The following is an 84574-nucleotide window of genomic DNA, read 5'->3' on the forward strand; positions in this document are numbered from 1 at the left end:
AACGACCAGAAATCTACCGTAGCTAAGAAAGGAAAAAGCCCCGCTTTTCAGCGAGGCTTTATGAATAGTGGTGCCCGGACTCGGAATCGCACCAAGGACACGGGGATTTTCAATCCCCTGCTCTACCGACTGAGCTATCCGGGCAACGGGGCGCATTAAACCGTAAAGGCGCCTGGTCGTCAAATGCTTTTCATCAAAAAATCTCTGTTTGCGCTCTTTTGCAGCAATCGCTAAAAAGCTGCCGCAAAGCGCATTGCCTGTTGCCAATGCCGTTTAACTTTTAAGCATCGGGGCCGATAACCACTGGTGAAACCCATAACACAATAAAGGTTCACCATGTTTCGTTCTATTACATCAGGAATTGCTTCACGTCTCGCTTCACAGCAGAGCGCCTATCCCTCCGCAACGCTGGCCGCGCTTGACGGCGCCATCGCCACCATCGCTTTTATGCCGGACGGCACGATTTTAAACGCCAACGAGCTGTTTCTGCAGCGTATGGGCTATCAACTGGAGGAAATTCAGGGAAAACACCACCGCATTTTCTGCACCGAGGAGCTGGCCGCCTCGCCGCAGTATCAGGCTTTCTGGCAACGGCTTCAGCGCGGCGAAAGCTTCAGCAATAAATTTCTGCGACTGGATAAACAGGGTCATCCGGTCTGGCTGGAGGCGAACTATGTGCCGGTACGCGATCGCTTTGGCAAAGTGATAAAAATTGTCAAGCTGGCGTCGGATATCACCGCGCACGTGCTGGATGCACAAGAACAGCGCGCCATGACCACCGCTATCGATCGCTCAATGGCGGTGATCGCCTTTAATCTTCAGGGCAAGGTACTGAAAGCAAACGCCAATTTTCTCAAGACGACCGGCTATCGCGAACAGGAAATTATCGGGCAGCACCATAGCATGTTTTGTACCCCGGCGCTGCGCGCCAGCGAGGAGTATCGAACCTTCTGGCGAAAACTGAATCACGGCGATTTTATCGCCGGTCAGTTTCAGCGGGTGGATAAGCAGGGCCGCACGCTGTGGCTGCGCGCTACCTATAACCCAGTGTTCGATGAAAGCGGCGAGCTGTATAAAATCGTCAAGTTCGCCTCTAACGTTACCGCCCAGGTGGAGAAAAATCAGCTGGAGCGCGAAGCGGCGCAGCAGGCCTATGAAACCGCGCTGCGCACCAATGAAAGTACGCGCCTCGGCGCGGACGTGGTGGAAAACAGCGTACAAAATATTAACGCGCTGGCGGGCGAACTGCATGATATCTCCGGCGATATTTCCAGCCTCAGCGCCCAATCCGACCGTATTGGCCAGATTGTCGATACCATTCGCAGCATCGCCAGCCAGACCAACCTGCTGGCGCTGAACGCCGCGATCGAATCCGCACGGGCTGGCGCGCACGGGCGCACCTTTTCCGTAGTGGCAAACGAGGTACGCTCGCTGGCGGCCAGCATTAATCAGGCCACCAGCGAGATCGAAAGAATGGTCAGGGACAACCACCAGCTGGCGGGTAAGGCGCTAACCAGTATTGAATCTAATCTACAGCGCGCCGATCGCGGCGTCGCCCTCGCTCAGGAAGCGGGAGACGTCATTGCCGAAATTCGCGGCAGCGCCGCTGAGGTCGTCAGCGCCATCAGCAACGTCACCGAAGCGTTGAAAGAGGAGTAAGCATACGGGGCGGCGCCAACCCGCCGCCTCTTTTTTCCGCCGTTCAGCTGGCGGAAAAAGTTAACCAGCGCTGCTGTCCCCGGTCGGCACGGGCGGCGGAGCGCGTTTTAATACCAAAGGTTCCTCCTGCAGCGCTATATCATCACCGTTAAGGGAATAAACAACTATTTTACGCCTTTTCATCTGGCCGTCGGGCAGTACGGTTCTCTCTTCAGGCTGGCGGAAAATTACCTGCCGGGCGTAAAAAGCGTGTTATTTAGCGAAAATAAAACCAATAACCTACTGAAACCTCTATAGTTATGCTTTTAGCGTGCTAATACGGGTGAAAATGCGAGTTAGTCGCATTCAGATATCGAATTAATTATCTTTAAAATCAAAAGATTAAAAGCGAAAATCGGGTAAAAAAAGCATTTTACCCGCCGCGCGTTTGCTGCATAATTCGCCAGACAAATTTTGCCTGCCACGAATAAGGAAATGCTATGCTGACAAATGAGATGATCACCCGCTTAAACGACCAGCTGAACCTGGAGTTCTATTCCGCTAACCTCTATCTGCAAATGAGCGCCTGGTGCAGCGATCAAGGTTTTGAAGGCGCCGCCGCGTTTTTGAAATCCCACTCGCGCGAAGAGATGGAACATATGCAGCGCCTGTTTGATTACCTCAGCGATACCGGCGCGCTGCCGGTGCTGGGCACTATCCCCGCGCCGCCGGTTTCCTTCGATTCCCTGACGGATCTGTTCCAGCAGACCTACAAACATGAGCAGCTGATCACGCTTAAAATCAATGAGCTGGCGCATGCGGCAATGACCGGCCAGGATTACTCCACCTTCCAGTTCCTGCAATGGTACGTAGCCGAGCAGCATGAAGAAGAGAAGCTGTTTAAATCAGTGCTTGATAAGCTGGCGCTGGTGGGCGACAGCGGCAAGAGCCTGTTCTTTGTCGATAAAGATCTGGCGGCGATGGACAGCGCCAGCCACGGCCCGGCAGCCTGATATTGCTCCCCGGCCCCGGCGCAGCATGCTGCCGGGGTCAGGTTTACAGCATGGTCAACCGCAGCTCAGAAGGCTGCGGACGTCCGAAGAAATAGCCCTGGAACAGCGTACATCCCTCCTCCTTAAGCTTATCGAACTGCTCACGGTTTTCGACGCCCTCGGCGGTAATCTGAATATCCAGACTGCGACTCATGCCGGTAATCGCGCGGATAATCGCCAGCGCCTCCCGGCTGTCGCTCATATCGCTGATAAAGGACTTATCGATTTTGATCTTATCAAAGGGGAAAGATCGCAAATAGCTGAGTGATGAATAGCCGGTGCCGAAATCATCCAGCGCAATCAGCACGCCCAGCGCCTTCAGGTTTTGCAACGTGTGAATATTGCCGAGCGAATCATCCAGCAGCACTGACTCGGTAATTTCCACCTCCAGCCGCCACGGCTCCAGGCCGGAAGCTTTTAGCGCCCCCTCTACCGTCGCGATCAGCGTGCTGTTTTTAAACTGTACCGGCGACAGATTCACCGACACCGTCTGTCCGCCCGGCCAGTTCTTCGCCTCACGACACGCCTCATACAATGCCCAGGCGCCCAGGCTATGGATTAGCCCGGTTTCTTCGGCGATGGCGATAAACTCGCCCGGCATAATCAACCCCTTCTGCGGATGGTGCCAGCGCATCAGCGCCTCATAGCCGATTATCGCCTTCTGCTCGCTGTTGGTAATTGGCTGATAGTAGAGCCGCAGCTGGTTTTCGGTAATTGCCTCGCGCAGATCGTTTTCCATACAGCGGCGGGTGCGCGCCTGGGCATCCATCTCCAGCGTGAAGTGTTCATAGCGGTTGCGTCCGTTACGCTTGGCCTCATACAGCGCCATATCAGCGCAGCGCAGCAGCTGCTCCGGCGTCGAGAGTTCAGCGTCAGCAAAGGCGATGCCGATACTCAGCCCCACCGACAGATTATGCCCCTCCACGTTAATCGGCGGCTGTACGATATCGATCAGCCGCTGCGCCACCGCGCTCGCTTCCTGCTGGCGTCCAAGGCCGGGCAGCACGATAGCGAATTCATCGCCGCCGATGCGCGCCAGCGTATCCTGCTCGCGCAGTATGGCGCGCAGGCGTCTGGCGATAACGCGCAGCAGCTCATCGCCCATTTGATGACCTAGCGCATCGTTAACGTTTTTAAAGTTGTCCAGATCGAGACAGAGCGCCGCCGTCTGCCGCTCGTGCAGGCCATCCTGGCGCAGCGCATCGCTCAACCGCTGGCGAAACAGAATCCGGTTCGGCAGGCTGGTAAGGTAATCATGATGAGCCATATGGTGGATGCGGGCGTCGGCGGCACGCTGATCGGTGACGTCATCCACAATCAGCATCACATAGTGAGTGCGCGCATCGCCGCCGCGCACCGTGGCGGCGCGGGTATGCAGAATGCGATCGCCGCTGGCGGTCATCAGCTGCTGCTCGTTCTGGTGAATGCCCTCGCTGCGTAGCGCCGCATCCGCCAGCGCGTTGAAATAGTCGCTCAGCTCCGGCGGCAGACACTCGTGCGGCTTCTTGCCGTGCATGCTGTTTTTTTCCACGCCGAACAGCTGTTCCGCCTTGCGATTTACCAGCAAAATTTCCCGCGACACCGCATCCTCCACCAGCACGCAGGAGGGAATACTGGTGATAATGGTGTCAAGAAAGCGCGACATAGAGGTCATGCGCTCGCTTTGCGCCTCCGCCAAATCCTTAGCGCGCAGGATCTGCTGTTCATACTCGCGCCGCTCGGTAACGTCGCGGGTAATTTTTGCGAAGCCGACCAGCTTGCCGCTGTCGTCATGAATGGCGTCAATCACTACGTGCGCCCAGAAGGCGCTGCCGTCTTTACGGTAGCGCCAGCCCTGATCCTCAAAGCGTCCGGTTTTACGCGCGATATTCAGGTTGGAATCAGGAATTTTATTCTGACGATCCTGCGCGCTGTAAAACAGCGAAAAGTGCTGGCCGATAATCTCCTGGGTGCTGTAGCCTTTGGCGCGCTGCGCGCCGGCGTTCCAGTTCACCACGTGGCCGCCGGGATCGAGCATATAGATGGCGTAATCGGTAACGCTCTCCACCAGCAGACGAAACTTCTCTTCCTGGGTACGCCGCTCCTGCTGTAGCCTGCGCTGTTCGGTACAGTCGCGGGTAATTTTCGCATAGCCGAGCAGCTTGCCGTTATCATCGTGAATCGCCTCGATAATCACGTGCGCCCAGAAGGCGCTGCCATCCTTGCGGTAGCGCCAGCCTTCATCCTCAAAACGTCCGGTACGAAAAGCGATTTGCAGATTTTTTTCCGCAATATAGGCCATGCGCTCCGGCAGGCTATAAAAGATGGAAAAATGTTTGCCGACGATCTCCTCCGTCGTATAGCCTTTGGCGCGCTGCGCGCCGCTGTTCCAGTTCACCACCAGGCCTTCGGCATCCAGCATGTAGATAGCGTAATCGGTAACGCCGTCCACCAGCAGCCGAAACTTCTCCTCCTGTTCATGCTTCTGCCGCAGCAGCGCCTGCTGTTCGGTGCAGTCGCGGGTGATAACCGCAAAGCCCAGCATGGCGCCGCTTTCATCATAAATCGCATCGATCACCACGTGCGCCCAGAAGGCGCTGCCATCTTTGCGATAGCGCCAGCCTTCCGTTTCAAAGCGTCCGCAGCGGGTGGCTACGGCAAGGTTGTTCGCCGCCTGGCCTTTCTTCTGCTCGCCGGCGCTGTAAAAAACAGCGATGTTTTTGCCGACGATCTCTTCCGCCAGGTACCCCTTGGCCTGCCGGGCGCCCGCATTCCAGTTAGCGATAGTGCCGTCAGGATGGATCATATAAATGGCGTAATCGACCACGCTTTGCACCAACAGTCGATAAAGTGTGTCTGGATTCTTGTTCATTATGTTGCCCGATAGCGGCCCAGACGGCTGTCTGGGTGAGTTGGACATGGCAACGTAGTGCGTCTGGCTGTTCAGCGCTACGCTAAAGAGAAGCTTGCCGGTGCGCCCACATCACTACTGTCGACGGCACCTTTCCATTTCATGCATATCGGCAAAGGCAGCGTTTTTTTCAGCAAATGACGGGTGAAATGATCTTAACTAAACAACTTAAGCCAGATTGGCGGCAAGGCGCGGCAAGGAGGATTGCGGCACGACGCACAAACTTTTCTGTTACCGCCGCCGGAGGGGAAAAGAGGAAATCAAAAACGCGCTGCCATAAACAGGTTATGCTGTCTTTGTTTTCACTGAATATTTAACTAAACAGGGCGCTGCATGAAAATTGATGCGGATATCAGCTTTCGCAAACTGGAAATCTTTATTGCCTTTATGGCCAGCGGCAATATCGCTCGCGCCGCTGAGCAGCTCAATCTGAGCAACGTCAGCGTACATCGCGCGCTGCATACGCTGGAAGAAAATGTGCGCTGCCCGCTGTTTATTCATCAGGGACGCAGCCTGAAGCCGCTGCCCGCCGCGCGCACGCTGCTGGAGTATGCGCTGGACGCGGTAGATGTGATGGTGAAAGGCATCGATGAGGCGCGCAATAAGGCGGGGCTGGGGCAGAAACATATGCGCATCGGCACGCTCTATTCGCTGACGCTGGAAACTGTGCCGCGCCTGATTATGGGCATGAAGCTGCGCCGTCCCGATCTGGAGCTTGATTTAACTATGGGCTCCAATCAGCTGCTGCTGGAGAAACTGCAGCAGGGAGAGCTGGATGCGATTCTGCTCTCGATTACCGACAGCCAGATCGACCGACGCCGTCATGAGGTGCTGCCGCTGTTTGAGGATCATATTTTTCTCGCCGCGCCGGCGGATGCGCAGCTTGGCACGCGAACATCCGTCGATCTGCGCGACTATCGCCAGCAAAAATTCGTTTCGCTGGCGGAAGGCTTCGCCACCTTTCACGGTTTTCAGGAAGCCTTCAGCGTGGCGGGATTCGATGCCAATATCGTGATGCGCGTTAATGACATCTTCTCGATGCTCAGCCTGGTGCAGGCTGGCGTCGGTTTCGCGCTGGTGCCGGGGCGGATGCGGCGCATCTATGAAAACAGTTTGCAGCTGCTGCCGCTTTCAGAGCCTTATCAGATGCGCCAGACCATTGCTATCGTCTTCGATCGCAATCGCGAGCACGATCCCAACCTGCTGGCGCTGGTAGCGGAAGGCCGCATGTATGCGCGGGAGATATCGCCTGGCGTTGGCGGCGCGCCTGCTGAACCAGCTTAAGCGCAATCGCGAACACGGTCTCAGCCTGCTGGCGTTGGCGGCGAAAGGCCGCATATATGCGCGGGAGATATCGCCTGGCGTTGGCGGCGCGCCTGCTGAACCAGCTTAAGCGCGATCGCGAACACAATCCCAACCTGCTAGCGCTGGCAGCGCGCCTGCTGAGCCAGCTTAAGCGCCAGCGCTANGATCGCGAACACAATCCCAACCTGCTAGCGCTGGCAGCGCGCCTGCTGAGCCAGCTTAAGCGCCAGCGCTACGCCGCCCTGCTCCAGCGACAGCGCATCGCCGCGCGACAGCGGCGCGCGGGCCAGCCCGGTCAGCACCGCGCCGGGCGGCATCTCCAGCGCCAGACCGATATCGCGCTCGTTGGCGGCCTCCATCGCCTCATGCCAGCGTACGGTGCGCGCCATATTCATCGCCAGATCGTCGGCGATTTGCTGCGGCTGCCACAGCAGACGCGCGCTGCTGCCGCTGAGATAGGCACAGCGCGGGCGCGTCAGGGTCACGCCTTCAAACGCCTGCGCCAGCTTTTGCGCCGGGGCGTCCAGCAATGCGCAGTGCGAAGGCACGCTGACCGCCAGCCGGTGAACTTTCTGGGCGCCGTGGGCTATCGCCCGTTCGCCGGTCTGACGCATTGCCTCTTCGCTGCCGGCAATCACCATCTGCTGCGCGGCGTTAATATTCGCCAGGTAGCAATCGCCCAGCAGCGGTTCAATTTCACTCTGGCGCAGGCCGGTAATCGCCGTCAGCCCGTAGCCTGTCGGCCAGGCCTGCTCCATTAATTCCCCGCGCAGCGCCACCAGCCGCACCGCATCGTCAAACGCCAGCGCGCCGGCCACCACCGCCGCGGGAAACGCGCCGATAGAGAGGCCGCTGACCATTTCCGGCTCCAGCCCCTGTCGCGCCAGTTCGCGCGCCCAGCCGACGCCGGCAATCAGCAGGCAGAGCTGCACCGCACGGGTATGACGCAGCGCTTCGGCGCTGTCCAGCAGCGCGGCATTTTCGCCTAACGCTGCGCTCGCTTCACGCAGCAGGCTGTCACCGTCCGGCAGCCCCTGCAACATCCCGACGCGCTGCGGCCCCTGTCCGGGAAACATAAACAGCACTTTCATTAACTTATACCTCCGTTTCTGCCTGCCAGGGATCCTTAACCAGACGCGGCCCCCGGTTGGTTTTCAGCAGCGCCCGCCCATCACGCAGCCACTCATTAAGCGCGAAGGCGCCGCAGGGCGTTTCTACCTGGGTATCCGCCCGGCACGGCAGGCGCAGCAGCTGTTGCCGCCAGGCCTGAAATTTTTCCGGCGCCAGCGGCTGCGGCGCGCGAATTAAAAGATCGAGATCGCTGCCGCTATGCAGCACCGGCACTTCAGTTGCCAGCGCGTAGCCGCAGCTGCCGGTAATGCCCCACTGCCAGGGCCAGGCGCGCTGCGCCAGCAGAATCGCCCCCTGTACCGGCGGCTGGGAAACAAACACCGAACGCAGCAGCGACGCAACGTTTGCCAGCGACTCTGGCGTAACGCGCCGCGCCACCGCCGTAGCCGGCAGCCAGGCGGCGGCGCGGCGTTCACGCCCGATACCGCGGATCCCCACGGCGATCAGCCCCGCCGGATGGCTATCCCGGCGCACCACCAGCGGCAGCGTGGGCTGCCACTGCTGCGCTACCCAGTCGGGCAGTTCGCCCTGTAGCGCCTGCGGATCGCTAAGCCAAATCAAATCGTGGGGGCGCGGCAGCATCGGTTACATTCCTGCGGTTAAAGAGATAAACAGCGGCAGTGTAACAATACAGAGCACGGAGCTGATCAGCAGAGTCGCTTCCGCATCAGGCGACTGCACGCCAAAGCGGTTGCCGAACACCACGCCGAAGAAGCCGGCGGACAGCGCTACCATCAGAATAGCGGTAATCGCCAGCGTGCCGTGCAGACCCATTACCAGTACCAGACCCCAGGCGATTGCCGGCTGAATCAGCAGCTTGGTTACGCTGGAGAGCGCTACCGCGCCGTTCAGCTTCAGCTGACGCGCAGAGAGGATCAAACCGGTCAGGAACAGCGCCGTTGCGGTGGCGGAAAGGCCCAGCGGTTTAATCGCGGTCAGCACCAGATCCGGCATATGGATGCCCAGCGCGGAGAGCACTACCCCCAGCAGCGGCCCCCAGACGATCGGTTTTTTCACCGAGCGCCACATCAGCACCGGCAGCATCGCCAGCGATGAGCCCTGAGTCGTACCGGCGGCGCGCGCTTTTTCACGTTCCAGAATCAACAGACAGAACGGCGTCATTAACACCGAACCACAGGCGATAGAGACGGCGACCGACAGCGAGGTATTGCCGCTTTCCCCCAGCACGCTGCCGAGGATCGGCAGGCCCAGCGCGGCATAGTTCGGCAGCGCCACCGTCAGCGTCAGCACCGCGGCATCCTGCGGCGACTTATGGAACACCTTGATGCAAAGAAAATAGATAACGGCGTAGGTGATCCACATCGCCAGCGTCAGCACCACCACCAGCGGCATCTGCTCAACGATGCCGCTCCAGGGCGTTTGTACCGTAGCGCTAAATAACGCCGCCGGCAGTGCAAAATCCATTACAAAGATATTCAGTAAAGCGACGTTCTTGTTATCCACCATTTTTGCCTTACCGGCTAAGAAGCCCAAAAGCATGATGACAAAAATAGGAGCAAGAGCATGAAGAATGATATATGTCATATTTCACCTGTATAACAATGAGTTGAAAGTTGGCACAGGTGCGATGGTTTATTTTTATTTACAGGCTGTTTTTATCGATGGGCAACGCGTGCCCATCACTATCCACCTGGCAGGTTTGTCCCGGCGTGAATGATAATTACCAGGCCGCGCGCATACGTTCACGTACTAACGCGGAGCTGCGGCGATTTTCACCACGCAGCCGGTGTTGCAGACTGTTATCGCCATCGCGGGCGTCTTTGATCTGACGAATTAATGACTCAACGACCTGCTGCTTTTCCGCTTCGCCCGGTTCATCCGGCTTAGCGATATTCAGCAGTTCATCAAGCAGGCCCAGGGTTTGGTAGTTCTTCACGTCGTAGGCCATCGGCGGCACCGTTGACGCCAGCTCAATCAGCGCTTCCACGCTGCGCAGGGTGATGCGCGCCGCAGAGGCCTGGCCCATGGCGTGAACCATAACGCCGGGATCGTTAAAGGCGATCAGTCGGTTAGACTGGTAGCCGTGCGCCAGGAAAGCGCCGGACATCGCTTTACCAACGATCAGACCAATTACCGGATGACCGGCCAGGCGGGCTTCAGCCCAGGCGGCGGCGGAAGCGGCCAGCGCCTGATGGATGCCGAACGCCTCTTCACGACGCCCATAAGCCTGGCTGGGAACGTCAATCACCGCGATAATCGGGCGTTTACGTTCGGCGCCGGCATCGGCGGCTACGGTTTCTTTCACCACTTTCGCCAGCGTCCAGCCTTCCATCAGGCCGACTTCGCCGCCGGCCGCGCGCGGGAAGTGATTATTTTCATCGGGCACCACGGCGATATAACGCACGCTTTCCCCATCCAGATCGGCATCCGCCACCTGTACCGACGGACATAAACCACCTAAGCGAGGCGCATCCTGGCTAAGCAGCGCCAGCCAGCGCTCGCCGCGACTGATTGTTTTCATAGCGCGTCTCCCGCAAAAAATTGTTTAATCTGTTCGCTCTCTACCTGTTTGCTGGTGTCTGTCGCTTTCAGACGCGCCAGCATCGGCTCGTAGTTATCGGTGCGATGACGGGCCGGTACGCCGCGCGCCAGCGCATCGCTGACCGCCTGCTTAACCGCATGTACGCCGTCGTTAACCAGCACATCGGCCAGGCCGCTGCGATAGCGCACTTCGCCGCCGGTGATGCTCCAGATAAACGGACGATCGCGTGAGTCATACTCTTCGATCCCCGCTTCCTGTTCGATCACCTGCGGGCCGTTCAGACCGAGGCGCGCCTCACGCGTGACGATCAGCGAGCTGCACAGGCCAGCGGCGATAGACATGCCGCCGAAGCAGCCGACGGTACCGGTAATTACGCCGATCACCGGGGTGTAGCGCCGCAGATCGACAATCGCAGCGTGGATGTCGGCAATCGCCGCCAGGCCGAGGTTCGCCTCCTGCAGGCGCACGCCGCCGGTTTCAAGGCAGAGCACCGCCTGAGTCGGTACGCCGCGGCGATGATCTTCCGCCGCCAGCTCCAGCGCCGCCGCCATTTTCGCGCCGGAGACTTCGCCCATGCTGCCGCCCTGGAAGGTTCCTTCGATAGCGATCACCACCGTCGGCTTGCCGTTCAGCGTGCCTTTCGCTACCACCATGCCGTCATCGGCCTGCGGCACGATGCCCTGCATCGGCAGCCAGGGAGACATAATGCCGTCAAAAGGATCGAGCAGTTCGCGATATGAACCTTCATCCAGCAGCAGGTGCGCGCGTTCACGCGCCCGCAGTTCAATAAAACTGCTGTCGTTACGCATGGGCCGCCTCCTCAAAAACCTGTTCGATTCGGATGCGCGCGACGCCAGGGGTGGCGCCGAAGTCGTGGATGGTAAGCTGGCCGGCAGGCAGTTCAGTTAAGGTGCTCAGTCGGTCAAACAGCGCACGCCAGCGCGCTTCAAAGTTAACGATCGAAGTGGTGATGCTGACTTCAAGTTTTTCGCCCGCGTCAGGGACGAACAGGGCTTCCATATCACCGGAGCCCACTACTCCAACCAGTGCACGCCCTTGCAGGGTGCGGGTGGCAGGATAAGAAAGTGTGATTTGTTCCATAACATCCTCAATGTGTGAGTAGACAGATACCATCGAGAAACAGCGTGGCCGCCAGCAGATCCGCCGCGCCGCCTGGAGAAGCGTTCATGCTGAGCATCTCCGCGTCGAGCCGGGCCAGCGCCTGACGCCCCGGCAAGGTGCCGCAGCCGCCGTGGTCCAGCACCCGCTGCGCGCCCTGCTGCATCGCCTGCAGGCCGGTCAGGCCGGAACGCGACAGTACGCAGGTATCGCTGAGCGAGGTCATGATCGCCATCAGCGCGTCAAGCCTGGCCTGCTCTTCCGTCGCGCCCGCTGCGCGGCTGCGCCGTAGCTGCGGCAGCGCCAGCTGGCGAATATGCGGAAACGCCTGCTGCGCCTCTTCGCGCGCGCCGGGCACCCGGTAACGCTGCGTGGCCCGCAACCCTTTGCTGAAACTGCGCGGCGCGCGATCGTCCGGCAGGCTCGCCAGCGCGGCGGCGGTGCGGCAAACGGCTTCCGCCGTCGCCTCGCCGTCCAGCATGGCGACGGCGCTGACCAGCAGCCCCAGCGCCCAGATGGCGCCGCGATGGGTGTTGACGCCGTTAGTAGCCGCCATCATCTGCGCTTCGCCTGCGCGCCCCAGCTGACCAACGCGCTGGCGCAGCGCGATATCTGCCGGACGCTGCCAGCTGTGCAGCGCCAGGGCGTGGAACGTCGGCTGCAGGCTGCGAGCGGAAAGCTCCATCAGCGCCAGCGTCAGATCCTGATGCGCCCCGCTGCCGCGACCGTCTACCAGCCCCGGTTTGGGCGTCAGGCGCGCTTCATCGATCAGCGCCATGCTCGCCCGCTCCGCCAGCTGTACAGCCAGCCGTTCAGCGCGCTGTTCAGAGAGTTGCGGTTGCATCGTCATTACCAGCTCCGGAATTTAGCCGGTGGGTTGTAAAGGCCGCCGGACCATTCCACCAGGTCGGCAACGCTGCCCGCCGCCAGCAGCGAACGGGTGGCTTCGCTACGGCGAATATCCAGATCTTCCGGCCAGGCGATTTTGCCTTCACGGCGCAGCTGCGCGACGCGTTTGGCATCCACGCCCAGACCGATATCGGTGATACCGGCTACCGCCGCGACCATCGCCCGGCGCTCTTCCATCGACTCTGCGCGATAGAGATAGGCGATACCTTCTTCGGTCAGAACGTGAGTTACGTCTTCGCCGTAGATCATCACCGGCGCCAGCGGCATATTGGAGGCTTTCGCCACGTCAACGGCATCCAGTTTTTCCACGAAGGTCGGTTTACCGCCCGCCTGGAAGGTTTCCACCATCTGCACCACCAGCTTGCGCCCGCGCACCATCGGATCGGGCTTGTCGATCATCGCCAGCCATGCCGGCGTGGCGTGACGACGCCCGTGCGGATCGTGCCCCATATTCGGCGCGCCGCCGAAGCCGGAGAGACGCCCGCGGGTAACGGTGGAGGAGTTGGCGTAGCCGTCAACCTGCAGCGTTGAACCGATAAACATATCCACCGCATACTGACCAGCCAGCTGGCACAGGGCGCGGTTTGAACGCATCGAACCGTCGGAGCCGGTAAAGAAGATGTCAGGGCGCGCGGCGATGTAGTTTTCCATCCCCAGTTCGCTACCGAAGCTGTGAATCGTTTCCACCCAGCCGCTTTCAATGGCGGGAATCAACGTCGGATGCGGGTTCAGCGTCCAGTGTTTACAGATTTTGCCTTTCAGCCCCAGCTTTTCACCGTAGGTAGGCAGCAGCAGCTCAATCGCGGCGGTGTTAAAACCGATGCCGTGGTTCAGCGACTGCACCTGGTGCTCAGCGTAAATCCCCTTGATCGCCATCATCGCCATCAGGACATGTTCCTGTTTGATCAGGCGCGGATCGCGGGTGAATAGAGGTTCAATAAAGAAAGGCTTGTCGGCGACCACCACGTAGTCAATCCAGGAACCGGGGATATCAACGCGCGGCAGATCGGAGGCGTCATCCACCAGTTCGTTAACCTGAGCGATAACGATGCCGTTGCGGAAGGCGGCGGCTTCAATCAGCGCCGGGGTATCTTCGGTGCTGGGGCCGGTATAGAGGTTGCCCTGACGGTCGGCCTTAAAGCCGGCGACCAGCGCGACGTTCGGCACCAGATCCACATACAGGCGCGCATAAAGCTCGATGTAGGTGTGGATCGCGCCGATTTCCAGCTGTCCATCTTCCAGCAGCTGCGAAATACGCAGGCTCTGCGTACCGGAGAAAGAGAAGTCCAGCTTGCGGGCGATGCCCTTTTCGAAGATATCCAGATGTTCGCTGCGGCTGACGCTCGGCATAATCATATGCAGATCGTGCACCTTCTGCGGGTTGACCTCCGCCAGCATACGCGACAGAAAATCGGCCTGTTTCTGGTTATTCCCCTCCAGCACCACGCGGTCGCCCGGCGCGATCAGTTTTTCCAGTACGGCGGGTAAATCGTGAGTGGGCAGAACTTTGCCTGGAATAGCGAGTGATGCAATGCGTCGCTGTTTCTCGGTGCGACGCGTATCCCAGACGCGGCCTGACGACGTTTCAGGCAACATAGCTAACCTCCTGGCTCATTTATGATTTATCTGAAATCGATGACCAAAGTGTCTGCCTGTTAGCCCGGCGCATCAATTAAGCAGGAAGTTTGATTATTAGCCTGAGAGTAATGGAATTTATCTGAGTAGAGACTAGCGTTAGTAACGAGCAGCGCTCAGATTTATTTCAGTATCAGAAAAAGGGCGTTTAGCCTGCTGATAAACAGGACTTTAACTGAAAAAAAATAACCCCGCGCTATTTTATGTAATCCTGTTTCGTCAGGTTTGCGCCGCACGCGCGCGGCGTTAAAATGGGCCTGGCGCGCAAAAAACGCCGCCTGAACGCATTGCAGAGCATTTATTTTCTTGTCTTAACTGGCTTTTTTTCTCTTTTTACCGTTACGGATGAGATACTACTTGCCATAGTAAAGGAGCCATTGCCTGAATCGTCGTAGCCAAAAAGCTTTGTCACGGCTGGTAAGTTTTTTATTTATTATTTTCTGTAATAACTTTTTTTGAAAAAGTTTTGTTCCTTTTAGTTAACTAACTACCTTTTCAGGCCCCCACGGAAAGCAGGTTAAAAACATTTATTTGCTTTAAGATTTTATCGTCATTTTAAATTCCGGCGACACAGAAGTGAAGCGGAATAAGACGCCATCAGCCAGCAACCCATTGAAATCTCATCTTATTTATTCGCAACAAAAAATAACTGCGGCGGGCCAGCTGGCTAAAGTTTGAATTAGAGACAATTCTCACATTGATGATTTATCGGGAGCGGTATAATCCGCCACACCATATAAGAACAAACTAATAAAACCTATTCCTTTGAATTTTTATAATATCGCACAGGACTGCTTATGATTAATAGCGTATTTATTGTCGACGACCACCCGTTTATCTGTTCAGGCATCAAGGCCTATTTACGCGCTAATGGCTATGTGATTGCGGGCGTAGCGGAAGATGGCACTTCCGTTATCGCGGACGTTGGCCTGCATCGCCCCGATCTGGTGATTATGGATCTCAATATACCGGGACGGGACGGTATGCAGGTCATTGAAAGCCTGAAACGCATCAACGATCAACAGAAAATCATTGTGTTAACCGCCTCGGAAAGCGAGTTCCATATGCAGCGCTGCCTGATGCTTGGCGTGGATGGCTATCTTTATAAGAGTCACGACACCGCCCAGCTGCTGCAGGCCATTCGCACTATAGATAAAGGGGTGAAATTCTATCCCAACTCTTCCAGCGTGGAAGCTAAAAATCTGCATCCGGAAAGTGAAAAACTTATGTCGCTTTCTCGCCGCGAGCTGATGGTGCTCAGAAAGCTGGCCGCTGGTTATTCGAATAAAGAGATCGCCTTACAGCTTTCGCTTAGTAATAAAACTATCAGCACCTATAAAATAAAAATATTGCGTAAGCTCGGCATTAAAAGCGTGGTTGATATTAATGAGGTCGCGAAAAGAAATTACCTGGTTTAAATTACTAAATAACCTGCGCTATATTAAATCAGTCCACAGCAGGTAGTTTACCCAGGGTTAACAGGGCGGCCGGTTACCCCGCCCCGCCGATGGTTAATGAGAATGGGATATCTGCTGTGCTACAGGATGCCAGAAATCCGTTACCGCCCCTTCGCCGCCCGTTAACGGATCGAACGGCGGTAACGGCACCTGTTTAATCGTAGCCAGCGCTTTTTCCATCTGGCTTTTTTCATCGCGCAGCGTGTCCGGCTCCATGCCCGCCGGATAAGCGCCCACGGTAAAGAAATCTTCGCTGGCCGCAATTTGTCGATGGCCCACGCCCGCGGGAATTAGTACCGCATCACCGGCACGCAGCGTCACCATCCGTCCGCTTTCGCCGCCAAACAGCACCTCCGCCCAGCCCGCCGCAACGCCCAGCAGTTCATGACAGTTAGAATGGTAGTGCGTATAGGGAAAAATCGCCGCGCGCCAGCGTGCCGGCCAGTGATTTTCCGAAAAGCGCTGTTCAAACCAGGCCGCGATATCCTCTACCTCGCCCGGCGCCACCCGCGGATAGATAATCAGCGGCAGCGGATTATTAGGCACGCCATTAGAGGGCTGAGACAGCATCAGGTGCTGCGGATTATTAGACATGCCCGCAAATAGCGTACCGGCGGCAAATGACATCATGGCCATCAGGCTGCCCGATAAAGGAATCATAGCGCCTCTCCTGTTAAACGCGACGTTAAGTAATTGTGGCAAAAGTAAATAACTTTGCAACCGAAAGCCTGTTGCCTGCTTCACATAACTTGCTAATTTATAAGACTTAAGCCAAATTTTTGTTATCACTGTTATAGTTTTTTTATCAGAATCTGTTTCTGTTGTTTCTTGCCATACTCATGGTTTAATTATTTTATCGTTGGCTTCAATGAACGAGGTAAAACAATGGACGCCATCAAACAGATTATGCTGCGTGAAATCGACACGCTGAACCGCGAAGAGCTGCGCGATAACAAGCCGCGTTTCAGCTTTAACTTTCTCAAGACGCACCCCGGACTGTGGCTGACGATGTATATCTGTTACGGTCTCTGTGCGGCGCTGATCTTTACCACCGATTATCTCGGCTGGCCCGCCTTCTGGGGCGCCACCGCGTTTGTGCTGCTGATGAGCTTTCTGATGTTGCTGGATATCAATCCCAAATACCGCTTTGAGGATATTGATACGCTGGATCTACGCGTTTGCTATAACGGCGAGTGGTATTACGTGCGCACGCTGTCAGAAGAGGCGGTAAACGATATCCTTAACCACCCTTCCACTCCGGATCACGTCAGAGAAGGTATAGGTAAGCTGCTGTCGCTGAAAGGCGAAGTGGATTTTTACGATCTTTATCATCTTACCTGGGGCAACAAGCCCGCCGCCGCCGTCTGAGCGGCCAGCGGCAGACGTACCGGCTTACGGGCGTTCGCCGCTTCACATCATTTCCGCAATCAGCCCGCCCAGCCTGGCCGCCGCCGCCTCCATCGCATCATCCCACGCCCAGGCGGTATTAAAGCGAAAGTAGTTGGCATACTGCTGTCCCGACGAGAACATGCTGCCCGGCGCAATACTGATGTTATGCGCCAGCGCGCGGTAATAGAGCTGAGTGGCGTTAACCTGGCGCGGCAGCTCAATCCACAGAAAATAGCCGCCGCGCGAGTCGTTGATTTTGGCGCCATGGGGCAGATGCCGCTTCAGCGCCTGACGCGCCAGGTTTTTACGCTGCTCCAGCACCTGGCGCAGCCGGCGCAGGTGGCTGTCATAGCTGCGCGTGCCGAGGTAGTTCGCCAGCGCCAGCTGCATCGGCGCGCTGGTAGCCAGCGTGCTCATCAACTGTAGCCGCTGAATGCGCTGCGCCTGCCTGCCCGCCGCCACCCAGCCCACCCGAAATCCCGCTACCAGGTTCTTTGAGAAAGAGGAACAGTGCAGCACGCTGCCCTGCCGATCGAACGCCTTCGCCGGCAGCGGCTTGTCGGCGCCGAAATAGATCTCGCTGTAGACGTCATCTTCGATCAGCGCCACCTGATGCTCCGCCAGCAGCTCGACCAGCGCCTTTTTCTTCTCGCGGCTCAGGGTAAATCCCACCGGGTTTTGCTGGTTGGTCATCAGCCAGCAGGCTTTTACCGGCCAGCGCTGTAGCGCCTGTTCCAGTTCGTTGAGATCCATACCATGCTGCGGATCGGTGGCAATCGCCACCGCCTTCAGCTTCAGCCGCTCAATCGCCTGCAGCGCGCCGTAGAACGTCGGGTTCTCAACAATAACCCAGTCGCCCGGCTCGGTTACCGCCTGCAAACTCAGGCTGAGCGCCTCCATCGCGCCGTTGGTAATAACAATCTCATCCGGCGCTACGGTAATGCCCTGTTGGGCATAGCGGCGCGCCAGCGTTTTACGCAGCGCCTCGTTGCCCGGCGGCAGATTATTGATCGCATCGCCCGGCGTCAGGCTGTGGGAAACTTGATTCAGGGCGCGCATTAGCTGCCGCTGCGGAAACAGTTCCGGATCGGGAAAAGCGGAGCCAAAAGGGATCATCAGCGGATCGCGGCAGGCCTGTAATACATCGAAGATAAAGGCGTTGATATCCACGCTTTCCGCCAGCTGCACCTTCTGGTGCGTTACCGGCTGGCTGAGGTATTCGGCGCGAGGCGCCACATAATAGCCCGACTGTGGGCGCGAGACGATAATCCCCTGACTTTCCAGCACCTGATAGGCGTGCATCACGGTCATCAGGCTCATGCCGCTCAGGCTAACCTGATCGCGCAGCGAGGGCAGCTTTTCGCCCGGCTGCCAGACTTCGGCATCAATTTGCGCCTGAATTCGCTCCACCAGCTGGAGATATTTCGCCATAGACGGTTACCGGCCCCTGAAAAAATGGTGACGGCCATTATAGTTGGTCTGCCGGGCAAGGGATATGGCCCGGCCAGAGTCCGCATAGCGGGTAAAAAGGCCCGTCTCGCCGGCCTTTGCCGGGCGGACGACAGGCATAGCGCCATCAGCGTTTGCCGGGTGGGCGATAAGCATAGCGCCGTCAGCGTTTGCCGGGCGGCTGGGCGTCAGCTCAGGCAACCGTCTGGCGCGCGTCGGTCGAAATAAACTCCTGCAGCTCATCAATACGCTCCGGCGGAATCGGCTTGCCCAGCAGGTAGCCCTGCAGGCTGTTACAGCCAAGGCTGGTAAGAAAGTTCTGCTGCTGCGGCGTCTCCACCCCTTCCGCCACCACCTTCAGATTGAGCGACTTCGCCAGCGCCACAATCGCCGAAACAATAGTGGCGTCGCCGCTGTTTTCGCTCAGCTCGTTAACAAAAGCGCGATCGATTTTCAGCTCGCTGGCGGGCAGGCGCTTCAGATAAAGCAGGCTGGAGTAGCCGGTGCCGAAATCATCGATGGAGGCGCGCACGCCAAGGGCGGTTAACGCCGTCAGGATGCGTACGCTCTCATCGGGATTGCGCATCGCCGTGGTTTCCGTGACTTCCAGCGTCAGCAGGCGCGGCGGTATCTGATGCTTCTCCAGCGCGGTTACCACCGTATCCACCAGGCTGCTCTGCTCAAACTGCAGCGCCGACAGGTTAACCGCCACCGACCAGTTTTCATGGCCCTGCTGATGCCAGCAGCGTAGCTGACGACACGCCTCATTAATCACCCAGTTGCCGACGTGAATAATCAGCCCGCTTTTTTCCGCCAGCGGCAGGAAAATGTCGGGCGGCAGCAAACCGCGCTGGGGATGCTGCCAGCGCAGCAGCGCCTCCAGACCGACGATTGGACCGCTCGGCGCGGTATACTTCGGCTGGTAAAACAGCCGTAGCTCAGCGCGCTCCAGCGCCAGCCAGAGATCGTTCACCAGCTGCAGCTGGCTCTGCGCGATGGTATTCATCGAGCGCTGGAAAAAGTTATAGCCGTTACGCCCGTTGTTTTTGGTGTGATACATCGCCGCATCGGCATTAAACATCAGTTCGCGCTCGTCGGCGCCGTCGCCGGGATAGACCGCAATGCCAATGCTGAGCGAAACCATTAGCTCATAACGTGAAATGGTGAAGGGTTGTTCAATCAGCCTGACCAGCGCATCGGCAATAGTGGCCGCGTCGTTGGGATCGTCAATCTCGGTAAGCAGCACAAATTCGTCGCCGCCCAGCCGCGCCAGCGTGTAGTGCCCGGTCATATTAGCGGTCATTCGCTCGGTCACCGCCACCAGCAGGCTATCGCCAATATGGTGGCCGAAAGCGTCATTAACCGCCTTAAAGCCGTCCAGATCCATAAACATCAACGCAAAACGCGAGTTTTCCCGCGTGGCTTTGCTGATCGCCTGATCGAGGCGATCCTCCAGCAGGATGCGGTTCGGCAGGCGCGTCAGATTATCATGCAGAGCCAGCTGCGCCAGTTCGCGGTTGGCCTCCGCCAGCGACGAGGCCAGCATGGAAGTACGCGCCTGTAAACGCGCGTCGAGCATTGATACCAGCAGAGTAATGCCGAGAATAGAGAGCGTGACCACCGCCACCAGAATCGCCAGCCAGTTGCTGTCCACGCCGTGCGCCATCGCATGGCCGGCAGCCGGAAAGCTGGCGGCGGCCATGCCGGTATAGTGCATACCGGCTATGGCGAAACCCATCACCACCGCCGCGCCCGCACGCAGCAGCGTCAATCTCCCTGGCCCCTGACGCAGCTGAAAAGCCAGCCACAGCGCGGTGCCCGACGCCAGCAGCGCGATCACGATCGACAGCGCGATCCAGCGCCAGTCCCAGACGATGCCCGGACTAAACATCAGCGCCGCCATGCCGGTGTAGTGCATCGCCACTACCCCGCTGCCCAGCACCAGCGCGCCGTAGCTCAGCCGCCGCCAGCGCAGCTCGTCAAAGCAGACGATCCAGAGCGCGAATATCGAGGCCGCGATAGCGATCAGCATCGACAGCAGCGTAAGCGTGCCGCTGTAGCTCATCATCATCGGCATATTCATGGCGAGCATGCCGATAAAATGCATCGCCCAGATGCCGATCCCCATCGCAAAGCCGCCGCCGCCCAGCCAGACAAGCGCGGCGTTTCCGGTGCTGGTAACGACGCGTCCGGCCATATCTAATGCGGTATAGGAGGCCAAAAAAGCCACGATAATGGATACAATCACCATAATCGTATCGTAGGAAGTTGCCAGCATAGAGATTCCTGCCAATAGGCGTCTGCATCAACGCGCTGAAATTAAAAGAATAAAAGTGCAAGGACGCGATGGCCTTTAACGGCTAAATTATCGGCAAGCCGGCGTCAATGCTTATCGCCGCCTTGATGAATAAAAACGATTAACGCGAGAAGAAAAATTGCTCGCTATAGCCGTTTTCCTCAGTAAGTCAGCACCGCACCGCCGGTAAAACATAAATTTTATTTTTACGTATCTGCCGTACTCTCCCGGCCGGCCTCCGCCCTCTGATGCTGAAAGATTTAAAAATTTATCTGCCCGCCACGCTCATTTCCCCCGGCAACAGTGCCAGCATAAACTACATGAACGCTGCTTTTTCGCCGTATGGGAAAGCGCCCGACATTGTCACCGATCTCAGCGGGTTGTTACAACTCCGATCGCTGTCGTTTATTCGCGCCTGGCTGAGATCAGCGTGACGCCTGGAACTGGCGATACAGACTAAAACTGCAGATAAATTTTTAACTTTGTATTTACCGCTTTGCTAACCGCTGTTATATAGTAAGAGAAGTTAATATAAATGTACTAAAACCAAATCTGCGCAGGCTGTGGATGCGCCTTTTTTTTACTTTTAGCTGTGCCTTTTTATTACTGCTTTTGAGTATTGCTCTTTACTGAACACCAGGTGATAACGCTTATACGCCATCGCTATCAGTAAGAAATATTTATGAAAACAAGGTCTTTGTTGGTTGCTGCCGGCTGCTTGCTTCCGCTGCTTGCCGCGCCCTCTTTCGCCGCCACCACCACCGGCACCATTAACGCCACCCTGACGTTAACTACCGGCTGTCTGGTTAACGGCCAGCCCGGCACTACGGGCGTTAACTTCGGTACGTTGAACTTCGGCAGCAGCGCCGCTACCTTCGATACCCTGAACGCCACGCTGGTAGGGGCGGCGGGCACCGGCATCTACGTACGCTGCACTACCGGTCAAACCTATAACGTTCAGGTCACCAGCAGTAACGCTGCGCCGGCCACCGTCTATGGCGAGGTGACCGGCCAGCCGCGCTATCTGCTGCTCGGCGCCGACAATACCCGCGGCATCGCCTACACCCTCTACAGCGATGCCGGCTTTACCAACGCCATCGCCAACAATACCAACCTGCCCGCGACCGGCACCGCCAACCCCACGCTGGGCGACAACTACCAGATTTTCGGGCGCATTACCGGCGGCGGTTTTAACGCCGCCATTCCTGCCGGCACCTATACCGACACTATTAGCGTTGCGGTGAACTACTAACGTCGCGCGCAGGGAAAGCCAGGTGCCGGAACAAAGGTTGCGCACGCTGGGGCGTTACGTCCCGCTGCTGCTGTTGATCGCTCACAACGCGCTGGCGCTGCCGACGCAAACCTTTCAGGTCAGCGCTGCGGTGGTGGCAGGCTGCGTGATCTCCGGCAGCAATACCGGCGTGTTCGGCTCGCTTAATTTCGGCACCCGCTCCGGCGTGGAAACGGCCAGCGTCGGGGCCAGCTTTGTGCAGAACAGCGCTATCACTATCGCCTGTACGCCAGGCACCACGCTGAACATGAGCATTAACGGCGGCAGCAACTACACCACCACGCGCAATCTGAAGCTGGCGAGCGGAAGCAACACGGTAGCCTACCGGCTGTTTACCAACGCCAGCTACAGCGCCGCCAGCGAAATTCCGGTCAGCCAGAACGTAGCGCTGAGTTACGGCAACGCCAATAACATTATTTTGCCGATTTACGGCCTTTTACAGCTCAGCGGCGCCCAGCGCGCCGGCGTCTATAACGATACGTTGACGGTGACGCTGGGCTGGTAATAGATAATAAGGACATCGGGTATGACTCGCCTTAGCACGCTTATTCTGGCGCTCTTCACGGCATTAACCTTCGCTGCTCATGCCGCCAACTCGGTAATGATCTGGCCCATCGATCCCAAAATCATCAGCGAGGATAAAGCCAGCGAGCTGTGGCTGGAGAATCGCGGCGGCGGCACCACGCTGATGCAGGTGCGCATTTTCGCCTGGCAGCAAATAGCGGGACGCGAACAGTATCAGACGCAGCAACAGGTGGTCGCCAGCCCGCCAGTGGTGCGCATTGAGCCTGGCCAGAAACAGCTGGTGCGGCTGATCAAGCAAAGCGCGCCCGCCGCCGGCCAGGAGGCCGCCTATCGCGTGGTGCTGGATGAGATCCCGACGCCGCAGCAGCCAGGCGAGAACCAGGCGGGGCTGCGTTTTCAGATGCGCTACTCGGTGCCGCTGTTTGTGTACGGCAGCGGGCTGACGGCGGATGTTCAGCCGCAGCTCAGCTGGCGCGCGGTCAGCGAAGGCGGTCAGCGCTGGCTGGAGATCGTCAACCACGGCGCGGTTCATGCGCGCCTCAGCAAGGCCACGCTGAACGGGCGCGAACTGAGCAGCGGACTGTTTGGCTACGTGCTGGCTAACAGCAGCCACCGCTGGCCGCTTAACGCCGCCGTCGCTTCCGGCGCGGTACTGGCGGCGGAGGTCAATGACCGCCCCTGGCGCAGCGCCAGCAGCGCGCGTTAAGCTATGCGCCCGCTTCCCAGCCCTGTGCTGCGCCGCTGCTCGCTGGCTGTTGTCGGACTGTGCGGCGGCCTGACGGTGCCGTTCAGCGCTGCCGAAACCTTCTCTTCACTGCCGCCGCCGCCCACGCTGACGGCGACGCAGGGCGAAAGCCAGCAGTATATGCTGGGGCTGACGGTTAACCAGCGTGAGAGCCAGCAGATTGTGCCGGTAACCTTGCGACACGGCCACTACTGGCTACACGCCGCCGATCTACAGCAGGCGGGGATTCCGGCGGATAAGCTCAGCGGCCCGGAGGTGGATGTTTCCGCCATGCCGCAGGTTGACGTACGCTATGACAGCCAGCGCCAGCGCATCATGCTGACCGTTCCCGGCGCCTGGCTGCCCGAACAAACCTTTGCCGGACGCGATAACAGGCCGCGCTATCCGGGACGCAGCAGCGCCGGCGCCCTGTTTAACTACGATCTCTATACCAGCCATAACAGCCAGGCGGGCAGCCGCCTCTCCGCCTGGAATGAGCTGCGGCTGTTCGGCGCTGCGGGACAGTTCTCCTCCAACGGCGTCTGGCAGGAACAGCTCAGCGGCAACAGCAGCGCGCTTAACGATGGCTATATCCGCTATGACAGCTGGTGGAGCTACGAAGATGAAGATCGCATCCTGAGCTGGCGCGTCGGCGATCTGGTGACCGATGCGCTGAGCTGGAGCAGCAGCGTGCGTCTGGGCGGCATTCAGCTGGCGCGCGATTTTAGCGTTCGCCCCGATATCGTTACCTGGCCGCTGCCCAGCTTCGCCGGACAGGCGGCGGTGCCCTCTACCGTCGATCTGTTCGTCAACGGCTACCGCACCAGCAGCAATCAGGTGCAGCCCGGCCCCTGGTCGATGACCAATATGCCGTTCGTTAACGGCGCGGGAAATGCGGTAGTGGTCACTACCGACGCGGTGGGCCGCCGCGTCACCACCGCCCTGCCGTTTTATGTCTCCAGCGATCTGCTGAAGCCTGGCCTGTCCGATTACGCCTTGTCCGCCGGGGCGCTGCGCAATAACTACGGTATTAAGAATTTCGATTACGGCAGCGGCGCCGCCAGCGCTTCCTGGCGCTACGGCGCTACCGACTGGCTGACGCTGGAAACCCATGCGGAAGGCGCCGATCGACTGGCGCTGGGCGGCGGCGGCGCGCAGGTTAAGCTGGGCGCATTCGGCGTGGTAAACGGCGCGCTGGCGCAAAGCCGGATGAAGAACAGCAGCGGCACGCAATACAGCTGGGGCTATCAGTACAATAACCGCTGGTTCAGCCTCGGCACCCAGCACGCCATCCGCAGCGCCGGCTTTGCCGATCTGGCGCTCTACAGCATTCGCAGCGGCGCGGTTAACGACATCAGCTGGTCGCTCAGCCGCCGCAGCGCCCAGTATAACGCCAGCCTCTCTCTGAACCGCTTCGGCAACCTGGGCGCGGCCTTTATCGATATCACCAGCGGCAGCGGCGATCGCACCCGACTCTGGAACCTCTCCTGGAGTAAAAATATCTGGGGCAACAGCAGCCTGTACGTCGCGGCAACGCGTGACGTGGGCAGCGACGCATGGAGCGGCGCGCTTTCGCTGATTATTCCCTTCGGCGAGCACGGCAGCGCCAGCCTCAATCTGGAGCGCGATGCACAGGGTCATGACGCGCAGCGCATCTACCTGTCGCGCGCGATGCCGAGCGACGGCGGCTTCGCCTGGGATGCCTCCTGGGCCAACCAGAGCAGCGGCGGCGACTACCGCCAGGGCAGCCTGCGCTGGCGCAATCAGAAAATCGATACCTCCGCCGGTTTTTACGGCGACAGCGATAACAGCACCGAGTGGGCGGATCTGACCGGCTCGCTGGTGCTGATGGATAACCGCTGGTTCGCCGCTAACGAGATCAATGACGCCTTTGTGTTGGTAAAAACCGGCTATCCGGGCGTTACCGTGCGCTATGAAAACCAGGCGATGGGACGAACCGATGGCGCGGGCTATCTGCTGGTGCCGCGCATCAGCTCCTACTATCCGGCGAAATATGATATCGACGCGCTCGATCTGCCGGCGGATATGACGGCGCCGCAGGTAGAGCAACGCTTTGCCGTGAAGCGCCAGAGCGGCTACCTGCTCAACTTCCCGATCGAGCCGCTGCGCGCCGCCAGCGTTATTCTGTACGATGCGCAGGGCAATCCGCTGCCGGTTTCCAGCCAGGTGACGCGCGCGGGCCAGCCGGCGCAATATGTCGGCTGGGACGGCATCGCCTGGCTGGACAACCTGGAGCGCGAAAATGAAATGCAGGTGCTGACGCCGGACGGGCGGCGCTGCACCGCGTATCTTTCCCTTGCGCAGGGACGGCCGGAGGCGCTGAAAGCATACGGCCCGATCGTCTGCGCGCTGCCGCCGGCGCCGCATGACGCGCCGGACAGCACTTCCGCTAACGCTACCGCAGGAATTTTGCCATGAAACTAACGCCGCTACTGTGTTTCGCTCTGCTGTCGGGAGGCTATAGCGGGATGCTGCAGGCGGCCTGCGCCCTGCCCGCCTCCAGCGCCAGCTTCGGCTCGGTGACCTCGTTTACCGTTAACGCCGCCGCCAGCACCAGCTCCACCACCGCTAACGTTAACTGCGGCTCCGGCAGTACCCTGGCGCTGCTGTCGAACAATAACATCACCTTACAGCTGGCCAGCGCCTCCGGCGTTGCCGGCAACCGCGGCGCGCTGACCCGCGCGGGCGATACCAGCGGCGACAGAATTCCGGTACAGCTTTGCACCACGGCCAACTGCGCCACGGAGATGACCATCGGCGCAACGCCGATAACCTATAGCTCCTCGCAGCTGTTAAATTTGATTGGCCTGCTCGGCGGGCTTAACTTTTCAGTTCCGCTGTATCTGCGCACGCTGCCGGGCCAGGTGGTCGCCGCCGGCAACTACAGTTTGACGCTTAATCTTGCCGTTACCTACCGCATCTGTACCGGCATCGCCGCGCTCGGCATCTGTCTGGCAGGCCAGGATCAGAACGGTTCCGGCACCATTCCCATTACCCTCAGCCTGACCATTACCAACGACTGCACCACCATTACCGCGCCCAATGTCAGCTTCGGCAGCGCGCCGCTGGTCAGCGGCTTTTCCAGCGTTTCGCAGTCAATCAATGTGGTGTGCACCAAGGGCAGCAGCTATACCGTCGGGTTGAGCAATGGCAGCCACGCCAGCGGCAGCGTGCGTAATATGGCGAACGGCGCCAGCCTGCTGAGCTATGAAATTTACAAGGGCAGCACCAGCAACCGCTGGGGGCCAGCGGGCAGCGAGCGACAGTCCAGCGCTAACGCGACCACGGTCAGCAGCGACGGCCTGACGCGTACTTTTCCCTATACGGCGCGCATCCTGACCACGCAAAACACGCCGCCGGCGGGAAACTATACCGACAGCGTAGTAGTGGATTTATCGTTTTAATTACAGCACGGCGGCCGCAACGGGATCGCGCCGCGTTTGATACTGCTTCAGCAGCCGCCTGATAATCAGCGTGCCGATTAATCCACAAACGGCGGCCAGCGTCAGCCAGATGCCGGGCATCGCCTTATCGCCGGTAGCATGGATCAGATAGCTGGAGATAGCGGGCGTAAAACCGCCAAACAGCGCGGTCGCCAGGCTATAGGCGAGCGAGAAGCCGCTGGCGCGCACTTCCGCCGGCATCACCTCCGCCAGATAGACCACCATTGCGCCGTTATAGCTGGCGTAGAGAAACGACAGCCATAGCTCCGCCTCCAGCAGATGAGCGAATGAAGGCGCGCCCACCAGCCAGTGCAGCACCGGCCACGCGGTAAGGATCATTAACAGGGTAAAGGTAATAAGCAGCGGACGACGCCCAAGCCGATCGGAAAGCGCGCCCATAATCGGCAGCCAGATGAGATTAGAAAGACCGATGCAGAGGGTGACGAGAAAGCTCTGCTTATCGCTCATCATCAGCACGGTTTTACCAAAGGTCGGCGTAAAGGCCGTAATCATGTAAAACATCACCGTGGTAGTCACTACCATCAGCATTCCCGCCAGCACCAGCGCCCAGTTACCGGCAACCGAACGCATAATGGCGCGCATCGAAGGGCGCTGTTTACGCTGGCTGAACGCCTCGGTCTCTTCCAGCATCCGCCGGATCCAGAACAGGAAAGGCACAATCAGGCAGCCGACCACAAACGGAATACGCCAGCCCCACTCCGTTACCTGCTGCGGCGCCAGCAGATGATTCAGCAGCAGGCCCAACAGCGCGGCGAAGATCACCGCAATCTGCTGGCTGCCGGACTGCCAGCTGACATAAAATCCCTTGCGCCCCTGCGGCGCCACCTCTGAAAGATAAACAGAAACGCCGCCCAGCTCTACGCCGGCGGAAAAGCCCTGTAGCAGACGCCCCAGCAGAATCAGCACCGGAGCGGCGGCGCCCAGCGTCGCGTAGCCGGGCACGCAGGCGATAGTCAGAGTGCCGATGGCCATCAGCCCCAGCGTCAGCAGCAGCCCCTTACGTCGCCCGTGGCGATCGATATAGGCGCCCAGCACGATCGCTCCCAGCGGGCGCATCAAAAAACCGGCGCCGAAGGTCATCAGCGTCAGCATCAATGAAGCAAAGGGATCGTCGCCGGGAAAGAAGGTTTTAGCGATAGCGCTGGCGTAATAGCCAAACACCATAAAATCATACATTTCGAGAAAATTACCGCTGGTTACGCTAAAGATAGTTTTGGCGCCGCTGCGGGAGGGTTTTTGTAAACAGGGAGAAGATGACATAGTGGCTTCCTTGTGTTTTTTTCCCTTATTATCCCGATCCTTCACGCCATAATGTGATTTACCTCACCATTCAACCTTACATACGCATCAATTTAGTAACCATTATTTAACAGAGTTAAAAGTAGGATATTTTTAACTGCCAAAGCGCGCTTTCGCGCATATCATTCACTTTTTCTTATCTTTAACTTTATTGCGCTGTGCATGTTTTTTTAATAGGTTACAGCTGTTTAAACCTTAATATTACTTACGGGGCGTAATATTCTCGCCGGGCAGGCCGGCCTGGAAGTGATTTTTACTTATCAATTAAGGGATGAAGCAACCGCGCCGGCCGGCTTACGCCGCGTGGCGCGGCTAACCGCCGGCCAGCGTCTGGCTAACAGGGCAAATACCGTGCGCGCAGGCATAAAAAAACCGCAGCGCAGGCTCCGGTTTTTACTGGTGCGAATAAAGGGTTTATTGCCGCACGGTTTCCATGCCCATCAAACCGATTTTAAGGTAGCCCGCTCCGCGTAGCGCATCCATCGCGCTCATCAGCGTTTCGTAGTCTACCGCTTTATCCGCCTGGAAGAAGATGGTGGTATCCTTTTTACCCGCCGTCTGCGCGTTCAGCACCTCGATCAGGTTCTCTCTGGAAACCGCCTCGTTGCCGATATACATCTGCTTATCTTCTTTAATCGAGAGATAAACCGGCTTTTCCGGGCGCGGCTGCGGCGCGCTGGTCGAGGCGGGCAGATCCACTCTGACATCCACCGTTGCCAACGGCGCGGCCACCATGAAGATAATTAACAGCACCAGCATAACGTCGATAAACGGCGTTACGTTGATTTCATGCATTTCACCGTTACTGTCCAGATCGTCATTTAACCGCATCGCCATAACGCTTAACCCACCCGCAGTTTATGGGCTGTCGCTACCGGCTGCGCGCTGCCGTTGCCGCGCGCCAGATCGAGATCGCGGCTTTGCAGCAGCAGGACCTGCGCGGCAACATCGCCCAGGCTGGCTTTATAACTGGCGATCATACGGGCGAAAACGTTATAGATCACTACCGCCGGAATCGCTGCTACCAGGCCGATGGCGGTCGCCAGCAGCGCTTCCGCAATGCCGGGCGCGACAACCGCCAGGTTGGTGGTTTGTGTTTTAGCGATGCCGATAAAGCTGTTCATGATGCCCCAGACCGTGCCAAACAGGCCGATAAAGGGCGCGACGGAACCGATGGTGGCGAGGAAGCCGTTACCGCGTCCGGCGTGGCGGCTGATGGCGGCAACGCGACGCTCCAGGCGGAAGCCGGTACGCTCTTTAATGCCTTCGTTATCTTCAACGCCGGCAGAAAGCTCCAGTTCGTTCTGCGCCTCCCGCACCAGCTGAGTGGTCATGCTGCGGGCATCAAAATTGTCGCTCATTTCAGCGGCCTGACGCAGCGAACGCGCCTCCGCCAGCGTCTGCTGCTCGCGCTTCAGGCGACGACGCGCGGAAGAAAGCTCGCTAAACTTGCCGAAGAAGATGGCCCAGGTGACGACGGACGCCAGAAGAAGACCAATCATTACCGCTTTTACCACGATGTCCGCATGTTCAAACATGCCCCAGATGGAAAGATCTGTCTGCATCAACTCACTGGTTACCACGCTATATCTCCAACCTTTAGGAAATTTATTAAAACAGGTTAGATCATACCAAAACAGAAGTGAATTGATAGTGGTTATCATTACTATTTACAAACATTTCATCTCTTACTTTTTTTGCCCGTTACCATGTGATCGCAATGTAAACGCATAGTTTTTAAACTGTGACGTTGCATATAAATTTATTAAAACATCGTTTTAATTATGTGATGCAATTCATTCAATTCACCCCTGCCAATTTTCCGCCTGCGCAATTTATCTATAGTGAATCAGCCCTGCTGGCGTCAGACCGCTACCCTTCCCTTCTTCCAGCCAGGCTTGGGGCTCCCTTTAAGCGCAGGAGAACAATGATGAGAGTAAAAAGTCTGTTGCTGGCGATGACGCTGGCATCCACCGCGCTGTTAGCCGCCGCCGCCTCGGCAAAGGTGCTGAAAGTGGCGGAGGTCCAGCCCGCCGGCTATCCCACCGTCGTTGCGCTTGAGCATATGGGCGAAAAGCTGAAGCAGGCCACCGACGGACGCCTGGAAATGCGCGTCTACGCGGGCGGCACGCTGGGCGATGAAGAGCAGACGCTGCAGCAGGTGCAGATCGGCGCGGTAGACATGATCCGCGTATCGCTGGCGCCGGTTTCCACTCTCGCCCCGGAAACCAGCGTGCTGACGCTGCCCTATATCTTCCGCGATGAAGCGCATATGCACAGCGTGCTGGATGGCGATATCGGTAAGGCGATTGTCAGTAAGTTTGATAACGATCCCCGCACCCGTATGGTGTTCCTCGGCTGGACCGATGCGGGCGTGCGCAACATGATCACCAAAAAACCGGTAACCAGGCCTGAAGATCTTAAGGGCATGAAGATCCGCGTGCAGAACAGCGCGATTTCCCTGGCAACGCTGAAGGCGATGGGCGCGAATCCGGTAGCGATGGGCGTCAGCGAGGTATTCAGCGCGATGCAAACCGGCGTGGTCGACGGCACCGAGAATAACCCGCCGACCTTCGTCGCCCATAACTATATGCCGGTAGCGAAGTATTACACCCTCACCGGCCACTTTATACAGCCGGAGATGATCCTGTTCTCGAAACGCTCCTGGGACAAGCTTTCCGCTGAAGATCGCGCGCTGCTGAGCAAGCTGGGCAAAGAGGCGCAGGAGGATGAGCGCAGGCTGTGGGCCGACTATAACCAGCAGTCGCTGGAGAAAATGAAGGCGGGCGGCGTGGTTTTCCAGCAGATCGATCGCGACTATTTCGTCAAGGCGACCCAGCCGGTGCGCGATCAATATGGCAAGAACTATCAGGACCTGATGCAGCAAATCGCTGCGGTGAAATAACTTTTCTCGCGCCGCGGCCTCGCGCGGCGCTGCTAACCAGGTAAAAAACTATGTCTGCCTATTCACGTCTGATGGATGCGGTCTACTTGCTGTGCATGACGATCGCCGCAGTTGCGCTGATGCTGATGGTTGCGGTGATCCCGGTAGGGATCTTCGCGCGCTACGTGCTTAACGATGCGCTTTCCTGGCCGGAGCCGGTCGCCATCGTCTGCATGATTATTTTTACCTTTATCGGCGCGCCGGTCGGCTTTCGCGCCGGTACGCATATTTGCGTCTCAATGGTGACCGATCGCCTGCCGCCGCGCGGCCAGAAAAGCGCCGCGCTGCTCTGCGATCTGTTGATGCTGGCGGCCTGCCTGGTGATTTTCCAGGCCAGCTATGCGCTGTGCGAAGCGATGTGGTTTCAGCCGCAGGCCTCGCTGCCGATGGTGACCTTTGGTCAGATGTATCTGCCGATTCCCGTCGGCGCGCTGTTAACCATTCTGTTTGTGATTGAGCGCCTGCTGTGCGGCGATCAATCCGGACGCCCGCTGGTCAGCCTCGGCGGCACTCACTGATTCGGAGTTGATGATGGACGCACTGATCTTAGTTGGCAGTATGATAGTTCTGTTGCTGATTGGCTTTCCGGTGGCTTTCGCCGTCGGCCTCAGCGCCTTTATCGGCGCCTGGTGGATCGATCTGCCGCTGGAAGCGGTAGTGATCCAGATAACCAACGGCATTAATAAGTTCTCTTTGCTGACCATACCCTTTTTTATTCTGGCGGGCGCGATTATGGCTGAAGGCGGCATCGCCCGGCGGCTGGTTAACTTCGCCTATATCTTTGTCGGCTTTATCCGCGGCGGCCTGTCGCTGGTAAATATTGTCGCCTCCACCTTTTTCGGCGCCATTTCCGGCTCGTCGGTGGCGGATACCGCCTCGATCGGCTCGGTAATGATCCCGCAAATGGAGGAGAAAGGCTATCCGCGCGATTTCGCCGCCGCCGTTACCGCCAGCGGATCGGTGCAGGCGGTGCTGACGCCGCCCAGCCATAACTCGGTGATCTACTCGCTGGCGACCGGCGGCGTGGTGACCATCTCCTCGCTGTTTGTCGCCGGTATATTCCCCGGCCTGCTGCTGGGACTCTGTCTGATGATTATGTGCCTCGGCTTCGCGCGCAAACGCGGCTACCCGCGCGGCGAGCGCATCCCCTTTCGTCAGGCGCTGAAGATTTTCTTCGATGCGTTCTGGGGCCTGTTTACCGTGGTGATTATTCTCGGCGGCATTCTCTCCGGCATTTTTACCGCCTCGGAGTCGGCGGCCATCGCCTGCCTGTGGGCCTTTTTCGTCACCATGTTCATCTACCGCGAATTTAAGTGGAGCCAGCTGCATATTCTGCTGTTCCGCACCATTAAAACCGTCACCATCGTGATGGTGCTGATCGCTTTCGCTTCCGGCTTCGGCGCGGTGATGACTTTTATGCAGCTGCCGCAGCTGATTACCGAATTCTTTACCAGCGTGTCGGATAATAAATATGTCATTTTGATGTGCATTAATATTCTGCTGCTGGCGATCGGCACGCTGATGGATATGGCGCCGATTATCCTGATTCTGACGCCGGTGCTGCTGCCGGTAACCAACGCGCTCGGCGTCGATCCGGTCCATTTCGGCATGATTATGATGATCAACCTCGGCATCGGTCTGATCACGCCGCCGGTGGGTTCGGTGCTGTTTGTCGCCAGCGCGGTGGGTAAGCAGAAGATCGAACAGGTGGTAAAGGCGATGCTGCCGTTCTACTGTCTGCTGTTCGTGGTGCTGATGATGATTACCTATATTCCGGCCATCTCACTCTGGCTGCCGCGTATGATGGGCGTGATGTAATCCGACAGAAGGCGGAAGCGCAACCGCTTTCCGCCCTCTTCCTGCCGATGCAGCCACTGTCTGATAGTGACAAATCACGCTCAACCCCGGCGGGCTAAACGTGGTAAGTTAGAGGCTCACTATGGCTCAGGCAGGAACGCTGGCAGCATGTCGAAAAAAAATATTGCAACCACCCTCGTCGGCGCGGGAAGAAAAAAACGTTATACGCAGGGTTCCGTTAACAGCGTGATTCAACGCGCCTCTTCACTGGTGTTTGATACCGTCGCCGATAAAAAGCGCGCTACCGCCGGGCGGGCGCAGGGCGAGCTGTTTTATGGGCGTCGCGGCACCCTGACTCACTTTTCATTGCAGGAAGCGATGTGCGAGCTGGAAGGCGGCGCAGGCTGCGCGCTCTATCCCTGCGGCGCGGCGGCGGTGGCCAACGCCATGCTGGCATTTGTCGAGGCGGGCGATGAGGTGCTGATGGCCGGCTCGGTCTATGAGCCGACGCAGGATTTCTGTAATAAGATCCTCAGCAAACTTAACGTGACCACGCGCTATTTCGATCACTGCATCGGCGCGGAGATCGCCGAGCTGGTGCAGCCCAATACCAAAGTGGTGTTTCTTGAATCGCCCGCCTCCATCACCATGGAGGTGCAGGACGTGCCGGCGATCGTGCAGGCGGTGCGCAGCAAGGCGCCGGAAGCGATTATCATGCTGGATAATACCTGGGCGGCGGGCGTACTGTTCCGCCCGCTGGATCACGGCGTGGATATTTCCATTCAGGCAGGCACCAAATATCTGGTCGGCCATTCGGATGCGATGATCGGCACCGCCGTCAGCAATGCGCGCTGCTGGGATCGCCTGCGCGAGAACTCCTATCTGATGGGGCAGATGGTGGATGCCGATACCGCCTATGTCACCAGCCGCGGCCTGCGCACGCTGGCGGTGCGCCTGCGCCAGCATGAGGAGAGCGCGCTGGCGGTCGCTCACTGGCTGGCGCAGCGTGCGGAAGTGGCGCGCGTAAATCATCCGGCGCTGGCGCAGTGTCCCGGACATCAGGCGTGGCGACGCGATTTCAGCGGCAGCAGCGGACTGTTTTCCTTTGTGCTGGAACAAAAACTAAACGACGAAAAACTGGCACACTTCCTCGACGGCTTCCACCATTTCAGCATGGCCTACTCCTGGGGCGGCTTCGAGTCGCTAATCCTGGCGAATCAGCCGGAGGAGCTGGCGGCGATCCGTCCGGTGAACGGCGTTGATTTTAGCGGCACGCTGGTTCGCCTGCATATTGGTCTGGAACATATCGACGATCTGATTGCCGATTTAGCCGCCGGCTTTGCGCGTATCGCGCAGGCATAGGCGGCGCAAAGCACGCTAACCTTAAACAGAAGCTTAACGGCGCGCCTCCCCGCTCCCTTTGCTGCGGAGAAGGGCGGCCGTTTGCGGTTACACTTAGAATGATTACCACAGTCAACGAGGAAGCAGATGGGTGTGATACATGAGATTGTCCAGGCGCTCTGGCATCAGGATTTTGCCGCGCTGGCCAATCCAGACGTGGTTTGGATCGTTTACGGCATTATGTTTACGACGCTGTTTCTGGAAAACGGTCTGCTCCCCGCTTCTTTCCTGCCCGGCGACAGCCTGCTGCTGCTGGCGGGCGCGATGATCGCCAAGGGCGTGATGGATTTTATTCCCACCATGGTGATCCTGACCACCGCCGCCAGCCTCGGCTGCTGGCTGAGCTATCTACAGGGGCGCTGGCTTGGCAACACTAAACTGGTGAAAAGCTGGCTGATGCATCTGCCGGCGCAATACCACCAGCGCGCCTGGCATCTGTTTAACCGCCACGGTCTGATGGCGCTGCTGGTAGGGCGTTTCCTGGCTTTCGTCCGCACGCTGCTGCCTACCATGGCGGGCATTTCCGGCCTGCAAAACGGGCGTTTTCAGCTGTTTAACTGGCTGAGCGGCCTGCTGTGGGTAACGATTGTGGTTGCTTTCGGCTACGGTATCAGCCAGGTACCCTTTATTAAGCGTCACGAAGATCAGGTAATGGCGATTCTGATTATTCTGCCGGTTGCCCTGCTGTTCCTCGGCCTGGCGGGCAGTATCGCGCTGATCTGGAAAAAGCGCCGTCAGCGCCAGCGTGCCTGAATCCGCTGCGGCGGCGGGATGGTTATCCCGCCAGCCGCATACGCATTATCTCCTCCCCCGGCGTTACGCCAAAATAGCGTTTGAACTCGCGCGAGAACTGCGAGGCGCTTTCATAACCTACCCGCATCGCCGCCGCGCTGGCCTTTAGCCCTTCCTGCAGCATCATGGTGCGCGCCTGGTGCAGGCGATAGCTTTTCAGATATTGCAGCGGCGAGGTGCTGGTAACCGCCTTGAAGCTATGGTGGAACGCCGAGACGCTCATATTAACCTCCGCCGCCAGCTGCTCCACGCTCAGGCTATCGGTGTAGCTGGTTTCAATACGGCGCAGCGCGCGCGCGATCTGGCTGAACCGGGTATGGCGGCTGACCAGCGACAGCAGCGCGCCGCCGCACGGGCCGGTGAGGACGTAATAGAGGATTTCCCGCACGATCTGCGGGCCAAGCACGCGCGCATCGCGGTTATGCTGCATAACGTCGAGCAGCCGTTCGGTGGCGCAGAGCAGCGCTTCCGAAAGGAACGCGGAGTGGATGCCCTGGTTGAGCGGTTTCGGCTGGAAGCTGTCATCGTTGTTAAGCTCGATCAGCAGATCCTGCAATTTCAACATATCCACATGCAGCATCATCCCCGCCAGCGGAGTTTCCGGCGTGGCGAAGGTTTCACACTCGAACGGCAGCGGAACGGTGAGCATCAGATATTTGCTGGCGTCATAGTTGAAGGTAGTAGCGCCGATATGGCCCACTTTTTTGCCCTGAAACAGTACGACGATACCGGGACGATACATGACCGGAGTGCGCCCGCAGGGGTGGTCGGCGTAGAGCAGCTGGACTTCCGGCAGCTCCGGCAGCGCGGCGCGCCCTGCCTTACGCAGCCGTATGACTTTTTGCGCCAGGGTGGCGCAGATCGCTTCACGCTCCATTGTGTTTACTCGCTGAGAAATTTTTACGGCAGTGTGCCCGTTGTGGATGCAATTCTCCAGCCGTTAGCAGAATCAGGCAAGATTCCCGCAGAAACGAGCATTGAGGCGCCGGCAGCCGTTGACCACAATGGGTTGCGCCTCAGGCGCGCGAGGATATCTCGACTAGACTTAAGCGTTATCCGGTCTAATTACCCCATTAAGGAGACGTTATGGCAGACCAACCGATTATTAAGTTGCGCGACGGCAATATGATGCCACAGCTGGGACTGGGCGTGTGGCAGGCCAGCATTGAGGAGGCGCGCAATGCGGCGCTGAAGGCGCTGGAAGTTGGCTACCGCTCTATTGATACCGCCGCTATTTATAAGAATGAGGAAGGTATCGGTCAGGCTTTGCAGCAGACCGACGTGCCGCGCGAGGATATTTTCGTGACCACCAAGCTGTGGAATGAGGATCAGCTGAACTGGCAGCAGGCGATGGAGAGCAGTTTGCAAAAGTTGCAGCTGGATTCGGTGGATCTTTATTTAATGCACTGGCCCTGCCCCGGCAACGACAATTATGTCGCGGCCTGGAAGGGGATGATTGAGCTGCAGCAGCAGGGTCTGACGAAGAGTATTGGGGTATGTAATTTTCAGGAGAAGCATCTGAAGCGGCTGATTGATGAAACGGGCGTGACGCCGGTAGTTAATCAGGTAGAGCTGCATCCGATGCTACAGCAGCGCGAACTGCATGCCTGGAATGCGATGCATCAGATTCAGACCGAGTCCTGGAGCCCACTGGCGCAGGGCGGCAAGGGCGTGTTCGATCAGGATGTGATTAAGCAGCTGGCGAAGAAGTATGGTAAGACGCCTGCGCAGGTGGTGATTCGCTGGCATCTGGATAGCGGTCTGGTAGTGATTCCGAAGTCGGTGACGCCGTCGCGCATTGAGGAGAATTTCCACGTGTTTGATTTCCGTCTGGAGAAGAGGGAGATTAGCGAGATCGCGAAGCTTGATAGCGGTAACCGTCTGGGGCCGCACCCGGATGAGCTGAACTAAGTTACGGGGCGCTGCTGCCAGTATTGTGCCCGCACGGAGAGAGCGGGCCAGGTAAAAATGTACGCGGCGCTAGCCGCCCTGCGCTGGCAGCACCTGTAGCTGTCCGGCGCTGCCGCGATCCGCCATTTCCAGCGTCTGGCTGTGGTAGACGAACGGGAAATGCTCAGAAGAAGATTGCGTGAAAGCCACCAGCAACTCTACTTCGCCATCGATCCAGACGGTATCTTTCCAGCCGCGATCTTCGCCAAACGGCTGCGCGCCGTTAACGCTTTTTATCAGGAAGGCGACGCCCTGAATGTGAAACGCCTGCGGCGTATCGGCATGCACGATCCAGCGCTCATAAGTGCCCTGCTGCGCCTGGATATCGATACGAGAGAGATCCCACAGCGCGCCATTGATACCCGGCTGCGCGTCGCCCAGACGCAGCTCGCGCGTGCGTATCGGCGCGCCGTCGATGATTTGGTCAGCCAGCAGGCGCATCGGCAGGTTATCGGTCACCAGAGGCAGCAGGCCGGTTGGACGCAGCGTCAGGATCAGCGTTGAGGTTAAAATAGTGGAAGGTTCAAACAGGCCGCGCAGGCGATCCATGATCCCCGCCGCCACGCCTGCGGTAATCGAGACTTCTTCGCCCTGCGACATATCCAGCAGCACTTCGCGACGCTCGCCGGGCGCCAGCGAGAGCTGCTGCACGGCAACCGGCGCCGGCAGGAAACCCTGATCGCTGGCGATAACGTGGAACGGGCGATTGTCGCTAAGAACCATTTCATAGCGCCGACAGTTAGAGGCGTTGAGCAGCCGCAGGCGCACCCAGCCGCGCGACACTTCAATAAAGGGATTTTGCACGCCGTTAACCAGCAGCGTATCGCCCACCAGCCCGCCGTTTTCCGGCGGGTTGTAGATCGGCGTACCGAAGTTATCGAGGCGCTTATCCTGAATAATCAACGGAAAATCATCGACGCCGTAATGTTTGGGAATCGGCAGCGACTGGCTGAGCTCATCTTCAATCAGCCACATGCCCGCCAGGCCGTTATAGACGTGCTGCGCCATATGGCCAGGCGTAGTAGCGTGATACCAGCAGGTGGCGGCGCGTTGGCGGATCGGCAGTACCGGCGCCCAGTCAACGCCGGGCGACATCAGTCGCGGAGCGCCGCCGCTCAGCGCGCCGGGCACCAGCAGGCCGCCGACGCTCATCGCTACCGGTTCGTTAAGGCGGTTATTGTAGATAAGTTTGGCATCGTCGCCGCTCCAGACGCGCACCGTTGGCCCCAGATAGAGCCCGTTAACGCCCCACACCGACGCCTTATTGCCGCTGCCGGAAAAGCTCCAGTGGCTGCGCTGGATAGTCAGAAACAGCGGCTGGCCGCGACGCGATTCCAGCAACGGCGGTATCGGTAACGGCGTTTCACTGCCAGCCGCCGCACGGGCGCTACAGGGCAACGCGCCCGCGCACAGGGCGATGCCCGATGCCTGTATAAATTGACGTCGACTGAAAGACATAACGACTCCATAGCGGTGCGCGGCAAGAGGCTGACGCAGTCCGTTTTTATTGTTGTTCAGGGATTGCTGTGGGCCGCGACCGCGGCCCGAATGAATTATAATTTACCGCTGGCTTCCCGTTCAGCTACTTCGGCATCCAGTTCAATAAGTTTAGCCTGCATCAGCTCGCGGCAGTACGTCGCCAGCTTGCGCACCGATTCTTTTTCAAAATCAGCCACATCAATTGGCGGCAGCATTTCGACAATCACCAATCCGTTTTTCCAGCGGTTGAGCTTGATTTTATCGTGCGTATTCGAGACGACGATCGGAATAATCGGCACGCCCGCCGCTACCGCCGCGTGAAACGCGCCGGTTTTAAACGGCAGCAGCCCGCGCCCGCGGCTGCGCGTTCCTTCCGGGAACATCCAGAAAGAGATACGCTTTTTATTAAACTCTTCTACCACCCTGGCGATAGTGCTGTGCGCCTTGGCGCGATTATCGCGATCGATCAGCAGGTTGCCCGTCAGCCAGTAAAGCTGGCCGAAAAAAGGGATCCACAGCAGGCTTTTTTTCCCCACGGTAACCGTGGTCGGCTGAACAATATTCGCGGCGGTAATCATATCGAAATTGTTCTGATGGTTAGCAATGTAGATGGCATTGCCGTAGTTTGCCGCATCCTGCGGCTTACGCACCTCAACCTTCACGCCAAACACCGGCGCCAGCGCGCCGAACATGCGGCCGAAAGTGGCGACATGGCGCGGATTACGCGGCGAAAACAGACACCTGATACAGCCAAATACACACACCAGAATGGAATAAATAACAACTATCAGGGTACGTAAAATTACCAGCATAACGACCTCATTGTGGCTTCCGCCTAAGTATACCGGCTGGTTAAAAACCTGCCGATACCGCCCCGGCGCCCGCCTGAGCGGCACGCCGGTATCCTTGCCCGTACTCAGGCCTCGCTGTCGTCAGAAACGGCGCGTGCCGGCGCGTCAATCTCAACGCGATCGATGCGCTGCAGCCCGCGCGGCAACAGCGTACCGCGACGCCCGCGTTCGGCGCGGAACTTCTGCAGCTCTTCCGAGCGCAGCGTAAGCTTGCGCTTGCCGACATGGAGCGTGACCGCGCTGCCCGGCGGCAGCAGGTAGAGCCAGGCGAGACGATCTTCACCGCTGGCGGCCTGCGCCGACGGAATAGAGATGATTTTGTTGCCTTTGCCTTTCGACAGCTGCGGCAGATCGCCTACCGGGAACATCAGCATACGTCCCGCAGCGGTAATCGCCAGCAGCATATCGTCATCGCTGTGAATCGCCAGCGGCGTCATCACTTTAGCGTTTTCCGGCAGCGTCAGCAGCGCTTTACCGGCGCGGTTGCGCGATATCAGATCGGCAAAGGTGCAGACAAAGCCGTAGCCGGCGTCGGAAGCCATCAGCAGACGCTGGTTTTCCGCCTCCATCAGTACCTGCTCAATTACCGCGCCCGGCGGCGGCGTCAGCTTGCCGGTAAGCGGTTCGCCCTGGCTACGCGCCGACGGCAGCGTAGTGGGATCGAGCGTATAGCTGCGTCCGGTAGAGTCGATAAAGGCCACCGGCTGGTTGCTTTTGCCGCGCGCGGCGGCCAGATAGCTGTCGCCTGCTTTGTAGCTTAGCCCGCCAGGATCGATATCGTGGCCTTTGGCGCTGCGCACCCAGCCCATCTGCGACAGGACGATGGTAACCGGCTCGGACGGCACCAGCTCGTTTTCGCTGATCGCCTTCGCCTCTTCCCGCTCGTTCAGCGGTGAACGACGCGCGTCGCCGTAGGCTTCGCTGTCCGCCAGCAGCTCTTTTTTCAGCAGCGTATTCATGCGGCGCTCGGAGGCCAGCGTCGCCTGCAGGCCGTCGCGCTCTTTTTCCAGCTCGCTCTGCTCGCCGCGAATCTTCATCTCTTCCAGCTTCGCCAGATGACGCAGCTTTAACTCCAGAATCGCTTCCGCCTGGGTTTCGCTGATGCCGAAACGCGACATCAGCGCGGGCTTCGGCTGATCTTCGCTACGGATGATCTCAATCACTTCATCAATATTAAGGAAGGCGACCAGCAGGCCCTCAAGGATATGCAGGCGCTTCAGCACCTTATCCAGGCGGTGCTGCAGGCGGCGGCGCACCGTATCGCGCCGGAACACCAGCCACTCGCTCAGGATCTCCAGCAGGTTTTTCACCGCCGGACGGTTATCCAGCCCGATCATATTCAGGTTGATGCGGTAGCTTTTTTCCAGATCGGTGGTGGCGAACAGATGGTTCATCACCTGATCGAGATCAACGCGGTTTGAACGCGGCACCAGCACCAGACGCGTCGGGTTCTCGTGATCCGATTCATCGCGCAGATCTTCAACCATCGGCAGCTTTTTATTGCGCATCTGGGCAGCGATCTGCTCCAGCACGCGCGCGCCGGAAACCTGATGCGGCAGCGCGGTGATCACCACGTCGCCATCCTCTTTTTTCCATACCGCGCGCTGACGCACCGATCCGCGCCCGTTTTGATAGATTTTACGGATCTCGTCGCGCGGCGTGATAATTTCCGCTTCGGTGGGAAAATCCGGTCCCTGCACGATCTCCAGCAGCTCATCGAGGCTGGTTTTCGGATTGTCGATCAGCGCGATGGTCGCCTGCGCCACTTCCCGCAGGTTGTGCGGCGGGATATCGGTCGCCATGCCGACGGCGATACCGGTGGTGCCGTTCAGCAGGATGTTCGGCAGGCGCGCCGGCAGCATTTTCGGCTCGCTCATGGTGCCGTCAAAATTGGGCACGAAATCGACCGTTCCCTGCCCCAGCTCGCCCAGCAGCACCTCAGCGTAACGCGACAGACGCGATTCGGTATAGCGCATCGCAGCGAAGGATTTCGGATCGTCCGGCGCGCCCCAGTTGCCCTGCCCATCGACCAGCGGATAGCGATAGGAGAACGGCTGCGCCATCAGCACCATCGCTTCATAGCAGGCGCTGTCGCCGTGCGGATGATATTTACCCAGCACGTCGCCCACGGTACGCGCCGATTTTTTGAATTTTGCGCTGGCGTTCAGCCCCAGCTCCGACATCGCATAGACAATACGACGCTGTACCGGCTTCAGGCCGTCGCCAATATAGGGAAGCGCCCTGTCCATGATGACGTACATGGAGTAGTTCAGGTACGCATTCTCGGTAAACTTATGCAGAGCAAGACGCTCTGCACCATCCTGCGTCAAGTCACTCATTAATTATTCCTCACGTTGCGGCGGGCGGCAGCGCGCCGCATGACGATCTGTTTGGCGAGGATAGTACCTTATCTGGTGCGGCGATGTCACAGATTAGTCATCGGCTGAAGCGGCAGTTTCTCTTGTCCGCTTTATCCATTTTTACTTCATATTGAACGGTGATTATTGCTCTGACAGCAAAAGTGTTATGATCAAACGTACATTTTTCTGCGCCGGCTGCACGCGTACACTGCCCGCAGCCTTTTTTAACGGAGCAACGCATTATGAGCAAGATTCTGATTCTCGACGCAGGCAAAAAATTCGCCCACTCGAACGGCGAGCTGAACCACACTATGGCCAACGTGGCCGAAACCTTTCTACGCGATTTGGGCCATGAGGTACAGGTAACGCGCGTTGATGACGGCTATGATATTCAGCAGGAAGTGCAGAAGTATCTCGATAGCGACGTGGTGATCTATCAGATGCCGGGCTGGTGGATGGGCGAGCCGTGGATCCTGAAAAAATATATCGACGAAGTTTTTACTGAAGGTCACGGCTCGCTGTACGCCAGCGACGGACGTACCCGCTCCGACGCCAGTAAGAAGTATGGTTCCGGCGGCCTGCTGCAGGGGAAAAAATATATGCTGTCGCTGACCTGGAACGCGCCGCTGGAGGCTTTTACCGATCCGCAGCAGTTCTTTGAAGGCGTCGGCGTGGACGGGCTTTATCTGCATTTCCATAAGGCCAACCAGTTCCTCGGTATGGAGGGTCTGCCCACCTTTATCTGTAACGACGTGATTAAACAGCCGGATATCCCGCGCGATATCGAGCGCTACCGTGAGCACCTGGGCAAAATCTTTGCTTAACTTAAAGCTCTGAACAGATCCGGGGCTAATTATGCTGACAGTTGTAGCGGAGATTTGCGTTAAGCCGGGCCGCCGCGAGGCGGTGCTGGCGGCAATACGGGAGCTGACGCCAACCGTTCTTCAGGAGGAGGGCTGCAGTAAATATCAGGTACTGGTAGATCATCAGGCGCAGGTGCCGTGGAAACAGAATCTGCCCGATTCCATTTTTATGCTGGAGTATTGGGAAAGCCTGCGCCACCTGGAAAAACATCAACAGCAGCCGCATATGGATGCGCATCGCGAGCGTATTAAAGATGAGGTGGTGGATGTGAAGATTCTGGTGATGGAAGATCCCTGTGACGCGGCGCCTGACGCCCCGGCGCTGTAGCCAGGCGATGCTGCTGCCACGGCGGGCCGTATCACCCGCGGCCTGTCGCTTTTTCTCTTCGCCGCCGCGACAGGAGTGGCTAACCGCCAGGCCGACGCTGCGTGCTGCCGCGTAACCGTTAGCCTGCGCTGCGCCGGTATCGGCCTGAAGGTGCGACTCCCTGCCCGCTTGCTATATCGCAGACTGTAGCTCCTGCCTGTTTGCTTATATCGTAGACTATAGATCCTGCCTGCTCGCTTATATTGCAGGCTGTAGCTTCTGCCTGCTTAGTTAGTATCGCAGGCCGCGTTTTTCTGTGCGTCGTTGCTATGACAGCGGCCGGTCCGGCGACGCTGCAGCCCCGGCCCGGCCGTTTCCCGTCAGATAATAAACCATGCTGTAGCCTGTTCCTTTCACCTTGCCTGCCACCTCCTCTGCTCTGAAATTTCAGCCTGACGCCGTCTTTGCGCTCTTTAGCGGAAAACCGGCTCTTCCCGCCTGCTGGTTTAACCATACGGCTTTCCATCTGACTGAATAAAACGTTGCCATAGCCAGCGGAGCAGGCCGCCGCCGAAAGTTCCGCTCACGCCGGCTATTGCGATGGTCATTACGCCGCTGTAGTTATATTCATAGGCATACAAGCCGCCGAGGAAGCCGGTAAAACCGGAAATTACCACCTGCGATACCATACCTGCACAGGACCATTTACCCGCTGGATTATCCATCAGATAGCGAACCACTCCACTCCAGGCAGAAAAAAAGCCCACCACCAGCCATGAAACAATCCACAGGTCATCAGGAAAAGGTTTTGTAATCATCTTTTTCTCCTTGAAATACGGAAAGGAACAATCCTGTCCAAACTATTTTCATCGGCCGGAAATGCTGCCCCGGTCGCCAGCGGACCGCTTATCGTTCTGCGGTCTGTTGGCAGGTTAGCGAACAGGGGAAACAGAAGCGAATCTGGTATAAATAATATTTATTGTTAGATGAATAATAATTAATTCTGCATCAATATCAGCCAGTGCAGGCCGCCCGTTCGGCAATAACCGGCTCGGTAGAATTGATGAAGCAAAGGTTTGCGTTACGCTATGGCAGTAAAAAGCGCCAATAGCGCCCTTTAAAAACGGGTTAAATAAGGGCAACTTTTTCCATTAGCTACAGGAGGTTTCTGACAGAGGAAAAAATATTTCATACGAAACTAAAAACCATGCCGCTGACAGATAACAAATAATGAATTCAGCGATATAACCATACTCTCCAAAAACATTTTAAGGACTACTATGTTTATCACCAGAGCCATGCGCGTATTTATCATTTTATATGAAGAAAAGAATCTGAAATCGGCGGCGGACAAGCTTTGTCTGACCGTGCCGCCCATCACCCGGATGCTGAAACTAACGGAGGAGTGGCTGGGCGAGCAGCTTTTTATTTTAGAACGTAATCGCCTTATTCCTACCGAAGCGGCAGACAACGTTTATCAGCAGCTTTACCCGCACTACAGCGCTCTGACGCAGTTTCATCATCCCTCTGCGGAAAGAGATTTCAGAATATCTTCGCCTCAGGCTGGCCATAGCTTTATGGCGGATCTGCTGGCTAAATGTCAGCCTTCGCTGCCGGAAAAAACCACAATAAGGTATGCGGGAAATATGCATACCGATGACGATATTTTTATTAGCCTGCAGCCGGCGGTTTTGCTGCCTAACTTTGAGATATTCCGCGCCGATCAGATGCTGGAGCTGCACTATATCTCGTCAGGTGAAGAAGGATGGAAAGATAAGCCGGTGCTTTTTGAGCATAATCTGGACCAGCTTCCCTCTTTTCGTCACGTGCTCGATGAAATGTATCAGTGCGGACATAATGGACAGACGCGGCGCATAGATAATGCCGTCTGGCTTAAAGAGGCGTATGAGCATGGCGAAGGGTTATTGTTTCGACGTCCGGAAAAAGCGACGGACGGAAGCCGTGTTCTGCCTTTTATTCTTCATCTCTCTTTGTCGGTCTATATTAATACGTTAAAACGAGATCTACGTCATGAAACCTTTCTTACCTGTATTAAAAAAAGCCTTAACTACTTCCAGTAATTATTACAAAGAGCGACAGCAATTATATTTACGTTAACCCTCACAACACCTTGTATATTTTACCGAAACCAGCTTAACAAAATTATCTTCTGTGCAAACAGCTCCAGGGAAAAGTCAGGCAGTTAACCAATTATAAAAAATGATAATACCAGAGTATTAATCAGTTACCTTTACAGCGAAATTTTTCATATTGCTTATGTAAACCTTTATCCGTCCGACGATGTTACAACCAATATTATTAACGCGGCAGATGAAAGGAAAAATTTACTTAGTTTTATTTAGCGAAAAGCACACCAAAAACAGTTTAATTTTATTAGTTAACAGCTTTATTTAATAATATGAGATACAGGCAGGATAACGCGCTGGCCCGCTAATATAAGCCAGCGACGCACCGGATATGCCAGTGAACAGAGGAACCGCTCTCCTGTTCCTCTGCGGCAGCGGTTAAACTTCGATTTCCGCCTTGTCCCCTTTCTCCTGCAGCCAGTTGCGGCGATCTTCGGAACGTTTCTTGGCCAGCAGCATATCCATTACCGCCAGCGTTTGCTCTACGTCCTCATCATCAACCGTCAGCTGCACCAGACGTCGCGTGTTAGGATCGAGCGTGGTTTCACGCAGCTGCATCGGGTTCATTTCGCCCAGCCCTTTAAAGCGCTGCACGTTCGGCTTGCCCTTTTTACGCTTCAGCTGCTCCAGCACGCCATCTTTCTCTTCTTCATCCAGCGCGTACCAGACCTCTTTGCCGAGATCGATACGATAGAGCGGCGGCATCGCCACGTAGACGTGCCCGCCTTTTACCAGCGAGCGGAAGTGGCGTACAAACAGCGCGCACAGCAGCGTGGCGATGTGCAGACCATCGGAGTCCGCATCCGCCAGGATGCAGATCTTACCGTAGCGCAGCTGGCTGAGATCTTCACTGTCGGGATCGATACCGATCGCCACCGAGATATCGTGCACCTCCTGCGACGCCAACACCTCGTCTGAAGAGACTTCCCAGGTATTCAGGATCTTACCTTTCAGCGGCATGATCGCCTGATATTCACGATCGCGCGCCTGCTTGGCGGAGCCGCCTGCGGAATCCCCTTCCACCAGAAACAGCTCGGTTTTCGCCAGATCCTGCGCGGTACAGTCAGCCAGCTTGCCGGGCAGCGCCGGGCCGCTGGTCAGCTTTTTACGCACCACCTTTTTGGCGGCGCGCATACGCCGCTGGGCGCTGGCGATCGCCAGTTCCGCCAGCTGCTCCGCCGCCTGTACGTTCTGGTTCAGCCACAGGCTGAAGGCGTCTTTAACCACGCCGGAGACAAAGGCCGCACACTGACGTGAAGAGAGGCGCTCTTTGGTTTGCCCGGCAAACTGCGGATCCTGCATTTTTACCGACAGCACATAGGCGCAGCGATCCCAGATATCCTCCGCCGAGAGCTTCACGCCGCGCGGCAGAATATTGCGGTATTCGCAGAAATCGCGCATGGCGTCGAGCAGCCCCTGACGCAGGCCGTTAACGTGCGTGCCGCCCTGCATGGTGGGGATCAGATTGACGTAGCTTTCGGTCAGCAGCTCGCCGCCTTCCGGCAGCCAGAGCAGCGCCCAGTCCACCGCCTCGACGTCGCCGGAAAAGCTGCCGACAAACGGCGTTTCCGGCAGGGTAACCAGGCCGTTTATCGCCTCGCTCAGGTAGTCGGTCAGGCCATCCTGATAGCACCAGCGCTGCTCGGTGTTATTCACCTTATCTTTAAAAACGATCTCAACGCCCGGACAGAGCACCGCTTTCGCTTTCAGCAGATGCGACAGGCGCGATACGGAAAAACGCGGGCTGTCAAAAAAGCTGCCGTCCGGCCAGAAGTGTACGCGGGTGCCGGTGTTGCGTTTAGCCACCGTACCGCTGACGGTCAGATCCTGAACCTTATCGCCATTTTCAAAGGCGATATCGTACACTTCGCCGTTACGGCGCACGGTCACTTCCACCCTTTTCGACAGGGCGTTAACCACCGAAATCCCCACGCCGTGCAGGCCGCCGGAGAACTGGTAGTTTTTATTAGAAAATTTGCCTCCCGCATGCAGGCGGCAGAGAATCAGCTCGACCGCCGGCACGCCCTCTTCCGGGTGAATGTCTACCGGCATCCCGCGTCCGTCATCAATCACCTCCAGTGACTGATCGGCGTGCAGGATCACTTCCACGCGCTTCGCATGGCCGGCCAACGCTTCATCAACGCTGTTATCGATCACCTCCTGGCCCAGATGGTTAGGGCGCGAGGTGTCAGTGTACATTCCCGGACGACGACGAACGGGTTCGAGGCCGCTGAGTACCTCAATGGCATCAGCGTTATAGCTGGATTGAGTCATCGTATCGTTCTGAATTGGTGGCGTTAAAATGGGTATACGATCCCGCGGCGTCAGGCGTGATTCAGACCGATAAAGTCAAGAATCGCAGGGAAAAAGCGTTCAAAGCCGCAAAAGGCATGGTTACCGCCCTCTTCCACCGTTTGACGGCAGGCCTGATAGTAAGCCAGCGCCTGACGGTAATCGAGCACTTCATCCCCGGTCTGTTGCAGCAGCCAGATCAAATCCGGCGACTCCAGCGGGTCAATCTGCATGACTTTCAGATCGTAAATGTGGCGAGACTCTAACACATATTGCTGGCCCGTGTATGGATTCTCGTTGGCGCCCAAATAATTGAGCAGCAGGTCAAAAGGGCGTACCGCCGGGTTAATCACGACCGCCGGCAGCATAAAGCATTGCGACAGCCAGGTTGCGTAGTAGCCGCCCAGCGAGGAGCCGACGATGCCAAGGTTTTCTCCGGCGCGCGCCATCACCATCTCTTCCAGCATTTGCGCCGCATCGCCAGGATAAGCGGGCAGCTGCGGCACCAGCATGGTGATTTCCGGATGGCGCGCTGACAGCCAGCGCTGCAGCTGCGTCGCTTTCGCCGAGGCAGGCGAACTGTTAAAACCATGCAGATAGAGCAGCGTCGCCATAGCTCAGTAACCTTCAGCATCGAGATCGGGCGTAAAAGCGCGGTTTCCCAGGCGGTTGACCCAGGTGCGCACCGCGCCATCCTCGGCCAGCGCCAGCCAGCGCCAGCCCGGCGCCACGGCATCAATGGTAAAATTAGTGCAGTGCGGTTTGAACTGTACGCAGGTGGACGGCGTCGCCAGCAGGCGGCAGCCGTGCCACTCTTCGTCCATCTCCTGATGAATATGGCCGCAAACCAGCGTCTTCGCCAGCGGATAGCGCTGCAGCACGGCGGCAAGCGCATGGGCGTTGCGCAGGCTGTGCTGATCGAGCCACGAACAGCCCGACGGCAGCGGATGATGGTGCAGCAGTACCAAAGTATGGCGATCGGCGGTTTGCGCCAGCGTGTTTTCCAGCCAGTCGAGCTGATAGTCGCTGAGCATGCCGTGCGGCACGCCCGCTACCTGGCTGTCGAGCAGCACCAGCTGCCAGCGATCGCCAATCAGCACCTGGCGGGCTTCAGCGATGCCCGCTCGCGCCAGCGTCTCAAACATTGCCGGCTGAAAATCGTGGTTGCCCGGCAGCCAGACGCAGGGAGCGGGCAAACGCGCAATACCCTCAGCAAAGTGCTGATAGGCCTCAGACGAATGATCCTGCGCCAGATCGCCGGTGGCGATAATCAGATCGATCGGCGACTGTTCAGCCTCAATGGCTTCCAGCACCGCGTTGAAACTGGCCCAGGTGTTGACGCCCAGTAGCGTCTCATGTCTGCCTGAAAAAAGGTGGGTGTCCGTAATTTGTAATATCCTGATACTGGCCCCACTCACCACAGGAAGTTTTAGCAGGCTATCCAAAGAGTTTCCTTAATCTTTACGCCATATCAAGGTTATTGCGGCTTACCAGGCCGGAACGGCCATCGCGCCGTGCGACAGACAATAACGCAGCCAGTCAGCGAGGAACTGGTTGATCTGATGTTTTTCATCACGCTGGTGTAACTTTTTGTTCGGATAATCATAGCGCGCTTTAAAGCGATAGATCTGCTGCGTCGAACACACTTCAGCAACCATCGCGTCATGATACAGCCTGACAGACATGGAAGGGAGACTCCAGTAGCTGACGGCGGGCGCGGTTTGACGGATCTCCACCAGCGTGGTGTAGCGCGTAGATTCAGTAATGGTAATGCTATAGCTGGCGCCGTTTACCTGATAGCTCACCGAGGCCCCCGCTTCATCGTTGCGCGGCAGCAAACGACGCAGCTGGGCGAAGTTGGTTTCGCTTAGCCGCATCATTTCGGGAAAATCAGGGACGTAGCGCTTAATCATGTTGGATTCCACTCGTTTCGCAGTTTCTCATAGTGCAGCATCAGCCATTGCAGGGCGATGACGGAAGCCGCGTTGTCAATTTTCCCCTCTTCCACCCAGCGGTAAGCCTGTTCACGACTCACCACATGCACAAGAATATCCTCATTCTCATCCTCCAGACCGTGGCATCCTTGCGCCACGCTGGCATCCACTTCTCCCACCAGCACCGACAGGCGCTCGCTGGTGCCGCCCGGACTGGCCAGGTAGTTAATCACCGGCCGCACGCGCGCTACCGTCAGTCCCGCTTCTTCCATCGCCTCGCGGCGCACCACCTGCTCAACGCTTTCGCCAGGCTCAATAATCCCGGCCACCAGCTCCAGCAGCCAGGGCGTTGGGCTGGTATCATAAGCGGGTATGCGAATCTGTTCGATTAGCACCACTTCATCGCGCAGGGGATCATAGGGTAGCAGGACTGCGGCGTGTCCGCGCTCAAAAACTTCGCGCACCACTTCGTTGCTCATCTGCCCGTTAAACAGGCGGTGGCGAAAGCGATAGCGGACTAAAGAAAAAAATCCTTCGTACAGCGGCTCGCGTGCAATAATTTCTACATCGTTTTTGTCGAAAGTCACTGGGTATTTCGTTTTCTTAACCATAAAGCCGGTGTCCTTTACAGTGGCGGCGGGAACGAAATGTTTCAATGGCGCTCCGCCAGGAAGGGTGGTTCTTTCTGAATTATTTACGTAAATTAACGGAAGATGGCACGTTCAGCCAACTTCTCAATCTGGCACACTCTGCTAGAATCGGCGCATATTTTTTCGCTTAAGTCAGCGCTAACATAGTAAACTTCGCTGCACTACAAGGAATGCAAATGAAGAAACTGCTCCCTTTATTAATTGGCCTGAGCCTGGGCGGCTTCAGCGTAGCAAGTCAGGCGGAGAACCTGCTGCAGATTTATCAACAGGCCCGACTGACAAACCCCGATCTGCGCAGCTCAGCGGCCGATCGCGACGCGGCATTTGAAAAGATTAACGAAACACGCAGCCCGTTACTGCCCCAGCTGGGTCTGGGCGCTGATTATACCTATAACAGCGGCTATCGCGACAGCCGCGATACCCACTCGAATACTACCAGCGGCTCGCTGCGCCTGACGCAGACGCTGTTCGATATGAGCAAGTGGCGCGCCCTGACCCTGCAGGAAAAAAACGCCGGTATTCAGGACGTCAGCTATCAGGCTTCGCAACAGAACCTGATGCTGAACACGGCCACCGCCTATTTTAACGTGCTGCGCGCCATCGATTCGCTCTCCTATATTGAGGCGCAGAAACAGTCTATTTATCGCCAGCTCGATCAAACCACCCAGCGCTTCAACGTTGGTCTGGTAGCGATTACCGACGTGCAGAACGCCCGCGCTCAGTACGATAACGTACTGGCGAATGAAGTATCGGCGCGTAACGCCCTGGATAACGCGGTGGAAACCCTGCGTCAGGTAACCGGCAACTACTATCCGACGCTCGCCTCGCTGAATATCGATCGTTTCCGTACCGATAAGCCGCAGCCGGTTAACGTGCTGCTGAAAGAGGCGGAAAGCCGTAACCTCAACCTGCTTTCCGCGCGCCTGTCGCAGGATCTGGCGCGTGAGAGCATCCGCGCCGAAGAGTCCGGCCACCTGCCGACGCTTGATTTGAACGCCTCCACCAACCTGTCGAACAATAAATATGGCGGCAGTCGTGCGGTGCAGAGCGACAGCATCACCGGCAGTAACCAGGTGGGCCTGAGCTTCAATCTGCCGCTCTACAACGGCGGCGCGGTTTCCTCGCGTGTAAAACAGGCGCAGTACGCCTTTGTCAGCGCCAGCGAACAGCTGGAAAGCGCGCATCGTTCCACGGTGCAGACGGTACGCTCCTCCTTTAACAATATTAACGCCTCGATTAGCAGCATTGACGCTTACAAACAGGCGGTCGTTTCTGCTCAAAGCTCTCTGGATGCGATGGAAGCAGGCTATCAGGTCGGCACGCGCACCATTGTCGACGTGCTGGACGCCACCACCACGCTGTATAATGCCAAACAGCAGCTTTCCGATGCGCGCTACGACTACCTGATTAATCAGCTGAACATCAAATCTGCGCTGGGCACGCTGAACGAGCAGGATCTGGCGACGCTGAACGCCAGCCTCGGCAGAGAGATTCCGACTTCGCCGGAAACGGTCGCGCCGGAAAATCCGCAGCAGGATGCGGCGGCCGATCGCGGCACGCAGCTGCAATCCGCCGCTAATCAGAGCGCTGAAAGCGCCGCGCAGCCCTCCGCTGCCGGCCGGAGCGGTAACCCGTTCCGCCATTAAACAGCGGCATCCCGGCGGTCGCGAAAGCGATATCCAGCGCGACCGCCGCCTGCTTTTTCTTCCGCGCTGCTGCTGAAACGCACCCTGCTCGCATTTGAACGTATAGCAACGTAAAGATGCAGGCGCAGCGCCGTCTGTTGCTTCATTTTTAATCCGGTTTCACCTATCCTTTGCGCTACCTTTGGGCAGAGGACTATCCCCATGAAACGGACAAAAAATATTAATCGCGACGCCTTCCGTAAGAGCTGGCGCGCCCGTCATCTGACGCCTGTCGCACTGGCCGTTACCGCCGTCTTTATGCTGGCAGGCTGTGAAAAAACCGACGAAACGGTTTCCCTTTATCAAAACGCTGAAGACTGCAGCAGAGCGAACCCCGACCAGAGCGCGCAGTGCGCCACGGCCTATAACAACGCGCTGAAAGAGGCGGAAAAAACCGCGCCGAAATATGCCACACGCGAAGACTGCATTGCGGAATTCGGCGAGGGGCAGTGCCAGCAGGCGCCATCCTCGACCGGCGCTAATGCGGAGGCGCATCAGAGCGGCAGCTTCTGGATGCCGCTGATGGCCGGTTATATGATGGCGCGCATGATGGGCGGCGGCGCCGGTTTTGCGCCGCAGCCGCTGTTCAGTTCTAAAAATCCGGCCAGCCCGATGAACGGCAAGTTCGTCGACGCCAGCGGCCGCAGCTATGGCGCCGCCACGCCGGGACGCTCCATGACGGTGCCGAAAACCGCGCTGGCGCCGAAACCGGCTACTACCAGCACGGTAACCCGCGGTGGGTTCGGTGAATCCGTCGCTAAGCACGCCACCATGCAGCGCAGCAGTGCCGCCGGCACCAGCAGCCGCTCGCTGGGAGGCTAACGCGCCAGATGAAACGCATCGCTATTGCTGAGCGCCCTGACTGGCGCGCCCGCGCAACCGAATTCGGCTTTGGTTTTCATACCATGTATGACGAGCCCTACTGGTGCGAAGACGCCTATTATCAGTTTACCCTGGCGCAGGTGGACTATCTGGAAGAGACTACCGCCGAGCTGCACCAGATGTGTCTGCAGGTAGTGGACAAAGTCGTTAACAGCGAAGAGCTGCTGGCGAAATTCCGCATCCCGAAACACACCTGGGATTTTGTGCGCGCCTCCTGGCACACCTCGCAGCCCTCGCTTTACTCCCGCCTCGATCTCGCCTGGGGCGGCAGCGGCGATGCCAAACTGCTGGAGAACAACGCCGATACGCCGACCTCGCTGTATGAAGCCGCTTTTTTCCAGTGGCTGTGGCTGGAAGATCAGCTTAACGCCGGCAATCTGCCGGCGGGCAGCGATCAGTTCAACAGCCTGCAGGAGAAGCTGATCGAGCGTTTCGCCGAGCTGCACCAGCAGCATGGTTTCAGCCTGCTGCACTTTGCCTGCTATCGCGACAGCGTGGAAGATCGCGGTACGGTGCAATATCTGCAGGACTGCGCCAGCGAGGCGGGCTTACCCAGCGAATTCCTCTACATTGACGATATCGGGCTGGGCGAAAAAGGTCAGTTTACCGATCTCAACGATCGGGTTATCAGCAATCTGTTTAAGCTCTATCCGTGGGAGTTCATGCTGCGCGAAATGTTCTCCACCAAGCTGAACGATGCGGGCGTGCGCTGGCTGGAGCCGGCCTGGAAGAGCATTATCTCCAATAAGGCGCTGTTGCCGATGCTGTGGCAGATGTTCCCTAATCATCCTAATCTGCTGCCCGCTTATTTTGCGGAAGATAACGTGCCGGCGATGGATAAATATGTGGTGAAGCCGCTGTTTTCGCGCGAGGGCGCCAATATCCGCATCGTTGACGGCGGCAAGGAAATAGCGCGCGTTGATGGCCCCTATGGCGAAGAGGGGATGATCGTTCAGCAGTTCCATCCCCTGCCGCAGTTTGGCGACAGCTATACGCTGATCGGCAGCTGGCTGATAAACGATCGCCCCGCCGGCATCGGTCTGCGTGAAGATCGCGCGCTGATTACTCAGGATCTCTCGCGCTTTTACCCGCACGCGTTTATTGAATAACCTTATCGGGCAGCCGCCGGCTGCCCTTTTATCTCTGCTAACCCACCTGAACCGATAACATACTGAGCGCCGACATTTCGATACCGTTAACCGGCACCGCTACCGGCTCATCAGGCTGGCGCGCTCCCAGAATATAGAGCAGCGGCAGATAGTGCTCCGGCGTCGGGCAGGAAAGCGCCGCGCCTTCATGCTGCATGAAATTCACCAGCGGATGCGCTTCCGCCGCGCCCTGCCAGGCCAGATTATCCTGAACGTACTGGTTAAAAGAGGCTGCCCAGGGCCAGGCTTCCGCATCTTCCTGCCAGCGAACCTTACGCAGGTTATGCACCACGTTCCCGCTGGCGACCAGCATCACGCCGCGCTCGCGCAGCGCCGCCAGCCGTTGCCCGATCTGAAAATGCCAGGCCGGCGGCTGCGTGCCGTCGATGCTGAGCTGCACCACCGGAATATCCGCTGCGGGATACATTTTGATCAGCACGCCCCAGGCGCCGTGATCTAATCCCCAGTTATGATCGAAATGCACCGACGCCGGGGCCAGCGCATCGACTATGTCCTGCGCCAGCGTTGGCGAGCCTGGCGCTGGATATTCGGTATCGAACAGCGCCTGCGGAAAGCCGCCGAAATCATGAATGGTGCGCGGTTTCTCCATCGACGTAACCGCGGTGCCGCGCGTGTACCAGTGCGCCGAAATCGCCACTATCGCTTTTGGCCGCGGCAGCTGTGCGCCCAGCGCGCGCCAGGCCTGCGTATAACGATTCTCTTCCAGCACGTTCATCGGGCTGCCGTGTCCCAAAAACAGAGCGGGCATACGCGCGTGTTTCATAACATCCTCAACCTTGCCTCAGTGATTATGCAGCCCACCTTACGCCCTTTGCCTGGCGGATGCAGGCGGATAACCCTGACCAACATATTCAACTTTTTTGAATCTGTTTCAGACAAAACTTTACGCTAATCCCCTTCGCTTTTTGCCAGAATTCCCATAGTCTTAATACGAATAATTCTCATTATAGGTTGTGACATAGTGATACCTTTATTGCTGACCCTGCTGGCGGGCGCCGCCACCTTCGTTGGCGCGCTATCAGGCGTGTTGGGACAAAAACCTTCCAACCGCATGCTGGCTTTTGCCCTGGGATTCGCTGCCGGCATCATGCTGTTAATCTCCCTGATGGAGATGCTGCCCGCCGCGCTTAATACGCAGGGCATGTCGTCGCTGATGGGCTACGGTATGTTTTTGCTTGGCCTGCTGGGCTATTTCGCCCTCGATCGCTGCCTGCCCCATCAGCATCCACAGGATTTGATGGCGGCAGATCAGCAGCCCCGCAGCCTGCGGCGCACGGCTATATTGCTGACGCTGGGCATCAGCCTGCATAATTTTCCGGAAGGCATTGCCACCTTTGTTACGGCCAGCAGCGATCTGGAGCTGGGTTTCGGCATCGCGCTGGCGGTGGCGATTCATAATATTCCAGAGGGGCTGGCGGTCGCGGGTCCGATGTATGCCGCAACGGGTTCAAAAGCGCGCGCGCTTTTCTGGGCTTCGGTTTCCGGCATGGCGGAGATAGCAGGCGGTCTGCTGGCGTTTGTACTGCTTGGCCCGGTAATTTCCCCGTTGATTATCGCAGCGATTATGGCGATGGTGGCCGGGATTATGGTCGCGCTCTCCGTCGATGAGCTGATGCCGCTGGCGCGTGATATCGATCCGCAAAATAATCCCAGCTACGGCGTTTTGTGCGGCATGACGGTAATGGGATTCAGCCTGACGCTGCTGGAAATGAGCGGCGCAGGCTGAGGAAGTTGTCTGAAAATAATTAACCAGCCAATTATAAATCAAAGGGATAGTTGATTACCGGAATTTTCAGGAGCTATCTGCTATTTTTGCCGTCCGCCGCTTCGTACACTGGCGCTCTGTTTGGACAATGACGGAAATACTATGCTGGCTCAGGGTGCCCTGCTATGTCTGGCTTTGAATATCTATCATGAAGCGCGCGGAGAACCGCTGAAAGGGCAAATCGCCATCGCTTCAGTCACCATGAATCGGGCTAACTGGGATATTAATCAGATCTGCCCGGTGGTGTATGCGCCCAAACAGTTTTCCTGGACGCATCTGACGAAAACCGCCTGGCGTTATCCGCCCGGCAGCGATAAAAGCTGGCAACGGGCACAACAGATAGCTCACCAGATTATTAACGGCGAGCTTTCTGATGTGACTAACGGCGCAACCTACTATCACAACCAAACCGTTACGCCCGTCTGGCGCAACGAATTCGCCCGCACCGCCACTATCGGCAGCCACGTCTTCTACGCCCGACGCTAAGGGTTGGTTGCTTTAGCGCGGCGGGTTAACGGCCTTTACCGGCGATAAAAGCCGGATTATTTCATTTTGCCCGGCGGTCAATATGCAAAAGCCGGGCAGCGCCCGGCTTTTCAATCGCTGCTTTCCAGCGGAGGAGAGGCTTCAGCGCTTAGCTGGCCTGGCGGGTTTCATGGCTACGGCGCCATGCGACCAGATCCTCAATAGTTACGACCGGCATATTGTGTTGTTTAGCGAACTCAATAACCTCTGGCGCGCACGCCATCGTACCGTCGTCGTTGGTTAGCTCACACAGTACGCCGAACGGCTTAAAGCCGGCCAGAGTGACTAAATCGATAGTCGCTTCCGTATGGCCGCCGCGCGTTAATACGCCGCCTTCACGCGCACGTAAAGGGAACACGTGGCCGGGACGGTTGAGATCGCCAGGCTTAGCGTTATCCGCAATAGCTGTACGAATGGTGGTAAGACGATCTTTCGCCGAAACGCCGGTGGTTACCCCTTGCGCCGCTTCAATCGTAACGGTGAAGCCGGTTCCGAAGGAGCTGGTGTTGTTTTCCACCATCATCGGCAGATCCAGCTGTTGGCGGCGAGGCTCGGTAATGCACAGGCAGACGATGCCGCTGCCATGGCGAATGGTCAAAGCCATCTGTTCGACGGTCATGGTTTCCGCCGCGAAAATCATGTCACCTTCGTTTTCACGATCTTCGTCGTCCAGCACCATTACACCGCGGCCTTCACGTAATGCTGCGATGGCCAGTTCCACACGCTGTTCAGGCGTGCCAAATTCAGAAAGTAGCGTCTGATTCATGGTAAAAAAGTCCTTATTTATATTGTGGTTACCAGAACCAGGGCGTGCTTGAGGAGTGCATAAAAATAACGCGAGGCGAGCGAATGCCCGGCCAGAACCGTTACTCTCTCCCATCCGGACTTTAACCGTCGGCCCCGGAATTACACCGGATCTGCTGACCTTCCAATCGATGATCGGAAGCGCTCGCGGGCTTTCAGCTATGCTGATTTACCGCCGGTGGGGAATTTCGCCCCGCCCTGAGAATAAGCGAAGTCACTATAACGCCAAAAAAGTAGCGCGGCAACGTCCAATAGCAACATATGCTTACTGAATTTATGCCGCCGCCATTTTAGGTTTATCCTTTTCCAGACAGGCATTACACTTATGTTATCTTTGTTGCGCTCAGGAAACCGCCATGATTGACCCGAAAAAAATTGAACAACTCGCCCGTCAGGTGCACGACGCGATGCCAAGAGGCATTCGCGAATTTGGCGATGACGTGGAGAAGAAGATTCGTCAGGTACTGCAGGCGCAGCTGACGCGCATGGATCTGGTAAATCGCGAAGAGTTTGATGTTCAGACACAGGTGCTGCTGCGCACTCGTGAAAAGCTGGCCGCGCTGGAACAGCGTCTGGCCGCGCTGGAAAGCCAGGGCGGCAAACCGACCACGCAGTCAGCCTCCGCTCCGGCAATGGCGCCCGCCGCGCCGCAAACCGCGACCGCAACGCCACAAACGCCGGCGTCGCCTTCCGTTTCTCAAAGCTCGCCGCTTTTAACCGATGAGGTTAAAAAGGAAGATCCGCAGTAACGGCTGGAGCGGCAGCGCCGGCAGGAGGGAGGAAGCGCCCGCCCTGCCGGATAGCCTTGCTGTTAAATTGCCGCTAGTTTCGCACCGCCTTTTCCCAATAACTTTCCGGCCGGCCAACCGTCATGCTACCGGTTAGCCGGTCTGCCGCAGCCTAAGAACGAATACGCTTGATGATATTGGTGGTAGAAATACCGTCCTCAAAGTTCAGCACGCGCACCTCGCCGCCGTTATCCCACACCTCTTTACTTCCGGCGATCTCTTCCGGCTTATAGTCGCCGCCTTTTACCAGCAGGTCCGGCAGGATACCGGCGATCAGCCGCTGCGGCGTATCCTCTTCAAAGGAGACGACCCAGTCGACCGCTTCCAGCGCGCCCAGCACGATCATACGGTTTTCCAGCGGATTCACCGGACGGCTGTCGCCCTTAAGGCGTTTTGTGGAGGCATCGCTGTTAACCGCGACAATCAGGCGATCGCCCAGCTTGCGCGCGTTGGAGAGATAGGAAACGTGCCCGGCGTGCAGGATATCGAATACCCCGTTGGTCATCACCACCTTCTCGCCACGCTGGCGCGCCAGCATGACCGCCTCCTTCAGCTGCGCCTCGTTCATAATGCCGAAGCCGCTCTCCGGCCGGGCGTGAATGGCATTTTCCAGCTCAACCGGCGAAACGGTAGAGGTGCCCAGTTTGCCCACTACCACGCCCGCGGCGGCGTTGGCCAGGAAACAGGCGGCCTCCAGATCGTCGCCTGCCGCCAGCGAGGCGGCCAGCACGCCGATAACGGTATCGCCGGCGCCGGTCACGTCATAGACTTCCTGCGCCTGGGTAGGCAGATGCAGCGGCGCTTTGCCCGGCTGCAGCAGAGTCATACCGTTTTCCGAACGGGTCACCAGCAGCGCCGACAGCTCATAATCAGCAACCAGCTGCATGCCGCGCTCAACGATCTGCGCCTCATCCTGACATTTGCCCACAACGGCTTCGAATTCAGAAAGATTAGGCGTCAGCAGCGTAGCGCCGCGGTAGCGTTCAAAATCAGTTCCTTTGGGATCCACCAGCACCGGCACCTTTGCCGCGCGCGCCAGCTGAATCATCTGCTGCACGGTAGCCAGCGCGCCTTTGGCATAGTCGGAAAGCACCAGCGCACCGGCGTGCGGCAGCGCGGCGGCAATACGCTGATGCAGCGGCTCAGGATCGATACCGTCAAAACCCTCTTCAAAATCCAGCCTGATCAGCTGCTGATTACGGGAAAGAATGCGCAGTTTAGTAATGGTTGGATGGGTGGACAGCGCCACGAAATCACATTTTACGTTGACGTTTTGCAGGCTTAAGCCCAACGCCCGCGCCGCATCATCAATCCCGGTCAGGCCGACAAGACGCGAGGAGGCGCCCAGCGCGGCGATATTCATCGCCACGTTAGCGGCGCCGCCCGGACGCTCTTCAATGTTATCCACCTTCACCACCGGCACCGGCGCTTCCGGGGAGATACGGCTGGTAGGGCCATACCAGTAGCGATCCAGCATTACATCGCCAACGACCAGCACTTCTGCACGGTTAAATTCGGGCAGTGTCACTTTCATTACAGAGACTCCAGACTGCAGTAAAATATTGCGCGCGATAATAGCATAACTGCGTCAAAACGCGGCGCGCGCAGCTTTCGTCAGGCTTTCGCTGGCGAAACCAGCAGCCAGCGCTGCCAGCTCTCCTGCACGATCTCTCGCTCGCGCATAAAGGCGTCCGGCGCGACATGTCCTGCCTGCTCCTGCAGCGCCAGGTGATGCAGCTCGTCACGCAGCGTCACATAAGCCTGCGTTAGCGCATCCGCCTCGCGCTGGGAGATTTTGTCATGATGCGCCAGCAGCTCAAGTATGCGCACGTTATCTGACCAACCCGTTAGCGCCGGGGCTTCGGCGGCGTAGCGCAGCACCAGATACTGAGTAATAAATTCAATATCCGTAATGCCGCCCTCGTCAGCTTTGATATCCCAGCGCCCCTTATGCTTATGGCTGAGATGAGCGTACATTTTTTCACGCATTTCAAGCACTTCGGTTTGCAGCGTCGCCGCCTCGCGCGGCAGGCAGAGCGTATGGCGGCGGATAGCCTCGAAGCGTTTACTTAGCGAAGGTTCGCCATAAACGATGCGCGCCCGCACCAGCGCCTGATGCTCCCAGGTCCAGGCATCGTTACGCTGATACTCATCGAACGCGTCCATAGTGCTGACCAGCATACCGGCGGAGCCGGAAGGCCGTAAGCGCGCATCTACCTCGTATAAAATACCGGACGAGGTGCGGGTGCTGAACAGATGCATTACCCGCTGCGCCAGGCGCAGGTAGAACTGGCGTCCGTCAATCACCCGTTCGCCGTCGGTAACGGCATCTATCGGACAATCGTGCAGGAAAACCAGATCGAGATCGGAGAGATATCCCAGCTCCCAGCCGCCCAGCTTGCCATAGCCGACCACCGCGAAGCCGCGATCCTCCTGCTGCAGGTGCGAAGGTTTGCCGTAACGCTGAACCATCATATGCCACGCCTGCTGCACCACCGCCTGGATAATCGCCTCCGCCAGCCAGGTTAGATGATCGCTGACTTTCATCACCGGCAGCGTACCGGCGATATCGGCGGCGGCGATACGCAGCTGCTGCACCTGTTTAAACTGACGCAGCGCCTCCAGCTGCTGCTCTTCATCCTCTTCCGGGATCCGCAGCAGGTACTGCCGCAGCTCATCCCGATAGGCATCGGTCGCGGTAGGCTGATAAAGCGTGGCGGGATCAAGCAGTTCATCCAGCAGCAGCGGATAGCGCGCCAGCTGGCTGGCGATCATCGGCGAAGCGGCGCACAGGCGAATAAGCTGCTGCAGCGCGCCGGGAGATTCCGTCAGCAGTTCCAGATAGGTGGTGCGGGTCACTACGCCCAGCAGCAGTGGTATCAGGCGCTCAAGGGTAAGATCGGCATCGACGCGCACGCAAACCTCATTCAGCAGACGCGGCATCAGCTGATCGAGCGCCAGCCTTCCCCGCGGCCCAATAGTGCGTTTATCAACATCCTGTCGGAAATCATTCAGGGTGCGGAACAGGCGCTGCCTTGCCGATTCATCAAGCTGCGTCAGCAGCGTATCCAGATCGCTTTGATCCAGCTTATCGTGCCACAGCTCGGACATTTCGCGGCTTTCGTTCTCTTCCGCACTCTCCGGCGCATCTTCGCCGATCAGCTCGTTAAAGATCAGCCGCACCTGCGCCATCTGCCGTTCCAGCGCTTCCAGCAGCGCCGGCCAGTCGCTAAAGCCCATCGCCCAGGCCAGACGCGCCTGATTCAGCGCATCCGCCGGCAGCGTTTGCGTTTGCTCGTCGGCGATGCTTTGCAGCAGGTTTTCCAGGCGACGTAAAAAGAACCAGGCCGCGCGCAGCGCGCTGACCTGCGGCTCAGCCAGCAGGTTCAGCTCTTCGATAGCCGCAAGCGTGGGCAGCAGCGAGCGCTGCTGCAGCGAACGTTCGCGCCCGCCGCGGATCAGCTGAAAGACCTGTACGATAAATTCACATTCGCGAATACCGCCGGCGCCCAGCTTAATATTGTCTTTCAAACCGCGACGGCGCACCTCGCGCGCGATCATCCCTTTCATATTGCGCAGTGACTGAATCACGCTGAAATCGATGTAGCGCCGATAGATGAAGGGGCGCAGCATTTGCTGCAGCTCCTGGCTCCAGCGATCGTCGCTGTCGCCCATCAGCCGCGCCTTCACCATTGCGTAGCGCTCCCAGTCGCGCCCCTGCTCCTGATAGTAATCTTCCAGTGCGGCAAAGCTGAGCACCAGCGGCCCGCTATCGCCAAAGGGACGCAGACGCATATCAACACGATACACAAAGCCGTCCGCAGTCGCCTGGTCGAGCACTTTGATCAACCGCTGCCCCAGGCGGGTAAAAAATTGCGCATTATCCAGCTCGCGGCGCCCGCCGCGGGTCACGCCGTTTTCCGGCCAGACAAAAATCAGATCGATATCGGAAGAAAAGTTCAGTTCGCCGCCGCCCAGCTTGCCCATGCCCAGAATCAACAGGGGTTGAGGCTCGCCGGCGGCGTTGCACGGCGTGCCGTATTCAACACAGCACGCCTGCCATAGCCAGTCGCGCGCGGCGACGATCAGCGCCTCCGCCAGCGTGCTTAGCTGTCGCAGCGATGCCTCCGTACTGCTTTCGCCTGTGACCTGCATCCAGGCGATACGCACCATAATGCGTCGTCTGAACAGGCGCAGCTGACGCATTAGCGTCGCCTCGTCGCTGACCGTCTGCAGCCCATCGCTTAGCCAGTCGCTATAGTGACGCCACTCGTCGGGCTGCGGCGGATCCTGCTCCAGCTGTCGCCACCATTCCGGCTGCTGAAGCAGGTTATCGGTAATAAAATCGCTAAACGCCAGCACTCCCTGCTGTTGCATACTCAGCGACGTGAGCGGGCGGTTTAATCGCTCCGCCGCTTTTTCCGCCTGCGTTTGCAGTAGCGCGGGCAGCGTGCCGTGAAAGGTTGGCAACATCACTTCTCCTTAACCTTAATCAGACCTTGCCGTTAAGCCAAAACGCAGGTTGCCTGAGCGCCTGACGGCATAGCGCGTCCAGCTCATGCTGCCGGCGGCTATAAATGGCCTGCGCCAGCTGCTGCCAGGCCTGTAGCCAGCCCTCTACCTCGGCGGCCGGATAAGCGCCCGCCAGCAGATGAACCGCCAGCAGCTGGCGCGTCAGGCGCACTGCTTTATCCTGATACTCATTGTGCTGACGTATCGTGCCGAAGGTTTCCTTGAGATCGGCAGCCACGCGCCCCAGCATAATATCGGCAAAGCGTTTAAACGATCCCTGCAGCCGTTCGGCATTTTTCGCCGTGGTAAAGGGCCGCCAGCCGGCGCTGCTGAGCCAGCCGGTAAGGCTTAGCTGGGCATCCAGCCAGAGCGGGCTGTAGCATAGCGACTGCGCGTCCGGCTGTTTCTGTTCCAGCTCCTCAAACAGGGCGGTCAGCTGCCGCCGCAGCGCGCTGCTGGCCTTGCGCGGCACCAGCGCGCCGAACAGCGCAAAAGCCTGCCGGGCGGTTTCCAGCGCGTCCAGAATCGCGTCCTGCGCCGCCGCCTCGCCACGCAGCCACAGCTCTTCATGATATTGCCAGTGCCTCAGCGCCAGGCTGAATGCCGCCTGCATTCCTTCTTCAATCGTCGCCTTCGGCTTCACCTGTAACAGCGGTAACGGACGTACCGGCTGGAGCGGTTTGCCCTGCGCCAGCCAGTAGCCGCGCGCAGCTTTGCTCAGGCTGCCGAGACGCAGCCCGCCCGCTTTGCCCAGCTCCGCAGCCAGCGCCAGCACGTCCGCCAGCGCGCCCTGCTTCAGCTCCAGCTCGATTTCATGCAGCGGCTCGCTTAGCCCCTCCGCGCTGATGTCTCCCCGATCCAGCGCGACTTCGATTTCGCTTGCGCCATAGCTGACCAGCCAGCGCTCACGCACGAAGTGCGTGGTGAATAAGGGCTTCAGCTGCTGCTGCAGCACGCCGATATCGCACCCTTCAGGCCAGATTTCTGCCGGCAGGCGCGCAATATCCAGTTCCGGCCGGGTAAGCTCAACGTTATACTCAGGGCGCTGATGCAGGCCGCCAATGGTCTGGCCTGCCGTTTTCAGGGTCATCTCATAACGTTCATCGATGCCCCGGATACGCAGCCCCATATCCCAGCGGCGCAGCTGGTTGTCGGGCGTTTCATAGTAGATATTGGTCAATGCAATCGGCGCGCTGTGCTGGTGAGGCCATGCAGCCAGCTGGCTGCCAAGCCGATCCGCCGCCTGAGACGTTGCAATGAACTTTAACTCGATTTCAATGGTCATATTTTTTTATTCATCTTTCACTGGCGCAGATTTCAGGAATATGCCGAAGAGTAATGCAGATAACCCTCAGCTGTCTCTGCTTTATTATGTATTCGCGAGCGTTGCCGCATCAGTCTGAGACCAGGATAGTTCTCATTCAGATTTGTGCGTAGCCTATCCAGACTGTGCCCTAAAATTTTTCCGGAACACATGAAAAAACGACATCGAATGAATAAATCACACCTTATTGCTCTGACTTTGCTGACATTCAGCGTTACTTTGCCCGCCCACGCCGAAGAGAAACGTTATATTTCCGATGAGTTATCCACCTGGGTTCGCAGCGGTCCCGGCGATCAGTATCGCCTGGTCGGCAAACTGAACGCAGGGGAACAGGTCACGCTGTTGCAGACCAACAGCCAGAGCCAGTATGGTCAAATCCGCGATGCGGAAGGCAAAACCAACTGGATCCCGCTGGCGCAGCTGAGCGCCGAACCCAGCCTGCGTACGCGCGTGCCGCAGCTGGAAAAACAGGTAAAAGATCTGACCGATAAGCTGGCCAATATCGACAACAGCTGGAACCAGCGCACGGCGGATATGCAAAAGAAAGTCGCGGCCAGCGATAGTGTGATTAACGGCCTGAAGGAAGAGAATCAGCAGCTGAAAAATCAGCTGATCGTCGCACAGAAGAAGGTTAACGCGGCGAATGTGCAGCTGGATGATAAACAGCGTACCATCATCATGCAGTGGTTTATGTATGGCGGCGGCGTTGCCGGGGTAGGCTTACTGCTGGGCCTGCTGCTGCCGCACATGATTCCGCGTCGGAAGAAAAACAACCGCTGGATGAATTAACCAGCCGTTTTTTCCCATCTCAGCGATCGCGGCAACAGGGCATCCAGGCGGCCCTGTTGTCGGCATGTCCGTCATTCCGCGATGGTTGTGCCAGAATAACTGTTCGGCACAGGTTGTAAGCTGCCGCTCGGAATTCCGATGCCGGTACGCCTGATATTTAACTGAATGAATTCTGGAGTCCCTTAGTGAAAACATATCTTGTCGGCGGCGCGGTGCGCGATGGTTTACTTAAGCTGCCGGTCAAAGACAAAGATTGGGTGGTGGTCGGCGCTACGCCTGAGATGATGCTGGAACAGGGTTATCAGCAGGTGGGGCGCGATTTCCCGGTCTTTCTTCATCCTGAAAGCCGGGAAGAGTACGCGCTGGCGCGTACCGAACGCAAAACGGGCAGCGGCTACACCGGTTTTGTCACCTGGGCGGCGCCCGATGTCACGCTGGAGCAGGATCTACAGCGGCGAGATTTAACCATCAATGCGATCGCGCAGGATGAGGCGGGCAACTATATCGATCCTTACCACGGACGCGAAGATCTGGAAAAACGTCTGCTGCGTCATGTCTCAGCGGCGTTTATCGAAGATCCGCTGCGCGTGCTGCGCGTGGCGCGCTTTGCCGCCCGTTACGCACATCTCGGCTTTCGCATCGCCGAAGAGACCCAGGCGCTGATGCGTCAGATGGTCGTCAGCGGCGAGCTCGGCGACTTAACCGCCGAACGCGTCTGGAAAGAGACGGAGAACGCGCTGCGCGCCCGTAATCCGCAGGTCTATTTTCAGGTACTGCGCGACTGCGGCGCGCTGGCAGTGCTTTTCCCGGAAATCGATAAGCTGTTTGGCGTTCCGGCGCCGGCGAAATGGCATCCGGAGATCGATACCGGGATACATACGCTAATGACGCTGGCGATCGCGGCTCAGCTAACGCCGGAGCCGGATGTGCGCTTTGCCACGCTCTGTCACGACGTCGGCAAGGGGCTGACGCCGCCGGAAAAATGGCCGAGCCATCCTGGGCACGGCGTTGCAGGCGTACCGCTGGTAGCGGAGCTTTGTCGGCGCCTGCGCATTCCTAATCAGCTACGCGATCTCGCCATGCTGGTCGCTGAGTTTCACGATATGGTGCACACCATTGAAAAACAGCCGGCAGAACGGCTAATCGCCCTGTTCGATCGTATCGACGCCTGGCGTAAGCCGCTGCGCGTTGAGCAGCTGGCGCAAACCAGCGAGGCGGATGCGCGCGGGCGCACCGGCTGGGAAAATAACCCTTATCCGCAGGGCGCCTACCTGCGCGAAGCTTTCCGCACGGCGCTGGCGGTGTCGACCAAAGCGGTGATCGAGGCTGGCTTTCAGGGCGTTCAGGTGCGCGAGGAGCTGACCCGGCGGCGGGTGGCGGCGCTGGAGAACTGGCGCGCCAGCGGGCGCTGAGCAATAAAAAAGGAGGCGCCGGCGCCTCCTTTTTTAATAGCGCGCAGCGTCAGACAAAAACCAGATAAACCGCAGCGGCAACGATAAAACGGTAGATGGCGAAAGGCACAAAGGAGATGCGCTTAATCAGATGCAGGAAGAACTTAATCGCCAGTAGCGCGACGACAAATGCGGTAACAAAGCCGACGGCGAACATCGGCAAATCTTCCAGCGTCAGAAAACCCATGCTTTTATACAGATCGAGAACGGTAGCGCCCATCATCATCGGTACGGCAAGAATAAAGGAGAACTCTGAGGCAGCGTAGCGGCTGACGCCCATCAGCATCCCGCCGGAAATGGTCGCGCCGGAACGCGAAAAGCCCGGCCAGAGCGCCAGACACTGGAAGCAGCCAATCATAAAGGCCTGACGGTAGGTGATGTCATCGATACCCGGCGCTTTCGGCTGCTTCGGCTTCAGATATTCCGCCACCAGCAGCAGCACGCCGCCGACGATCAGCGCATACATCACGTTGACCGGATTAAAAAGCGACTTAATCTGATCGTGCAGGATCAGCCCGATCGCCACCGCGGGCGCCATCCCCAGCAGAATATGAATCAGAGTAAGATGACCGGTTCCGGTGCCTTCATGCCTGACCTGACCAAAGTGGATGCCAATCAGGCCAAACAGCCGCCGCCAGAACATAACCACTACGGCGAGAATAGATCCAAGCTGAATCACAACTTCAAACGTTTCTGCCTTATCGCCTTCAAAACCCAGCAGATGTCCAACAATGATCATATGTCCGGTGGATGAGACAGGAAGAAACTCTGTCAGCCCCTCGACAATGCCAAGGATTGCAGCCACCCAGAGCTGATGAATATCTGCCATCAAAAGTCCTCTACCCTAATGTTTAAGCCATGAAAAAGGCGGACGTTCAAAACGTAACCGCCAGAAAAGATGCCAACTCAGCGTTGCGCCAGCTATATGACAGCCATAATGTGGTTCGGTTTCACTGTGATAGCAATCACATTGGATCTATTTCAGAATAGTCCCCGCTAGCGCTGACGGGCGCCGCGCTCAATAATCACGCCGACCTGCGCAGCCTGGGCCACGGCGCCTGGCTTGCTGACTTTGATGCGCACCCAGGGCGTGGCAAAGCGGGTCAGCAGCAGGCTGGCAACCTCTTCCGCCACCCTTTCCACCAGCGCGAAGCGCCCCTGACTAACGTGGTCGATAATCAGAGCGGCAACGTCGGCATAGCTCAGGCAATCCTTTACATCATCGCTGGCCGCCGCTTTTTGGTTATCCCATGCCATTTCGACATCGAAAACCAGTTTTTGCTGGATAGTTTGTTCCCAGTCGTAAACGCCAATGGTAGCGATCACCGACAGCTGTTCTATAAATACGATATCCATGATGGCAGTCTCTGTTTTTACGTTAACCGGATACCACTTCCGGCAAATTATGCGTATTATCCACAGATGATGAGACTAAAACGACCCTTGCGAAACGGAACGGTGTTATGAGTGCAATCGCGCTTGGTATGATTATTTTCGCGTATCTGTGCGGCTCTGTCTCCAGCGCCATCCTGGTGTGCCGGCTTGCCGGCCTGCCCGATCCGCGTCATAACGGCTCAGGCAATCCCGGCGCCACGAACGTACTGCGCATCGGCGGTAAAGGCGCGGCGGCGGCGGTGTTGGTGTTTGATATCCTGAAAGGGATGCTGCCGGTATGGCTGGCTTACGCAATGGGCGTTTCTCCGGTTTATCTTGGTCTGACGGCGATCGCCGCCTGTCTGGGCCATATCTATCCTGTCTTCTTTCACTTTCGCGGCGGCAAAGGCGTGGCCACGGCGCTGGGCGCCATCGCGCCTATTGGCTGGGATTTGACCGGCCTGATGACCGGAACCTGGCTGTTGACCGTGCTGCTGAGCGGTTATTCATCGTTGGGCGCTATTGTCAGCGCGCTCATCGCGCCTTTCTATGTCTGGTGGTTTAAACCGCAGTTTACCTTTCCGGTAGCGATGCTTTCCTGTCTGATCCTGTTACGCCATCATGATAATATTCAGCGGCTGTGGCGCGGGCAGGAGTCGAAAATCTGGAAGAAAAAGCGTAAACCTTAAGATTATTTTATTTTCGGGCATATTTCACGCCGGCTGGCAAATCAGGAAGGCGGGAAGCATGCTTAGTGAAGGCAAAAAATAATCACTTTCCGCCCTTTATTCGTTAAGCTCAATCATCCGGCCAACACAGGTGCCGCCATCAAAGATGCACGCAGGGAAATATTTAACTGACTGGCAAGGTAGTTTATATTTCTGTTTATTCCCGTTTCGTCCGCAAATAAAATTTTTACGATAGTAAGCGTCGCTTATTTTATTAAGGTGGTTTTGTTTTACAAGTAACTCACTACCAGTATACAAGGAAAACAAAATGAGAAATCTTACTACACGTGAAATCAATCATGTCAGCGGCGGCGCTTATCTGGGCGAGGATGGAAAAATACATAACGACGTACCTGAATGGCAGCAAGTTTTAGATATCGTTAAGAACGCAATTTATGATTTTCTGAACCCCATCGCTAAACTGTTTGGCTTTGAACTGACGCCTCCCGGCTTCATGGTGGGCGCCGGCAAACCTTAATCGGAAAAATGTGAATACGCTACGCCGAATTGCTGCTGCCAGTGTATCGACGTTAGTTATCCGGCCTCGTTTATTGACGCTACAGGCGAGGCCGGTACGATTATAACTTTCATGATTTCTCTTCGCTGTCTATTTTCCTGCGTTAGAAAAAATTAAAAAAGGAATTGAGTCGGAACAGATTGACTCTTTTTAATGCGCGGGATGGAAATGCTATTTATCCGATGTTGCTAAGCAAGCTCAGCAGAAATTGACTTTGTTATCCGCTACGATAATCGAACCAGCAATATAATTTGTTGCTTTTTCTGCATCAGGTAACGGCGTTAACAAGGGCTGAACGAACAAACCAGCAAACGCCATAACGCCTGAACAGGCTGTCGGATAATTCGCTAACGTCATAACAAAAAAGGGCGGCCGCTTATCAGAGCCAGCCCTTTGGAGCCGAATGGTTGCGTTGCGACGACAACGTCCTGCTCAGGCAATCGCCGGCAGTTCAGCCAGCGGCCAGCGCGGACGCACGCTGACGCTAAGATCGCCGCGGGTACCGCCTTTCAGACGCACCATACCGGCATAGGCGATCATCGCGCCGTTATCGGTACAGAATTCAGGACGGGCGTAAAAAACCTCGCCGCCCCGCGCCTGCATCATTTCCGCCAGCTTCAGGCGCAGCGTTCGGTTGGCGCTGACGCCGCCCGCCATCACCAGCCGTTTAAAACCGGTTTGATCCAGCGCGCGTTTACATTTAATCGCCAGCGTATCCACAACCGCATCTTCAAAAGCGCGCGCGATATCGGCGCGGGTTTGCGCATCGTCGCTGTTCTCGCGAATGGTATTGGCGGCAAAGGTTTTTAAACCGGAAAAGCTGAAGTCCAGCCCTGGCCGGTCGGTCATCGGGCGCGGAAACGTAAAGCGCCCCGCCGTTCCCTGCTGCGCCATACGCGACAGCATCGGCCCGCCGGGGTAATCCAGCCCCAGCAGCTTGGCGGTTTTATCGAAGGCTTCGCCTGCGGCGTCGTCAATAGATTCGCCCAGCAAGCGATACTCGCCGATGCCGGTAACGCTAATCAGCTGGGTATGTCCGCCGGATACCAGCAGTGCGACAAAGGGAAACTGCGGCGGATTATCTTCCAGCATCGGCGCCAGCAGGTGCCCTTCCATATGGTGCACCGGCACGGCAGGAACCTGCCAGGCGAAAGCCAGCGAGCGGCCGATAGTGGCGCCGACCAGCAGCGCGCCGACCAGACCAGGGCCGGCGGTCCAGGCAACCGCGTCAATATCTTTGCCCGTCAGCCCCGCCTCCTGCAGCGCAGCCTGAATTAACGGCACTGTTTTACGCACGTGATCGCGCGAAGCCAGTTCCGGCACCACACCGCCATAATCGGCATGGACTTTCACCTGACTATAGAGTTGATTAGCGAGCAGACCGGCCCGATCGTCATAAATGGCGACGCCGGTTTCATCACAGGATGTTTCAATACCCAGAACGCGCATGGTTGCTTTACCTCTCAGTTGCGGCGCGCAGTGTATCACAGCCCATCGCGACTCTGACGCGCTTTTATCAGGCGCTGTCTCTTTTATGAGCAAAAAGCGAAAAAACTTTGAACGACGATAAAAGCTTTACGCTATACTCTTCCGCCTGCAAAAAATCGGCAGCGGCCAGGCCCGCTGTTGGTTTGCATCGCTCAATGTTGCTTTACAACGCAGCCGCTATTGTTGTAAAATTCCGCACCATTTTGAAATGAGCTGACGCCGATGTCAGCAAAAGACCGAATTTTATCGAGGTGAGAGTTACATGCCGGTAATTAAAGTACGTGAAAACGAGCCGTTCGACGTAGCACTGCGTCGCTTCAAGCGTTCCTGCGAAAAAGCAGGCGTTCTGGCTGAAGTTCGTCGTCGTGAGTTTTATGAAAAACCGACTACCGAACGTAAGCGCGCTAAAGCGTCTGCTGTTAAGCGTCACGCCAAGAAACTGGCTCGCGAAAACGCACGCCGCACTCGTCTGTACTAATTTCTTCCGGAAGCACCGCGCTTCCACCGCGTGTTAAACGCAGACAGAGTCAAGTTAGAGGCCGTGCTTTCCGGAAGGAAGCGCGGCTTATTTTCGTTTATGAGCGAAGAAAACGGGGCTTATGGCCGGACGAATTCCACGCGTATTTATCAATGACTTACTTGCCCGCACGGACATTGTGGACCTGATCGATGCCCGCGTTAAGCTGAAGAAGCAGGGTAAGAATTTCCACGCGTGCTGTCCTTTCCATAACGAAAAAACCCCTTCCTTCACCGTTAACGGCGAGAAGCAGTTCTACCACTGTTTCGGCTGCGGCGCGCACGGCAACGCGATCGATTTCCTGATGAATTACGATCGTCTGGAATTTGTCGAAAGTATTGAAGAGCTGGCGACGCAGCATGGCCTGGAAGTGCCCTACGAAGCGGGCAGCGGCCCAAGCCAGCTGGAACGCCATCAGCGCCAAAGCCTGTATCAGCTGATGTCCGGCCTGGCCGATTTTTATCAGCAGGCGCTGAACCAGCCGCAGGCGGAATCAGCGCGCGCCTATTTGCATCAGCGCGGGTTAAGTCATGAAGTCATTGCGCACTTTGCTATCGGCTTCGCCCCGCCCGGCTGGGATAATGCGCTAAAGCGCTTTGGCCGTAATCCTGAAGATCGTCAGTCGCTGACGGACGCGGGAATGCTGGTTACCAACGATCAGGGACGCAGCTACGATCGCTTCCGCGATCGCGTGATGTTTCCTATTCGCGATAAGCGAGGCCGGGTTATCGGCTTCGGCGGACGCGTGCTGGGTGACGGCACGCCAAAATATCTCAACTCGCCGGAAACCGATATTTTCCACAAAGGCCGCCAGCTGTATGGCCTGTACGAAGCGCAGAAACAGCATGCCGAACCTGCAAAGCTATTAGTTGTCGAAGGCTACATGGATGTGGTGGCGCTGGCGCAGTTTGGCGTGGATTACGCCGTTGCCTCGCTGGGCACCTCCACCACGGCCGATCATATTCAGCTGCTGTTTCGCAGCACCGATAACGTGATCTGTTGCTATGACGGCGATCGCGCCGGACGTGAAGCAGCATGGCGTGCTTTAGAAACCGCATTGCCTTACATGAATGACGGACGTCAGCTACGCTTTATGTTTCTGCCCGACGGTGAAGACCCGGATACGCTGATTCGTAAAGAGGGCAAGGCGGCGTTCGAGGCGCGGATGGATCAGGCGATGCCGCTGTCGAGCTTTCTGTTTGATACGCTGCTGCCCCAGGTGGATTTGAGCACTAAAGATGGACGAACGCGCCTGAGTACGCTGGCGTTGCCGCTGATAGGCCAGATTCCCGGCGAAACGCTGCGCATCTATCTGCGCCAGCAGCTGGGCAATATGCTCGGCATTCTGGATGACAGGCAGCTGGAAAAACTGCTGCCGAAGCAGGCCGAAAGCGGCATGCAGCCGGTGGCGCCGCAGCTAAAACGCACCACCATGCGTATACTTGTGGGTCTGCTGGTACAGAATCCGCGCCTGGCGGCGATGGTACCTTCGCTACAGGGGCTGGAGCAGCTGAATATGCCGGGGCTGCCGCTGTTTATGGAGCTGGTGAACAGCTGCAACGCAACCCCTGGCCTGACCACCGGCCAGCTACTAGAGTTATATCGCGGAACAAATTTTAGCCAGCACCTTGAAACGCTGGCAACATGGAACCACATGATCGTAGATGAGGAAGTCGACGCGATGTTTCAGGACTCCCTGGCGAAAATGTATGATTCCGCCCTGGAGCAACGACTGGAAGCGCTCATCGCCCGCTCCAGAACGCATGGCCTCACCCCGGAAGAGCGGGAAGAGGTGCGCTCGCTCAGCCAGGCGCTGGCAAAGAAATAGATTTAGCGATCGCGTTGATATTGAGAGACGTTATCAACGCCCCGGCACCGCGCCACTAGTAGCATACACCGCGCAGGCCGGAACGCAACCGCATAAGCATGACCAGTCTCACAGCAAACTTTCGCGGCTTAAGTGCCGATATATACTCAGGCAGATCCTGACAAGCCGCTACGAGGGCAGCGGCAATAATCCAAACGCCTTCAACTGTTATTGTTGGCCCTTATGGCTGACCCGACACCAATCAAATTAACAGAAGTGTGGATACCGTCTTATGGAGCAAAACCCGCAGTCACAGCTCAAGCTGCTTGTCACCCGTGGTAAGGAGCAAGGCTATCTGACCTATGCCGAGGTCAATGACCATCTGCCGGAAGATATCGTCGACTCCGATCAGATCGAAGACATCATCCAGATGATCAACGACATGGGCATTCAGGTAGTAGAAGAAGCGCCTGATGCCGACGATCTGATGCTGAACGAAAACAGCGCCGACACGGACGAAGATGCAGCTGAAGCGGCAGCTCAAGTGTTATCCAGCGTAGAGTCTGAAATCGGACGCACTACCGATCCTGTGCGCATGTATATGCGCGAGATGGGTACCGTAGAACTTTTGACGCGTGAAGGCGAAATCGACATCGCGAAACGCATCGAAGACGGTATCAACCAGGTACAGTGCTCCGTTGCCGAATACCCGGAAGCCATTACTTACCTGCTGGAGCAGTACGATCGCGTTGAAGCCGGCGAGTCACGTCTTTCCGATCTGATTACCGGCTTTGTCGATCCTAACGCCGAGGAGGATCTCGCTCCGACCGCTACCCACGTTGGCTCTGAGCTCTCTGAAGAAGAGCGCGACGATGAAGACGACGAAGATGAAGATGACGACAGCGACAGCAGCGATGACGACAACAGCATCGATCCTGAGCTGGCGCGTGAGAAATTCATCGAGCTGCGCGATCAGTACGAAGCTACGCGTCTGACGATTAAAGCCAAAGGCCGCAGCCACGCGGATGCGATTGAAGAGATCCAAAAACTGTCGGAAGTCTTTAAACAGTTCCGTCTGGTGCCGAAGCAGTTTGACTACCTGGTCAACAACATGCGTGAAATGATGGATCGCGTGCGTACGCAAGAGCGCATCATCATGAAGCTGTGCGTTGAACTGTGCAAAATGCCGAAGAAGAACTTCATCACGCTGTTTACCGGCAATGAAACCAGCGAAACCTGGTTCCAGGCCGCGCTGGCGATGAACAAACCCTGGTCTGAAAAACTGCGCGACGTGGAAGAAGATGTTCAGCGCAGCATGCAGAAGCTGATGCAGATCGAGGAAGAGACCGGCCTGACCATTGAACAGGTAAAAGATATCAACCGTCGCATGTCGATCGGTGAAGCTAAAGCGCGTCGCGCCAAAAAAGAGATGGTGGAAGCAAACCTGCGTCTGGTTATTTCAATCGCCAAGAAATATACCAACCGCGGCCTGCAGTTCCTCGATCTTATTCAGGAAGGCAATATCGGCCTGATGAAGGCGGTAGATAAGTTTGAATATCGCCGCGGCTATAAATTCTCTACCTATGCTACCTGGTGGATTCGTCAGGCGATTACCCGCTCCATCGCCGATCAGGCGCGCACTATTCGTATTCCGGTGCATATGATTGAGACAATTAACAAGCTCAACCGTATTTCCCGCCAGATGCTGCAGGAGATGGGCCGCGAGCCGACGCCGGAAGAGCTGGCGGAACGCATGCTGATGCCGGAAGATAAAATTCGTAAGGTGCTGAAAATCGCTAAAGAGCCGATCTCCATGGAGACGCCGATTGGTGATGATGAAGATTCGCATCTGGGCGATTTTATCGAGGATACTACGCTGGAACTGCCGCTGGATTCCGCCACCTCCGAAAGTCTGCGCTCCGCGACGCACGACGTGCTGGCCGGGCTAACCGCCCGTGAAGCGAAGGTGCTGCGTATGCGTTTTGGTATCGATATGAATACCGACCACACGCTGGAAGAAGTCGGCAAACAGTTTGACGTTACCCGTGAACGTATTCGTCAGATTGAAGCGAAAGCGCTGCGTAAGCTGCGTCATCCAAGCCGCTCAGAAGTGCTGCGCAGCTTCCTGGACGACTAAGCTACCCCGCCTTGCCAGGCATATTAAGCCTCCTGCGGGAGGCTTTTTTATTGGCTGAGACCGGCGCCTGAAGCAGGCAAAATCTACCCGCAGATGAAGTTACTAATCGGGACCGGCGCCTGGAACAGGCAAAATTTCCCCGCAGATGAAGTTACCGATCGGGGCCGGCCTGAAGCGCCGGAGCTAACGCCCGCGCAGCGTCAGCGCCGATTCCAGCTCACGGTAGGCTTCGGTCAGCTTCTCCTGAGTAATGCGGTTTAATCCGCTGGGATTAGGCAGCACCCAAATCTCTGTGCCGCCAATTGTCGCCTCCTGCCTGCCCCACTCTACCTTGTTCTGGCAGAATGCTTTTCTGTAGGCGTCTTTTCCCAGCACTGCCAGCGCCGCCGGCTGATAGCGCAGCATCTTTTCCATTAATAATTTTCCCCCTGCGCGCAGTTCACCGCTGGAAAGCTCGCTGGCCTCTTTCGTCGGACGTTCAACCAGCATAGTGATGCCGCAGCGGGTATCCAGCAGATGCTGCTCTTCTTCCGGCATCAGCTGCCGTTCCGTAAAGCCAGCAAGCCAGAGCGTTTTCCAGAAACGATTGCCGGCGTAAGCAAAATGATAGCCGGTGTGGGCGGAAGATTTGCCCGGATTAATGCCGCAAAACACCACCCGCAGGCCGGGTGCAATGATATCGGTAATGTCATGCTCACTCATCCCTGTACTCCTGTTGTTTATCAGCATGGCTTTATTATGGCTCATTGTTTAACAAGCGGCACCGCAGAACAGGGATGTCGGCTTTCAGGACGTTTCTCATTGTTGTGCCTGCGGTAAAGAAACGAAGATTTTTCAATTGATTGAATTGCTGCAAAAAGCGTCAACCGGTAAGCGATAGCTGGATTGCCCCGACAAGTTACTTTATAATCCCGCATCACAAGGCCCCTTAGCTCAGTGGTCAGAGCAGGCGACTCATAATCGCTTGGTCGCTGGTTCAAGTCCAGCAGGGGCCACCAAATTTTAACTTTAAAATCATATAATTAAGCCACCTCTCAAGGGTGGCTTTTTTATTTGGCTTTTCATAGTGTCGCAAAAGTGTCGCAGAAGAAAAAATCTGATGCTTAGTCGACCCAGCGTCCCGCTTCAGCACTGGCAATCAACATCGCTACGGTTAGCGGCTTTGGCGCATGATGTTCTGTGCGCATAAAGGCGGGCAAAACAGCATTTGGCAGGAACGGTACGCCTTCGCGCGGAAAATACCGGTTGAAATGGAAATGAGTCATATCGACGTTTAACGCAGCTGCATACTCATTTAAAAAATCTGCGGCTTCTTCAGGTAAAACAGGACGGTCCCCTGTACTCAATGAGGTGTCATCTGTCATTTCCCAAAAGTATTTTTTTAGCAACGTATGGACGTAATTTGCTTTAGCTTTACACATATTTGTCACTTACCCCCTGTTATTAATTTATAACGGTGAATGACGTTTTGAGTAATCACGTTTAAATCGTATAAAGTCAAAGCTGCACCCAGCCAGGGCACCCAGCGCCCAACATATGCCCCTACGCTGGTTGTATAAGCCCAGTTTCCACGAAGTAATTGCGCCCAGGTTATGGTTTTATGTGGGCGCTTAAATTTCGCCTGTATCAACGTACGCGATGCCAATGAAATTGGGCTGGTCCCTCTTGTAGCTCGTTTGGCATCCAGCTTACCGCGAACAGGTATGACCGGTAGGCTTGCCAGCATTGAGGCAACAGCCAGCACATCAATGATTTCAAATCGTTTTCTGAACTCATCCAGGATTAGCCAGAAAATCAGCTCTTCTTTATCGACACTCATTCCATCAAAAAAATACTTTCCGTTTAATTGCTCTGTTGTGTCCATACAATCCACCTGTAATATGATGAATTCCCTATCATAATTATGGCTATTTACATAAGCTATTTACCTACGGGAACATTGCTATAGATTTGACTACCGAATCTCATCTAAATCCCTGCTATAGCTGGTTTCTAAATTTTTCCACACAGGGCACCAGCCCGAAACGATCCACGTAATTCAAAATAAAAATTTAAAAATCAAAAAGTTATATTTTAATGTTATTTTAAATATGATCCGGTTTACTGAAAAAAACTGTAATTCGTTTCACTCATTTCAGTTGCGGTTTTTCCGCAGAAGCCCAGCGGCAGCGCGGGCTGGCGGGGCGTTTTGTAAAAAAAGAAAACTGAAAAATTTTTATGATCCAAAAACCGCAGGCGGGTGCGGTGTAGTGCCGTTTTCGTCACTTCCTTCGTGATTTCGTGGCGCTGTCGCTGCGCTGGTGAGGACGTAGCAGCACGATCCATTTAATGCCATGCGGTGCCGCCTGTAAGCAAAAGCGCCCCGTATGGGGGCGCTGGCTACGTTTTACTGGCATAAAAAAAGCCCCCATAATGCGGGCTGTCGGTGCTGCGATCTGATTTTTATCCGATAACGGGTTTATATTTCATCTGCAATCCTGCGGCGCTGGCACCGGTCGCGCTGATAGCGCTGGCATTCTGCGGCGCGCCCGTATTGCTATGGGTGTGGCTGGCCGTCTGTTGCGCCAGCTGCTGCACAACGTCCAGCGTGTCCAGCATCAGCTGCATCACGTTAATCGACTGACTGCCGACCCACACCACCGGCGCGATAATTTCCTGCCGGGCGCCCGCGATGCTTTGCCGCAGCTGGCCTGTCTTCTCCATGAGGTTGCCGCCCGCCTGCAGGCTGGCGTCCTTCGTCACGCTGGTGACCATGTTGCCGCCGCTCGCCAGCGAGTAGTCGCCGCTGGCAATCTGCTGCACGGCCCCGGCCATCAGGCTGGCGGTTCCCAGTACCGTAGTTTTATCTGTCGCCTGTACCGTAGTTTCGCGCGCGACCAGCTGGCGCGTCTCATCATCAGCAACGATAACCCAGCTCATGGAATTTTCGCGGATTGCCTGGTCCGTCTGCCGTTCCCAGTCTCCCGCCACCGTCACGCGTTGTGACACGCCTTCGCGCTGCTGCTGTAGCTGCTCACCGGATTTAATGTCCGGCAGGCTGTTTCCCTGCGCCAGCGTCCGACGAATAAACGGCTTGTCCGGGCGCCCGTCGGTAAACGCCACTTCTACCAGCGTGCCAGCCACAAAGACAGATGCCGCGCACTAAACGCCGGGCAAAAATGTAATTGCCGCCGCTTAATATATAGAGAAGCTGGTGGAATCTGCACGTGATAAACGTACTCATAAAATTATCAAGATGAAGCGCTTCCGCCCGGTTGATGCCGTTCGCCAGATCGGTAGAAGGTAGCTTTTTTTATAGCCTGCCGAATAACTATAAAATGGCAGCAGACCTTCCGCATTTGCTTTTCTTTCTCGATAAAAAAACCCGCTTTCGCGGGCTTCATCGGTGGCCTTTAACTGCCTGACGCATATTGTTTCTCTTCACCCGTATGTTCGGGCACCTCGTTGATCAATCCCGGCGTAACAATCACGCCGGAGACGGTCTCATGCGTCTTAAAAGTACAGCTGCAGTTAATATTCTGGCACTGATGATACCGCTCTTTCGTTTCCGGCGAGATATAGCGGCTACTTTTGGTATGGGCGGCGTTCTGGCAAAGCGGACAATGCATCATTAAGGTATCTCCCTGTAGTAATCACCAATTATTAATACCGCAAAATACCAAAATTGGCAAAAAAATACACTTATTGTGAATCACCTACTCTTCGATAACCTCATATTCGATTCTTTCGGTTACCGCTTCCAGGTACAGCTTGTTTGTATAGCCACTGCTGCTGATGCGGTGTTCGACAGACTCAATCAGCCAGGGCTGAGCATCAATAACAGATTTAAACCCGCTGACTTTAACCGGCATTTCCGGAATCAAATCGGCACGCCCGTTCGCCAATGTCAGGCTAAAGGTTGCCACGCTGCGCTGTAACTCCTGCCACTTCGCTTTTGCAGCGCTTACCGCATCTTCTTTATTTTTATAAATTGATGGCAATACCAGCACGTTATGCGGACTGCCCATCAGGTAAGTTTCCGGATCGGTGGCTGCCGCTGTCTGGCTCTTGTTATCTCCCTGCTGACCTGCGGTATTACTCTGCCCCTTGCTCTTGCGCTGCAGGGTTACCTGCTTCGGTTGCGTATCCTTCGTATCCAGCCAGCGGGCTACCACGCCGGTATAGGCGCCCCGATCGGCAATACTAAAGTTATGCGCGTTGCCGTCGTGACGGGCTAAAGACAGAGGAGGAACAGGTTTACCACTTGCCGTCACGGCACCGCCTGGCTCGAAGAAAAGCAGGCTTGCCATCTTGATAACCGCCACCGCACCATACAGCGAAGCAAGGCGTGTGATAAATGCACTATCCGTTTCCTGCGTTTGGTCGATATGCTTTATCGCAATATGCTTAAATTTTTCGGCAACAACCGGCCGGAGCCGCTGACGCTCCGCCACCTGTTTGACTACCGCCTCCAGCGTGGTTTCATGATACGACGCCTCGCGACGAACGTTCATCCGGCCACGATAGTCAATGCTGCTGGCCGTAATCGATAGTTTATCCGGCGTGCCGCTATGTGTAACCGTATCAATGGTATATTCGCCTTTCTTCAGCAGCTCCTGCCCTTTCCAGCCAATAAACAGTTTAATAATTCCGCCGCGCGGCGGCAGCGCCAGCTGTCCGTCCGTATCGTCCAGTGAAATATTCAGCAGATCGGCGGTAAAACCACGCTTATCCTCTAGCTTCAGCTCGATCAGGCGCTCGCGAAACTGGGTAGTGACGTCCTGGTTATTAATCTCTATCAGAAAATCAGGCGCCAGCAGCGTCCCGATCTGGACCGGTAACCGGCTAAGGTCGCTCATGCTATTTAGCTCCCTGCTCCGTTTATTGACGATGTCACGCTGTTTACGGCATCCAGCGCCTTATCGCGCACCTTATACAGAGTTTCTACCGCCTGATCCTTCAGATCGCCGAACAGGGTAATCAGGGATTCATCAACGCGCTTCAGCGTCATATCAAATGAAATCTTGCGGGCGCTGCCGTCACGGTACAGCTCGGTATAGGTTGAATTAATGCTCTGGATAACGTACATGCCATAAATTAAGCCGTTGCCGGAAATCAACGGCCAGGCTCGTCCGTTATCCGCCATTAGCTTAAGCGTTACCAGAGATGCCGTGCCGCCGATAAGCGGCGGGCGCAGTTCGCCATTGATTTTAATGGTTTCATCGCCCGGCCCAAGAAACTGTGACGCTGCACGCTCTCCAACGCGAGCGTTATCTGCCCAGCGGTAAGCGTTAGAACGCGTCAGAGTGCTGTAAGGCAACGTCTGTTGGATAAAAGGCAGCATGCCGTAAATCATTAACATACTTTATGTCCCCCAGTTCATACTGGCGCGCTGACGACTCAGAGCGTTAAACCGCTCCTGTTCCTCGTGCTGCCTCATGATTGCGACGATTTCATCTCTGGACATACCCGGATGAGTATTGATTATGTAATTGCTGTTAAAGGTATTTTCCTGCGAGTTTTGCCTGAACGCCGCGCCCGTCAGCGGGCTGTAGGCCGTTAACTGCGGCGGAGCAAAATAGGAGGAGCCATCAGGTGCTGGCGTATCCGGATTCGGTAAAGGATTTTTTCTATCGGCAGGCTCTTCCTTAACGGCGCCGAGCATCCTCATAAACCAGCTGGCGCCCTTCATCAGATATTCCAGCGTTTTGGCTGGAATGATCAACGACCTGGCCAGCGCCTCGCCGAACATTTTGCCGATATCTCCGGCAGCGGCCAGCTCTTCCTGCGTCGATTTTACCGGCTCCAGCAACTTACTGAACATATCCCACAGCGCCTTCACTTTATCGCCAAACCATGCAAAAACCGGTTTCAGAGAGTTAAAAGCCTCGATCAAAGGCTCCATTGCAGCGATAAAGCCGTCCCCCACCCCGCTAAGAAAAGCGCCGATTGGTTCCCAATATTTACGCACCAGCAGCGCCCCGCCCACCAGAGCGGCCACAACGGCGACGACAGGCAAGGTTAACCCGCCGATTACCGTGGTTATGCCCCCGCCGACGCCAGCAATAATCGCTCCCAGCATTTCAGCGCCGGTTATAATGGCATTGATGCCCGTTAATACCGGCCAGACAGCCTGTCCAATTCCCCCCAGCGCGCCAGCCAGTACGATGCCCGCAGCAGCGGCGTTGGCGATGCCGCTCGCCAGTTCCGGATTAGACTCTACCCAGTCGTTGACGGTAGTTAAAAATTTCGTTACGCCCTGCGTAAGCTGGCGCAGGCTGCCTTCGAGCGAAACATAAAGATTGGTGCCGATGGCCTCCCAGGCTGACTCCAGCTTGCTGATATCGCCGCCAAGACTGTCCTGCTGCATGGCTAACTGCGTAGCCGTGCTGCCGTCCGCCTGCTGATAATATCGGGTGCGATTATCCAGCTGACCGCCAGATGCCGATTTCATCAAGGCTGCGGCAGCCGGCGCCGCCGTCTCGCCAAAGATAGCCTGGCGATATTCAGCCTGCTGTGAGGCGCCAGGCTGGTTCTTTTCAAAGGCGCCTTCAATTTCTTTGAGAATGGTGAAGAATGGACGCTGGTTGCCTGCGCTATCAACGGTCTGCACGCCCAGCGAATGCAGAGCGGTACTTGCCCGATCGGACGGCTGCTGTACGCTAAGCATCATGGCGCGCAGGCTTGCTCCGGCCGCGCCGCCGGTAATGCCGCTTTTCGCCAGCTCCTCGAGCATTGCGGAAGTCTGCTCCACGCTGACGCCCGCCTCACTTGCTACCGACGCGATATGAGCCAGCGCCTCATTCAGATCGTCAAAACCTGTCGAGCCATCTTTTAGCGTGGCGAACAGCACATCGCCCAGGTGCGCAAGCTGGCTGTTCGCCATGCCAAAAGCATCTCTGGTGCGTAGCAGCAGCTGCGTATTTTCTTCCAGGGAACGATCGTTCGCCAGCGACATCCCTACGGTCACCGGCGTGGCCGCCATGATATCAGCAACGCTGCCGCCTGATTTTGCAATCACGGTTTGTGCATGCGCGGCATCGCCGGCAGAAAGCGGCGTGGAATCACCGATGCTGCGCGCCTGCATCTGCAGGGCCTTAAAATCTGCCGACGTTTTATCCAGCCCGGTCGCTACACGTAATTTGTTACTTGCTTCGGCAAAGTCATAGCCGGGGCGTAAAACCTTCGATGCCTTTTGCGCGCCATCGACCGCAATATTTAATGCGGCGCTGCTGCCAGTACGAATTTTTGCTGCTATTTGCTGGCTTTTACGGTAGCGATCCTGAATTTTATTCAATCGCTCCTGTTGCTGAGCCTGCCGTTGATAGCTCTGTTCCAGCTCCCACAGGAACGCATAATTATCGGGCAAGCGTAAGCCATTGATATTCGCTACCTGCTTATTCAAAGACAGTATGCCATCCTTCATTTTACGGATGCTGTCGATCAGTTTTTGGGTCTGTTTCACGACGGCCTGAAACGGGCGTGATGCCTGTTTCACCGACGCCAACAGCGCCTCCGTATTGAGGAAACTACTCATCCGGGTTTGCTCCGCTGCGTAACAGGGCTTTATGCCGCCAGTCGAGCAATTCGACCAGCGACATTTCATACATTTCAGAAGGGGGCCAGTGAAAAATGACCGCTATATCGGCCATCAAATCATTGACGGTCAGGCTTCGGGGCCACTTGAGGCTTCCGATTTCGCTGACAAAAAACCGATCACCTTGCCGCCCAATGCAATCAGATCAACCGGATCCAGGCCCAGGCACTCCGCTTTCGTCAGCGACGGCACGGTGATCCGCGGCAGCACGGTCAGCAGCGCATCCACATCTGAAGCGCACAGATCGGCCAGGCGCACGCCGCGCAGGGCGCCGGCAGTAGGCTTGATCACTTCGATCTGGCGGATTTCGGTTTCCCCACGTTTCAGCGGGGATTCCAGCTCAATGATGTTTTCATTCTGTTCCATCTGTTTTACTCACACTGTTCAGTTTTAAGCAGTGCCAGCGCCGGGCGCTGGCATCCGGGTTAGTTCAGGCCAAGGTTAATGCGGCGCTGTTCCAGCAGATCGACGCCGTCCACTTTTTCAATCATGTTGATGGTGTCGATTTCAATCAGCTCTTTGCCATTCCATGTGAGCCGGAAGTAGGTATTTTTTGTGGTGATTTTGGTTTCGGTATCTTCACCCTGTTTGGCTTCGCCGAAATCAAATGCCTGGTGATGGCCGCGCACCTCAATCTCCACGGCGATCTCTTCGCCGGTATCGTCACGCTGGTAAGAGCCGGTGAAGCGCAGCGGCACCGCCGCGCTGGCGCCCCACTGTTTCAGCACCAGTTCATCCATGCCGCCGATCGTCCACTCCATATCAAGCGCGTCGTCGTCCAGTCCGTTATCGATAAAGGCGGCGCCGTTCATACCACCAGCCCGGAAGGCGTCCAGCTTGCGTGACAGCTTCGGCAGCGTCACCGCGGTGACCACGCCCTGATAGCTGTTTGAATCATTGAAAAGGTTCAGCCCTTTCAGTTTGCGGGGTAATGCCATTTATCCGGCTCCTCAGCTGTTAACAGATGCGGCGAAATTCGCCAGATAGCGGTCGGTGATGCGCTGGCGCAGAGTTAAGTCTTCCAGCGGCGGCACCGGCGTATAGTCGTAATCAATAAAGAGCTTGCCCGCTTTCAGGGTCTCTTTATCGTTAGCGGTATCGTCGTACCAGCACGACGCGCCCAGCAGGTAGCCGGCGCTGACCAGCTCGCGGAATTTCGCGTTGATGCCGGCGATGATTTCACGCACCAGAATCGGCGTTAGCGGCTTATCCGTAGCCCACATATGCGCTTCGGCCATGGTGTCGGCAATCACCTGCGCGGTACGGGTATAGTTTTCAAAGGCGAACAGCGGATCGTCGCTGCAGGTACGGTTGCCCCAGAAGCGGAAACCATCTTTGCGGATAAGCGTTGTAACGCATGCTTCATTAAGCAGGTCAGCATCAGTGCCGGTTTGCTGTAGATCCCAGAAAACCGAAGCGGAAATGCCGCTCACGCCGTTAACGCCAACATTAGACAGGGTTTTATGCCAGCCGGTATCGTTATCGATTTTGGCACGCAGGCCCAGCGCGCGCGCGGTGGCATAGGCGGTTTCCGGCTGACTGGTCGCGGTGTTCCAGGCGATAAAATCGGGCCAGATAACCATCAGCTCACGCTGGCTGAAGTTTTCACGATATCGCATCGCTTCAGAGATAGTTTTGCAGTTATACGCTGACACATAGGCGAACGCGCGCAGCTGCTGCGCGATGCTGGCCAGCGCGGTAGCGACTTCCAGCGTATCAAGGCCCGGTACGCCAAGGATACGCGGTTTAACGCCAAGCTGCGTCTGCGCGCTTAGCAGCGCTTTCATGCCGGTGTAACGTCCGTTCTCATCGGTGGTGCCGATAATATTGGAGGTGGTTTCCGCTGCGGTTTCGCCTTCCGCCACGCGCACGACGACGGTGACCGGTTTTGCCTGGTCGGCGATCGCCTGCAGAGCGGCTGCCAGCGTCCCTTGCTTACCGGCTTTGCCGATAGCGGAAAGTACGTTAGCTAGCAGCACTGGCTCGTTAAGCGGGAAAACCGTAGCGTCGGCATCTTCTGCAGTACAGACCATGCCGACAATGGCTGTTGATACGGTAGAAATGGTGCGCGTTCCGTCGTTGATTTCGACGACGCGGACACCGTGATGATAGTCAGACATCTGATGCACTCCGTGTTATGGGTGCAATCAGATTGACAGTTCAGCCCAGGGGATGCATGCCATTAGCGTTTACTGATCGCTGGCTGAACTGAACTTTCGCAAAGTACGCTGCTTTTCGGCGGGAATATAGCGATAGAGCGTTTTGATGGATACCTCGCACACCAGAGATATTTGATGCAGCGTAGCCCCATTCATCAGCATTCTTTCCGCCCGACTGACTACTTCGGGCGTCATAATGCGCCGCCGGCCGCCTATTCGTCCTTTTTCACGCGCCGCCGCCAGTCCCGCGCGCGTTCTTTCAACGATCAGCTCACGCTCCATTTCGGCCAGCGCTCCCATAACATGAAAGAAGAAGCGGCCCATCGGCGTGCTGGTATCGATGCTGTCCGTCAGGCTACGAAAATTAATACCACGTTCACGTAGCTGCTCGGTCAGCATCACCAGGTGTCGCATACTTCTTCCAAGCCGATCCAATTTCCATACAACCAATGTATCGCCGGTTTGAAGAGTACGCAGCGCTTTCTTCAACCCTGGCCGTTCCGATACTTTTCCGCTTATTTTATCTTCAAAAATCAGCTCACATTTTGCACTAAGCAATGCACTTCGCTGTAAATCGGTGTTTTGGTCATTTGTTGACACCCTGATATAGCCAATCAGCACGGTATACCTCGTCCAAATAGCAAGAATTGTGCCAGCGTGACGCTTTCTATGGCCAGGGCTTTCTTTCATTTTTTGGTTGGTTTGGGGGAAGC

General features: G+C 56.9%; 79 protein-coding genes, 2 tRNA genes, 1 pseudogene and 1 riboswitch. Of the genes and pseudogenes, 34 read left to right on the top strand and 48 right to left on the bottom strand.

The features are described from left to right. Positions 1–68: 68 nt before the first annotated feature. Positions 69–144, bottom strand: a tRNA-Phe gene (locus FKM52_RS18760). A gap of 192 nt (positions 145–336) precedes the next feature. Between FKM52_RS18760 and FKM52_RS18765 the strand changes: the two genes are divergently transcribed. Further along, a complete protein-coding gene (locus FKM52_RS18765; RefSeq protein WP_141177686.1) occupies positions 337–1659 on the top strand; it encodes a methyl-accepting chemotaxis protein in 1323 nt (440 codons plus the stop codon). Positions 1660–2138: 479 nt separating this feature from the next. Next, a complete protein-coding gene (gene ftnA, locus FKM52_RS18770; protein WP_141177687.1) occupies positions 2139–2651 on the top strand; it encodes a non-heme ferritin in 513 nt (170 codons plus the stop codon). Between the two features lie 43 nt (positions 2652–2694). Here ftnA and FKM52_RS18775 read toward each other — a convergent pair whose 3' ends face one another. After that, positions 2695–5541 carry a bifunctional diguanylate cyclase/phosphodiesterase gene (locus FKM52_RS18775; RefSeq protein ID WP_141177688.1) on the bottom strand — a complete coding sequence of 949 codons (2847 nt, stop codon included), beginning with the start codon at positions 5539–5541 and terminating at the stop codon, positions 2695–2697. 372 nt (positions 5542–5913) lie between these two features. Here FKM52_RS18775 and FKM52_RS18780 point away from each other — a divergent pair, with 372 nt between their 5' ends. Next, positions 5914–6864: a LysR family transcriptional regulator gene (locus tag FKM52_RS18780; protein ID WP_141177689.1), complete on the top strand. Its 951-nt coding sequence runs from the start codon at positions 5914–5916 to the stop codon at positions 6862–6864. Positions 6865–7073: 209 nt separating this feature from the next. Here the strand turns inward: FKM52_RS18780 and mdcH are convergent, their stop codons facing one another. From mdcH to mdcA, 8 genes are all read right to left on the bottom strand, one after another. Beyond that, entirely contained in the window at positions 7074–7976 is a 903-nt protein-coding gene (gene mdcH / locus FKM52_RS18785; RefSeq protein WP_141177690.1) for a malonate decarboxylase subunit epsilon, read from the bottom strand. 4 nt (positions 7977–7980) lie between these two features. Further along, positions 7981–8598: a malonate decarboxylase holo-ACP synthase gene (locus FKM52_RS18790; RefSeq protein ID WP_141177691.1), complete on the bottom strand. Its 618-nt coding sequence runs from the start codon at positions 8596–8598 to the stop codon at positions 7981–7983. A gap of 3 nt (positions 8599–8601) precedes the next feature. Then, positions 8602–9561 carry an AEC family transporter gene (locus tag FKM52_RS18795; protein WP_141177692.1) on the bottom strand — a complete coding sequence of 320 codons (960 nt, stop codon included), beginning with the start codon at positions 9559–9561 and terminating at the stop codon, positions 8602–8604. Between the two features lie 136 nt (positions 9562–9697). After that, on the bottom strand, positions 9698–10498 hold the full coding sequence (mdcE, locus tag FKM52_RS18800) for a biotin-independent malonate decarboxylase subunit gamma (protein ID WP_141177693.1): 801 nt from the start codon (positions 10496–10498) through the stop codon (positions 9698–9700). Beyond that, the gene (locus FKM52_RS18805) at positions 10495–11328 is read right to left on the bottom strand and encodes a biotin-independent malonate decarboxylase subunit beta (RefSeq protein WP_141177694.1); all 834 of its coding nucleotides are present in this window, start codon (positions 11326–11328) and stop codon (positions 10495–10497) included. Before FKM52_RS18805 ends, mdcE begins: the two co-directional genes overlap by 4 nt. Continuing rightward, on the bottom strand, positions 11321–11620 hold the full coding sequence (gene mdcC / locus FKM52_RS18810) for a malonate decarboxylase acyl carrier protein (protein ID WP_141177695.1): 300 nt from the start codon (positions 11618–11620) through the stop codon (positions 11321–11323). Before mdcC ends, FKM52_RS18805 begins: the two co-directional genes overlap by 8 nt. 7 nt (positions 11621–11627) lie before the next feature. After that, positions 11628–12482 (bottom strand): triphosphoribosyl-dephospho-CoA synthase, encoded by an 855-nt coding sequence (locus tag FKM52_RS18815; protein ID WP_377092330.1) that lies wholly within the window; start codon positions 12480–12482, stop codon positions 11628–11630. Positions 12483–12487: 5 nt separating this feature from the next. After that, entirely contained in the window at positions 12488–14143 is a 1656-nt protein-coding gene (gene mdcA / locus FKM52_RS18820; RefSeq protein WP_141177697.1) for a malonate decarboxylase subunit alpha, read from the bottom strand. Positions 14144–14979: 836 nt separating this feature from the next. Here mdcA and FKM52_RS18825 point away from each other — a divergent pair. After that, on the top strand, positions 14980–15600 hold the full coding sequence (locus FKM52_RS18825; protein ID WP_141177698.1) for a response regulator transcription factor: 621 nt from the start codon (positions 14980–14982) through the stop codon (positions 15598–15600). 93 nt (positions 15601–15693) lie between these two features. Here the strand turns inward: FKM52_RS18825 and FKM52_RS18830 are convergent, their stop codons facing one another. Beyond that, on the bottom strand, positions 15694–16299 hold the full coding sequence (locus FKM52_RS18830; RefSeq protein WP_141177699.1) for a cupin domain-containing protein: 606 nt from the start codon (positions 16297–16299) through the stop codon (positions 15694–15696). 225 nt (positions 16300–16524) lie between these two features. Here FKM52_RS18830 and FKM52_RS18835 point away from each other — a divergent pair, with 225 nt between their 5' ends. Then, positions 16525–17007 (top strand): YlaC family protein, encoded by a 483-nt coding sequence (locus tag FKM52_RS18835; RefSeq protein ID WP_141177700.1) that lies wholly within the window; start codon positions 16525–16527, stop codon positions 17005–17007. Positions 17008–17049: 42 nt separating this feature from the next. Here FKM52_RS18835 and FKM52_RS18840 read toward each other — a convergent pair whose 3' ends face one another. After that, positions 17050–18459, bottom strand: coding sequence for an aminotransferase-like domain-containing protein (locus FKM52_RS18840; protein ID WP_141177701.1), 1410 nt, complete (start codon positions 18457–18459; stop codon positions 17050–17052). A gap of 211 nt (positions 18460–18670) precedes the next feature. Continuing rightward, positions 18671–20755: a putative bifunctional diguanylate cyclase/phosphodiesterase gene (locus tag FKM52_RS18845; RefSeq protein WP_141177702.1), complete on the bottom strand. Its 2085-nt coding sequence runs from the start codon at positions 20753–20755 to the stop codon at positions 18671–18673. 266 nt (positions 20756–21021) lie between these two features. Here FKM52_RS18845 and FKM52_RS18850 point away from each other — a divergent pair, with 266 nt between their 5' ends. The 6 genes from FKM52_RS18850 (at position 21022) to FKM52_RS18875 (ending at position 26738) form a co-directional block, all read left to right on the top strand. Beyond that, positions 21022–21207, top strand: a complete 186-nt coding sequence (locus FKM52_RS18850) for a hypothetical protein (RefSeq protein ID WP_141177703.1) — start codon at positions 21022–21024, stop codon at positions 21205–21207. 248 nt (positions 21208–21455) lie between these two features. Then, a complete protein-coding gene (locus FKM52_RS18855) occupies positions 21456–22025 on the top strand; it encodes a Csu type fimbrial protein (protein WP_141177704.1) in 570 nt (189 codons plus the stop codon). Positions 22026–22062: 37 nt separating this feature from the next. Further along, positions 22063–22569, top strand: a complete 507-nt coding sequence (locus tag FKM52_RS18860; protein ID WP_377092329.1) for a Csu type fimbrial protein — start codon at positions 22063–22065, stop codon at positions 22567–22569. 21 nt (positions 22570–22590) lie between these two features. Beyond that, positions 22591–23295 (top strand): fimbrial biogenesis chaperone, encoded by a 705-nt coding sequence (locus FKM52_RS18865; RefSeq protein ID WP_141177705.1) that lies wholly within the window; start codon positions 22591–22593, stop codon positions 23293–23295. Positions 23296–23298: 3 nt separating this feature from the next. Further along, a complete protein-coding gene (locus FKM52_RS18870) occupies positions 23299–25752 on the top strand; it encodes a fimbria/pilus outer membrane usher protein (protein ID WP_141177706.1) in 2454 nt (817 codons plus the stop codon). Next, the gene (locus FKM52_RS18875) at positions 25749–26738 is read left to right on the top strand and encodes a Csu type fimbrial protein (RefSeq protein ID WP_141177707.1); all 990 of its coding nucleotides are present in this window, start codon (positions 25749–25751) and stop codon (positions 26736–26738) included. Before FKM52_RS18870 ends, FKM52_RS18875 begins: the two co-directional genes overlap by 4 nt. Here the strand turns inward: FKM52_RS18875 and tcuC are convergent, their stop codons facing one another. From tcuC to exbB, 3 genes are all read right to left on the bottom strand, one after another. Further along, a complete protein-coding gene (gene tcuC / locus FKM52_RS18880; protein ID WP_141177708.1) occupies positions 26739–28058 on the bottom strand; it encodes an MFS transporter in 1320 nt (439 codons plus the stop codon). A gap of 453 nt (positions 28059–28511) precedes the next feature. Then, on the bottom strand, positions 28512–28934 hold the full coding sequence (exbD, locus tag FKM52_RS18885) for a TonB system transport protein ExbD (protein ID WP_141177709.1): 423 nt from the start codon (positions 28932–28934) through the stop codon (positions 28512–28514). Positions 28935–28939: 5 nt separating this feature from the next. Next, complete coding sequence (gene exbB / locus FKM52_RS18890; RefSeq protein WP_141177760.1) at positions 28940–29662, bottom strand: tol-pal system-associated acyl-CoA thioesterase; 723 nt, start codon at positions 29660–29662, stop codon at positions 28940–28942. Between the two features lie 365 nt (positions 29663–30027). On the opposite strand from exbB, the gene FKM52_RS18895 reads away from it, so the two are divergent. The 5 genes from FKM52_RS18895 to FKM52_RS18915 all read left to right on the top strand — a co-directional run bounded on the left by FKM52_RS18895 (position 30028) and on the right by FKM52_RS18915 (position 34992). Continuing rightward, positions 30028–31002 carry a TRAP transporter substrate-binding protein gene (locus tag FKM52_RS18895; protein ID WP_141177761.1) on the top strand — a complete coding sequence of 325 codons (975 nt, stop codon included), beginning with the start codon at positions 30028–30030 and terminating at the stop codon, positions 31000–31002. Between the two features lie 50 nt (positions 31003–31052). After that, a complete protein-coding gene (locus FKM52_RS18900; protein ID WP_141177710.1) occupies positions 31053–31559 on the top strand; it encodes a TRAP transporter small permease in 507 nt (168 codons plus the stop codon). A 13-nt stretch (positions 31560–31572) separates the two neighbouring features. Further along, the gene (locus FKM52_RS18905; RefSeq protein ID WP_141177711.1) at positions 31573–32859 is read left to right on the top strand and encodes a TRAP transporter large permease; all 1287 of its coding nucleotides are present in this window, start codon (positions 31573–31575) and stop codon (positions 32857–32859) included. Between the two features lie 147 nt (positions 32860–33006). Then, complete coding sequence (gene metC, locus FKM52_RS18910; protein WP_141177712.1) at positions 33007–34200, top strand: cystathionine beta-lyase; 1194 nt, start codon at positions 33007–33009, stop codon at positions 34198–34200. A 126-nt stretch (positions 34201–34326) separates the two neighbouring features. Beyond that, positions 34327–34992 carry a DedA family protein gene (locus FKM52_RS18915; protein WP_141177713.1) on the top strand — a complete coding sequence of 222 codons (666 nt, stop codon included), beginning with the start codon at positions 34327–34329 and terminating at the stop codon, positions 34990–34992. Between the two features lie 22 nt (positions 34993–35014). Here the strand turns inward: FKM52_RS18915 and FKM52_RS18920 are convergent, their stop codons facing one another. Then, positions 35015–35908 (bottom strand): AraC family transcriptional regulator, encoded by an 894-nt coding sequence (locus FKM52_RS18920; protein WP_141177714.1) that lies wholly within the window; start codon positions 35906–35908, stop codon positions 35015–35017. A 209-nt stretch (positions 35909–36117) separates the two neighbouring features. On the opposite strand from FKM52_RS18920, the gene dkgA reads away from it, so the two are divergent. Next, a complete protein-coding gene (dkgA, locus tag FKM52_RS18925; RefSeq protein WP_141177715.1) occupies positions 36118–36942 on the top strand; it encodes a 2,5-didehydrogluconate reductase DkgA in 825 nt (274 codons plus the stop codon). A gap of 69 nt (positions 36943–37011) precedes the next feature. On the opposite strand, the gene ftsP is transcribed toward dkgA, so the two are convergent. From ftsP to parC, 3 genes are all read right to left on the bottom strand, one after another. After that, positions 37012–38439, bottom strand: a complete 1428-nt coding sequence (ftsP, locus tag FKM52_RS18930; RefSeq protein ID WP_141177716.1) for a cell division protein FtsP — start codon at positions 38437–38439, stop codon at positions 37012–37014. A gap of 95 nt (positions 38440–38534) precedes the next feature. Beyond that, positions 38535–39272 carry a 1-acylglycerol-3-phosphate O-acyltransferase gene (locus tag FKM52_RS18935; RefSeq protein WP_141177717.1) on the bottom strand — a complete coding sequence of 246 codons (738 nt, stop codon included), beginning with the start codon at positions 39270–39272 and terminating at the stop codon, positions 38535–38537. A gap of 104 nt (positions 39273–39376) precedes the next feature. After that, entirely contained in the window at positions 39377–41650 is a 2274-nt protein-coding gene (parC, locus tag FKM52_RS18940; RefSeq protein ID WP_141177718.1) for a DNA topoisomerase IV subunit A, read from the bottom strand. A 263-nt stretch (positions 41651–41913) separates the two neighbouring features. Here parC and FKM52_RS18945 point away from each other — a divergent pair, with 263 nt between their 5' ends. Then, the gene (locus FKM52_RS18945) at positions 41914–42495 is read left to right on the top strand and encodes an NAD(P)H-dependent oxidoreductase (RefSeq protein WP_141177719.1); all 582 of its coding nucleotides are present in this window, start codon (positions 41914–41916) and stop codon (positions 42493–42495) included. Between the two features lie 31 nt (positions 42496–42526). Further along, the gene (locus tag FKM52_RS18950; protein ID WP_141177720.1) at positions 42527–42862 is read left to right on the top strand and encodes a putative quinol monooxygenase; all 336 of its coding nucleotides are present in this window, start codon (positions 42527–42529) and stop codon (positions 42860–42862) included. A gap of 485 nt (positions 42863–43347) precedes the next feature. Here FKM52_RS18950 and FKM52_RS18955 read toward each other — a convergent pair whose 3' ends face one another. Next, on the bottom strand, positions 43348–43659 hold the full coding sequence (locus FKM52_RS18955; protein WP_141177721.1) for a phage holin family protein: 312 nt from the start codon (positions 43657–43659) through the stop codon (positions 43348–43350). Between the two features lie 462 nt (positions 43660–44121). Here FKM52_RS18955 and FKM52_RS18960 point away from each other — a divergent pair, with 462 nt between their 5' ends. After that, positions 44122–44922 carry a helix-turn-helix domain-containing protein gene (locus FKM52_RS18960; protein ID WP_141177722.1) on the top strand — a complete coding sequence of 267 codons (801 nt, stop codon included), beginning with the start codon at positions 44122–44124 and terminating at the stop codon, positions 44920–44922. A 444-nt stretch (positions 44923–45366) separates the two neighbouring features. Here FKM52_RS18960 and parE read toward each other — a convergent pair whose 3' ends face one another. Genes parE through nudF form a run of 5 tightly spaced genes read right to left on the bottom strand, consistent with a single transcriptional unit; the run spans position 45367 to position 49825 of the window. Then, a complete protein-coding gene (parE, locus tag FKM52_RS18965; protein ID WP_141177723.1) occupies positions 45367–47262 on the bottom strand; it encodes a DNA topoisomerase IV subunit B in 1896 nt (631 codons plus the stop codon). A gap of 50 nt (positions 47263–47312) precedes the next feature. Continuing rightward, positions 47313–47894, bottom strand: coding sequence for an esterase YqiA (yqiA, locus tag FKM52_RS18970; protein WP_141177724.1), 582 nt, complete (start codon positions 47892–47894; stop codon positions 47313–47315). 3 nt (positions 47895–47897) lie between these two features. Continuing rightward, complete coding sequence (gene cpdA / locus FKM52_RS18975; RefSeq protein WP_141177725.1) at positions 47898–48725, bottom strand: 3',5'-cyclic-AMP phosphodiesterase; 828 nt, start codon at positions 48723–48725, stop codon at positions 47898–47900. Between the two features lie 42 nt (positions 48726–48767). Further along, a complete protein-coding gene (locus tag FKM52_RS18980) occupies positions 48768–49193 on the bottom strand; it encodes a DUF1249 family protein (RefSeq protein ID WP_141177726.1) in 426 nt (141 codons plus the stop codon). Then, positions 49190–49825, bottom strand: coding sequence for an ADP-ribose diphosphatase (nudF, locus tag FKM52_RS18985; RefSeq protein ID WP_141177727.1), 636 nt, complete (start codon positions 49823–49825; stop codon positions 49190–49192). Before nudF ends, FKM52_RS18980 begins: the two co-directional genes overlap by 4 nt. Positions 49826–50040: 215 nt before the next feature. Here nudF and tolC point away from each other — a divergent pair, with 215 nt between their 5' ends. The 3 genes from tolC to FKM52_RS19000 all read left to right on the top strand — a co-directional run bounded on the left by tolC (position 50041) and on the right by FKM52_RS19000 (position 53540). Beyond that, on the top strand, positions 50041–51510 hold the full coding sequence (tolC, locus tag FKM52_RS18990; RefSeq protein ID WP_141177728.1) for an outer membrane channel protein TolC: 1470 nt from the start codon (positions 50041–50043) through the stop codon (positions 51508–51510). Between the two features lie 201 nt (positions 51511–51711). Beyond that, the gene (locus tag FKM52_RS18995; RefSeq protein WP_141177729.1) at positions 51712–52371 is read left to right on the top strand and encodes a DUF1190 family protein; all 660 of its coding nucleotides are present in this window, start codon (positions 51712–51714) and stop codon (positions 52369–52371) included. An 8-nt stretch (positions 52372–52379) separates the two neighbouring features. Further along, positions 52380–53540 (top strand): glutathionylspermidine synthase family protein, encoded by a 1161-nt coding sequence (locus tag FKM52_RS19000; protein ID WP_141177730.1) that lies wholly within the window; start codon positions 52380–52382, stop codon positions 53538–53540. 37 nt (positions 53541–53577) lie between these two features. Here the strand turns inward: FKM52_RS19000 and ygiD are convergent, their stop codons facing one another. Further along, positions 53578–54363, bottom strand: a complete 786-nt coding sequence (ygiD, locus tag FKM52_RS19005; protein ID WP_141177731.1) for a 4,5-DOPA-extradiol-dioxygenase — start codon at positions 54361–54363, stop codon at positions 53578–53580. Between the two features lie 195 nt (positions 54364–54558). Here ygiD and zupT point away from each other — a divergent pair, with 195 nt between their 5' ends. Both zupT and FKM52_RS19015 read left to right on the top strand, forming a co-directional pair. After that, entirely contained in the window at positions 54559–55326 is a 768-nt protein-coding gene (gene zupT / locus FKM52_RS19010) for a zinc transporter ZupT (protein WP_141177732.1), read from the top strand. A gap of 141 nt (positions 55327–55467) precedes the next feature. Beyond that, positions 55468–55851, top strand: coding sequence for a cell wall hydrolase (locus tag FKM52_RS19015; protein ID WP_141177733.1), 384 nt, complete (start codon positions 55468–55470; stop codon positions 55849–55851). Between the two features lie 148 nt (positions 55852–55999). Here FKM52_RS19015 and ribB read toward each other — a convergent pair whose 3' ends face one another. Then, a complete protein-coding gene (gene ribB, locus FKM52_RS19020) occupies positions 56000–56656 on the bottom strand; it encodes a 3,4-dihydroxy-2-butanone-4-phosphate synthase (protein WP_141177734.1) in 657 nt (218 codons plus the stop codon). Positions 56657–56754: 98 nt separating this feature from the next. Continuing rightward, a riboswitch (FMN riboswitch) is annotated at positions 56755–56904 on the bottom strand. A 146-nt stretch (positions 56905–57050) separates the two neighbouring features. Here ribB and ubiK point away from each other — a divergent pair. Further along, the gene (gene ubiK, locus FKM52_RS19025) at positions 57051–57443 is read left to right on the top strand and encodes a ubiquinone biosynthesis accessory factor UbiK (RefSeq protein WP_141177735.1); all 393 of its coding nucleotides are present in this window, start codon (positions 57051–57053) and stop codon (positions 57441–57443) included. 151 nt (positions 57444–57594) lie between these two features. On the opposite strand, the gene hldE is transcribed toward ubiK, so the two are convergent. The 3 genes from hldE to FKM52_RS19040 all read right to left on the bottom strand — a co-directional run bounded on the left by hldE (position 57595) and on the right by FKM52_RS19040 (position 63279). Continuing rightward, on the bottom strand, positions 57595–59016 hold the full coding sequence (gene hldE, locus FKM52_RS19030; protein WP_141177736.1) for a bifunctional D-glycero-beta-D-manno-heptose-7-phosphate kinase/D-glycero-beta-D-manno-heptose 1-phosphate adenylyltransferase HldE: 1422 nt from the start codon (positions 59014–59016) through the stop codon (positions 57595–57597). Between the two features lie 80 nt (positions 59017–59096). Next, positions 59097–61955, bottom strand: coding sequence for a bifunctional [glutamate--ammonia ligase]-adenylyl-L-tyrosine phosphorylase/[glutamate--ammonia-ligase] adenylyltransferase (gene glnE / locus FKM52_RS19035; protein ID WP_141177737.1), 2859 nt, complete (start codon positions 61953–61955; stop codon positions 59097–59099). A gap of 19 nt (positions 61956–61974) precedes the next feature. Further along, complete coding sequence (locus FKM52_RS19040; protein WP_141177738.1) at positions 61975–63279, bottom strand: CYTH domain-containing protein; 1305 nt, start codon at positions 63277–63279, stop codon at positions 61975–61977. Positions 63280–63486: 207 nt separating this feature from the next. On the opposite strand from FKM52_RS19040, the gene FKM52_RS19045 reads away from it, so the two are divergent. Then, complete coding sequence (locus FKM52_RS19045) at positions 63487–64107, top strand: TIGR04211 family SH3 domain-containing protein (RefSeq protein ID WP_141177762.1); 621 nt, start codon at positions 63487–63489, stop codon at positions 64105–64107. Positions 64108–64292: 185 nt separating this feature from the next. Beyond that, on the top strand, positions 64293–65519 hold the full coding sequence (locus FKM52_RS19050; protein WP_141177739.1) for a multifunctional CCA addition/repair protein: 1227 nt from the start codon (positions 64293–64295) through the stop codon (positions 65517–65519). Positions 65520–65568: 49 nt separating this feature from the next. Here FKM52_RS19050 and bacA read toward each other — a convergent pair whose 3' ends face one another. Then, complete coding sequence (gene bacA / locus FKM52_RS19055; RefSeq protein ID WP_141177740.1) at positions 65569–66387, bottom strand: undecaprenyl-diphosphate phosphatase; 819 nt, start codon at positions 66385–66387, stop codon at positions 65569–65571. 167 nt (positions 66388–66554) lie between these two features. Beyond that, complete coding sequence (gene folB, locus FKM52_RS19060) at positions 66555–66914, bottom strand: bifunctional dihydroneopterin aldolase/7,8-dihydroneopterin epimerase (RefSeq protein ID WP_141177741.1); 360 nt, start codon at positions 66912–66914, stop codon at positions 66555–66557. Between the two features lie 107 nt (positions 66915–67021). Here folB and plsY point away from each other — a divergent pair, with 107 nt between their 5' ends. Both plsY and FKM52_RS19070 read left to right on the top strand, forming a co-directional pair. After that, complete coding sequence (gene plsY / locus FKM52_RS19065) at positions 67022–67621, top strand: glycerol-3-phosphate 1-O-acyltransferase PlsY (RefSeq protein WP_141177742.1); 600 nt, start codon at positions 67022–67024, stop codon at positions 67619–67621. A 307-nt stretch (positions 67622–67928) separates the two neighbouring features. Beyond that, entirely contained in the window at positions 67929–68138 is a 210-nt protein-coding gene (locus FKM52_RS19070; protein WP_141177743.1) for a hypothetical protein, read from the top strand. A 471-nt stretch (positions 68139–68609) separates the two neighbouring features. Here FKM52_RS19070 and tsaD read toward each other — a convergent pair whose 3' ends face one another. Further along, positions 68610–69626 carry a tRNA (adenosine(37)-N6)-threonylcarbamoyltransferase complex transferase subunit TsaD gene (tsaD, locus tag FKM52_RS19075; protein WP_141177744.1) on the bottom strand — a complete coding sequence of 339 codons (1017 nt, stop codon included), beginning with the start codon at positions 69624–69626 and terminating at the stop codon, positions 68610–68612. Positions 69627–69927: 301 nt separating this feature from the next. Between tsaD and rpsU the strand changes: the two genes are divergently transcribed. From rpsU to rpoD, 3 genes are all read left to right on the top strand, one after another. Then, positions 69928–70143, top strand: a complete 216-nt coding sequence (gene rpsU, locus FKM52_RS19080) for a 30S ribosomal protein S21 (protein WP_001144069.1) — start codon at positions 69928–69930, stop codon at positions 70141–70143. 121 nt (positions 70144–70264) lie between these two features. Then, the gene (gene dnaG, locus FKM52_RS19085) at positions 70265–72010 is read left to right on the top strand and encodes a DNA primase (RefSeq protein ID WP_141177745.1); all 1746 of its coding nucleotides are present in this window, start codon (positions 70265–70267) and stop codon (positions 72008–72010) included. Positions 72011–72281: 271 nt separating this feature from the next. Further along, positions 72282–74126 (top strand): RNA polymerase sigma factor RpoD, encoded by a 1845-nt coding sequence (gene rpoD / locus FKM52_RS19090; protein WP_141177746.1) that lies wholly within the window; start codon positions 72282–72284, stop codon positions 74124–74126. A 183-nt stretch (positions 74127–74309) separates the two neighbouring features. Here the strand turns inward: rpoD and mug are convergent, their stop codons facing one another. Beyond that, positions 74310–74828, bottom strand: coding sequence for a G/U mismatch-specific DNA glycosylase (mug, locus tag FKM52_RS19095; RefSeq protein ID WP_141177747.1), 519 nt, complete (start codon positions 74826–74828; stop codon positions 74310–74312). 220 nt (positions 74829–75048) lie between these two features. On the opposite strand from mug, the gene FKM52_RS19100 reads away from it, so the two are divergent. Further along, positions 75049–75124 (top strand) — tRNA-Ile (locus FKM52_RS19100). A gap of 105 nt (positions 75125–75229) precedes the next feature. On the opposite strand, the gene FKM52_RS19105 is transcribed toward FKM52_RS19100, so the two are convergent. The 13 genes and pseudogenes from FKM52_RS19105 to FKM52_RS19165 all read right to left on the bottom strand — a co-directional run bounded on the left by FKM52_RS19105 (position 75230) and on the right by FKM52_RS19165 (position 84482). Further along, positions 75230–75547, bottom strand: a complete 318-nt coding sequence (locus tag FKM52_RS19105; protein WP_141177763.1) for a DUF1493 family protein — start codon at positions 75545–75547, stop codon at positions 75230–75232. A gap of 5 nt (positions 75548–75552) precedes the next feature. Further along, positions 75553–75990, bottom strand: coding sequence for an STM2901 family protein (locus FKM52_RS19110; RefSeq protein WP_141177748.1), 438 nt, complete (start codon positions 75988–75990; stop codon positions 75553–75555). Between the two features lie 236 nt (positions 75991–76226). Further along, positions 76227–76451: a hypothetical protein gene (locus FKM52_RS21750; protein ID WP_181407958.1), complete on the bottom strand. Its 225-nt coding sequence runs from the start codon at positions 76449–76451 to the stop codon at positions 76227–76229. A gap of 117 nt (positions 76452–76568) precedes the next feature. Then, positions 76569–77243: pseudogene (locus FKM52_RS19120) on the bottom strand (hypothetical protein); the annotation flags it as partial. Positions 77244–77518: 275 nt separating this feature from the next. Further along, positions 77519–77737 carry an ogr/Delta-like zinc finger family protein gene (locus tag FKM52_RS19125; protein ID WP_141177750.1) on the bottom strand — a complete coding sequence of 73 codons (219 nt, stop codon included), beginning with the start codon at positions 77735–77737 and terminating at the stop codon, positions 77519–77521. Between the two features lie 84 nt (positions 77738–77821). Beyond that, positions 77822–78964 (bottom strand): phage late control D family protein, encoded by a 1143-nt coding sequence (locus FKM52_RS19130; RefSeq protein WP_141177751.1) that lies wholly within the window; start codon positions 78962–78964, stop codon positions 77822–77824. A 5-nt stretch (positions 78965–78969) separates the two neighbouring features. Next, entirely contained in the window at positions 78970–79467 is a 498-nt protein-coding gene (locus FKM52_RS19135; RefSeq protein WP_141177752.1) for a phage tail protein, read from the bottom strand. A gap of 3 nt (positions 79468–79470) precedes the next feature. Then, the gene (locus tag FKM52_RS19140) at positions 79471–81642 is read right to left on the bottom strand and encodes a phage tail tape measure protein (protein ID WP_181407957.1); all 2172 of its coding nucleotides are present in this window, start codon (positions 81640–81642) and stop codon (positions 79471–79473) included. Next, positions 81635–81757 (bottom strand): GpE family phage tail protein, encoded by a 123-nt coding sequence (locus tag FKM52_RS19145; RefSeq protein ID WP_141177754.1) that lies wholly within the window; start codon positions 81755–81757, stop codon positions 81635–81637. Before FKM52_RS19145 ends, FKM52_RS19140 begins: the two co-directional genes overlap by 8 nt. 14 nt (positions 81758–81771) lie before the next feature. Then, on the bottom strand, positions 81772–82068 hold the full coding sequence (locus FKM52_RS19150) for a phage tail assembly protein (protein ID WP_141177755.1): 297 nt from the start codon (positions 82066–82068) through the stop codon (positions 81772–81774). Positions 82069–82127: 59 nt separating this feature from the next. Continuing rightward, complete coding sequence (locus FKM52_RS19155) at positions 82128–82640, bottom strand: phage major tail tube protein (protein ID WP_141177756.1); 513 nt, start codon at positions 82638–82640, stop codon at positions 82128–82130. A 12-nt stretch (positions 82641–82652) separates the two neighbouring features. Further along, positions 82653–83822 carry a phage tail sheath protein gene (locus FKM52_RS19160; protein WP_141177757.1) on the bottom strand — a complete coding sequence of 390 codons (1170 nt, stop codon included), beginning with the start codon at positions 83820–83822 and terminating at the stop codon, positions 82653–82655. A 69-nt stretch (positions 83823–83891) separates the two neighbouring features. Beyond that, positions 83892–84482, bottom strand: a complete 591-nt coding sequence (locus FKM52_RS19165; protein ID WP_141177758.1) for a recombinase family protein — start codon at positions 84480–84482, stop codon at positions 83892–83894. Positions 84483–84574: the final 92 nt, after the last annotated feature.

Source organism: Mixta tenebrionis (genome assembly GCF_006517625.1).
GTDB lineage: Bacteria > Pseudomonadota > Gammaproteobacteria > Enterobacterales > Enterobacteriaceae > Mixta > Mixta tenebrionis.

Bases quoted from the DNA above. Each gene is read 5' to 3' on its own strand.
- FKM52_RS18765 (WP_141177686.1), top strand. From the start codon at position 337: ATGTTTCGTTCTATTACATCAGGAATTGCTTCACGTCTCGCTTCACAG.
- ftnA (WP_141177687.1), top strand. From the start codon at position 2,139: ATGCTGACAAATGAGATGATCACCCGCTTAAACGACCAGCTGAACCTG.
- FKM52_RS18775 (WP_141177688.1), bottom strand. From the start codon at position 5,541: ATGAACAAGAATCCAGACACACTTTATCGACTGTTGGTGCAAAGCGTG.
- FKM52_RS18780 (WP_141177689.1), top strand. From the start codon at position 5,914: ATGAAAATTGATGCGGATATCAGCTTTCGCAAACTGGAAATCTTTATT.
- mdcH (WP_141177690.1), bottom strand. From the start codon at position 7,976: ATGAAAGTGCTGTTTATGTTTCCCGGACAGGGGCCGCAGCGCGTCGGG.
- FKM52_RS18790 (WP_141177691.1), bottom strand. From the start codon at position 8,598: ATGCTGCCGCGCCCCCACGATTTGATTTGGCTTAGCGATCCGCAGGCG.
- FKM52_RS18795 (WP_141177692.1), bottom strand. From the start codon at position 9,561: ATGACATATATCATTCTTCATGCTCTTGCTCCTATTTTTGTCATCATG.
- mdcE (WP_141177693.1), bottom strand. From the start codon at position 10,498: ATGAAAACAATCAGTCGCGGCGAGCGCTGGCTGGCGCTGCTTAGCCAG.
- FKM52_RS18805 (WP_141177694.1), bottom strand. From the start codon at position 11,328: ATGCGTAACGACAGCAGTTTTATTGAACTGCGGGCGCGTGAACGCGCG.
- mdcC (WP_141177695.1), bottom strand. From the start codon at position 11,620: ATGGAACAAATCACACTTTCTTATCCTGCCACCCGCACCCTGCAAGGG.
- FKM52_RS18815 (WP_377092330.1), bottom strand. From the start codon at position 12,482: ATGCAACCGCAACTCTCTGAACAGCGCGCTGAACGGCTGGCTGTACAG.
- mdcA (WP_141177697.1), bottom strand. From the start codon at position 14,143: ATGTTGCCTGAAACGTCGTCAGGCCGCGTCTGGGATACGCGTCGCACC.
- FKM52_RS18825 (WP_141177698.1), top strand. From the start codon at position 14,980: ATGATTAATAGCGTATTTATTGTCGACGACCACCCGTTTATCTGTTCA.
- FKM52_RS18830 (WP_141177699.1), bottom strand. From the start codon at position 16,299: ATGATTCCTTTATCGGGCAGCCTGATGGCCATGATGTCATTTGCCGCC.
- FKM52_RS18835 (WP_141177700.1), top strand. From the start codon at position 16,525: ATGGACGCCATCAAACAGATTATGCTGCGTGAAATCGACACGCTGAAC.
- FKM52_RS18840 (WP_141177701.1), bottom strand. From the start codon at position 18,459: ATGGCGAAATATCTCCAGCTGGTGGAGCGAATTCAGGCGCAAATTGAT.
- FKM52_RS18845 (WP_141177702.1), bottom strand. From the start codon at position 20,755: ATGCTGGCAACTTCCTACGATACGATTATGGTGATTGTATCCATTATC.
- FKM52_RS18850 (WP_141177703.1), top strand. From the start codon at position 21,022: ATGCTGAAAGATTTAAAAATTTATCTGCCCGCCACGCTCATTTCCCCC.
- FKM52_RS18855 (WP_141177704.1), top strand. From the start codon at position 21,456: ATGAAAACAAGGTCTTTGTTGGTTGCTGCCGGCTGCTTGCTTCCGCTG.
- FKM52_RS18865 (WP_141177705.1), top strand. From the start codon at position 22,591: ATGACTCGCCTTAGCACGCTTATTCTGGCGCTCTTCACGGCATTAACC.
- FKM52_RS18870 (WP_141177706.1), top strand. From the start codon at position 23,299: ATGCGCCCGCTTCCCAGCCCTGTGCTGCGCCGCTGCTCGCTGGCTGTT.
- FKM52_RS18875 (WP_141177707.1), top strand. From the start codon at position 25,749: ATGAAACTAACGCCGCTACTGTGTTTCGCTCTGCTGTCGGGAGGCTAT.
- tcuC (WP_141177708.1), bottom strand. From the start codon at position 28,058: ATGTCATCTTCTCCCTGTTTACAAAAACCCTCCCGCAGCGGCGCCAAA.
- exbD (WP_141177709.1), bottom strand. From the start codon at position 28,934: ATGGCGATGCGGTTAAATGACGATCTGGACAGTAACGGTGAAATGCAT.
- exbB (WP_141177760.1), bottom strand. From the start codon at position 29,662: ATGCAGACAGATCTTTCCATCTGGGGCATGTTTGAACATGCGGACATC.
- FKM52_RS18895 (WP_141177761.1), top strand. From the start codon at position 30,028: ATGAGAGTAAAAAGTCTGTTGCTGGCGATGACGCTGGCATCCACCGCG.
- FKM52_RS18900 (WP_141177710.1), top strand. From the start codon at position 31,053: ATGTCTGCCTATTCACGTCTGATGGATGCGGTCTACTTGCTGTGCATG.
- FKM52_RS18905 (WP_141177711.1), top strand. From the start codon at position 31,573: ATGGACGCACTGATCTTAGTTGGCAGTATGATAGTTCTGTTGCTGATT.
- metC (WP_141177712.1), top strand. From the start codon at position 33,007: ATGTCGAAAAAAAATATTGCAACCACCCTCGTCGGCGCGGGAAGAAAA.
- FKM52_RS18915 (WP_141177713.1), top strand. From the start codon at position 34,327: ATGGGTGTGATACATGAGATTGTCCAGGCGCTCTGGCATCAGGATTTT.
- FKM52_RS18920 (WP_141177714.1), bottom strand. From the start codon at position 35,908: ATGGAGCGTGAAGCGATCTGCGCCACCCTGGCGCAAAAAGTCATACGG.
- dkgA (WP_141177715.1), top strand. From the start codon at position 36,118: ATGGCAGACCAACCGATTATTAAGTTGCGCGACGGCAATATGATGCCA.
- ftsP (WP_141177716.1), bottom strand. From the start codon at position 38,439: ATGTCTTTCAGTCGACGTCAATTTATACAGGCATCGGGCATCGCCCTG.
- FKM52_RS18935 (WP_141177717.1), bottom strand. From the start codon at position 39,272: ATGCTGGTAATTTTACGTACCCTGATAGTTGTTATTTATTCCATTCTG.
- parC (WP_141177718.1), bottom strand. From the start codon at position 41,650: ATGAGTGACTTGACGCAGGATGGTGCAGAGCGTCTTGCTCTGCATAAG.
- FKM52_RS18945 (WP_141177719.1), top strand. From the start codon at position 41,914: ATGAGCAAGATTCTGATTCTCGACGCAGGCAAAAAATTCGCCCACTCG.
- FKM52_RS18950 (WP_141177720.1), top strand. From the start codon at position 42,527: ATGCTGACAGTTGTAGCGGAGATTTGCGTTAAGCCGGGCCGCCGCGAG.
- FKM52_RS18955 (WP_141177721.1), bottom strand. From the start codon at position 43,659: ATGATTACAAAACCTTTTCCTGATGACCTGTGGATTGTTTCATGGCTG.
- FKM52_RS18960 (WP_141177722.1), top strand. From the start codon at position 44,122: ATGTTTATCACCAGAGCCATGCGCGTATTTATCATTTTATATGAAGAA.
- parE (WP_141177723.1), bottom strand. From the start codon at position 47,262: ATGACTCAATCCAGCTATAACGCTGATGCCATTGAGGTACTCAGCGGC.
- yqiA (WP_141177724.1), bottom strand. From the start codon at position 47,894: ATGGCGACGCTGCTCTATCTGCATGGTTTTAACAGTTCGCCTGCCTCG.
- FKM52_RS18980 (WP_141177726.1), bottom strand. From the start codon at position 49,193: ATGATTAAGCGCTACGTCCCTGATTTTCCCGAAATGATGCGGCTAAGC.
- nudF (WP_141177727.1), bottom strand. From the start codon at position 49,825: ATGGTTAAGAAAACGAAATACCCAGTGACTTTCGACAAAAACGATGTA.
- tolC (WP_141177728.1), top strand. From the start codon at position 50,041: ATGAAGAAACTGCTCCCTTTATTAATTGGCCTGAGCCTGGGCGGCTTC.
- FKM52_RS18995 (WP_141177729.1), top strand. From the start codon at position 51,712: ATGAAACGGACAAAAAATATTAATCGCGACGCCTTCCGTAAGAGCTGG.
- FKM52_RS19000 (WP_141177730.1), top strand. From the start codon at position 52,380: ATGAAACGCATCGCTATTGCTGAGCGCCCTGACTGGCGCGCCCGCGCA.
- ygiD (WP_141177731.1), bottom strand. From the start codon at position 54,363: ATGAAACACGCGCGTATGCCCGCTCTGTTTTTGGGACACGGCAGCCCG.
- FKM52_RS19015 (WP_141177733.1), top strand. From the start codon at position 55,468: ATGCTGGCTCAGGGTGCCCTGCTATGTCTGGCTTTGAATATCTATCAT.
- ribB (WP_141177734.1), bottom strand. From the start codon at position 56,656: ATGAATCAGACGCTACTTTCTGAATTTGGCACGCCTGAACAGCGTGTG.
- ubiK (WP_141177735.1), top strand. From the start codon at position 57,051: ATGATTGACCCGAAAAAAATTGAACAACTCGCCCGTCAGGTGCACGAC.
- hldE (WP_141177736.1), bottom strand. From the start codon at position 59,016: ATGAAAGTGACACTGCCCGAATTTAACCGTGCAGAAGTGCTGGTCGTT.
- glnE (WP_141177737.1), bottom strand. From the start codon at position 61,955: ATGTTGCCAACCTTTCACGGCACGCTGCCCGCGCTACTGCAAACGCAG.
- FKM52_RS19040 (WP_141177738.1), bottom strand. From the start codon at position 63,279: ATGACCATTGAAATCGAGTTAAAGTTCATTGCAACGTCTCAGGCGGCG.
- FKM52_RS19045 (WP_141177762.1), top strand. From the start codon at position 63,487: ATGAATAAATCACACCTTATTGCTCTGACTTTGCTGACATTCAGCGTT.
- bacA (WP_141177740.1), bottom strand. From the start codon at position 66,387: ATGGCAGATATTCATCAGCTCTGGGTGGCTGCAATCCTTGGCATTGTC.
- folB (WP_141177741.1), bottom strand. From the start codon at position 66,914: ATGGATATCGTATTTATAGAACAGCTGTCGGTGATCGCTACCATTGGC.
- plsY (WP_141177742.1), top strand. From the start codon at position 67,022: ATGAGTGCAATCGCGCTTGGTATGATTATTTTCGCGTATCTGTGCGGC.
- FKM52_RS19070 (WP_141177743.1), top strand. From the start codon at position 67,929: ATGAGAAATCTTACTACACGTGAAATCAATCATGTCAGCGGCGGCGCT.
- tsaD (WP_141177744.1), bottom strand. From the start codon at position 69,626: ATGCGCGTTCTGGGTATTGAAACATCCTGTGATGAAACCGGCGTCGCC.
- rpsU (WP_001144069.1), top strand. From the start codon at position 69,928: ATGCCGGTAATTAAAGTACGTGAAAACGAGCCGTTCGACGTAGCACTG.
- dnaG (WP_141177745.1), top strand. From the start codon at position 70,265: ATGGCCGGACGAATTCCACGCGTATTTATCAATGACTTACTTGCCCGC.
- rpoD (WP_141177746.1), top strand. From the start codon at position 72,282: ATGGAGCAAAACCCGCAGTCACAGCTCAAGCTGCTTGTCACCCGTGGT.
- mug (WP_141177747.1), bottom strand. From the start codon at position 74,828: ATGAGTGAGCATGACATTACCGATATCATTGCACCCGGCCTGCGGGTG.
- FKM52_RS19105 (WP_141177763.1), bottom strand. From the start codon at position 75,547: ATGTGTAAAGCTAAAGCAAATTACGTCCATACGTTGCTAAAAAAATAC.
- FKM52_RS19110 (WP_141177748.1), bottom strand. From the start codon at position 75,990: ATGGACACAACAGAGCAATTAAACGGAAAGTATTTTTTTGATGGAATG.
- FKM52_RS21750 (WP_181407958.1), bottom strand. From the start codon at position 76,451: ATGGATCGTGCTGCTACGTCCTCACCAGCGCAGCGACAGCGCCACGAA.
- FKM52_RS19125 (WP_141177750.1), bottom strand. From the start codon at position 77,737: ATGATGCATTGTCCGCTTTGCCAGAACGCCGCCCATACCAAAAGTAGC.
- FKM52_RS19130 (WP_141177751.1), bottom strand. From the start codon at position 78,964: ATGAGCGACCTTAGCCGGTTACCGGTCCAGATCGGGACGCTGCTGGCG.
- FKM52_RS19135 (WP_141177752.1), bottom strand. From the start codon at position 79,467: ATGTTAATGATTTACGGCATGCTGCCTTTTATCCAACAGACGTTGCCT.
- FKM52_RS19140 (WP_181407957.1), bottom strand. From the start codon at position 81,642: ATGAGTAGTTTCCTCAATACGGAGGCGCTGTTGGCGTCGGTGAAACAG.
- FKM52_RS19145 (WP_141177754.1), bottom strand. From the start codon at position 81,757: ATGGCCGATATAGCGGTCATTTTTCACTGGCCCCCTTCTGAAATGTAT.
- FKM52_RS19150 (WP_141177755.1), bottom strand. From the start codon at position 82,068: ATGGAACAGAATGAAAACATCATTGAGCTGGAATCCCCGCTGAAACGT.
- FKM52_RS19155 (WP_141177756.1), bottom strand. From the start codon at position 82,640: ATGGCATTACCCCGCAAACTGAAAGGGCTGAACCTTTTCAATGATTCA.
- FKM52_RS19160 (WP_141177757.1), bottom strand. From the start codon at position 83,822: ATGTCTGACTATCATCACGGTGTCCGCGTCGTCGAAATCAACGACGGA.